The organism is Streptomyces omiyaensis (genome assembly GCF_014650895.1).
GTDB classification, from domain to species: Bacteria; Actinomycetota; Actinomycetes; order Streptomycetales; family Streptomycetaceae; genus Streptomyces; species Streptomyces omiyaensis.
In genome coordinates, this window is record NZ_BMVV01000007.1 from 224,424 (window position 1) to 339,766 (window position 115,343).

96 protein-coding genes and 4 pseudogenes (2 of these 100 cut by a window edge) are annotated in these 115,343 nt (G+C 74.6%); 56 read left to right on the plus strand and 44 right to left on the minus strand.

Annotation, left to right across the window (positions count from 1 at the left end):
• The 7 genes from IE287_RS14465 to IE287_RS14495 all read right to left on the minus strand — a co-directional run.
• Positions 1–1,624 carry the 5' portion of a hypothetical protein gene (locus IE287_RS14465; RefSeq protein ID WP_189849429.1) on the minus strand. It extends 632 nt beyond the left edge of the window, so 1,624 of the gene's 2,256 nt are visible here — the first part of the coding sequence; its start codon is at positions 1,622–1,624; its stop codon lies beyond the left edge, outside the window.
• 34 nt (positions 1,625–1,658) lie between these two features.
• Positions 1,659–2,090 (minus strand): hypothetical protein, encoded by a 432-nt coding sequence (locus IE287_RS14470; protein ID WP_189849430.1) that lies wholly within the window; start codon positions 2,088–2,090, stop codon positions 1,659–1,661.
• A gap of 146 nt (positions 2,091–2,236) precedes the next feature.
• Positions 2,237–2,533 (minus strand): WXG100 family type VII secretion target, encoded by a 297-nt coding sequence (locus tag IE287_RS14475; RefSeq protein ID WP_189849431.1) that lies wholly within the window; start codon positions 2,531–2,533, stop codon positions 2,237–2,239.
• A 52-nt stretch (positions 2,534–2,585) separates the two neighbouring features.
• The gene (locus IE287_RS14480; RefSeq protein ID WP_189849432.1) at positions 2,586–2,924 is read right to left on the minus strand and encodes a hypothetical protein; all 339 of its coding nucleotides are present in this window, start codon (positions 2,922–2,924) and stop codon (positions 2,586–2,588) included.
• A 115-nt stretch (positions 2,925–3,039) separates the two neighbouring features.
• Positions 3,040–4,503: a type VII secretion protein EccB gene (eccB, locus tag IE287_RS14485; protein WP_189849433.1), complete on the minus strand. Its 1,464-nt coding sequence runs from the start codon at positions 4,501–4,503 to the stop codon at positions 3,040–3,042.
• Between the two features lie 91 nt (positions 4,504–4,594).
• Positions 4,595–5,974 carry a type VII secretion integral membrane protein EccD gene (gene eccD, locus IE287_RS14490; protein WP_189849434.1) on the minus strand — a complete coding sequence of 460 codons (1,380 nt, stop codon included), beginning with the start codon at positions 5,972–5,974 and terminating at the stop codon, positions 4,595–4,597.
• A 265-nt stretch (positions 5,975–6,239) separates the two neighbouring features.
• Entirely contained in the window at positions 6,240–6,620 is a 381-nt protein-coding gene (locus tag IE287_RS14495) for a hypothetical protein (RefSeq protein ID WP_189849435.1), read from the minus strand.
• A 325-nt stretch (positions 6,621–6,945) separates the two neighbouring features.
• Here IE287_RS14495 and eccCa point away from each other — a divergent pair.
• The 11 genes and pseudogenes from eccCa (at position 6,946) to IE287_RS14550 (ending at position 25,295) form a co-directional block, all read left to right on the plus strand.
• Positions 6,946–10,960: pseudogene (gene eccCa, locus IE287_RS14500) on the plus strand (type VII secretion protein EccCa).
• Positions 10,957–13,584, plus strand: a complete 2,628-nt coding sequence (locus IE287_RS14505; RefSeq protein WP_189849436.1) for a hypothetical protein — start codon at positions 10,957–10,959, stop codon at positions 13,582–13,584. The pseudogene eccCa and the gene IE287_RS14505 overlap by 4 nt, the downstream one beginning before the upstream one ends.
• A gap of 557 nt (positions 13,585–14,141) precedes the next feature.
• The gene (locus IE287_RS14510; RefSeq protein ID WP_229883486.1) at positions 14,142–15,170 is read left to right on the plus strand and encodes an ATP-binding protein; all 1,029 of its coding nucleotides are present in this window, start codon (positions 14,142–14,144) and stop codon (positions 15,168–15,170) included.
• The gene (locus tag IE287_RS14515) at positions 15,167–15,682 is read left to right on the plus strand and encodes a hypothetical protein (RefSeq protein ID WP_189849437.1); all 516 of its coding nucleotides are present in this window, start codon (positions 15,167–15,169) and stop codon (positions 15,680–15,682) included. The genes IE287_RS14510 and IE287_RS14515 overlap by 4 nt, the downstream gene beginning before the upstream one ends.
• Entirely contained in the window at positions 15,679–16,470 is a 792-nt protein-coding gene (locus tag IE287_RS14520) for a zinc finger domain-containing protein (protein WP_189849438.1), read from the plus strand. Before IE287_RS14515 ends, IE287_RS14520 begins: the two co-directional genes overlap by 4 nt.
• A 150-nt stretch (positions 16,471–16,620) precedes the next feature.
• A complete protein-coding gene (locus IE287_RS14525) occupies positions 16,621–17,124 on the plus strand; it encodes a single-stranded DNA-binding protein (protein ID WP_189849439.1) in 504 nt (167 codons plus the stop codon).
• Positions 17,125–17,184: 60 nt separating this feature from the next.
• Entirely contained in the window at positions 17,185–18,354 is a 1,170-nt protein-coding gene (gene recA, locus IE287_RS14530) for a recombinase RecA (RefSeq protein ID WP_189849440.1), read from the plus strand.
• A 44-nt stretch (positions 18,355–18,398) separates the two neighbouring features.
• A complete protein-coding gene (gene ruvB, locus IE287_RS14535; protein ID WP_189849441.1) occupies positions 18,399–19,532 on the plus strand; it encodes a Holliday junction branch migration DNA helicase RuvB in 1,134 nt (377 codons plus the stop codon).
• A 448-nt stretch (positions 19,533–19,980) separates the two neighbouring features.
• A complete protein-coding gene (locus tag IE287_RS14540) occupies positions 19,981–21,120 on the plus strand; it encodes a carboxylate-amine ligase (protein WP_373307849.1) in 1,140 nt (379 codons plus the stop codon).
• 399 nt (positions 21,121–21,519) lie between these two features.
• Positions 21,520–23,304 (plus strand): N-acetylglutaminylglutamine amidotransferase, encoded by a 1,785-nt coding sequence (locus tag IE287_RS14545; RefSeq protein ID WP_189849443.1) that lies wholly within the window; start codon positions 21,520–21,522, stop codon positions 23,302–23,304.
• Complete coding sequence (locus IE287_RS14550; RefSeq protein WP_189849444.1) at positions 23,277–25,295, plus strand: alpha/beta fold hydrolase; 2,019 nt, start codon at positions 23,277–23,279, stop codon at positions 25,293–25,295. Before IE287_RS14545 ends, IE287_RS14550 begins: the two co-directional genes overlap by 28 nt.
• A gap of 24 nt (positions 25,296–25,319) precedes the next feature.
• Here IE287_RS14550 and IE287_RS14555 read toward each other — a convergent pair whose 3' ends face one another.
• Positions 25,320–26,708, minus strand: a complete 1,389-nt coding sequence (locus IE287_RS14555; protein ID WP_189849445.1) for an extracellular solute-binding protein — start codon at positions 26,706–26,708, stop codon at positions 25,320–25,322.
• 80 nt (positions 26,709–26,788) lie between these two features.
• Here IE287_RS14555 and IE287_RS14560 point away from each other — a divergent pair, with 80 nt between their 5' ends.
• A complete protein-coding gene (locus IE287_RS14560) occupies positions 26,789–27,244 on the plus strand; it encodes a GNAT family N-acetyltransferase (protein WP_229883487.1) in 456 nt (151 codons plus the stop codon).
• 81 nt (positions 27,245–27,325) lie between these two features.
• On the opposite strand, the gene IE287_RS14565 is transcribed toward IE287_RS14560, so the two are convergent.
• From IE287_RS14565 to IE287_RS14610, 11 genes and pseudogenes are all read right to left on the minus strand, one after another.
• Entirely contained in the window at positions 27,326–31,615 is a 4,290-nt protein-coding gene (locus IE287_RS14565) for a discoidin domain-containing protein (RefSeq protein ID WP_189849446.1), read from the minus strand.
• Between the two features lie 79 nt (positions 31,616–31,694).
• Positions 31,695–35,075 carry a CARDB domain-containing protein gene (locus tag IE287_RS14570; protein WP_189849447.1) on the minus strand — a complete coding sequence of 1,127 codons (3,381 nt, stop codon included), beginning with the start codon at positions 35,073–35,075 and terminating at the stop codon, positions 31,695–31,697.
• A gap of 393 nt (positions 35,076–35,468) precedes the next feature.
• Complete coding sequence (locus IE287_RS14575; protein WP_229883488.1) at positions 35,469–36,482, minus strand: LacI family DNA-binding transcriptional regulator; 1,014 nt, start codon at positions 36,480–36,482, stop codon at positions 35,469–35,471.
• A gap of 198 nt (positions 36,483–36,680) precedes the next feature.
• Positions 36,681–38,726 (minus strand): glycosyl hydrolase family 28-related protein, encoded by a 2,046-nt coding sequence (locus IE287_RS14580; RefSeq protein WP_189849449.1) that lies wholly within the window; start codon positions 38,724–38,726, stop codon positions 36,681–36,683.
• Between the two features lie 270 nt (positions 38,727–38,996).
• Entirely contained in the window at positions 38,997–40,607 is a 1,611-nt protein-coding gene (locus IE287_RS14585; protein ID WP_189849450.1) for a glycoside hydrolase family 13 protein, read from the minus strand.
• A gap of 116 nt (positions 40,608–40,723) precedes the next feature.
• Positions 40,724–41,599 (minus strand): carbohydrate ABC transporter permease, encoded by an 876-nt coding sequence (locus IE287_RS14590; RefSeq protein ID WP_189849451.1) that lies wholly within the window; start codon positions 41,597–41,599, stop codon positions 40,724–40,726.
• Between the two features lie 15 nt (positions 41,600–41,614).
• The gene (locus IE287_RS14595) at positions 41,615–42,574 is read right to left on the minus strand and encodes a carbohydrate ABC transporter permease (RefSeq protein ID WP_189849452.1); all 960 of its coding nucleotides are present in this window, start codon (positions 42,572–42,574) and stop codon (positions 41,615–41,617) included.
• Between the two features lie 84 nt (positions 42,575–42,658).
• Positions 42,659–44,080 carry an extracellular solute-binding protein gene (locus IE287_RS14600; RefSeq protein WP_189849453.1) on the minus strand — a complete coding sequence of 474 codons (1,422 nt, stop codon included), beginning with the start codon at positions 44,078–44,080 and terminating at the stop codon, positions 42,659–42,661.
• Between the two features lie 371 nt (positions 44,081–44,451).
• Positions 44,452–46,137, minus strand: coding sequence for a serine hydrolase domain-containing protein (locus IE287_RS38520; protein ID WP_229883499.1), 1,686 nt, complete (start codon positions 46,135–46,137; stop codon positions 44,452–44,454).
• Positions 46,114–46,618: pseudogene (locus IE287_RS14605) on the minus strand (response regulator transcription factor); the annotation flags it as partial. The gene IE287_RS38520 and the pseudogene IE287_RS14605, both read right to left, overlap by 24 nt.
• Positions 46,619–46,689: 71 nt before the next feature.
• Positions 46,690–47,913: a metallophosphoesterase gene (locus IE287_RS14610; RefSeq protein ID WP_189849454.1), complete on the minus strand. Its 1,224-nt coding sequence runs from the start codon at positions 47,911–47,913 to the stop codon at positions 46,690–46,692.
• 352 nt (positions 47,914–48,265) lie between these two features.
• Here IE287_RS14610 and IE287_RS14615 point away from each other — a divergent pair, with 352 nt between their 5' ends.
• From IE287_RS14615 to IE287_RS14640, 6 genes are all read left to right on the plus strand, one after another.
• Positions 48,266–48,751 (plus strand): DedA family protein, encoded by a 486-nt coding sequence (locus tag IE287_RS14615; RefSeq protein WP_189849455.1) that lies wholly within the window; start codon positions 48,266–48,268, stop codon positions 48,749–48,751.
• A gap of 295 nt (positions 48,752–49,046) precedes the next feature.
• Positions 49,047–49,397 (plus strand): hypothetical protein, encoded by a 351-nt coding sequence (locus IE287_RS14620; RefSeq protein ID WP_189849456.1) that lies wholly within the window; start codon positions 49,047–49,049, stop codon positions 49,395–49,397.
• Positions 49,398–49,603: 206 nt separating this feature from the next.
• A complete protein-coding gene (locus IE287_RS14625) occupies positions 49,604–50,242 on the plus strand; it encodes a PadR family transcriptional regulator (RefSeq protein WP_189849457.1) in 639 nt (212 codons plus the stop codon).
• 160 nt (positions 50,243–50,402) lie between these two features.
• A complete protein-coding gene (locus IE287_RS14630; protein ID WP_189849458.1) occupies positions 50,403–52,127 on the plus strand; it encodes an acyl-CoA dehydrogenase family protein in 1,725 nt (574 codons plus the stop codon).
• 79 nt (positions 52,128–52,206) lie between these two features.
• Complete coding sequence (locus tag IE287_RS14635; RefSeq protein ID WP_189849459.1) at positions 52,207–53,958, plus strand: serine/threonine-protein kinase; 1,752 nt, start codon at positions 52,207–52,209, stop codon at positions 53,956–53,958.
• A gap of 27 nt (positions 53,959–53,985) precedes the next feature.
• On the plus strand, positions 53,986–56,019 hold the full coding sequence (locus tag IE287_RS14640) for a prolyl oligopeptidase family serine peptidase (RefSeq protein WP_189849460.1): 2,034 nt from the start codon (positions 53,986–53,988) through the stop codon (positions 56,017–56,019).
• Positions 56,020–56,025: 6 nt separating this feature from the next.
• Here the strand turns inward: IE287_RS14640 and IE287_RS14645 are convergent, their stop codons facing one another.
• Positions 56,026–57,006: a helix-turn-helix domain-containing protein gene (locus IE287_RS14645; RefSeq protein WP_189849461.1), complete on the minus strand. Its 981-nt coding sequence runs from the start codon at positions 57,004–57,006 to the stop codon at positions 56,026–56,028.
• 150 nt (positions 57,007–57,156) lie between these two features.
• Here IE287_RS14645 and IE287_RS14650 point away from each other — a divergent pair, with 150 nt between their 5' ends.
• Positions 57,157–58,569, plus strand: a complete 1,413-nt coding sequence (locus tag IE287_RS14650) for an aminopeptidase P family protein (protein ID WP_189849462.1) — start codon at positions 57,157–57,159, stop codon at positions 58,567–58,569.
• 39 nt (positions 58,570–58,608) lie between these two features.
• Here the strand turns inward: IE287_RS14650 and IE287_RS14655 are convergent, their stop codons facing one another.
• Positions 58,609–59,460, minus strand: coding sequence for an N-formylglutamate amidohydrolase (locus tag IE287_RS14655; protein ID WP_189849463.1), 852 nt, complete (start codon positions 59,458–59,460; stop codon positions 58,609–58,611).
• Between IE287_RS14655 and IE287_RS14660 the strand changes: the two genes are divergently transcribed.
• The 10 genes and pseudogenes from IE287_RS14660 to IE287_RS14705 all read left to right on the plus strand — a co-directional run.
• On the plus strand, positions 59,459–60,376 hold the full coding sequence (locus IE287_RS14660; RefSeq protein WP_189849464.1) for a glutaminase: 918 nt from the start codon (positions 59,459–59,461) through the stop codon (positions 60,374–60,376). The two genes, IE287_RS14655 and IE287_RS14660, sit on opposite strands and share 2 nt — an antisense overlap.
• 98 nt (positions 60,377–60,474) lie before the next feature.
• Complete coding sequence (locus IE287_RS14665) at positions 60,475–60,681, plus strand: cold-shock protein (RefSeq protein ID WP_229883489.1); 207 nt, start codon at positions 60,475–60,477, stop codon at positions 60,679–60,681.
• A 167-nt stretch (positions 60,682–60,848) separates the two neighbouring features.
• Positions 60,849–61,421, plus strand: a complete 573-nt coding sequence (locus IE287_RS14670; RefSeq protein ID WP_189849465.1) for a GNAT family N-acetyltransferase — start codon at positions 60,849–60,851, stop codon at positions 61,419–61,421.
• 158 nt (positions 61,422–61,579) lie between these two features.
• Positions 61,580–63,034: an FAD-dependent monooxygenase gene (locus tag IE287_RS14675; RefSeq protein WP_189849466.1), complete on the plus strand. Its 1,455-nt coding sequence runs from the start codon at positions 61,580–61,582 to the stop codon at positions 63,032–63,034.
• Between the two features lie 213 nt (positions 63,035–63,247).
• A complete protein-coding gene (locus IE287_RS14680; protein WP_189849467.1) occupies positions 63,248–63,640 on the plus strand; it encodes an STAS domain-containing protein in 393 nt (130 codons plus the stop codon).
• Between the two features lie 23 nt (positions 63,641–63,663).
• The gene (locus IE287_RS14685; RefSeq protein WP_189849468.1) at positions 63,664–64,221 is read left to right on the plus strand and encodes a PadR family transcriptional regulator; all 558 of its coding nucleotides are present in this window, start codon (positions 63,664–63,666) and stop codon (positions 64,219–64,221) included.
• Between the two features lie 90 nt (positions 64,222–64,311).
• The gene (locus IE287_RS14690) at positions 64,312–65,517 is read left to right on the plus strand and encodes a DUF2306 domain-containing protein (protein WP_229883490.1); all 1,206 of its coding nucleotides are present in this window, start codon (positions 64,312–64,314) and stop codon (positions 65,515–65,517) included.
• On the plus strand, positions 65,514–66,407 hold the full coding sequence (locus tag IE287_RS14695; protein ID WP_189849469.1) for a hypothetical protein: 894 nt from the start codon (positions 65,514–65,516) through the stop codon (positions 66,405–66,407). The genes IE287_RS14690 and IE287_RS14695 overlap by 4 nt, the downstream gene beginning before the upstream one ends.
• Positions 66,408–66,504: 97 nt before the next feature.
• A complete protein-coding gene (locus IE287_RS14700) occupies positions 66,505–67,182 on the plus strand; it encodes an isochorismatase family protein (RefSeq protein WP_189849470.1) in 678 nt (225 codons plus the stop codon).
• Positions 67,179–67,682, plus strand: a pseudogene (locus IE287_RS14705) (GNAT family N-acetyltransferase); the annotation flags it as partial. The gene IE287_RS14700 and the pseudogene IE287_RS14705, both read left to right, overlap by 4 nt.
• Here IE287_RS14705 and IE287_RS14710 read toward each other — a convergent pair.
• Positions 67,601–68,353: a carboxymuconolactone decarboxylase family protein gene (locus IE287_RS14710; protein WP_229883505.1), complete on the minus strand. Its 753-nt coding sequence runs from the start codon at positions 68,351–68,353 to the stop codon at positions 67,601–67,603. The pseudogene IE287_RS14705 and the gene IE287_RS14710 overlap by 82 nt on opposite strands.
• Before the next feature lie 42 nt (positions 68,354–68,395).
• On the opposite strand from IE287_RS14710, the gene IE287_RS14715 reads away from it, so the two are divergent.
• Both IE287_RS14715 and IE287_RS14720 read left to right on the plus strand, forming a co-directional pair.
• Positions 68,396–68,686 carry a subtilase-type protease inhibitor gene (locus IE287_RS14715; RefSeq protein ID WP_189849471.1) on the plus strand — a complete coding sequence of 97 codons (291 nt, stop codon included), beginning with the start codon at positions 68,396–68,398 and terminating at the stop codon, positions 68,684–68,686.
• Positions 68,687–68,815: 129 nt separating this feature from the next.
• Positions 68,816–70,930: a SpoIIE family protein phosphatase gene (locus IE287_RS14720; protein ID WP_189849472.1), complete on the plus strand. Its 2,115-nt coding sequence runs from the start codon at positions 68,816–68,818 to the stop codon at positions 70,928–70,930.
• Between the two features lie 57 nt (positions 70,931–70,987).
• On the opposite strand, the pseudogene IE287_RS38525 reads toward IE287_RS14720, so the two are convergent.
• Positions 70,988–71,206: pseudogene (locus tag IE287_RS38525) on the minus strand (DinB family protein); the annotation flags it as partial.
• 131 nt (positions 71,207–71,337) lie between these two features.
• Positions 71,338–71,835, minus strand: a complete 498-nt coding sequence (locus tag IE287_RS14725) for an Lrp/AsnC family transcriptional regulator (RefSeq protein WP_189849473.1) — start codon at positions 71,833–71,835, stop codon at positions 71,338–71,340.
• 362 nt (positions 71,836–72,197) lie between these two features.
• Here IE287_RS14725 and IE287_RS14730 point away from each other — a divergent pair, with 362 nt between their 5' ends.
• From IE287_RS14730 to IE287_RS14745, 4 genes are all read left to right on the plus strand, one after another.
• Positions 72,198–72,755: a GlcG/HbpS family heme-binding protein gene (locus IE287_RS14730; protein ID WP_189849474.1), complete on the plus strand. Its 558-nt coding sequence runs from the start codon at positions 72,198–72,200 to the stop codon at positions 72,753–72,755.
• A gap of 235 nt (positions 72,756–72,990) precedes the next feature.
• On the plus strand, positions 72,991–73,662 hold the full coding sequence (locus IE287_RS14735) for an ankyrin repeat domain-containing protein (RefSeq protein WP_229883491.1): 672 nt from the start codon (positions 72,991–72,993) through the stop codon (positions 73,660–73,662).
• A gap of 273 nt (positions 73,663–73,935) precedes the next feature.
• A complete protein-coding gene (locus IE287_RS14740; protein WP_189849475.1) occupies positions 73,936–75,438 on the plus strand; it encodes an FUSC family protein in 1,503 nt (500 codons plus the stop codon).
• Positions 75,439–75,549: 111 nt separating this feature from the next.
• Positions 75,550–76,611 carry a lactonase family protein gene (locus IE287_RS14745; protein ID WP_189849476.1) on the plus strand — a complete coding sequence of 354 codons (1,062 nt, stop codon included), beginning with the start codon at positions 75,550–75,552 and terminating at the stop codon, positions 76,609–76,611.
• A gap of 88 nt (positions 76,612–76,699) precedes the next feature.
• On the opposite strand, the gene IE287_RS14750 is transcribed toward IE287_RS14745, so the two are convergent.
• A complete protein-coding gene (locus tag IE287_RS14750) occupies positions 76,700–77,617 on the minus strand; it encodes a sirohydrochlorin chelatase (RefSeq protein ID WP_189849477.1) in 918 nt (305 codons plus the stop codon).
• A gap of 170 nt (positions 77,618–77,787) precedes the next feature.
• Entirely contained in the window at positions 77,788–78,783 is a 996-nt protein-coding gene (locus IE287_RS14755; RefSeq protein ID WP_189849478.1) for an N-acetylglucosamine kinase, read from the minus strand.
• An 89-nt stretch (positions 78,784–78,872) separates the two neighbouring features.
• Between IE287_RS14755 and IE287_RS14760 the strand changes: the two genes are divergently transcribed.
• Entirely contained in the window at positions 78,873–79,550 is a 678-nt protein-coding gene (locus IE287_RS14760) for a uracil-DNA glycosylase (protein ID WP_189849479.1), read from the plus strand.
• Positions 79,551–79,584: 34 nt separating this feature from the next.
• Here IE287_RS14760 and IE287_RS14765 read toward each other — a convergent pair whose 3' ends face one another.
• Positions 79,585–80,667, minus strand: coding sequence for a WD40/YVTN/BNR-like repeat-containing protein (locus tag IE287_RS14765; RefSeq protein ID WP_189849480.1), 1,083 nt, complete (start codon positions 80,665–80,667; stop codon positions 79,585–79,587).
• Positions 80,668–80,843: 176 nt separating this feature from the next.
• Positions 80,844–81,923: an NADH:flavin oxidoreductase/NADH oxidase gene (locus IE287_RS14770; RefSeq protein WP_189849481.1), complete on the minus strand. Its 1,080-nt coding sequence runs from the start codon at positions 81,921–81,923 to the stop codon at positions 80,844–80,846.
• A 159-nt stretch (positions 81,924–82,082) separates the two neighbouring features.
• On the opposite strand from IE287_RS14770, the gene IE287_RS14775 reads away from it, so the two are divergent.
• On the plus strand, positions 82,083–82,475 hold the full coding sequence (locus tag IE287_RS14775) for an ArsR/SmtB family transcription factor (RefSeq protein ID WP_189849482.1): 393 nt from the start codon (positions 82,083–82,085) through the stop codon (positions 82,473–82,475).
• Here the strand turns inward: IE287_RS14775 and IE287_RS14780 are convergent.
• Positions 82,453–83,103, minus strand: coding sequence for a DUF305 domain-containing protein (locus tag IE287_RS14780; RefSeq protein WP_229883492.1), 651 nt, complete (start codon positions 83,101–83,103; stop codon positions 82,453–82,455). The two genes, IE287_RS14775 and IE287_RS14780, sit on opposite strands and share 23 nt — an antisense overlap.
• Positions 83,104–83,266: 163 nt before the next feature.
• On the opposite strand from IE287_RS14780, the gene IE287_RS14785 reads away from it, so the two are divergent.
• On the plus strand, positions 83,267–84,817 hold the full coding sequence (locus tag IE287_RS14785) for an LVIVD repeat-containing protein (protein ID WP_189849484.1): 1,551 nt from the start codon (positions 83,267–83,269) through the stop codon (positions 84,815–84,817).
• Between the two features lie 11 nt (positions 84,818–84,828).
• Here the strand turns inward: IE287_RS14785 and IE287_RS14790 are convergent, their stop codons facing one another.
• The 4 genes from IE287_RS14790 to IE287_RS14805 all read right to left on the minus strand — a co-directional run bounded on the left by IE287_RS14790 (position 84,829) and on the right by IE287_RS14805 (position 87,992).
• Entirely contained in the window at positions 84,829–85,446 is a 618-nt protein-coding gene (locus IE287_RS14790; protein WP_189849485.1) for a TetR/AcrR family transcriptional regulator, read from the minus strand.
• Between the two features lie 131 nt (positions 85,447–85,577).
• A complete protein-coding gene (locus tag IE287_RS14795; protein WP_189849486.1) occupies positions 85,578–86,240 on the minus strand; it encodes a phosphatase PAP2 family protein in 663 nt (220 codons plus the stop codon).
• A gap of 105 nt (positions 86,241–86,345) precedes the next feature.
• A complete protein-coding gene (locus IE287_RS14800) occupies positions 86,346–87,290 on the minus strand; it encodes a M56 family metallopeptidase (protein WP_189849487.1) in 945 nt (314 codons plus the stop codon).
• A gap of 111 nt (positions 87,291–87,401) precedes the next feature.
• On the minus strand, positions 87,402–87,992 hold the full coding sequence (locus tag IE287_RS14805) for a DUF5134 domain-containing protein (RefSeq protein WP_189849488.1): 591 nt from the start codon (positions 87,990–87,992) through the stop codon (positions 87,402–87,404).
• 168 nt (positions 87,993–88,160) lie between these two features.
• Between IE287_RS14805 and IE287_RS14810 the strand changes: the two genes are divergently transcribed.
• The 5 genes from IE287_RS14810 to IE287_RS14830 all read left to right on the plus strand — a co-directional run bounded on the left by IE287_RS14810 (position 88,161) and on the right by IE287_RS14830 (position 93,025).
• Positions 88,161–88,733 (plus strand): GNAT family N-acetyltransferase, encoded by a 573-nt coding sequence (locus tag IE287_RS14810; protein ID WP_189849489.1) that lies wholly within the window; start codon positions 88,161–88,163, stop codon positions 88,731–88,733.
• Positions 88,734–88,889: 156 nt separating this feature from the next.
• On the plus strand, positions 88,890–90,296 hold the full coding sequence (locus IE287_RS14815; RefSeq protein ID WP_189849490.1) for a DUF6421 family protein: 1,407 nt from the start codon (positions 88,890–88,892) through the stop codon (positions 90,294–90,296).
• A gap of 35 nt (positions 90,297–90,331) precedes the next feature.
• Positions 90,332–91,090 carry an SDR family NAD(P)-dependent oxidoreductase gene (locus tag IE287_RS14820; protein WP_189849491.1) on the plus strand — a complete coding sequence of 253 codons (759 nt, stop codon included), beginning with the start codon at positions 90,332–90,334 and terminating at the stop codon, positions 91,088–91,090.
• The gene (locus IE287_RS14825; RefSeq protein ID WP_373307850.1) at positions 91,069–92,166 is read left to right on the plus strand and encodes a threonine aldolase family protein; all 1,098 of its coding nucleotides are present in this window, start codon (positions 91,069–91,071) and stop codon (positions 92,164–92,166) included. The genes IE287_RS14820 and IE287_RS14825 overlap by 22 nt, the downstream gene beginning before the upstream one ends.
• 166 nt (positions 92,167–92,332) lie before the next feature.
• The gene (locus IE287_RS14830; protein ID WP_189849492.1) at positions 92,333–93,025 is read left to right on the plus strand and encodes a B3/B4 domain-containing protein; all 693 of its coding nucleotides are present in this window, start codon (positions 92,333–92,335) and stop codon (positions 93,023–93,025) included.
• 13 nt (positions 93,026–93,038) lie between these two features.
• On the opposite strand, the gene IE287_RS14835 is transcribed toward IE287_RS14830, so the two are convergent.
• Positions 93,039–93,764 (minus strand): lysophospholipid acyltransferase family protein, encoded by a 726-nt coding sequence (locus tag IE287_RS14835; protein ID WP_189849493.1) that lies wholly within the window; start codon positions 93,762–93,764, stop codon positions 93,039–93,041.
• 322 nt (positions 93,765–94,086) lie between these two features.
• On the opposite strand from IE287_RS14835, the gene IE287_RS14840 reads away from it, so the two are divergent.
• From IE287_RS14840 to IE287_RS14860, 5 genes are all read left to right on the plus strand, one after another.
• Positions 94,087–94,389, plus strand: coding sequence for a TlpA family protein disulfide reductase (locus IE287_RS14840; protein ID WP_229883501.1), 303 nt, complete (start codon positions 94,087–94,089; stop codon positions 94,387–94,389).
• A 241-nt stretch (positions 94,390–94,630) separates the two neighbouring features.
• Entirely contained in the window at positions 94,631–95,155 is a 525-nt protein-coding gene (locus tag IE287_RS14845; RefSeq protein WP_189849495.1) for a flavin reductase family protein, read from the plus strand.
• A 200-nt stretch (positions 95,156–95,355) separates the two neighbouring features.
• The gene (locus tag IE287_RS14850; protein ID WP_189849496.1) at positions 95,356–96,141 is read left to right on the plus strand and encodes an electron transfer flavoprotein subunit beta/FixA family protein; all 786 of its coding nucleotides are present in this window, start codon (positions 95,356–95,358) and stop codon (positions 96,139–96,141) included.
• Between the two features lie 57 nt (positions 96,142–96,198).
• Positions 96,199–97,161 (plus strand): electron transfer flavoprotein subunit alpha/FixB family protein, encoded by a 963-nt coding sequence (locus IE287_RS14855; protein ID WP_189849497.1) that lies wholly within the window; start codon positions 96,199–96,201, stop codon positions 97,159–97,161.
• 155 nt (positions 97,162–97,316) lie between these two features.
• Complete coding sequence (locus IE287_RS14860; RefSeq protein ID WP_189849498.1) at positions 97,317–98,609, plus strand: DUF6986 family protein; 1,293 nt, start codon at positions 97,317–97,319, stop codon at positions 98,607–98,609.
• Positions 98,610–99,035: 426 nt separating this feature from the next.
• Here IE287_RS14860 and IE287_RS14865 read toward each other — a convergent pair whose 3' ends face one another.
• Positions 99,036–100,082 (minus strand): LacI family DNA-binding transcriptional regulator, encoded by a 1,047-nt coding sequence (locus IE287_RS14865; protein WP_189849499.1) that lies wholly within the window; start codon positions 100,080–100,082, stop codon positions 99,036–99,038.
• 186 nt (positions 100,083–100,268) lie between these two features.
• Between IE287_RS14865 and IE287_RS14870 the strand changes: the two genes are divergently transcribed.
• Together IE287_RS14870 and IE287_RS14875 are read left to right on the plus strand one after the other, a co-directional pair.
• A complete protein-coding gene (locus IE287_RS14870) occupies positions 100,269–101,267 on the plus strand; it encodes an ROK family protein (RefSeq protein ID WP_189849500.1) in 999 nt (332 codons plus the stop codon).
• A 252-nt stretch (positions 101,268–101,519) separates the two neighbouring features.
• On the plus strand, positions 101,520–102,275 hold the full coding sequence (locus IE287_RS14875; RefSeq protein WP_189849501.1) for an ABC transporter permease: 756 nt from the start codon (positions 101,520–101,522) through the stop codon (positions 102,273–102,275).
• Positions 102,276–102,347: 72 nt separating this feature from the next.
• Here IE287_RS14875 and IE287_RS14880 read toward each other — a convergent pair whose 3' ends face one another.
• Positions 102,348–102,557, minus strand: coding sequence for a DUF8839 family protein (locus tag IE287_RS14880; RefSeq protein ID WP_189849502.1), 210 nt, complete (start codon positions 102,555–102,557; stop codon positions 102,348–102,350).
• Between the two features lie 138 nt (positions 102,558–102,695).
• Here IE287_RS14880 and IE287_RS14885 point away from each other — a divergent pair, with 138 nt between their 5' ends.
• On the plus strand, positions 102,696–103,733 hold the full coding sequence (locus IE287_RS14885) for an NUDIX domain-containing protein (protein WP_189849503.1): 1,038 nt from the start codon (positions 102,696–102,698) through the stop codon (positions 103,731–103,733).
• Between the two features lie 126 nt (positions 103,734–103,859).
• Here IE287_RS14885 and IE287_RS14890 read toward each other — a convergent pair whose 3' ends face one another.
• Both IE287_RS14890 and IE287_RS14895 read right to left on the minus strand, forming a co-directional pair.
• Positions 103,860–104,552: an MBL fold metallo-hydrolase gene (locus IE287_RS14890; RefSeq protein WP_189849504.1), complete on the minus strand. Its 693-nt coding sequence runs from the start codon at positions 104,550–104,552 to the stop codon at positions 103,860–103,862.
• Positions 104,553–104,744: 192 nt separating this feature from the next.
• Entirely contained in the window at positions 104,745–106,112 is a 1,368-nt protein-coding gene (locus tag IE287_RS14895) for a dipeptidase (RefSeq protein WP_189849505.1), read from the minus strand.
• Positions 106,113–106,449: 337 nt separating this feature from the next.
• On the opposite strand from IE287_RS14895, the gene IE287_RS14900 reads away from it, so the two are divergent.
• On the plus strand, positions 106,450–107,757 hold the full coding sequence (locus tag IE287_RS14900) for a geranylgeranyl reductase family protein (RefSeq protein ID WP_229883502.1): 1,308 nt from the start codon (positions 106,450–106,452) through the stop codon (positions 107,755–107,757).
• Positions 107,758–107,872: 115 nt separating this feature from the next.
• On the opposite strand, the gene IE287_RS14905 is transcribed toward IE287_RS14900, so the two are convergent.
• The gene (locus tag IE287_RS14905; protein WP_229883503.1) at positions 107,873–108,322 is read right to left on the minus strand and encodes a nitroreductase family deazaflavin-dependent oxidoreductase; all 450 of its coding nucleotides are present in this window, start codon (positions 108,320–108,322) and stop codon (positions 107,873–107,875) included.
• 232 nt (positions 108,323–108,554) lie between these two features.
• Between IE287_RS14905 and IE287_RS14910 the strand changes: the two genes are divergently transcribed.
• From IE287_RS14910 to IE287_RS14920, 3 genes are all read left to right on the plus strand, one after another.
• Positions 108,555–109,265 (plus strand): TetR/AcrR family transcriptional regulator, encoded by a 711-nt coding sequence (locus tag IE287_RS14910; protein WP_189849508.1) that lies wholly within the window; start codon positions 108,555–108,557, stop codon positions 109,263–109,265.
• 66 nt (positions 109,266–109,331) lie between these two features.
• Positions 109,332–110,558, plus strand: coding sequence for an ROK family protein (locus IE287_RS14915; RefSeq protein WP_189849509.1), 1,227 nt, complete (start codon positions 109,332–109,334; stop codon positions 110,556–110,558).
• Between the two features lie 107 nt (positions 110,559–110,665).
• Positions 110,666–111,436, plus strand: a complete 771-nt coding sequence (locus IE287_RS14920; protein ID WP_189849510.1) for an SAM-dependent methyltransferase — start codon at positions 110,666–110,668, stop codon at positions 111,434–111,436.
• A gap of 31 nt (positions 111,437–111,467) precedes the next feature.
• Here IE287_RS14920 and IE287_RS14925 read toward each other — a convergent pair whose 3' ends face one another.
• The gene (locus tag IE287_RS14925; protein ID WP_189849511.1) at positions 111,468–112,046 is read right to left on the minus strand and encodes an ATP-binding protein; all 579 of its coding nucleotides are present in this window, start codon (positions 112,044–112,046) and stop codon (positions 111,468–111,470) included.
• Positions 112,047–112,235: 189 nt separating this feature from the next.
• Entirely contained in the window at positions 112,236–112,553 is a 318-nt protein-coding gene (locus tag IE287_RS14930; RefSeq protein WP_189849512.1) for a hypothetical protein, read from the minus strand.
• Between the two features lie 194 nt (positions 112,554–112,747).
• On the opposite strand from IE287_RS14930, the gene IE287_RS14935 reads away from it, so the two are divergent.
• Positions 112,748–113,884, plus strand: coding sequence for a PLP-dependent cysteine synthase family protein (locus IE287_RS14935; protein ID WP_189849513.1), 1,137 nt, complete (start codon positions 112,748–112,750; stop codon positions 113,882–113,884).
• On the opposite strand, the gene IE287_RS14940 is transcribed toward IE287_RS14935, so the two are convergent.
• The 3 genes in view from IE287_RS14940 to IE287_RS14950 are tightly spaced (at most 55 nt apart) and all read right to left on the minus strand, a layout consistent with a single transcriptional unit that may run on beyond the window.
• Positions 113,844–114,344: an SRPBCC family protein gene (locus IE287_RS14940; RefSeq protein ID WP_189849514.1), complete on the minus strand. Its 501-nt coding sequence runs from the start codon at positions 114,342–114,344 to the stop codon at positions 113,844–113,846. The two genes, IE287_RS14935 and IE287_RS14940, sit on opposite strands and share 41 nt — an antisense overlap.
• A 55-nt stretch (positions 114,345–114,399) precedes the next feature.
• On the minus strand, positions 114,400–114,858 hold the full coding sequence (locus IE287_RS14945; protein ID WP_189849515.1) for an SRPBCC family protein: 459 nt from the start codon (positions 114,856–114,858) through the stop codon (positions 114,400–114,402).
• Positions 114,855–115,343: the 3' portion of a DeoR/GlpR family DNA-binding transcription regulator gene (locus IE287_RS14950; protein ID WP_189849516.1), read on the minus strand. The gene runs 330 nt beyond the window's last position; only the last 489 of its 819 coding nucleotides appear in the window; the start codon falls outside the window, past its right edge — the gene reads right to left on this strand; its stop codon occupies positions 114,855–114,857. The genes IE287_RS14945 and IE287_RS14950 overlap by 4 nt, the downstream gene beginning before the upstream one ends.

The following is a 115,343-nucleotide window of genomic DNA, read 5'->3' on the forward strand; positions in this document are numbered from 1 at the left end:
GCTTGCCCCGGGCGTCGACCACGGTGCCGTCCGGGAGGACCTTCGCGCCTTCGGGGAGCCGGATGCGGTCGTAGCCGGAGCCCGGGAGTCCGCCCGTCTGGGTCTCGTCCTTGACGGGCGGCGTGCCCACCTTGCCGCCGGGGGGCGCGACGATCTGCTTGCCGCCCGTACCGAGGACCGGCTTGCCGTTGGCGTCGTAGACCTTGCCGTCCTTGCCGATGCGGGAGCCCGGAGGCACCAGGACGGGATTGCCGTCGCTGCCCATGACGGGCTTGCCGTTCTTGTCGAGCAGCGGGACCTTGCCACCGCCGCCCGCACCCGTACCCGACCCCCCTCCCGGCGAACCGGGCGTGGTGGTGGGCACCGAGACCGGCGGGATCCCGGGGCCGTCGGGCAGGCCCGTCGGCTTCTTGTCACCGGGGTTGCCGGAGCCTCCCTTGCCGCCCTTCGGATCGGGAAGGCCGCTGCCGCCCCCGCCCCCGCCGCCCCCGATCCCGCCCGGACCGCCGCTTCCGCCGCCCGGCAGGTCCTCGGTGCCCGGGCCCCCGCCGCCGCCGGCACCGCCGGGCCCGGTGGGACCGCCCCCGCCCGGCAGGGTGAAGCTCGGCTGGTAGACGCCTTCCTCCAGGGCGGCCGCGAGCTTCAGGTAGCTGTTGTCCAGGGCGAGGACGTGGGTCGACGCGGCGGCGTCGAGGTCGGCGATCGTCTTGAGCCACTCGTTCTTCGCGTTCCGTTCGACCATCCTGACCCAGTCGGGGGAACTGACGTCGTTCTTGAAGCCGTCGAGGATCTGGCCGAAGTCCGGAGTGGTCGTGGACGTGTAGCCGTTCCCGTAGCTCGGATTGCCCGTCGTCCGCCAGGTGACGGTGAGCGTCGAGCCCGTCATGAGGCGGTTGAACTCCGCCCGGAGCAGCGCCACCCCGTTCATGGCCGAGTACCCGGTCCCCGAATCGGGGGGCACCTTCTTGGCCCTCCACGCTTCGAACGCCCTGTACATCCCCCAGGAGGACGTCTCGAGCTGCGTCTTGGACTCACCCAGCAACTTCGAGATGTCCTGCGGGGTCTTGATGTCCAGCTTGACCTTGTTCATCTCCATGTGGATCACGTCGACGAACTTCTTGAACGCGCCGGCCGCGCTGCCCCGCCACTCGCTCCCCCCGGATTCCATGTCGTTCCCCCAGCCCTTGATGAGCGGGAGCCATTCGTCGAGCCACGCGACCACCCCGTCCAGCTGGTCCTTCGCATTGCCGAACGAGAAGGAGTTGACGATGTCCGTCTTCGCGGACGAGGTCCCGTTCACCAGGGGCAGCAGCGCTTTGTAGGGCTCGTTCAGGAAGAGGTTGTACGGGGACTTGACGTCGTCGAAGTAGCCCTTCCAGTTGACGCTGAAGCCGACCACGAACCGTGCCGACTGGCCGCCGTAGCTGGTGTCGAACGTCCAGTAGAAGTCGAAGATCTTGCTGTAGTCCTTGCTGAAGGCGACGTTCTTCTCGATGCGGAAGGTGCCGAAGTCGGACCAGTCCGTCGAGCCGGGCCCGGCCACCGCCTCCCGGGTCGTCAAGGCCCCGGTCGTGTCCATGAAGACCTTGAGGCCTTCCTCCCAGGTCCACTTCTTTACCGCCATGGTCGCGTCGAACTCCTGTCGGGTGGGTGACGGTCTACTTCTCGGGAGAGGGGGCGGACCCGCCGGACTGCTGGGCGTCCCGCTGGATCATGCCGAGGATCTCCCACATCTCGGTGACGTCGACGGCGTCGCCCGCCGTGTCGCCGAGGATCTCCTTGACGCTCCGCAGGTTGATGCTGCCGCTCTTGGTGACGCCCTGGAGTTTGTCGAGAGCGCCCTCCAGCTGCGTGCACACGGCGGCGAATCCCGCCTGCACGCGGGCGGCGCTGTTCAACTGCTTGGGGTTGCCCGGAAGGATCTGGCCGAAGTCCCCGTTGGGCTTTCCCGCCGACCAGTCGGGGAGCGCCAGCAGGACCGCGTCCGAGGTGAATTCCAGGAGCAGTTCCTCGAACTTCTTCGCCTTCTCCAGCAGAACGTCTTCGGTGATCGAAGTGACGCTCTCGTCATCCTCGTTGTCGTCCGCCATGGCGCCACTCCATTCCTGTTCCGGGCCGCGTACCGTCCGGCACGGAGAACGCAGGCCCCGCACTCCGAGGTTCACCGGGCCCGGAACGCCGGAACCCGGCACACCGACGGTGACGGCGTGCCGGGTCCCGGTGCGGGGCGCGGGGTTCAGCGCTGGAACAGGAACGCGCTCTTGCGGTCCCCGTTCCGGATGATGCCGTGGGCGTCGGACAGCAGGACCGCGCCCTGGTCGAACTGCTTCGACAGGTTGGAGTCCAGGGAGTTCACGACCTGCTTGAACTCCGCGAACTCCTTGGCCGCCTCACCGGTGAACTCCGACCGGATGGCGTCGAGCCGCTGGACGACGGTCTCCACGGCCGAGCTCATGGCCGCGGCGACCTGCTTCATCTGGGCGTTCGCTTCCTCCAGCGCGCCGTGCTTGATGTCCATGTCCATGTCGCTCATGCGCGTTCCTTGGGTGAGAGGGGAGGGGGAGGGACGGAGAGGGCGTACGCGATCACTTGCTGAGGATGTCGTAGACGTCGCCGCTCCACAGGTCCATGTTGGCGTCCGCCTCACCGGCGGTGTCCGCCATGACCTTGCTGGTGGTGCCGACCGCGTCCAGGAGGTCCTTGTACTCGGCCATCACCGTGCGGTAGCCGCGCTGCCAGTTCTCGATCTTCGCGATGAACTTGGTGCCCGCCGTGGACCGCATGCTCTGCGCGACCTGGTTCGCGATGTCCTCGGACTGCGTGTAGGCCCGCTCCATCGTCTGGAGGTGCTCCTCCAGTTCGTTGAGGGTCTGAATCAGTACCGCTGATGAAACCTTGAGGTTGTCATGGGGAACGTCGGACACCTGATCTCCTTGTTCGTACGGTCGGTGGGCTTCCCGGCAGGGAGAACGGACCGTTCGCGGTGGGAGGTTCACCGGTCCGCCGCACCGGTCCCGGGCGGCGGCGCGGACACCGTGCTCAGCTCCCCGAAACGCTCCCGGGGCACAGAGGGGCCGGCCCGTCGGCGGGCGGGTCGACCACCCCCGCCGTCATGAGCGCCGCCGGGTCGAGGTCCGGGCCCGAGGGCAGCATGGTCAGCAGCGTCGAGGGCACGCCCACCGGTGTCGCGCCCGCGTAGCCGAGGACCTTCGCCGCCTCCTGCGTCGGCAGCGGGTACTTCACGCCGTTGTCCGCGACCAGGTACGTCGCCCCGGCCGTGCCCGCCCCGGACAGCGACCGCACCAGCGCGCCGCCCCCCGGCCGTACCGAGATCCGGTCGGCCGCGCCGCACGACGCCGTCACACCAGGCTGGGGCGTCACCGGCCGTCCCGCGACCGCCGGCGCGTCGGCCACGGTCACCAGGGTGCGGGGCCCGCCCGCCGCCGAAGGCCGCACCACCGTGCACACGCCCTGACCGGTCCCCGGCGCCACCAGCTCCGGCGGCGTCGTCGGAAGTCCCGTGTCCGGCAGGACCCCGGCCGGCGCCGGGTGGGCGGCCAGGTCCGCGGCGCCCACCACGACGGCGACCGGCGGAGCCGCCGCGTACGCCTCCCTCTGGGTGCGCGGGTCACCGCGCAGCAGCTCGAACTGGGTGCGGCCGAGCGGAGCCAGACCCTTCAGGGTCAGGACGTACGGCTCGCCGGCCGGGCCCGTGAACAACTGGCCGACCCGGGTCGGCCGCCCGGCCAGGTCGGGACCGGGCGTGCCCCGGCCCGCGAGGTCCGGCGCGGCCAGATCGGGCCCGGAGGGAAGGGAGTTGAGGTAGGACGGTGCCACCGGGAAAGGCGTGGCCGTGCCGTAGCCGAGCGCCCTCCCCGCGTCCTTGCCCAGCCGCAGCCGCTTCCCCTGCCACAGCACATGGCGAGTGCCGTCCGCGGCGATCACCAGCAGTCCCTGCTCGGGACCCAGCGCCTGACCCGGGCCGGCGGAGCCGACGGCCAGCGAGACCACGGCTCCGGGCCTGCCCGACGCCGTGGCGACCACCAGTCCGCACACCAGCCAGTCGCCGCGGGACAGCGCGGACGCGGCCGGCAGCCCGTCCGGCGCGCCCACGATGCCCACCGGTCCGCCGCGCGGCGCCGACGCGAGCGAGTTCAGGCCGACCTGCGTGACGGTCATCTTCTCCCCGGCCACCAGCCGGGCGCTGGCCTGGTTGAGCACCGGCCGCAGCTCCCCGCCGACGAACAGGTACCGGGCGCCCGTCTCCTTGACCACCACCAGGGTCCCCGGCTTGGCCCAGCCCGTCGAACCGCCCGGTTTGATCGCCCCGTACAGGCCCATCACCAGGGCTATCAGGACAGCGATGAACAGTCCGGTGCGCACCCCGCGAGCGGTGCGCCGGGTGGGAAGGTCCAGGGAGTCGGGCTCGCCCCGCAGCATCCCGGCCCCGAGCCTGCTCATCACGAACAGGTGGGCCTGCACCTGGTCGCGCCTGGACTGCATGTGAACTCCTCGGAGGAAGGGTGTGGTGGGGTGCGAGGCGAGGTCACCGGCCCCCGCGCCGGAGTCCCGGCCCGGGGGCCGGTCGCGGAATTCAGCCGGTGAGCCCGCGCACCCAGGCGAAGACCCCGGCCTCGGTCAGGGCCAGCGGCAGCATGCTCAGCGCGAGCAGGCTGTGCAGCAGGTCGGCGGCCCGACCCCAGTACGGCAGCATCCGCCGCCCCGGCACCGTCCACGAGACGATCGCGAGGGCCGCGGCGGTCGCCGTCAGCCCCGCCAGCAGGCCCAGGCGGCCGGTGGGGCCCAGCGAGAGGGCCCACCCGGTCGTGAGCAGCGCGAGCCCGTACGAGCCGGGCAGGACCAGGGCCAGCCGCTGCCACCGGGAGCCCAGCTCACGGGCGTGCAGGATCAGCAGCAGCGACAGCGCGCAGCTCAGGGCCACGGGAGCCCAGCCGGGCGCGGGGACCATCAGGGTGAGACAGGCGGCGCACAGGGCGCCCGTCACCACGTGGAAGGCGGTCAGGTAGCCGTCGGCCACGGCACTGCGGTCCACGACGTCCTGCGCCGGGTAGGGCTCGATGTCCTCCTGGAGCTCCTCGGCGGTGCGCGGCAGCGCGGGCAGCCTCAGCCCCGAGAGCCGGAAGGCGAACCCGGGCAGGAACGTCCCGAGCGCCACCACCAGCACCGCCAGCGCCGCCGCCGTCTCCGGGGCCGTGAGCCCCGCGAGGGCGAGCGCTCCCGCCACCGCCGTGGCCACCGCGGTGATGAGCAGCCCGAGGAAAAGAGGCGCCGAACAGGCCACGGCGGCGAGCGCGAGGACCGAGGCGCTCGCGGCGGCCGAACCGCCCGCGAGCAGCCGGGCGGCCGTCAGGTCGCTCTCCCCGGACGGCAGCAGCGCCCCGGCCAGTGCCACGTAGGGAACGGCCGCGGCGCCGAGCGCCGTACCGGCCCCCGCGTCCCCGACCGCCCGCGCGGCGCTCCCCGCCCCCAGGAGCAGGAGCACTCCGGTCACCGCCGCCGAGACCCCCCGCAGCGGCCCGATGTCCGCGGAGAGGGCCAGGAGGACCAGGCCGCCCGCCAGCGCGAGCAGCGCCAGGCCGAGTGCCAGGTGATGGGTGAGGGCGGGGTGCCACGTGTCGCCCCGCCGTTCGAGCCCGGCCGCCACGCCGTCGACGACGTCGTCGAAATGGACCTCCGGCAGGGACTCGCGGCGCAGCCGCAGATAGAGGCGCTCGCCGTCCCGCAGGCCCAGGGCCCCGGCCGTCCGCTCCTCGTCCAGGGGCTCCTCGCCGAGCCGCTGGAGCACCCAGCCGCCCGCCTCGACGGCCTCCTCGTCGAGGCCGTCCCCGGAGTAGCCGATGATCGTCGGCAACAGGTCTGCCAGGGGGACGTCGGCCGGTACGGAGAGTTCGACGACCTTGTGCGGCCCGTGGAACCTCAACCGGCACAGCCCCGCCACCGCGCTACCGCTCACTGCCCGCGTGTCCTTCCTGCTGTCCCGCCGAGGCCGGAACGCCCTCGGCGGGCAGTGGAACGGACGGGCCCCGGTGCCGGGTTCAACCCCGGTGGACCGGATGGCCGGCACGGGCCCCGGCACGACGGCGGGGGAGGGGCCGCGGGCCCGCCCCCGTCGCGACGGGGGCGGGCCAGGCGGCGAGGGGCGGTGCGGCCGCAGAGGCGGGCCCGGCGACCGGGGTCGGCGTGGCGTCGGGTCGTTCGTACGGACGACGGCGAACGGATCAGTCGTCCCCCCGCAGCGCCCGTACGAACGACTCGACGCCCTCCTCGCCGTGCCGTACGAGGAGCACGGCGACCAGACGGATCACGGCCCGCCGCTCGCCCTCGCTCCAGGCGGCCGCCGACGGATGCTCGTCGACCACGAGCGCGCGGGCGATCAGCAGCGTCTCCCGCGGTGCCGGGACGACGGGGGACACCGGGCCGAGCAGCCGGGCCAGGACCCGCGTCACCTCGGACGCGGTGGCCTCCGGCACGTCCAGCCCGGTCGCGGTCCCGGCGAGCGGGTCCCCGTCCTCGGGGCGGGTGTCCGGCAGCCAGTCGCGCAGCAGCGCCCGCACCTCGTCCGCCGCCGCGTCCCCTGCCCCGTCCTCGTCCTCGTACACCGCTCTCCCGCAGACACCGCCACGACGGGCGTGCACGCACCGCCTCGACCACCCCGCAGACGTCACCGGCACCCGGTCCGGCGGTCGTCCGTAGTCGCGCACGCTCTCCCACCGTTCGTCCGCCCCTGTTCCGACGGAGGGATCAACGCGTACCCCGCCCGTGGAGGTTCATCCGGGGCGCGGGCCACGGGTGTGAACCATCGGGCACCTTCCGCCCGTTCCCGACTGACGAGGAATCGGCACACAGCAGGCCGCCAGGTGTGAGGAGCGTTGTTCGTTGAGCGTGGTGCAAGTCAACCGCCCGCCGAGGCGGCCGGGCCCCGAGATGCCGGACGGCGAGATCCAGCTCCAGGAGCCGCCGGGCCTCCCGGAGAAGCAGAACGGCATGGGCAGCATCATCACGATGGTGCCCATGGCGCTGTCCTCGCTCTCCATGGTGTTCATCTTCCTACGGCCCAACGGCGGCCTCATGACGTACATCGCCATGGGCACCATGGCCGTGTCCGCGATCGGCATGGTCGTCACCCAGATCATGCGCGGCAACGCCGACCGCAAGCAGGAGCTCACCGCCGAACGCCGCGACTACCTGCGCTATCTGTCGCAGATGCGGCGGCAGGTGCGCAAGGAGGTCCTCCGCCAGCAGGAGGCCCTGGCGTGGCGGCACCCCGACCCGTCCGAGCTGCCCTCCCTGGTACGCACCTCGCGGCTGTGGGAACGACGCTCCTCGCACCCGGACTTCAGCGACGTACGGATCGCGCGCGGCTCCCAGCGTCTCGCGGTGCGCCTCGCCCCGCTCGCCACCAAGCCGGTCGACGACCTCGAACCGCTCAGCGCCCACGCCCTGCGCCGCTTCATCCACGCGTACGGCGCCATCGCCGACCAGCCCGTCGCCATCCACCTGCGCGGCTTCGCCCACGTCCTGATCCGGGGCGCCGACGAAGCCGGTCCCGGCAACGGGACGACCGGAGGCGCGACACCCGACGGCGGCGCGACGGCCGGCACCGACGACCGCCCCCGTGCCCTTGCCCGCGCCTTGCTCGCCCAGTTGGCCACCTTCCACGCGCCCGACGAACTGCGCGTCGCCGTGGTCGCCGCGCCCGACCGGCGTGCCCACTGGGAGTGGACCAAGTGGCTGCCGCACGCCCTGCACCCCGGGGAGACCGACGGCGCGGGGCCGCTCCGGCTCGTCGCCGGAACCATCGGCGAACTGGAGCAGCTGCTCGGCGAGGAGTTCGGCGCCCGGCCGCCCTACGAGCCCGACGCCACCCCGAGCCGTGACGAGCCCTACACGGTCATCGTGCTCGACGGGGCCACCTTCACCGCCCCCCACCGGGCCGCGCTCGGCGGCTACCGCAACGCCACCGTCGTCGACGTCGGCTCCGCGCTGGAGTGGAAGCACAGCAGACTCGTCCTCCGCCTGCGGATCACCGGGACCCCCGACGGCACCGGCGGAGCCCTGGAGATGGTCGGCGCCGACCGCAATCGGAAGGACCAGGTCACCACGCTCGGAGTCCCGGACGGCCTGACCCCCGCCGCAGCCACCCGCCTGGCCGCGGCCATGGCCCCGTACCGGCTGGGCGACAGCGTCGACCAGGGCGAGCCCCTGGCCACCGACTTCGACCTGACCAGCCTGCTCGGCATCCACGACCTGCACCGCTTCGACGTCAAGCAGCAGTGGTCGCAGCGCAACCAGTCCAACAAACTGCGCGTCCCCCTCGGCCTCGGCCCCGACGGCACGCCCATCGACCTGGACATCAAGGAGTCCGCCCAGGGAGGCATGGGCCCGCACGGCATGCTCATCGGCGCCACCGGCTCCGGCAAGTCGGAGCTCCTGCGCACCCTCGTCCTCGCCCTGGCCCTGACCCACTCCTCGGAGATCCTCAACTTCGTCCTCGTCGACTTCAAGGGCGGCGCCACCTTCCTCGGCCTGGACCGTCTGCCCCACACCTCCGCCGTCATCACGAACCTCGCCGACGAGGCCGACCTGGTCGACCGCATGCGCGACGCGCTGCACGGCGAGATGATCCGCCGCCAGGAACTGCTCCGCGCGGCGGGCAACTACGCCTCCCTCCTGGAGTACGAGACCGCCCGCGCCGCAGGCACTCCGCTGGACCCGCTGCCCACGCTGTTCGTCGTCGTCGACGAGTTCTCCGAACTGCTCGCCGCGCACCGCGACTTCATGGACCTCTTCGTCATGATCGGCCGACTCGGCCGCTCCCTCGGCGTCCACCTGCTGCTCGCCTCCCAGCGCCTCGACGAAGGACGCGTGCACCAGCTGGAATCCCATCTGTCGTACCGGATCGGCCTGCGCACCTTCTCCGCCATGGAGTCCCGGGGCGTCCTGGGCGTCCCCGACGCCTACCAGCTGCCCTCCCAGCCCGGCAACGGCTATCTGCGCAGCGACATCTCCACCCTCACCCGCTTCAAGGCGGCCTACGTCTCCGGGGCCTACCAGCCCAAACGCCGGCCGGCCGCCCAGCGCGCTCATCGAGGGCCAGGTCGTGGCCTTCGGCACCCACTACGTGGCCCCCCGCGTGCTGCCCTCCACCCCCGACACGGAGGAGGAGCCCGAGACCGAGGAGACCGGCACGCTCCTCGACATCGCCGCCGAACGACTGACCGACGTCGGTCCCCCCGCCTATCAGGTGTGGCTGCCGCCGCTGGACGTCCCGCCGACACTGGACGAACTGCTGCCCCCGATCGGACCGCACCCGGAGCACGGCTTCACCGTCGAGGGCGAGGGCCGCGGCACCCTCAAGGTTCCCGTCGGCGTCGTCGACCGGCCCTTCCAGCAGGTCCGCGACCTGCTCGTGGCCGACCTGGCCGGAGCCGACGGACACATCGGCATCGCCGGAGCCCCGCAGTCCGGCAAGTCCACCCTGATCCGCACCATGATGACGGCACTCGCGCTCACCCACACCCCCGCCGAAGTGCAGTTCTACTGCCTGGACTTCGGCGGCGGAACCCTGTCGGGCCTGCGCGGCCTGCCCCACGTCGGCGGAGTCACCGGCCGCCACGACCCGGACCGCGTCACCCGTACGATCGCCGAGGTCAACGCGGTCATCACCCGCCGCGAGAAGTACTTCGCCGAACGCGGCATCGACTCCGTCGCCACCTTCCGCCGCAAGAGGGCGGCCGGAGAGCTCCCCGACGACCCCCACGGAGACGTGTTCCTCGTCATCGACGGCTGGAACACGCTGCGCCAGGAGTTCATGGACCTGGTCCAGCCGCTGACCCTCATCTCGCAGCGGGGCCTCAACTACGGGGTTCACCTGCTCGTCGGCACCACCCGCTGGGGCGAGATCACCGGCGCCCTGCGGGACCAGCTCCAGACCCGGTTCGAACTGCGCCTGGGAGACGCCGTGGACTCGGTCGTCAACATGCGGGCGGCGGGCAAGGTGCCCAAGATCCCCGGCCGCGGACTCACCGCCGACCAGGCGCACTTCCTGTGCGCGCTGCCCCGCATGGACGGCCTCGGCACCGCCCATGACCTCAGCGAGGGCGTCGCCGACCTCGTCGACGTCGTGGCCGACCACTGGACCGGGCCGCGCGCCCCCGAGGTCCGCATGCTCCCGTCCGTCCTCGACGCCGCGGAACTCCCCGCACCCCACGGCTCCCTGCGGATCCCGCTCGGCCTGGAGGAACACGACGTCCTGCCGCTGTGGCACGACTTCTCCCAGGACCCGCACCTGATCGTCGTCGGCGACAGCGAGACCGGCAAGACGAATCTCCTCAAGCACATCGCCACCCAGATCATGCGCGCCTACACGCCCGACCAGGGCCGCCTGATGCTGGTCGACTTCCGCCGCGAGATGTACGAGACCGTGCCCGAGGAGTACCGGCTCGGCTACGCCGTCTCGGCCGACCCGCTGCGCCAGATGGTCACCGGCGCCGCCAAGGCGATCGCCAACCGCGTCCCGTCCGCCGACATCACCCCGGACCGGCTGCGGCTGCGCGACTGGTGGAGCGGCCCGGAACTCTTCGTGCTCGTCGACGACTACGACCTGGTCCACGGCTCCCTGTCGGCCCATCCGTTCGCCGCCGTCCTCGACCACCTCGCCCAGGGCGCGGAGATCGGCCTGCACCTCATCGTCGCCCGTTCCGCCAACGGAGCCGGACGAGGCCTGTCCGACCAGCTCCTGCGCAAGCTCCAGGACGTCAACACCCCGGCCGTCCTGCTGTCCTGCCCGCCCACCGAGGGCTACCTCTTCGGCGGTACGAAGCCCAAGGTGCTGCCCACGGGACGCGCACTGCACATCACCCGCCGTCGCACGGTGCAGCTCCAGACGCCGCTGCTCGACCCCGACGGCCCGACCCCGCAGAACGGACACTCCGCATGACCACGTCCGCCCCCGCCACCGGATCGAGGGTGCGTCCCGTCGGCCCCCACCTCGTGATCACGTCCGAGGAGACGGCACCGGCCCTGACGGCAGCCCTCGGCGGTCTTCCCCCACTGCCCGGCGCGCTCCTGATCCTGGCCGCGGCACAGGACGCGGCCCCGGTGCTCCGCCGGAGCCTTCCGGACCTGGTGGCCCTCGCCGTGGAACGCGGAGCGACAAGCCTGGTGCTGGCGGCCTCGGGCCTCGCCGCGACGGGCCCCGACGGCAGGCGCCCGGTCGAGGCCGTCGCGGCGACGGCGGACTTCACGGTGATCGCCCCGGACGGCGTGGTCAGCATCGAACCGGACGGCACGCTGCGGATCGCGGAGCCGGGAAGCTGGTGGAGCACGGAGCCGGGGGAACAGCCGCGCCGACTGGCGGCCGACTGGCCGCCGGCGGCTGGGGACGAGGCTCCGGGGCGGAGCGGGCGCGCGGAGCCCGGCCCCGGCCTGGGCGAGGGGCTCGGCCAGGCCGGGAACCCCGACCCGAGTGAGGATCCCGGCCGGGAAGGGCGTCGCGACGGGATCGAGGAACCCGACCGGGAGGAACACCCCGACCCGAGTGAGGATCCCGACCGGGAAGGGCGTCCTGACCGGATCGCGGAGCCCGACCGGGACAAGCACCCCGATCGGGCGGAGGATCCGCTCCCGCCGCCCGCGCCCCCGGTCCCCATGGTGGCGGAGTCCCGGGCCGGTGCGCACGGGTTCGGTGCGGCGCCGGTGGAAGGGGCGGTACCGGTGACGGGCGCGGCACCGGTGGAGGACGAGGGCCGTTCCGTGCGGGGCGGGTTCTGGCTGGGGGACCTGCCCGAAGCGGCCGAGCAGCTGATCGGCGTCCACCCGGACGCCTTCCTCCTGGGCGTCGGCTCACCTCGGCGGCCGTCGCTTCCCACCGCCGAACTCCTCGACCGCGTACCGGAGGCGGCGAAGGACGCGGCGGACCTGCTGCTGGCCGCACCGTGGGCCGCTCCGTCCGAGCTGATCGCCATGGCCGTGGCCCTCGCGGAACATCTCGGCCGCACGGTGCGCGCGGCCGTCGGCCTCCCCGTACGCACGGCCGACGACCACGCCACCACGCTCCTCGACGAGCGGGCCGCACCCACCTGGCAGCCCCTGCTGCTCGAACTCGCCGCCTCGCCCGAGCACCGTCGCGTGGTCCCGTCCGCGTGGCTGCGACTGCCCGGACGGGACGCACCGGCCCCTGCCGTGCACCGGAGCACGGACCTGGAGGACTGGCTACTGGAGTCCGTACCGGCGGGGCTCTGGCTGCGCCCGGCAGGACCCGTACCGGACCTCCGCCCCCGGACGCTGCGCCCCGACCCCGTGCGTCCCGTCCTGGTCGTGGGCGGCGGGGACGTGCGCATCGGACCCGAGGTCTGGGCGGCGCTTCCCTGGGTGTCGGCGATGCTGCCGGGCCCGGGCGCGACGGAGCCGCACGGACTGCTGGTCCACGGGAGCGAGGCCGAGGAGGCGGAGGGCAGGGCCCGAGCCACGGCGCTGGACCTGAACTGGCTGGATCCCCGGACGACCTGGCCCGCGCCCGAGGCCTTGTCGTCGCCGGAGGCCGCACCGGACTCCGAAGGCACGCCGGAAGCCGGGCTCGAGCCGGGTCCCGGACCCGCCGCGCCCCGGGTGGTGCTCGGGCCGGGTGCCGGTGCCCCGGAGCCGGATCCGCATGCGCCGGGCCCGCACGCGTGGGAGACGACACCGCCGACCGAGCGGGACCGGCAGCCCGAACCCGCCACCGCTCCGGTCGCACCGCCCGGCCCCGACGCCCCGGTGCGAGCGGTCCCGGTCCCGGTCCCGGACCGGCCCGTCCGGCCGGCGCCGGCACCCGCAGCGCCCAGCGGCCCCGGGGACCGTGCGGCCCTCCGGGACCTCCTCGGCGAGCGGTACCACGTCCTCGCGGGCAGGACGGAACTCCTGGCTTCCCGGCTGCCGTCGCTGCGCTCCACGGCCCAGGACGACCTCAAGCCGGACATGGTCGCCATCGCGGTGTACCAGGCCGACACCCCCGACCCGGTGTCCCGGGCGGGACTCGCCGAGGCGGCGCGGGCAGCGGCACCGGGCCCCTTCACGCCGCTGCTGCGCTGCCTCGGCTCGGGCCTGCGCAGGCTGCCGGGTCACTACGGGGCCGTCATGCTCGCCGCCCCCGCCGAGGCGGTGCCGCTGGACCGGTACGTGCCCGGCGCCGTCATCGTCGAGCCCGCCGCCGTGGCGGCCGTACCGGCCTGCGACGCGGAGCTGGAGGGCGCGGTCGAGTTCGGGATCTGGTCCACCACCGGCCGTCGTACGGCCGTCTTCCTCGGCACGGACGACGAACCGGAGGTGGTGTTCCCGCCGGGCACCGCCTTCACGGTCCTGGCCCTGAACATCGCGGAGGACGACGCGTCCCCGATCCGGGTCCTGCTCCGCGAGGTGTCGCCCGCGGAGGGGGTGGACAGCCGTGTCCGGGAGCGCGACGCCCAGGCCCGTGCACGCCTCGTCGACTGGTTCGAGCGCCGGGACATGCTGGAACCCCACGACCGCCGCCCCCTGCCCGACGCGTCGCGCTTTCACACGGCACCCGGAGCGGCTCCGGGATGAGCGACGGCTCGCGCCGAGGAGGCCGCCGGGCCGGGGCGACGGAAGAGGAGGGGGAAGGCGACGCCGGTACCGAGGGGGCTCCACCACGCTCCGCGCGCGTCCCCCGTCCCCGCGGGGCACGGCTGCCGTTCGGCCACGGGCCGCGCGCACCGCGGGACCCGCGCGGAGAAGCGGTGAACCGCCCGGCTCCTCTGCGACCTGTCGTGGGCTCCTCGCGGACGGCGGACCCGGTGGGTGGGGGCGACGTGCCGTTGCGCCCGTCGGTCGGCCAGGCGCTCGGTCGTCGGCGGCGGCCGGGGGCGGAGGCGTGCGGGCGCGCGTAAGTGCGGGAAGGCATTGTACGCCTCCTTTCCGACATTTCTTCCCATTAGGCATTTTTCTTGGCGAAAAAGGTGGATTGTTCCCTTTTGTGGGGCTAGCGTGGACGCAGACAGTAATTCGAATGCATATTCGATCCGAGTGGCGGCCACGCAGGCGCACGTCCTGCCGGACGAGGACCTCGTCCCCTGTCGGCCGGGCCCGCCCGGAACCGCCGTCGCAGACGCCAGGAGAACGGCGTGAACCTCACCTTCACCACCGCCACCAAGGAACAGGCCAAGGCCCGCGTCGCGCTCGCCGGCCCCACCGGGGCGGGCAAGACCTACACCGCTCTGGTCGCCGCCGCCGGGCTCGGCGAGCGGGTCGCCCTGATCGACACCGAGCACGGCAGCGCCGCCAAGTACGCCGACGAGTTCGCCTTCGACACCCTCCCGCTCACGACCTTCGAGCCCACCACCCTCGTCGACGCGCTCGCCGTGGCCGCCCACGAGGGCTACGACGTCATGATCGTCGACTCCCTGAGCCACTTCTGGTCCGGTACCGGCGGCATGCTGGAGCAGGTCGACAACGCGGCCAAGCGCCTCGGCGCGGGCGGCAGCTTCGCCGGCTGGAAGGAGGCCCGGCCCCAGGAGCGGGCGATGATCGACGCCCTGCTCGCCTACCCCGGTCACCTCATCGTCACCATGCGCACCAAGACCGAGTACGTCGTGGAGGCCGACGAGCGCGGCCGCAAGGTGCCGCGCAAGATCGGGCTCAAGCCCGAGCAGCGGGAGGGCATCGAGTACGAATTCGACATCGTCGGCGATCTCGACCACGAGAACACCCTGGTGATCTCCAAGTCCCGCGCGAAACCGCTGTCCGGGACGGTGCTCCACCGGCCGGGCCCGGAGTTCGCCGAGGCCGTCCTCGACTGGCTGCAGGCCGGCAAGCCCGTCCCCTCCGTCTCCGACTACGTCACGGCGGCGACCGCGCCGGGCGCCGGCCACGAGGAACTGCGCGTCCTGTACGAGGAGGCCCGCCGGCACAACCTGCTGGGCGCCGCCGTCCTGGACGACGCCGGGGAGACCCGCACGCTCGGCCAGCTGATCGTGAGCTACGGCACCGCGGCGGCGAGGAACAGGGTCGCCGAGGACGTCGAGTCCGGGGCCGGAGCCAAGCGGGAGAACGGGGCCGCGCGGAAGAACGGGACGGAGCCGAAGAACGGGGCGGAGCAGGAGAGCGGGACCGGGCGGAAGAACGGGACCGCACGGAAGGGCGGGTCCGCATGAGCCTCAAGGAGCACGCCACCCGGGTCGCCGTGCTCCGGGTGCTGCGCGACGCCGTCGACACCGAGTACGGGGCCGAGCGCCACGAGGTCCTCCAGGAGCTGCGCGCGGCCCGCGCCGAACTCGACCTGAAGTCGGTCCGGGTGACCCTGCCGGACGACACGCCGGTGGCCACCCTCACCCTCGTCGACCCCCGGCCGGTGGTCGTGGTCGCCGACGAGGAGTCCTTCACCGCCTGGGTCGCCGACAACCACCCCGGCGAGGTGGAGACGCTGGTCCGGGTGCGCCCCGGCTGGCAGCGGCAGTTCCTCGCCCGGCTGAGCCGCCTCGATCCGGTCGCCGACCCGCACACCGGCGAGGCGATCCCGGGACTGGGCGTGCTGTCGCCCTCCGAACCGCGGTCGTTCAGCCTGCGTCCCCTGCCCGGCGGGCGGGAACGGATCGCCCGCGCCCTGCGCACCGGCACGCTCGACCTGCACCGGCTGCTCCCCCTGGAGGGCGGCGAGAACCCGTGACCGCCGTCGCGGCCCACCCCGGCCGGGACGCGCTCGGCACGGTGTGGTTCCTGGTCTCCCGAGCCGGTCACCTCGATTGCGGCCGCTGGACGTTCGGGGACGGCAAGCGGCTGCGGTGCGCCTGCGGGGCCGTCCTGTACGCGTACCGGCAGCCGGCGGACGCGGCGGGGAGCGGCGCACCGGCGACGGCCGGGACGCTCCCCCGCGGAGAGGAGGAGCGCATGCTGCCGGCCGAGACGGCCCAACTCGTCGCCCTGGTCGCGGCGATGTGCCCGTCGATGCACCTGGAGGACACCACCACGGACGCCTGGCACCTGCTGCTCGCCGACCTGGACGTCGCCGACGTGCGGGCTGCCGTGACCCGGCTGGGCGGGCAGCGGTCCCGCATCGCCGCCGCCGACATCCGCGCCGAGGTCCGGGCGATCCGGGAGGAGCGGCTCGCCCGCAACCCGCTGCCGCTCCCGGACAGCGACCCCGACGACCCGGTCCGCTACCGCGCCGAACTCCTCGCGCTGGTGACCGCGATCGCCTCGGGGCGGCGGGTCCGGCGCACCCCCGCCGCCCCGGCCGCTCCGCCCTCCCGCCCCACCGGACCGAAGCGCGACCCGCGCGTCCGCTCCCTCCGCGTGCCCTGCCCCTGGTGCGGGGCCGCCGCGGGCCGTCCCTGCACCGTCCCCCGGCTCGGAACCCCGCTGAGGAGGGCCCCCGCCCACCAGGCGCGGCTCCTCGCGGCCGGGCTCACCGAGTCCGGGCCGAGGCGGACGGGGGAAGCGGGGCGGATCCGATGACCGCCCCGGCCCGGGGAAAGGCCGCCCGTCGCACCCGCACCCCCACCCGTATCCCCGCCCGTATCCACACCCGAACCCGCACTCGTCCCCGCACAGGCACAGGCACAGGCGCGGGTGAGGAATCATCCGTCGCACGAGAGGAGAGCCGCCATGGCCGGTGAAACCGTCATCACCGTCGTCGGCAACCTGACCGACGACCCCGAGCTGCGCCTCACCCCGTCCGGCGACGCGGTCGCGCACTTCACCGTCGCCTCCACGCCCCGCACCTTCGACCGGCAGAGCAACGAGTGGCGGGACGCCGAAACGCTGTTCCTGCGCTGCTCGGTCTGGCGGCAGGAGGCGGAGCACGTCGCCGGGTCCCTGACCCGCGGCACCCGCGTCATCGTCCAGGGGCGGCTGCGCCAGCGGACGTACGAGACCCGGGAGGGCGAGAGGCGGACCGTCGTCGAGCTGGAGGCCGACGAGATCGGCCCCTCGCTGCGGTTCGCCGCCGCGACGATCGTCAGGCCCCCGCACACCGGCGTCCCCGCCGGCTCCCGCGGCGGCCCCCGTCCTCCCGCCGAGGACCCGTTCACCCGGCCCGGCGGCGGTGAGCGGCCGGTCCCCGCCGAGAGCGGAGCACACGCCCCCCGAGGGGAGGCGGAGCCCTTCTGACGGGCCGGCGCACCCGTGCGACGGCCGCGCCCCCCCACCGCACCCATCCGAGGCGGACCCATGAAGGAACAGGATCGCGAGGAAGCGCTCGAACTCGCCCTCGCCCAGATAGAGAAACGATTCGGTACAGGCTCGGTGATGCGCCTGGGCGACGAGCCCGGGGACCCCGTGGAGACCACCCCCACCGGCTCGATCGCCCTGGACCTCGCCCTCGGCGTCGGCGGTCTGCCGCGCGGCCGCGTCGTGGAGATCTACGGCCCGGAGTCCTCCGGCAAGACGACCCTGGCCCTGCACGCCATGGCCAACGCGCAGAAGGCCGGCAGGACCGCGGCGTTCATCGACGCCGAGTACGGCCTCGACATCGAGTACGCCAGGCGCCTCGGCGTCGACACCGACGCCCTGCTGGTCTGCCAGCCGGACAACGGCGAACAGGCCCTGCAGATCGCCGACACCCTCATCCACTCCGGCGCCCTGGGCCTCGTCGTCATCGACTCCGTCGCCGCGCTCGTCCCGCGCGCGGAGATCGAGGGCGAGATGGGCGACCCGCACGTCGGCCTGCAGGCCCGGCTCATGAGCCAGGCGCTCCGGAAGACCGCCGGCGCGCTGGGCCACTCCGGAACCACGATGATCTTCATCAACCAGCTCCGCGAGAAGATCGGCGTGATGTTCGGCTCCCCGGAGACCACGACCGGCGGCCGCGCCCTGAGGTTCTACGCCTCGGTCCGCCTGGACATCCGCCGGATCGAGACCCTCAAGGACGGCACCGGGCCGGTGGGCAACCGCACCCGCGTCAAGGTGGCCAAGAACAAGGTCGCGCCGCCGTTCCGGCAGGCCGAGTTCGACATCCTCTACGGCCGGGGCATCAGCCGCGAGGGCGAGCTGATCGACCTGGGCGTGGAGCACGGCGTCGTCCGCAAGGCCGGCACCTGGTACACGTACGAGGGCGAGCGGCTCGGCCAGGGCAGGGAGAACGCCCGCGCCTTCCTGGAGGACGACCCCGGCCTCACCGGCCGGATCGAGCGGAAGGTCAGGGACGGACTCGGCATCGGGGCGAAGGGGGAGACCCCGGCGGCGGAGCCCCGGGCCGGCACGGCGAACCGGCCGGCCGCACCCGGCACCGTGCCGTTCGACCCGGCCGCGGCCGGTCGGCGCCTCACCGGGACGCCTCCGCCGGCCCTGACCGGTCCGGCCCCCCGCGTCCTCCTCGACGGCACCCCGGCCGGGCCGTGAAGACCGGCCCGCCGCTCCCTCGCACCGGCGCGCGGCGCACGCCGGTGAACGGGGACGGCACCGCGCTCCCCGCCGCCGCGCCCCGGGACGGGACGCCGGCCCCGGGCGGGAGCACCGCCGGCCGGTCCACCGCTGCGGAGCCGGCCCGCCGGCCGGCCGCGCCCCCCGCCGACGGCGAGGAGCGGGCCACCGAGGCGGCGCTGCGCCCCAAGGGCCTGGACGGGTTCATCGGCCAGGAGCGGGTCCGCGAACAGCTCGACCTCGTCCTCAGGGCGGCCCGCCGGCGCGGCGCCACCGCCGACCACGTGCTGCTCTCCGGCGCCCCGGGGCTCGGCAAGACCACCCTGGCGATGATCATCGCCGCGGAGATGGAGGCCCCGCTGCGCATCACCTCCGGCCCGGCCATCCAGCACACCGGGGACCTGGCCGCGGTCCTGGCCTCGCTCACCGGGGGCGAGATCCTCTTCCTCGACGAGATCCACCGGATGTCCCGGCCCGCCGAGGAGATGCTCTACCTGGCGATGGAGGACTTCCGCGTCGACGTCGTCGTCGGCACCGGCCTCGACGCGACCGCCATGTCCCTGGAGCTGCCGCCCTTCACCCTGGTCGGGGCCACCGTCCGGGCCGGCCTGCTGCTCCCGCCGCTGCGCGACCGCTTCGGCTTCACCGGCCACATGGAGTTCTACGACCCGGCCGAACTGGAGCGCGTCGTCCGCCGCTCCGCCCGGCTGCTGGGGGTGGAGATCGAGCCCGCGGGCGCCGCCGAGATCGCCGGCCGCTCCCGCGGCACGCCCCGCATCGCCAATCGCCTGCTGCGCCGGGTGCGGGACTACGCCCAGGTCACCGCGGACGGCGTGGTCACCCGCGAGATCGCGTCCGCGGCCCTGGGGGTCTACGAGGTCGACGGCCGTGGCCTGGACCGCTTGGACCGGGCCGTGCTGCGCGCCCTGCTGAAGCTGTTCGGCGGCGGACCGGTGGGCCTGGCCACCCTCGCGGTCGCCGTGGGCGAGGAGCGGGAGACGGTGGCGGAGGTCGCCGAGCCGTTCCTGGTCCGGGAGGGGCTGCTGGCCCGGACGCCCCGGGGACGGACCGCGACGCCCGCCGCATGGGCCCACTTCGGGCTCGTACCGCCGCCCGGGCCGCCCCCGGACGGCCTGCCCGGGGCCGCACCGGAGTGACGGTCCCGGACGGGACGACCGGCCCGCGGCCCGCACCGGACGCCGGGACGGGGCCTCGGCGTCAGCGGGGACGGGCCATGGCCGTGACGCGCGCGCAGTCCACGCGCCGACGCGTCACGAGCGGGCACGTGGGGGACAGGAGGACACGCCCCCCGCAGGGCGCCGGTGCCCCGCGCCGCGACGGGGCGGGCGGGCCCGGGTGCCGGGGCGGCCGGCGGATCCCGGCGTGACGGAGGCACCGCCTCCGGCGCGCCCGGGCCGGGCCCCGCGGGCCCCGTCGGAGGCGGTGCTCCGGCCCGCGGGGGAAGCCGGGCACATGCTCCGGGCGCGACGGGGCAGTCGGTGGACATGAGGAGCCGCCGTCGAGGCGGGGCCACGGCCCGGGAGGGCCGTCCGATCACAGGGAGTCACGGTGACCGTCCGCATCGGGGTCGAAGAAGAGTTTCACGTGATCGACATCGAGAGCGGGCAGTCGGTGCCGCGGGCCGGTGCGCTGCTGCGCGCCGTGGAACGGTACGGCGACACCTTCACCGGCGAGCTGCCCCTGTCCGTGGTCGAATCCAACAGCGGGGTCCACGCGACCCTCGACGGGCTCTTCGCCGACCTGACCACCACCCGCGCACGGCTGGACCGCGCCGCCGCCTCCGAGGGCCTGGCCGTCGTCGCGGCCGGCACCGCCCCGCTGGCCCGGCTCGGGACCGTCCCGACCGCCGACGGCGACCCGCGCTACGCGCGCATGGCCGACGCGTACCGGCGGCTCGCGGACGAGCAGCTGATCTGCGGCGTCCACGTCCACGCCGACGTGCCCGACCGGGACGCGGCGGTCCGTGCGCTGTGCGTGATCGCACCGTGGCTGCCGGTCCTGCTCGCCCTCTCCGCGAGTTCGCCGTACTGGCTCGGCGCGGACACCGGGTACGCGAGCTGGCGCACCATGGTCTGGCAGCGCTGGCCCACCGCCGGCCCGCCCGGCTGCTTCGCCGGAGCGGAGGAGTACGACCGGATGGTGGGGGAGCTCGTCGGCTCGGGCGTCATCGGCGACCCCGGCATGATCTATTACGACCTCCGGCCCTCGGCCCACCTGCCCACCCTCGAACTGCGCGTCTGCGACGCCTGCCCGCGCGTCGAGACGGTGGTGCTGATCGCCGCGCTCCACCGCGCGCTCGTGACCGACGCCCTCGCCCGCCTCGACGCCGGAGGGTCCGGCTGCGACGGGAACCACGCCCGGCTGCGCGCGGCGACGTGGCGCGCGGCCCGCTCCGGACTGGAGGGCGAGCTCGTCGACCCGGTGACCCGGCGGCCCGCGCCCGCCCCCGCCGTGGTGCGGCGGATGCTCCGCCGCCTGCGTCCCGCGCTGGAGGCGCACGGGGACTGGGAGGCCGTGCGGTCCCTCGCGGAGGAGGCCCTCGCCCGGGGGAGCGCAGCGGAACGGCTGCGGACGGCGGTGGCGCGGGAGGACCTGCTCGCGGGGGTGGACCGGCTCCTCGCGGACACGCGGGGGAGGGCCCGGCCCGCCGCCCGGCCCCCGCGTCCCGCCGCGAAGGACCGGGCCGCCCGCGACGACGGACGGGCGGCGGCGGGAGCACGGTGAGCCCGCCCGGCGCCGGCGGCCCCCGGGCGCCCGTGCGGGCCGCCCGCCCCACCGGAACGAGCCCGGCCCCGCACCGCCCGGCCGCTCTCCCCGCCCGCCCGTCCCCACCGACCACACCGGCACCGGCCCCACCGACATCGACACCGGCCACACCGGCACCGGCCACACCGGCACCGACCACACCGGCACCGGCCCCACCGACATCGACACCGACCACACCGGCACCGGCCACACCGGCATCCGACCGGTGCGCCGTCCGACCGGTGCACCGTCCGAACGAACCACCGTCCGAGGAGGGACGCACATGCGAAAACGTTTCCGTCCGCCCATCCACCCCGCCGATGGCCCGTCCGGCACCCGACGGGCGAGCGGGTGCCTCACCGCGGGAGGTGGCGTCCCGTGTGCGGCCTGACCGGTGAGATGAGGTTCGACGGGAGCCGTCCCGACGCGGCGGCGGTGGACCGCATGGCCGACCGGCTGGCGGCCAGGGGGCCCGACGGACGCGGCCTGTGGTCCGCGGGCGCCATCGCCCTGGGCCACCGGCGGCTCAGGATCATCGACCTGAGCGACCGGGGCGGTCAGCCCATGACCGACACCGACGCCGGTCTGACCTGCGTCTTCAACGGCTGCATCTACAACTACCAGGACCTCAGGCAGGAGCTGCGGGAACTCGGGCACACCTTCACCACCACCTCGGACACCGAGGTCGTCCTCAAGGCGTACCGCCAGTGGGGCACCGACTTCGTGACGCGCCTCGTCGGCATGTTCGCCGTCGCGCTGGCGGAGCACCGTACCGGCCGGCTGGTCCTGGCCCGCGACCGGCTCGGCATCAAGCCCCTCTACCTCGCCGAGACCCCCGGCCGGCTCCGCTTCGCCTCCACGCTGCCGGCCCTGCTCGCGGGCGGCGGCGTCGACACCTCCCTCGATCCGGTCGCGGCCCACCACTACATGAGCTGGCAGTCCACGGTCCCCGCGCCGCACACGATCCTGGCCGGGGTGCGCAAGCTCCCGCCGGCCACCGTCCGCGTCGTGGAACCGGACGGCACCCGCACCGACCGCGTCTACTGGCGGGCCTCCTACACGCGCCGCGCGGAGTTCGCCGGCATGGGCGCCCCGGAGTGGCGGGACGCCGTCCTCGACGCCCTCCGCACCGCGGTGCGCCGCCGGATGGTGGCCGACGTGCCCGTCGGCGTGCTCCTCTCCGGCGGCCTGGACTCCAGCCTGATCGTGGCCCTGCTGGCCGAGGAAGGACAGGCGGACCTCGCGACCTTCAGCGTCGGCTTCGAGACGGAGGCCGGCGAGGAAGGGGACGAGTTCTTCTACTCCGACCTCGTCGCCCGGCGCTTCGGGACCGACCACCACCAGCTGATGGTGCCGTCCGACCGGGTCTCCACCGCGCTGGACGCGGCGGTCGCCGCCATGAGCGAACCCATGACGAGCCACGACGTCGTCGCCTTCCACCTCCTGTCGGAGCTGGTCGCGAAGGAGGTCAGCGTCGTCCAGAGCGGTCAGGGCGCCGACGAGGTCTTCGCCGGCTACCGCTGGCACCAGGAGCTCGCGGGGGTCCCGCGCGCCGCGGAGCCCGGCCGGTACGCCGAGGTGTACTTCGACCGCAGCCACGCGGACCTGGAGAAGATCCTGCAACCGGACGTGCTGCCGCTGCGCGACGTGTCCCGGGAGTACGTCGAGACCCACATGGCCGAACCGGGCGCCGAGACGGCGATCGACGCGGGACTGCGCATCGAGACCCACGTGATGCTCGTCGACGACCCCGTGAAGCGGGTCGACAACATGACCATGGACTGGGGCCTGGAAGCCCGGGTGCCCTTCCTCGACCACGAGCTGGTCGAGCTGGCGGCCGCCTGCCCGCCCGAGCTGAAGCTCTCCCAGGGCGGCAAGGGAGTCCTCAAGGACATCGGGCGGACGATCCTCCCCCGCGGAGTGGTCGACCGTCCCAAGGGGTACTTCCCCGTCCCCGCCATCCACCACCTCGCCCCGCCCGTCATGGCGCGCGTCCGCGACGCCCTGGCCGCCCCCGCCGCCCGTTCCCGCGGGCTGTTCCGCGAGGAGTACGTCGCCTCCCTCCTGGAGGCGCCCGACGACCACCGCGCCCACCGCGGGCAGAACGCCCTGTGGCAGGTAGCGTTGCTGGAGATATGGCTGCAGACGCACGGAATCGACTGACCGGAGGAGGCCGGCCGGGCGCGCCCGCGGCGCAGCCCCTGCCCGCCGGGGCGGGGCACCCCGACGCCCCGCCGCTCCAGAGCGCGCACGCCTGCTGGTACCCGTCCGCCGACCCGGGCGGCGAGCGCGTCGCGTTCGTCTGCGACCGGGGCGGCTCGCCGCAGCTGTGGGCCGGCCCGGCCGACGGCGACCGCGCGCGTCCGCTGGACACCGCGCCCGACCACGTCACGGAGGTCGCCTGGTCGCCGGACGGCCGGTGGATCGCGTACACCGTCGCCCCCGGGGGCAGCGGGCACACCCGCGTCCTGTGCGTCCGCCCCGACGGCTCGGACCGCAGGGTCCTCGCCGGGGCGGAGCCCGGCACCTCCGCCTCCCTGGGGTGCTGGGTGGGTGACGGCTCGGCGCTGGCCGTCACCGTCGCCGAGCCCGTCGACGGGGCGGGGGAGCCCGTCCGGCCCGCCCAGGACCCCTCCGTCCGGCCGGACCGCGACGGACCCGCCACGCTCCTCGGCGCGGGCGGCCGCCCGGGGCCCGTGCGCGACCGCCTCGGCGCCTATCTGATCGACCCCGACGGCGTCCGCCCTCCGGTCCTGCTCGCCGACGAGTCCGGGGCGGCCACGCTGCGCGTCTGCGACGTCAGCCGCGACGGACGGCTCGCGCTGCTGCGGCGCGGGCCGCGCGGCGGACGGGAGGCGGTCGTGGTCCGCGTCGCCGACCGGACCGCCGCCTGCACCCTCCCGGTCGCCGACGGCGACCCGTGGATCGGCCGCTTCTCGGCCGACGCCCGGACGGTGTGGCTGCGCAGCGACCACGGTGCCGAGTTCGCCGCCCTGCTCGCCCTGGGAGTGGACGAGGACGGCCGGCGGACCGGTCTGCGCGAGATCGCCCGCAGAGCCGCACAGGACCTGGAGCTGTTCGCGCTCGTCGAGGACGGGCGCCGCGCCGCCCTCGTCTGGAACGCCGGCGGGACCAGCGAGATGGAGACCCTCGCCCTGCCCGCGCCGGAGGCCCGGGAGGTGCGGGTTCCGCCGCGGGCGGTGGCGCTCGACCACGAGGTCGTCACCCGCGTCGCCGCCGCGGGCCCGTACGGCCTGGTGGCCGCCCTGGCCGGGTCGCAGCGCCGCCCCGGGGTCTGGCACCTGGCCGACGCCTCGACCGCGCTCCGTACCCCGTGGACCGCGCGGGACGCCGACACCGTCCCCCCCGGCCCCGCGCCGGTCCGCCCGGTCCCGATGCGGCCGAAGGCCCGCGACGGGCTGCGGCTGGGCGGCTGGTACCACCGCGCACCCGGCCGCGCGTCCGGCGAGCCCGCGCCCTGCGTGGTCCACCTGCACGGCGGTCCCGAGGAGCAGGAACGCCCGGTCTTCGACCCCCTGTACCACGAGCTCACCGGCCGCGGCCTGGACGTCTTCGCGCCCGACGTCCGCGGCTCCTCGGGCTGGGGCCGCGCCTTCCGCGACGCGGACCTCGGCGAAGGACGCTTCGCCGCCATCGACGACGTCGCCGACTGCGTCGCCCACGCCGTCGAGGCCGGTCTCGCCGACGTCCGGCGCCTGGCCGTCATGGGCCACTCGTACGGCGGCTATCTGACGCTCGCCTCGCTCGTCCGGCACCCCGGGCTCTTCCGCACCGGCGTCACCGTCTGCGGCATGTCGGACCTCACGACCTTCTTCGCCACCACGGAGCCCTGGCTGGCCGAGTCGGCGGCCCACAAGTACGGGCACCCCGAACGCGACCGGGCGCTGCTGCGCGCCCTCTCGCCCATGAGTCGCGTCGACGCCCTGCGCGTCCCCCTGCTCGCCGTGCACGGGGCCCACGACACCAACGTGCCGCCGAGCGAGTCCGAGCAGATCGTGCGCGCCGCGCGGGAGCGCGGCCACGAGGCCGAGCTGCTGCTCCTCCACGGCGAGGGCCACGACTTCCGCCGCGCCGACAGCCGCCGTCTCTTCCGGCGGACCGCCGCGGACTGGATCGAGAAGCGCCTCGGCTGACCCCCGGCGTCTCCCGCGGCCCCGCTATCCGTCCGCGAGCACCCGGTCGACCCGGGCCGCGGCCGTGGCGAGGAGCGTGTCGATGTCGGCGTCCTCGTCGGTGAGGACGCCGGCCATCACGTCGTCGAGGATCTCGTAGATCTCCTGGGCCTTCGGCGGTTCGGCCTTGCCCGGGACGGGGTTGTCCATGAAGGTCCTGAAGTGGGCGACCGGCACGGTGGCGTGCTCCACGCGCGCGGCGTCGTCCTTGGCCTTGGTCCTGCCGAGCCAGAAGTTCGGCTGGGGGAGGCCGACCGGCAGGCCGTCGGCCTTGGTGCGGGCCCAGTCGAACTGGCCCTTGCCGACCGTGGCGAACTTGAAGCTGAGCCAGGCGACGGCGGCCTTGATCTTGTCGGGCGCGATGCCCTGCTTGATCATGTAGTTGTTGCCGCCGGCCAGGGTGTTCCTGCCGCCCGGGATCGGGCCCATGCCGAAGTTCTCGTACTTCGCGCCGAGTTCCTGCACCATGTACGCGATGTCGTCGGGCGCGGCGAGGAACATGCCGAGCTTGTCGGTGGCGATCCGCTTCTGGAGGTCGCCCCACTTCAGCAGCTGGGTCCCGCCCATGCTGTCGTCCTCCCAGCGCATGGCGTGGAGGTTCCTCGCGACCTGCCGGCCGAGGCGGTCGTCGAAGGCGGCCCGGGTGCCGCTCGCGTCGACGACGTCGCCGCCGAGGCTGTAGAGCTGGGCGGTGAAGTGCCAGCCGCCGGTGTTGCCGGCGCTGTACTCGCCGAAGCCGGCGATGTCCTTGCCGAGACCCGCGATCTTCCTGGCGGCGGCCCGGACCTCCTCCCAGGTCCGCGGCGGGGCGTCGGGGTCCAGGCCGGCGTCCTCGAACAGCTTGCGGTTGATCAGCAGGCCCATGGTGTAGTTGCTCGTCGGCAGGCCGTACAGGCGGCCCTTGTGCCGCAGGGAGTCGAGGACGTCCGGGTTGACGTCCTTGAGGAGCGGTACCGACCACGGGTGCACGTAGGCGGAGATGTCCTGGGCGCCGTCCTCGGCGAGGACCTGGGGCAGGTCGGTGAAGTAGGTGTAGAAGACGTCCGGCTGCGACTTCGCCTTGAGCATGGCGGTGAAGCGCGGCGGCTCCAGGCACTGGCCGGGGGTGGAGCGGCCCTCGATGGTGACGTTGGGGTACGTCTTGTTGAACTCTGCGACGTCCTCCTTCCACTCCTTCAGCTCGGCCGCCTTCGCCGCCGGCGGCATGCAGTCGATCGTGATCGTCACCTTCGTCCTCGGGTCCAGCAGCGTCGTGGGGTCCGAGGAGTCCCCGCCCCCGGACGCTCCGCCCCCTTCGCCGCAGGCGGCGAGCGAGAGGGCCAGGAGGACGGCCGCGGCGGCGCGGCGCCCGCGGCGGAACAGGACACTTCTCATCGGGGTTCCCCTTCGGGACGGGTGTGCGGAAGAGCGTCGCCCCCGGCGGTACGCGAGGTTCCGTGGAAGCGGGGAGGATCGTGGACGAGGCAAGGGAGTACGGGAACCTCACCGTGCGGCGGGCGCGGGAGCCGGACGCGGAGGCGCTGGCGGAGACCGACGCGCTCGCCGTCGCGGGGGACGCCGGACGGCGGGCCGCCATCGGGGAGTGGTGCCGCCGGGGCCTGGCGGCCGTGGCGGAGGACGCGTCCGGCCCGCTCGGCTACCGCGTGGTCGAGTACACGTTCTTCGGGCACGGCTTCGTCGCGATGCTGACGGTGGCCCCGCGGGCGCGGCGGAGGGGCGTGGGGCGGCTCCTGCTGGACGACGCGGCCGCGACGTGCGCGACCCCGAAGCTGTTCACCTCGACCAACGTCTCCAACCAGCCGATGCAGGGGCTGCTCCTGCGGGCCGGATGGGAGCCGGTCGGCCTCCTGCACGGTCTCGACGAGGGCGACCCCGAGCTGTTCTACCTGCACCGGCCGCGGGCCGGCTAGGCGCACCCCCCGGCCGACGGGGCCGGCGCCCCCCGCGGGATGCGGGGGGCGCCGGCGTACGCGGCCGCGGGTGCGGACGGTTCAGCAGGGGTTGATGTTGATCTTGAAGTTGGTGGTGTTCCGGATGTTCTCGGCGTTGTCCTGCATGCGCAGGCAGTTGAACGTCGCCTCGCCGACGGCGGGGCCCTGACCGGGCTCGGGCATCTCGTTGGCCCAGATGCCGATGCCGGACCTGGCGTCCCAGGCGTCGCCGCTCCGCTTCGCGCCCGTGATGGAGATGTCGGTGAAGACGGTGTCCTTCACCGGGTTCTCCGGCTGCGAACCGGTGTACTTGGTCTGGAACATGATGCCGCTGTAGGTGGGGTCGACGATGTCCACGTGGCTCACCCGGATCCCCTGGAAGACCTTCGAGGCGGAGAAGATCCAGATGCCGGGGAAGGACTGGTTGCCCCAGAAGTGGCCGCCCGCCCGGACGATCGAGATGTTCTCGAAGTTCGTCGGGACGGTCCCGAAGCCGTTCATCGGGTAGCCGAAGTCCAGCGACGAGATGGTGATGCCGGAGTAGACGAGGGTGTCGGCGATGTGGATGTTGCGGAAGGTGTTGTTGTAGCCGCCGTACACCGCGATGCCCGCGGCCCGCCACGTGAGCGTGGTGGTGAGGTTCTCGTAGACGTTGTTCTTCATGTCCGCGCCGCCGGCGTCGATCGCCGAGAAGAGCGCGAAGCTGTCGTCGCCGGTGGCCCGGGCGTCGTTGTTGGACACCAGGTTGTCCGTCGAGCCGTTGGTCATGTTGACGCCGTCGGCGAACATGTTCCGGATCCGGGAGTTCTTGATCGTCATCCGGTCGGTGTTGGCGCCCCAGTAGAGGCACACCATGTGCTCGTTCCAGATGTCGTCGATGACGACGTCCGCGACGTTCGCGAAGTCGAAGACCTTGCCCGGGCCGTCGATGCGGGTGACGTAGTTGCCGAAGTAGGCGAAGCCCTTGAAGAGCGAACCGTTCGCCGTGGCCTCGGCGCGGAAGCCGATGTCGGTGTTGTCCTGCGTGGTCGGCGCGTGGAACTTCGTGAACCACGGGCCGGCGCCGACGACCTTGACCGCCTTGCCGTAGACCTGGAACTTGCTGGAGGTCTGGTAGTCACCGGCCGGCAGGTAGACGCCGACGAGCTTCCCGGTGGTGTCCATGCGGACCTTGTCGAGGGCGTTCTGCACGTCCTGGTGCGTGAAGCCGGCCGGCACCGTGTAGGCGGCCGGGTCCGGGTTCGCGACCGGGGCGACCTGCTCCAGGTTCACGAAGTCGATCGCGTAGTGCGCGGCCGAGTTCGCGGAGTCCTTCTGGAGCCTGATCCTGCTGCCGGCGGGGACGGTCTCCCCGAACATCAGGTTCGCCTCGTCGTAGATGTGGCGCGGGGCGCCGGAACCCGGGTCGTTGCCGGGACCGGCCTCGGCGCCGTACAGCCAGGCGTACTTCGAGGTGAGCGGCAGCGCCTTCTTGAACACGCCGTCGACGTAGACGTTCAGGGTGGTGCTGATGCCGCCGCCGCCGGGCGCGTCCGGGATCGAGAAGCGGGTGACCAGGGTGTTGGTCGCGGCGCGGGTGGTGAACTCGACGTACTCGCCGGTCGCGTCCAGGGTGACGGCCTTGCGGCCGGACGCCTCGCCCGCGATGTCGCCGACGGTCCGGTTGGGCCCGACGACGGAGGCCCCGCCGCCGGCGGCGCCGTCCTCCGCCTCGTACATCGTGTACGGCATGTTCGCGCCGCGGCCGACGAAGAGGGACTGCGTCTGGGTGTTGTTGCCGCGCTTGACCGGCAGTTCGTTCGCGTCGTCGGCGAGGACGGTGCGGACCGTGTACGAGCCGTTGACGGCGGTCCACGTGCCGAGGCTGACGTCGGCCGTGGCGCCGGGCGCGAGCGCCCCGCCGTGGGACCCGGTCAGCGTCCTGACCACGCCGCCCTGGGCGTTGAGGAGCTCCAGGGTGACGCCGTGGGAGCCGGCCGTGGTGGCCGTGGTGCCCTGGTTCCGCACCGCGACCTTGAAGGTCACGGCGTCGCCGGCCTTCGGGCTGGACGGGGTGGTGGTGACCGAGGACACGACGAGGTCCGCGCTCGCGACCGGCTTCACCACGAGGGCGGTGGACCGGGTGTGGGCGTTGTTGGTCTCGTTCTGCTCCACGACCTCGTTCGCCTCGTCGGCGACCGCGCTCAGCTCGTACGAGCCCGCGGCGCGCACGCCGATGGAGACGGGGACGGTGGCCTGCTCGCCGGGGGCCAGCGCCGGGGCCTGCCCGGTCGCGACCTTGGTGCCGCCGAGGCGGACGGCGACCTTGCTCGCCGCCGCGGGCGCGGGGCCGTCGTTGCGGACGACCGCCGAGACGGTGATCTCGTCGTCCTCCTCGGGCGCGGCGGGCGTGGTGGACAGTCCGGTGACGGTCAGGTCCGGGTTGGGCGCGGGCACGCCCACGACCTGGAACTCGGCGATCTGGCCGCCGGGCGCGCCGGTGTTGGCGGTGAACTTCAGCTGGACGTCCGCGAGCCGCGCGGTCAGCGGGATCGTGACCGTGTTGCCGCTCGCCGGGTCGAAGGAGTAGCCCCTGGCCGCGACCCTGCTGGTGAAGCCGGCGGCGCTCTGCTCGCGGCCGAGGACCTCCAGGGTCTGGGTGCGGGCCTGCCACGCCTGGGCCGGGTCGAGCTTCAGCACGAGCCGGTCGACGTCGGCGTTGGCGCCGAGCTTGACGGTGAGGGTCTGCGGGTAGGCGCCGCCCCCGCCCTCCCAGTAGGTGGCGGTGCTGTTGTCGTTGGCGTTGGCCGCGGCGAAGTTCCCCGTCGCCGAGGACGCCTCGATCGCCTTGCCGACGGAGAGGTTGGAGCCGGTGCCGCCGGTGCCGTTGCGGGTGACGCTGTTGGAGGCGACCGAGGCGTTGCCCGCCGCGTCCTTCGCGACCACGTGGTAGGCGACCGTGGCGCTCGCCGGCTGGGTGTCGGTGTAGGTGGTGGTCTGGCCCGAGACGCTGCCGCGCAGGACGTTGTTGGCGTAGACGTCGTAGGCGGTGACGCCGCGGTCGTCGGTGGCGGCCGTCCAGGTCAGCTTCACCTGGCCGCTCGCGGGCTCGGTGAACCCGAGGTTCGCGGGGGCGGTGGGGGCCTGGGTGTCGCCGCCGTCGCCGGTGCGGGTGACGGTGTTGCTGTCCCCGGACTGGTTGCCGGCCGCGTCCTTGGCCCGGACCCGGTAGGAGACCGTCTGGCCGGCCGGGCGGTTGTCGGTGAAGCTCGTGACGTCGCCCGCGACGGAGGTCAGCAGGACGTTGTTGGCGTAGACGTCGTAGCCGGAGACCCCGACGTTGTCGGTCGAGGCGTTCCAGGTGAGCCTGATCTGGCCGGTCGCCGGCTGGGTGTAGGCCAGGTTCGCGGGGGCGGACGGGGCCTGGGTGTCGCCGGTGGCCGGTCCGTAGACCTCCAGCTCGGATATCTGGGCGGCGGGCTGGACGGTGTTCGCGGTCACCAGCACGCGCACGTAGCGGGTGGTGGTGGAGTCCAGCGTGATCGTCGCGGTGTTGTCGTTGCCCGCGTCGAAGGCGTACGCCCGGGAGGCCGAGAGGTCCGTGAAGGCGGTGCCGTCGGTGCTGCCCTGGATCTTCAGGGTCTGGCTGCGGGCGCCCCAGCCGGCGGGCAGCTTGAGGACGACCCGGTTGACGGCGACGGAGGCGCCGAGGTCGGCCTGGAGCCACTGCGGCAGCGCGTTGTTGCCGCTCTCCCAGTAGCTGGCCCGGTTGCCGTCGTTGGCGTTGGGCGCGGCGTACACCTCGGTGTGGCTGCTGGCGGTGAGGGTCTTGCCCGCGGCGAGGTTCGCGGAGGAGCCCTCGGCCGCGTGCACCTCCAGCTCGGAGAGCTGGGCGGCCTGCCAGCCGGTGTTGGCGGTGACGTTGACCCGTACGAAGCGGGTCTGCGTGGCCGGGAAGGCGACGGTGACCGTGTTGGCCGAGCCGGGGCTGAAGGTGTAGGTGGCGGAGGCCTTCAGGGTGGAGAAGCTGGTGCCGTCCGCGCTGCCCTGGACGGACAGGGTCTGGTTCCGGGCCTCCCAGCCGGCGGGCAGCCGCAGGACCACCTCGTCGACGCGGGTGGCGGTGCCGAGGTCGGCCTGCACCCACTGGGGGAGGGAGCCGCCGGCGCTCTCCCAGTACGTGCCCTGGTTGCCGTCGGTGACGCTGCCGGCGGAGAAGCCGGACTGGGCGCTGCTCGCGGCGGCGGCGTCGCCGAGCGCGATGTTGGGCCCGCCGGCGGCGTGGGCGGCCATCAGGGGGCCGCCCAGCGCCAGCAGGCTCGTCGCGATCGCGGCGCTCAGGCACCGTGATCGCCAGGTGGGGGTTCTCATCGTTCCTCGCTTCTCGATGGAGGGGGTGCGGCGGGGACGCCCGGTTGCGGAGCCGGGCGTCCCCGCCGGGGGAAGGGCCTCAGCCCTGGTGGAAGACGAACTGCGTGCCGGGCTGCGAGCAGACGTCGCCCTTGGCCGAGTTCGTGACGGTGACGTTCGTCAGCGTGGCGCTGCCGCGCGCACCGCCCATCGCGAGGATTCCGCAGCCGTTGAGCGACTTGTCGATCTTCACGTTCGTGACCTTGACGTTCGGCATGGCGCCGCCGCCGGTCTTGAACTGGATGCCGTCGTAGGTCGACTCGTGGATGTCGGTGTCCCGGATGGTGACGCCCGGGATGTCGGGACCCTGCGCGAAGAGGGTGATGGCGCCGAACTCCTGGTCCTCGTTCCAGAAGGCTCCGCCGGTGCGGTACAGGGCGTTGTTGGCGATCAGCGTCTGCCCGGAGAAGGGGATCGGGTCGTGGTCGGTGGCGAGCATGATCCCCGGGTAGTTCATGGTGTCGGAGACCACGTTGTTCTCGATGGTGTTGCCGTAGCCGCCGTAGACCGCGATGCCGTTGGCCCGCCAGGGCAGCTGGACCGTGTTGTTGCGGAAGTGGTTGTCGTGGCCGACGTCCACCGAGGTGTCCTTGACGTACTTGTTGGCCCACACCGCGAGGGCGTCGTCGCCGGTGTTGCGGAACGACGAGTTGTAGACGGTGGAGTTGCGGGTGCCGTTGGAGAAGTTGACGCCGTCTGCGTAGGTGTTGCGGATGCGCATGCCGCTGAACTCCACGCCGTCGCCGGGGTTCCACAGCTCGGGGATGTTGGTGTAGTCGCGGCCGACCCAGGCGGCGACGTTGGCGTGCTCGATCCAGACGTTGCTGATCTTCGTGTTCTTGCCGAAGCGGCCGTTGAGGCCGACGCCGCCCTCCTCGTCGGCGTTGTTGCCGCGGATGGTGCCGGAGCCGAAGATGGCGATGTCCGAGATCTTGGTGTTGTCGTCGATGTCGAAGCCGAAGTTGCCCTCGTGCGGGTGGTTGATCCCGTTGGCGAGGTGCGGCGGGGTCAGCGTGTAGAGCTGCGAGTGCCACATGCCGGCGCCGCGGACGGTGACGTCCCGGATGCCGACCTGGTTGTGCGTGCCCCGGTTCAGCGGGTCGTCGGTGAGGATCTTCTGCTCCTGGCGCCACTGGCCCGCCGGGATCCAGACGCAGGGGATCTCGCCCTTCTGGTCCGCGGTGACGGCGCGCTGGAGGGCGTCGGTGTCGTCGATGCCGTCGTTGGGCACGGCCCCGTACTGGGTGATCGAGACGCACTCCGCGGGCTTCGCGGCCGGCGGGGCGACCTGCTCCAGGTCGATCAGGTCGACGACGTAGAAGGCGGCGTTGTCGCCCGCGTCGCGCTGGAGGCGGAACTTCGTGCCGGCCGGGTAGGACTGGGTCAGCAGGGCGCTGGACTCGTCGAAGAGGCGCCGCGCGTCACCGCCGGGGGTGTTGACGAGCCCCTCCGGCTGGTCGGTGGTGCCGTAGAGCCAGCTGTGCTTGGAGGAGAGGGTCACCTTGCGGACGAACTGGCCGTTCGCGTAGAGGCTGAGGGTGGCCTCCTGGCCGCCGCCGGCCGGCGCGTCCGGTATCGAGTTGCGCACGACGATCGAGTTGGCGGCGTTGGTGGAGGTGAACTCCACGTAGTCGCCCTGGGCGTTGAGGCGAACCGACTCGCGGCCCGAGGACTCGGTGGCGAAGTTGGTGTGCCCGAACGGGCGGGTGGAGTCGGTGTACAGGAGGGTGCCGCGGTAGCTCGCGTCCTCGGCCTCGTACTCGGTGTACGGCACGGCGGCGCCGCGTCCGACGACGAGGGACCGGCCGAAGACGTTGTTGTTCTCGTTGGTCTCGGCGACGGTGCCGGTGGCGTCGGCGGTCGCGGTGAGCGTGACGCCGCCGTCGGTGGCCGTCCAGGTGCCGCTGAGGGCGACGTCCGCGGTGGCGCCCGCGGCGATGGCCGGGGCGGTGCCGTTCAGGGTGGTGGACCCGACGGTGAGGCGCGTGACGCTGCCGGCCGGGACGGAGGACGTGCCGCGGTTCTTGACGGCGACCGTGAAGGAGACGGGCGCGCCGACCGCGGGGGTGGCCGGGTTGGGGGTGATGCCGGTGACCGTCAGGTCCGGGCCCGGGGTCTGCGTGACCGTCAGCTTGCCGGTCGCGGTGCGGCTGTTGTTGCCGTTGTCGAGTTCGGGGACGGTGTCCGTCGGGTCGACGGCCGCCGAGACCGTGTAGGAGCCCTCCGGCCGCTTGCCGAGGGGGACGCTCACGGTCGTCGACTGGCCGGCGGCGAGCGCCGGGACCGGGGCGGCGCCGGCGACGGTGCCCTCGGTGCTGACGTTCACCGTGGTCGCGGGGGCCGCGGCGGTGCCGGCGTTGCGGACCGTGACCCTGGCGGTGACGGCGTCGGCCTCGGACGGGGTGGCCGGCTCCCAGGTGAGCTCGTTGACGACGAAGTCGGGGGCGGGCGCGGCCGTGCCGAGCACCTGGATCTCCGCGACCTGGGCGCCGGGGGCGCCGGAGTTGGAGAAGCCGGTCAGCCGCAGGTCCGAGACGCGGCCGGTGACCGGGATGGTGACGGTGTTCTGGCCCGACGACGGGTTGAAGGCGTAGTCGGCGCGCGCCTTCAGGGTGGTGAAGCCCGTGGCGGCGGAGGAGCGGCCGAGGACCTCCAGGGACTGGGTCCGCGGGCCCCAGGCGGAGTCCGGGTTGAGCTTGACGACCACGGCCTGGACGTCGGCGTCGGAGCCCAGCTTGACGGTGAGCGAGGCGGGGAAGCCGGCCGACTCCCAATAGGTGGCGGTGCTGTCGTCGTTGGCGTTGCCCGCCGCGTAGTTCTGCGTCGTGGACGTCGCCTCGATCGGCTTGTTCCGCGCCAGGTTGGTGCCGGTGACCGGCGGCGGGTCGCCCGGGTCCCCGCCGCCTGCCGTCTCGCCGTAGACCTCCAGTTCGGAGAGCTGGGCGGCGTTCCACGCGGTGTTGGAGCCGACCTGGACCCGGACGAAGCGGGCCGTGGCCGCCGGCAGGTCGATGTTCACCGTGTTGGCGGCGGACGGGGTGAAGGAGCGCGCCTGGGCGGCGGCGATGGTGCTGAACGTGGTGCCGTCGGCGCTGCCGAGGACGGCGAGCGACTCGTTGCGCGCCTCCCAGCCGGTGGGCAGCTTGAGCGCGAGGCGGTCGAGGTCGACCTGGGTGCCCAGGTCGACCTGCACCCACTGCGGGAAGGAGCCCAACGGGCCTTCCCAGTAGGACTGCTGGCTTCCGTCGGTGACGTTGGAGGCCGGGTAGCCGCCGTTCGTTCCGCCGGCTGTCGCCGCCCTGCCGAGGGCGAGGTTGGTCTCGCCCGCGGCCTGCGCGGGGACGGGGAGCAGTCCCACGGAGATCAGGCCTGCCGTCAGCAGACCCACCCCCAACCGCCTGCTCGGATGTGTGCCTCTCATGGTGACCTCTCCGCGATGCGGGCAGGGTCGCGACCCGTCCTCCGTTCCGGAGCAGCCCCCGCCGGCGAACGCACAAGGGAGCTCGGGGGGTTCGACAGGGTCGCGCGCCTGGAGCCCGACATGACTCCGACAAGGATCTAATGACGGCCAGCCACGTTCTTGAGTAACTCTGTGGACCATTTGCGCCGTCAGCCCGCAAGGTTTCTACTGGATGACGACTTTGTCAACGGTCCCCGTCCACTTGCCAACAGAGGACATCTGCCGGAAACGCCGACGGCACCGGTGTCGGAACCGCTCGCGGGCGGGGACACCGGTGCCGTCGGGCACGGACTGTTCAGTTGTCGGACACGGAGTCCCGGAGAGAGGGCGGGGGCCGGGGCCGGCGCCGGGGGGTCAGCGGGCGGGCGGCGGCGGGGCCGTCGAACCGCGGACGACGAGCTCGGGCTCGAAGAGCAGCTCCCCCAGATGGTGCTGCGTTCCCTGGATCTGGGCGATCAGCAGGTCCACGGCGGCGCGCCCCATGGCCTCGATGGGCTGGCGGACCGTCGACAGCGGCGGCTCCGTGCAGGTCATGAAGGCGGAGTCGTCGAAGCCGACGACGGACACGTCGGCGGGAACCGACAGGCCGCGGCGCCGGCCGGCCCTGATCGCACCCAGCGCCAGCGGGTCGCTGCCGCAGGCGATGCCGGTGACGCCGCGGTCCAGGAGCCGGCCCGCGGCGGCCTGCCCGCCCTCCAGGGAGAAGGCGGACCGCTCCACGAATGCGTCGTTCCACTCCGTGCCGGCGGCCGCGGCCGCCGCGCGGGCCGCCTCCAGCTTGCGCCGGGACGGTATGTGGTCCTCGGGGCCGAGCACCAGGCCGATCCGCTCGTGCCCCAGCGAGGCGAGGTGGCGCCACGCCTGCTCGACGGCGACGGCGTCGTCGCAGGAGACGCACGGGAAGTCCAGGCCCTCGATCGACGCGTTGACGAGGACGACCGGGATGCTGCGCTCGGCCAGCCGGTAGTAGTGGTCGTGCGGGGCGTCGGCCTGCGCGAAGAGCCCGCTGGCGAAGACGACGCCGGAGACCTGCTGCTGGAGCAGCAGCTCCACGTAGTCGGCCTCGGAGACGCCGCCCCTGGTCTGCGTGCAGAGGACCGGGGTCAGCCCCTGCTGGGCCAGGGCGCCGCCGATGACCTCGGCGAACGCCGGGAAGATGGGGTTCTGGAGCTCCGGGAGGACCAGGCCGACGAGCCGGGCCCGTTCGCCGCGCAGCTGCGTGGGCCGTTCGTAGCCGAGCACGTCGAGCGCCGTCAGCACGGACCGCCGGGTCGACTCCGAGACCCCGGGCTTGCCGTTGAGGACACGGCTCACCGTGGCCTCGCTGACCCCCACCTTCTTCGCCACCTGAGCAAGTCGTCGCGTCATACACGCAACTCTAGCGCAAAACATGCAAGTCGTTTGCATCGAATTGTCGATGCGAGCGGATTTCCGACGCAAGCGACAGTGGTGTCCGGGGCGTCCGGGCAACGCGGGGCGCCTCCGGGCGCGACGGCCGTGAGGCCGCCGCTCCGGAGGGCGCGGGACGGGCCCCGGCCGCGCGGCCGGGGCTTCGGTGGCGGGGCGTCAGGACCAGGGCGCGGGGGCCGGGGGCGCGACGACCGGCGGTCGGTCGTCGCAGGTGATGGTGTGGGGCAGGAGCCACGGGGCGAGCCAGCCGCCGTCGTTCCCGCCGCGGTCGTCGAGCGTGAACTCGGAGCCGGTGGCGGGGAAGTTGAAGGAGCCGCAGTTGTTCACGCCGACCGCTCCGACGTTGCGGGCGTCGACGTTCTCGAAGGTGGCGGAGCCCTTCGTGCGGGCGCTGACGACGGAGTTGCCGGTGCCGTCGACGCGGATGTCCTTGAAGTGGACCGAGGGGATGGAGAAGCGGTCCTTCACCCCGTACTCGCTGACCAGCATGATCGCGTTGTGGGTGGAGTCGAGGTAGTGGTCCCCGGTGACCCGCACGTCGGCGTCGATGGAGCCGTCCAGGGCGTAGAACCAGAGGGCGCCCAGGCCGATCCGCCAGTTGAGGTCGAGGGTGCCGGCGCGGACCGTGGTGTTGTCGGTGAAGCGGAGGGTGCCGGTGAAGGGTTCGGCGCCGAAGCGGGCCCCGGCGTGGAGTCCGCTGCCCTCGCGCACGGGGTCGGCGACCAGGTTGCCGGCGACGGTGGTGTCGGCGCCGCCGTAGACGGCGATGCCGTTGGCGAGGGTGGGCGACTGGACGGTGTTGCGGGCGAGGGTGTTGCGGGCGTCGGCGGTCTTCTCCGACCAGAGCGCGATGCCGTCGTCGCCGGTGTTGCGGACGAAGTTGTTCCGGACCAGGGAGTCGGTGACGCCGGTGTGGAAGTTGAGGGCGTCGGCGATCTGGTCGGTGATGATGTTGTTCGTGACCCTCACGTTCCGCATGGGGCCGTCGAACCAGAGCCCGACCTTGGTGTGGTGCAGGTAGAGGCCGTCGACGGTGGAGTCGCTCATGGCGCCGCCGATGGCGTTGACCTGGTCGGTGTCGATCCGCTCGCGGACGTCGCCTTCGACGGCGAAGCCGCGCAGGTGGACGTTGCGGCTGCCGCCCTCGGCCGCGGGCTTGCCGTAGAGGCCGACGCCGGTGTGGCGCGAGCCGTCGGGGGCGGGCTCGGCGAGGGTGACCTGACGGCCCTTGAGGACGGTGTGCCAGTTGCCCGCGCCGACGATCGTGACGTCGTCGACGACGATGTGCCGGTCGACGCGGAAGGTGCCCGGCGGGAGGTAGACGGGCCGGTCGAGGCGGCGGGCGAGTGCCACGGCCCGCTCGATGGCGGGGGCGGCGTCGCGGCGGCCGGTCGGGTCGGCGCCGAGGAGGCGCACGTCGATCCCGCCGCGCTCGACGTGCGGCGGGGCGACCAGCTCGGTGTCGAGGAGGTCGATCACCGTCCAGGCGGCGGGGCTGCCGGCCGGCACCGTGAGCCGTACCGTCTCCCCCGCGCGGTACGCCTTCCCGAGGAGCAGCCGCTGCTCGTCGTAGAAGTGGGTGGGCCGGAAGGGCTTCTCGAAGACGGGCGCGGGCGTGGTGGCGGCGGGGACGCAGGCGCACTCGGCGAGCCACCAGTCCGGGTGGAGCAGGCCGGCGCCGGGGTCGTTGGTGAAGGGGTACTGGTTGTAGAGCCAGGAGTACTGCGAGGTCAGCGTCATCGTCCTGCGGTGACGGCCGTCGACGGCGACGTCCAGGGGGGCGGTGATCCCCCCGCCGCCGGCCGCGTCCGGGATGCTGTAGCGGACGGTCAGGGCGTTGGCGGCGCGCGGCAGGGTGAATTCGACGTACTGGCCGGGGACGAGACGGACCGCCTTCCGGCCGGAGGCCTCCGAGGGGAGGGTGTACGGGGTGCGGTCCGGTCCGATGACGGTTCCGGTGGTGCGGGCGTTCTCCGCCTCCTGCTCGTCGAAGGCGACGTCGGCGCCCCGCCCGGCCACGAGCGCCGGGTCGAGGCCGGCCCGGGTGACCACGGGACCGGCGGGAGAGGCGACGGGGGACGGACCGGCGGCCGTGGCGGCTGCGGTACCGCCCGCCGCCTGGCCGAGACAGAGGAGCGCGCAGGCGACGGCGGTGGCTCTGGCACCGGCGCGGACGCGCGGACGGACGCGGCTGGGGATCATCTGGGCTCGCTTCTCGGACGAGAGGGATCCGCGGCGCACGGGCGTCGCGGTGGTGGGCGGGCGCGGTGCGGGCGTCTGCCGACGCCGCGCACCGCGCCTCGTACGCGGAAGCCCCGTTCCCGGCCCCCCACGGATCGGGAACGGGGCTTCCGCAGGGGCCGGGGGTCAGGGTCCCGGCACCTGCCACCGTGCGGCCGCGGCCGACGGAGTCGGCGCCGATCGGCCGCGGCCGCACGGTGGGGTCTTGCCGCGGGCCCGCGCGGCGCGGGCTCAGGCGCGCAGCCAGGCGGCGGTGTCCGGGGGGAGGGTGCCGTCGGCGCCGAGCGGACCGCTGGTGAGCAGCACCGCGGAGTGGGCGGGGAGTTCGACGGGGCCGGCGGAGAGGTTCACGACGCAGGTCGGGCCGTGGTCGCGGACGAAGGCGAGGACGCCGTCGGCGGCGGGGAGCCACGTCATCGCGCCGTCGCCGAAGCCGGCTTCGGCGCGGCGCAGGGCGAGGGCGGTGCGGTAGAGGGTGAGCATCGAGTCGGGGTCGTCGCTCTGCCGGTCGACGGCGTAGCGGGCCCAGTCGGAGGGCTGCGGCAGCCAGGGTTCGGTGCCGGGGAGGGTGCCGAAGCCGTACGCGGGGGCGTCGGCGTCCCAGGGGAGGGGGACGCGGCAGCCGTCGCGGCCGGGGTCGGTGCCGCCGGAGCGGTGGTGCATCGGGTCCTGGATGCGGTCGAGGGGGATGTCGGCCTCGGGCAGGCCCAGTTCCTCGCCCTGGTAGAGGTAGACGGAGCCGGGCAGGGCGAGGGTGAGCAGGGCGGCGGCGCGGGCGCGGCGGGTGCCGAGCTCCAGGTCGGTGGGGGTGCCGAAGCGCTTGGCGGCGAAGTCGAAGGCGGTGTCGGCGCGCCCGTAGCGGGTGGCGGTGCGGGTGACGTCGTGGTTGCAGAGCACCCAGGTGGCGGGCGCGTGGACGGGGGCGTGCTCGGCGAGGGTGTCGTCGATGGTGGCGCGCAGCCGCTCCGGCTCCCAGGGGCAGGCGAGGAAGTTGAAGTTGAAGGCGGTGTGCAGCTCGTCGGGGCGCAGGTAGCGGGCGAAGCGCTCGGCGTCGGGGAGCCAGACCTCGCCGACGAAGACGCCGCCGTACTCGTCGGCTATCGCGCGCCAGGAGCGATAGACGTCGTGGATCTCGTCGAGGTCGATGTAGGGGTGGGGGTCGACGCCCTCGGTGAAGTCCCGCAGTTCGGGGTCCTTGGTGAGCAGGGCGGCGGAGTCGATGCGGACGCCGGCGACGCCGCGCTCGAACCAGAAGCGCAGGACGTCCTCGTGCTCGCGGCGCACGTCGGGGTGGGACCAGTTGAGGTCGGGCTGTTCGGGGGTGAACAGGTGGAGGTACCACTCGCCGTCGGGGACGCGGGTCCAGGTGGTGCCGGAGAACTGCGAGGGCCAGTCGTTGGGCGGGAGTTCGCCGTGTTCGCCGCGTCCGGGCCGGAAGTGGAAACGGGCGCGCGCCTGGCTGCCGGGGCCCGCGGCGAGGGCCTCCTGGAACCAGGCGTGCTGGTCGGAGACGTGGTTGGGGACGATGTCGACGATGACGCGCAGGCCGAGCCCGGCGGCGTCGGCGATGAGCTTCTCGGCCTCGTCGAGGGTGCCGAAGGCGGGATCGATGGCGCGGTAGTCGGCGACGTCGTAGCCGCCGTCGACCAGCGGGGAGGCGTACCAGGGGGTGAACCACAGGGCGTCGACGCCGAGTGCGGCGAGGTGGGGCAGTCTCGCTCGGACGCCCGCGAGGTCACCGGTGCCGTCGCCGTCGCCGTCGGCGAAGCTGCGCGGGTAGACCTGGTAGATGACGGCGTCGCGCCACCAGTCGGAGGTGCGGGACGGAGAGGGGGCTGCCACGGAACGGTCCTTTCGGGCAGGAAGGCAGGGAGGGGTTCTTCGCCGTCGTCCCGGATCGGCGGGGACGGGATGGGCCCGGGACGACGGCGAAGGCTTCGAGGGGGGTGGTGTGCCCGTCAGCCCTTGAGGCTGCCGGCGGTGAGGCCGCCCATGATGTTGCGCTGGAAGATCAGGAAGACGATCAGCGTGGGGAGGGACGCGATGGTGAGCGCGGCGATCAGGACGTTGACCGGGACCCCGTTGGAGAGCGAGTAGATGCCCACGTTGAGGGTCTGCTTCGCCGGGTCGGGCAGGGTCAGCATCGGCCAGAGGAAGTCCTTCCAGACGCCGACCACCGCGAAGATCGACACCACGCCCAGGATGGGGCGGGAGATCGGCAGGACGATCGACCACAGGATCCGCATCGGGCTCGCGCCGTCCATCGAGGCGGCGTCCAGGAGTTCCTTGGGGATCGAGTCGAAGAACCGCTTCAGCAGGAAGATGTTGAAGGCGTTGGTCACCGACGGCAGCCAGATCGCCCACGGGCTGTTGAGCAGGTTCCGCTCCACGATCGGCACGTCGAGGACCGTGAGGTACTGCGGGACCACCAGCACGGTCGCCGGGATCATCAGGGTGGCGAGCATCATGCCGAGGATCGCCTTGCCCAGCACCGGCCGCAGCTTGGACAGCGAGTAGGCGGCCGCCACGTCGAGGATCAGCTGGAAGGCGAGCGCGCCGAAGGCGTAGTAGAAGGTGTTGAACAGCAGCGTGGACAGGTCCATGACCTCCCACGCCCGGCTGTAGTTCTCGGGGGTGAAGCTCTCCGGGACCAGCGTCGGCGGGGTGCGCACGACTTCCTGGGTGTCCTTGAAGCCGCTGGAGACCAGCCAGTACAACGGGCCGAGGAACGCCACGGTGAAACCGCCGGTGACCAGGGCGAACGCGGCCCAGTACAGGCGCTTGCCGCGGGACTTGGCGAGGACGGCCGGTGAGATGAGGGTGCGTGTGGACATGCGGGTCTCCCGGTCCTACTCGTCCTCGGCGCGGCTGAGCTTGACGTACGCGGCCGAGAACCCGGCCAGCAGTACGAGCAGGAGCAGGCCGAGGGCGGCCGCGGCGCCGTAGTTGTTGAAGTTGAAGGCGTATTGGTAGATGAGGTAGACGACCGTGGTCGTGGACCCTTCCGGGCCGGCGCCGCCGGTCAGCAGGAACGGTTCGACGAAGACCTGCATGGTGGCGATGACCTGCATCAGCAGCATCAGGGACAGGATCAGGCGGGTCTGCGGGACCGTCACGTGCCAGATCTTGCGCAGCAGACCGGCCCCGTCGAGCTCGGCGGCCTCGTACAGCTCGCCCGGGATGCCCTGGAGCGCGGCCAGATAGATGAGCGTGGCGCCGCCCATGTTCATCCAGGTCGAGGCGATGACCAGGGAGAACATCGCGATGTCGGCGTCCTGGAGCCACTGCTGCTCCGGCAGGCCGACGAAGCCGAGCAGCTCGTTGAGCAGGCCGTAGCCGGGGTCGTACAGGTACTGGAAGAGCAGGACGGCGGCGACCGGCGGCAGCATCACGGGCAGGTAGACCAGCAGCCGCAGGTATCCCTTGCCGTGCCGGAACTCGTTGATCGTGATCGCCAGGACGAAGGGGACCACGAAGCCGAACACCAGGGCCAGGACGGTGTACCAGACGGTGTTGCCCCAGGCCTGCCAGAAGGAGGGGTCGTTGAAGACGGTGCGGAAGTTGTCCAGGCCCACCCAGACCGACTCGCCGCTCTCGGTCTTCTGGAAGGCCAGCAGGAACTCCCTGACCATCGGCCACCAGGAGAACACGGCGAAACACACCACGGCGCCGATGAGGAAACCGTGGGCCGTCAGGTTGCGCCGCAGGCTCTTGGCGAACGCGCCGCCGGGGGCCGCGGGCCCCTGGGGGCGCGGCTCGGGGTGGCGGGGGCGCCCCGCCTTGCTCGGGGTCAGGCTCGGGGCCGACATACGTGCTCCTTGGTACGGGACTGCCGCTTCTGGGGGTGCCGGCGGGCGGGGCGGACCGGTCGGGGTCCGCCCCGCCCGGCCGGGTCACTGGTTGGCCAGTACCTGGTTGACCTGGGTCTCGGCCGTGGCCAGGAGCTTGTCGATGTCGGCGTCCTTGTTGGTGAGGACACCGGACATCACGTTGTCGAGGATCTTGTAGAGCTCCTGGGCCTTCGGCGGCTCGGCCTTGCCCGGGACGGGGCTGTCCATGAAGGTCTTGAAGTTGGCGACCGGCATGGTGGCGTGCTCCACGCGCGCGGCGTCGTCGGTGGTCTTGGACCCGTTCAGCCAGAAGTTGGGCTGCGGGATGCCGACCGGGAGCTTGTCGGCCTTGGTGCGGGCCCAGTCGAACTGGCCCTTGCCGACCGTGAGGTTCTTGAAGTTCAGCCAGGCGACGGCGGCCTTGATCTTGTCGGGCGCGATGCCCTGCTTGATCATGTAGTTGTTGCCGCCGGCCAGGGTGTTCTTGCCGCCCGGGATCGGGCCCATGCCGAAGTTCTCGTACTTCGCGCCCAGCTGCTGCACCATGTACGCGATGTCGTCGGGCGCGGCGAGGAACATGCCGAGCTTGTCGGTGGCGATCTGCTTCTGGAGGTCGCCCCACTTCAGCAGCTGGGTCTTGCCCATGCTGTCGTCCTCCCAGCGCATGGCGTGGAGGTTCTTCACGACCTGCTTGCCCAGCTCGCTGTTGAACGCCGCCTTCTTCCCGCTCGCGTCGACGACGTCGCCGCCGAGGCTGTAGAGCTGGGCGGTGAAGTGCCAGCCGCCGGTGTTGGCCGCGCTGTACTCGCCGAACCCGGAGACACCCTCACCCAGACCCGCGATCTTCTTCGCGGCGGCCCGGACCTCCTCCCAGGTCCGCGGCGGGGCGTCGGGGTCCAGGCCGGCGTCCTTGAAGAGCTTGCGGTTGATCAGCAGGCCCATGGTGTAGTTGCTGGTCGGCAGGCCGTACAGCTTGCCGTCCTGCTTGAGCGAGCCGAGGACGTTGGGGTCGATGTCCTTCAGCGCCGGGACCGTCTTGTCGTTGACGTACGCGGAGATGTCCGCGGCGCCGTTCTCCGACAGGACCTGGGGCAGGTCGGTGAAGTAGGTGTAGAAGACGTCCGGCTGCGACTTCGCCTTGAGCATGGCGGTGAAGCGCGGCGGCTCCAGGCACTGGCCGGGGGTGGAGCGGCCCTCGATGGTGACGTTGGGGTACGTCTTGTTGAACTCTGCGACGTCCTCCTTCCACTCCTTCAGCTCGGCCGCCTTCGCCGCCGGCGGCATGCAGTCGATCGTGATCGTCACCTTGGTGTTCGGGTCGAGCGGAGCGGAGGCGTCGGACGAGCCGGTCGGCTGCGAAGCGCCGCCACCGCTGGAGTCGCTGCTGCTGCTCGTGCCACAGGCGGCGAGAGCGGTCAGCGTCATCGCGGAGACGACGGCGACCGCGCTGGCGCGGCGGGTACGGCGGAGCCTGGCACTTCTCATCGAGTGGTCCCCTTCGGGCAAGAACTGGGAGGGTGCCCCGCCGAGGTCGGCGACTGCTTTGCGGGGCGCGGCACACTCAACCACCCCCAACAAGTGAACGCAAGATATCGCGCTCATTTCGTAATTGCTCGACAATCGCCTCGCTTTCTGGGGCGGGGCGCCTCCGGTTCCCCGTCGCACGTGAGGGCCCCCTCCAGGGCGGGATCACGCCGAGTGGACGCCGGATGGACCGTGCGCCGGGACTGTCGCGCAAGGAGTAAATGATTTGCGCGATCACTTCAACTTTTTCCATCGACCCGTTACCTTGGCGCACGGTGCGACCACCGGCACACAGGACCGGGGCCACGACACGCCGCTCCCGCCGGCCGCGCTCACCAGGCGAGCCGGGTCAGGGGCGCGCTCACCAGGTGGCAGTGGAGGAGGAGGCTCGCCGTGGTGGGGGAGGCCGGCGCGGTGAGCGTGAAGAGCGTGCGCGCGGTCCGGGTCCACCAGCCCCGCTGCCAGGCCCCGACCGCACCCGCCACCACGCCCGGGGACGTCGCCGCCAGGGCGGTGCCCAGGACGGTGACCACCGACAGCGGGGGAGAGCCCAGCGGCACCGCCTCCATCATGGCGTTGACGTCGGAGACGACCGCCGCGAGCGCCGCGGCGAAGGCCCCCGTGAGCAGCCCCGCCACCGTCGCCGCGGCCCGCGCGGCCCGCGCCGCGCGGGTGCGGCGACCGGACGCGGAGACGTCGCGCCACCGCCGTCGCGGGGAAGGCGACGGCGCCGAGGGCCGACACGGCCGCGCCGGAGACGAGCAGGGCCGTGTGCAGGGCGGGGGACCGGCTCCAGGACAGCTTCCCGTACGCCGTCGACGGCGTCGCCGACGAGACCGGCACGCCCCCGCCGGCGAAGGCGATCGTGGCGTCGCCGCCGTCCCGCTCACGGAACAGTCCGCCGCCCGGCGCGGTCCAGCGCTGTTCGGCCCGGTCGGGGGCGGGGGAGAGGCCGGTGGTGCGCAGGCCGTTCCCGCCGTCCCGCCCGACGGTGACCGCTCCCGCCAGCCCCTCGACGGCCATGAGGCCGGCGCGGCTGACCCGGGTGGCGCGGTAACTGCCGGTGTACGGGGCGAGGGCGGGGTCGGCCGTGGCGGCGCGGGGGTCGCGGGCGGGGCGGAGGGACGCGGGGCGAGCGCCCCGACGATCCGGTCGACCGGCTCCCTGCCGTCCCGCCCGGCGCGCCCGTCGACGCCGTCGCCGTTGAAGACGACGAAGATGCCCGGACCGCGTTCCGGCAGGAGCAGCGGGGCGGAGTGGAAACCGGGGATGTCACCGTCCTTGAACCAGCCGGTGTGCCCGCCGCCCCGCCACTCCTCGTAGCCGTGTCCGAGCCCGGGCGGACGGGGGTCCTGGCGGTGGTGGACGCGCTGCATCAGACGGTTCGCCGGGGTGTGGGCGGTCGGCCGGTCGACGAGCCGGCGCCCCATGTCGGCAGCCGTGCCGGCCGCGCCGGGACCGGCCGCGCTCCACGCTCCGTACCGACCCTTCTCCTCGGTCCAGCCGGAGGCGCCGTCGGGCCGGTGGCCGCGGGCCAGGTGCGCCGCGATCCGCGCGGGCTGCGGCTGGGCGAAGGGGGAGCGGGTCATGCCCAGCGGCCGGAGGATCCGCGTCTCGACGCAGGAGGGGAAGTCCGTCCAGGAGACGTCCGCGACGAGCCGGCCGGCGAGGGCGTAGCCGTAGTTGTCGTACGCGACGGTCTCCCCGGGCGCGCGCACCCGCGGCGGCCGCCGCGTGGCCGGGCTCTCGGCGAGCGGCTCCCCGTCCTCGGCGGCGGCCCTGTCGCGGCCCACGAGGTCGCTGTCGAAGCCCCCGGTGCGCGTGAGCAGGTGGTTCCAGGGTGACGGGGCGGCCGGGGTGGGCAACGGACTCGGGAACCTGCGTGACCGGGCGGCCTCCTCGGCGCGCAGCTGCGGGCCGGCCCCACCCCCGACGGCCGCGGGTGCGCCCCCACGCTGCCGATGCGCCCCTCGCCCGCCTGGTCGGGCCGGCCGGCCCTGTTCCCGCGCGATCCGCACCGCGTCCAGCCGGTCGCGGGCGTCGAGCTTGGTGACGGCCGCGCCGAGGCGGTTCCGTACCGTGCCCTGCGACAGGTGCAGCCCGCGGTCGATCTCGGAGAGCTCGGCGCCCCCGGCGGCCAGCCGCAGCACGTCGGTCTCCCTGTCCCCCAGCGGGCTCTCCCCGGCCATGAGCCCTCGGGTCGATGACGTGTTCCCCGGCCGCGACCCGGCGCACCGCGTCGGCGAGGCGGTCCGGCGGCGCGTCCTTCAGCATGAAGCCGTGCACCCGCGCCGCGAGCGCCGGCCGCGGCACCTCGGGCCGCCCCAGGGCGGTCAGGACCGGCACCCGGCACTCCGGCAGCGCGGCACCCAGGTCCCGGGCGGCGGCGAGTCCGTCCCTGCCGGGCGTCTCGACGTCGAGCACCGCCACCGTGGGCCGGTGCGCGAGCGCGGCGGGGACGACCGCGTCGCCGTCGGGCACCTCCGCCACGACCTCCATGTCCGGCTCCAGACCCGGCAGGGCGACCAGTGCCCCGCGGATCTACGTGTCCTCGGCCGGCAGGATCCGGATCACGCGCCCGCCTCCGGCCCCCGCGGGGCGCGGAGTACGAGCAGGGTGATCTCGCTGGGGGCGAAGACGCGGAACGGCGGCCCCCAGAAGCCGGTGCCGCGGCTGGTGTAGAGGAGGGTGCGGACGCCGTGCCGGCTGAGGCCGGCGAGGACCGGCTGGTCGATGCCGACCAGGTGGTGGAAGGGCCAGATCTGGCCGCCGTGGGTGTGGCCGGAGAGCTGGAGGTCGACGCCGTGGGCCGCCGCCCGGTCGACGAACTTGGGCTGATGGGCGAGGAGGAGGACGGGCAGGGCGGGGTCGGCGCCGTCGAGGGCCCCGTCGAGGTGGGCGCGGTGGCCCGCCAGTCCGGAGGCTTCGGCGGTGACGTCGTCGACGCCGGCGACCACGAGGGTGTCACCGCCGCGTTCGAGCAGCACGTGGCGGTTGCGCAGCGGCTCCCAGCCCAGCTCGCCCATCAGGTCCACCCAGCCCTGGGCCTCGCTGTAGTACTCGTGGTTGCCGGTGACGTAGACCCGGGCGCGGGTCGCCCGCACGGTGCCCAGGGGAGCGGCCTGGGCACGGCGGCGTTCGGCCGTGCCGTCCGCGATGTCGCCGGTGTGGCAGACCAGGTCGGCCTCCAGGGTGTTCACCGTCTCGCAGACCCGTGCCGACCAGCGGGCGCGGTCGAGCGGGCCGTAGTGGGTGTCGGTGATCAGGACGACCCGGGTGCCGTCGAGCCCCGCCCCCAGGCGCGGGAGCGTCACGTCGAGCCGGCGCACCCGCGGCACGCGCCGGGCCTCGGCGTACCCCCAGGCGAGCAGGACGGCGCAGACGCCGAGGACGGCCCAGGTCACGAGGCGCGCCCGGTCCCGTCCGTCGCCCACGTCCGCCACGGTCAGGGCGAGCCGCAGCAGGACGCCGAGCAGGACGGACCAGGTGAAGAGCACCCAGCTGACGCCCAGCAGGGTGTCGCCGACGATCGCCGCGCGGTCCCGCTGGCGCCGCCCGTGGCCGTGCACCATCGCGAGCGGCATCCCGACCAGGCCCAGCACGGACAGCGCGGTGCCGGCCGCCGCCACGGGCAGCGGCCAGCGCTGGCCCGTGTGCAGGAGCACCCCGCACGGCACGGCCCACAGCAGGACGGGGGCGATCAGCGGGACGAAGCGCATCAGGCGCTGCAGACGGCCGGGTGGCGCCCCGTGCGGCCCGCCCGCGGCGGATCGGGTGTCGCTGGTCTCGGTCACGCTTCCCCTCCTGAGGATCTGTCCCGGCGGATCACGACCGATTCTGCACGCGTTCCCCGGGGCACGGGACGGGGGCCGGGGAAGGGGTCGGGGAGGGGAGCCGGGACGCCCCGTATCCACCGGATGTCTGTTTGGTTAGGCTGGCCTTGCCTGGCATGTAGGGTCGGATGCCGGGTCGGGTTCCGCCGCCGCCGTGGCGGGGACCCCGAGGACGGAACGGGCAGAGACGAAGGCAGAGCGCAGGTGAGTGGCGGAGAGCGGGCCGGTGCCCGCCGTGGGCCCGCTGGAGCGGGACGTGCGAGGCGGGTGACGGGTGCCGTGACCCCCGGCGCGCTGCCCGGGACGAGGCGTCGTGGGTGAGATCGCGTTCACGGCCGGCGCCCTCTACGTCATCGTGCTGCTCCGGGCCGGCGGGACCTTCGCCGTCGGATGGCTCGCGGGCGCGGGCGCCCGGCGCAGCCGGTTCGCCGAGCGCATCTCCTCGGCCAAGTTCCAGCGGGTCGAGCGGGCGATCCAGCGGTGGGGCGCGCCGGTGGTGGCCGTCTCCTTCCTGACCGTCGGTTTCCAGACCGCCGCCAACTTCCTCGCGGGCAGCATGCGGATGCCCCTGACGCGCTACCTGCCCGCGCTGTTCGTCGGCGGAGCGGCCTGGGCGCTGGTCTACGCGACCGTCGGGATCGGCGTGCTCGGGGTGCTGGCCGACCTGTTCGCCGAGCGGACGGCCCTCGGGGTCGCCGCGGTGGCCGCCCTCCTGCTCGTGGTGTGCGGTGTGGTGGTGCACCGCAGGCGCAGGACGGTCCCGCCCGCGCCCGTTCCCGCCGACGGCGAGGCCTCCTAGGAGGACGCGGCCGGTCTCGGCGGACGCCGGAGCGGCGGTACGTGCCGGGCCACCTGCACGTGCCGGAGTACCGGCATGTGTCGCCGTACCGGCATGTGTCGCCGTACCGGACCGTGTCGGCGTACCGGGTCGCGGACCCCTCCGCGCCGATGGCCGGCGTGCGGACCTGGGGTGCCTCACCGTCCCCCGCCGTCCCCATCGCCCCCGCCGTCCCCCACCGCCCGATTCCCGCCATCCGTCGTCCGATAAACGGTTGCCTTCTCCCGTTCCGGGCGCGGAAAGTGACGCCGTGACCATGACCGATGACAGACCGCGGATCGACACGGCCCACCGGCGGCACCTCCACGCCCACGACTGTCCCGCCCCCGCGGCCGCCGGCCTGCCGGCCCTCGCCGCCGGGCCGGCCGAGTCCCTCCGCCAACCCGGCCCGGGCCTCCGGGACGGCGAGCCCCACGTGGTGCCGCGGACCCGGATCCGGCGGGACGTCATCGGCCGTCCGCTGCGCGCCCGCCCGGGCGCCGTGACGGCCGGGCGCTTCGAGGGGCCCGGGATCCAGGCGCACGCCTTCGCCCCGCTCGTGCTCGACGCGCTCGTCGCCCGTGACGACCGCGACCCGACGTGGGGGGAGGCCTTCCGGCGGCGGTGACCGGCCGGAAAGGGCCTGCGCGGACACGACCCGCACCTGGGCCGACTGCACGCGGTCGGGCCGGAGGTGGCGGCCCCGGTCCTCCGGGCGGTGTGACCGGGGCGCGCAGCGCGGTGCGAGGCCTGGGGGCGCTCGTGGGGTGAGGCGCGTCTCACCGGCGGGCGCCCACCTTGCTATGCAACCAGTTGCATAGCAGGATCGGGGGCATGGCGCTCGAACACGCGATCCTCGTCTCCCTGCTGGAGAAGCCGGGTTCCGGATACGAACTGGCCCGGCGGTTCGATCGGTCCATCGGCTACTTCTGGACCGCCACCCACCAGCAGATCTACCGCGTGCTGAAGCGGATGGAAAACGACGGCTGGGTCGCCGCCCGGGAGGTGGCGCAGCAGGGCCGGCCGGACAAGCGGGAGTACTCCGTCGCCGACCTCGGGCACGCGGCGCTCAGCTCCTGGCTGCACGAGCCGATCGAGCCCGAGACCGTCCGGCACGACCTCGCCGTGAAGATCCGAGGCGCCGCCTTCGACGACCCGGCCGGCCTCGTCCGCGAGGTCGAGCGGCACCGGCAGGCGCACGCCGACCGCCTCGCCCACTACCTCGCGGGCGAGGGGCGCGATTTCCCGCCGCAGTCCCCGGCGGAAGCGCCTTCGTCCCCGGCGGAAGCGCCTTCGTCCCCGGCGGAAGCGCCTTCGTCCCCGGTGGGAGAAGGGTCCTCCCCGCCCCCGTCCGGAGCGTCGCCCGACGCCGAGCGCGAGCTCCAGCACGTCGTGCTCCGGGGCGGCATCGCGTACGAACGCATGATGATCGCCTGGCTCGACGACGTCCTCGCCACCCTGCACCGTTTCTGAGGCCCGCCTCCGGTCCTCCGGCCTTCCGGTCCTCCGGCCTTCCGGTCCTCCGGCCTTCCGGTCCTCCGGCCTTCCAGTCCTCCGGTTCTCCGGCCCACGCCTGGCCCCGGGGCTCTGCCCCCACCCCTCACCCACCCTCGACGCCCCAAGGCGGTAACCCGTGTCCGACGCGCTGCTGTTCAACCCCCGCACCTACGACCCCGCGCACTTCGACCCCGAGACCCGCAGGCTGCTGCGCGCCACCGTCGACTGGTTCGAGGAGCGCGGCAAGCGCCGGATCATCGAGGACTACCGCACCCGCGCCTGGCTCGGCGACTTCCTCGCCTTCGCCGCGAAGGAAGGCCTCTTCGCCACCTTCCTGACCCCCGCGGCCGAGGCCGGCGAGGGCCAGGGCGACAAGCGCTGGGACACCGCCCGCATCGCCGCCCTCAACGAGATCCTCGGCTTCTACGGCCTCGACTACTGGTACGCCTGGCAGGTCACCATCCTCGGCCTCGGTCCGGTCTGGCAGAGCGACAACGCCACCGCCCGCGCCCGCGCCGCCGAACTCCTCGACCAGGGCGAGGTCTTCGCCTTCGGCCTCTCGGAGAAGACGCACGGCGCCGACATCTACTCCACCGACATGCTCCTCACCCCCGACGGCGAGGGCGGCTTCCGGGCCACCGGATCCAAGTACTACATCGGCAACGGCAATGCCGCCGGCCTCGTCTCCGTCTTCGGCCGCCGCACCGACGTCGAGGGCCCCGACGGCTACGTCTTCTTCGCCGCCGACAGCCGTCACCCGGCCTACCACCTGGTCAAGAACGTCGTCGACTCCTCGAAGTTCGTCAGCGAGTTCCGCCTGGAGGGGTACCCGGTCGCCCCCGAGGACGTCCTGCACACCGGCCGCGCCGCCTTCGACGCCGCCCTCAACACCGTCAACGTCGGCAAGTTCAACCTCTGCACCGCCTCCATCGGCATCTGCGAGCACGCGATGTACGAGGCCGTCACCCACGCGCAGAACCGGATCCTCTACGGCCGCCCGGTCACCGCCTTCCCCCACGTGCGCCGCGAACTCACCGACGCCTACGTGCGCCTGGCGGGCATGAAGCTGTTCAGCGACCGCGCCGTCGACTACTTCCGCACCGCCGGACCCGACGACCGCCGCTACCTCCTCTTCAACCCCATGACGAAGATGAAGGTGACCACCGAGGGCGAGAAGGTCGTCGACCTCCTGTGGGACGTCATCGCCGCCAAGGGCTTCGAGAAGGACAACTACTTCGCCCAGGCCGCCGTCGAGATCCGCGGCCTGCCGAAGCTGGAGGGCACGGTCCACGTCAACCTCGCCCTGATCCTCAAGTTCCTCCGCAACCACCTCCTCGACCCGGTCGACCACCCGGCCGTCCCCACCCGCCTCGACGCCGCCGACGACGCCTTCCTCTTCCGCCAGGGCCCCGCCCGCGGCCTCGGCTCCGTCCGCTTCCACGACTGGCGCCCGGCCTTCGACGCGTACGACCGGCTCCCCAACGTCGCCCGCTTCCGCGAGCAGGCCGACGCCCTCTGCGACTTCGTCCGCACCGCCGCCCCCGACGAGGCCCAGAGCCGCGACCTGGACCTGCTCCTCGCCGTCGGGCAGCTCTTCGCGCTCGTCGTCCACGCCCAGCTCGTCCTGGAGCAGGCCGCCCTCACCGGCCTCGACGACGACGTCCTCGACGAGCTCTTCGCCGTCCTCGTCCGCGACTTCTCGGGCTACGCCGTCGAGCTCCACGGCAAGGACTCCGCCACCGCGGCGCAGCAGGAGTGGGCGCTCGGCGCGGTCCGCCGCCCGGTCGTCGACGAGGCCCGCACCGCCCGCGTCTGGTCCCGCGTCGAGGCCCTCTCCGGCGCCTACGAGATGCGGCCCTGACACCCCGGTCCCGGGCCGCGCCCCCCGGCGCGCGGCCCGGGACCCCGGCTGTCGGTCCCACCCCCTACGATGACCGCACATGAGCACGAGTGACGACGACGGCAGACCTCTCGTCGACGGACGGTTCCGACTGATCTCCCGGCTCGGCAGCGGTGGCATGGGCACCGTCTGGCGCGCCCGGGACATCGCCCTCGACCGGGACGTCGCCCTCAAGGAGGTCCGTCCGCCGGACCCCGCCGCCGAGGCGGCCCACCCCGGCCTCACCGCCCAGATGCGGGCCCGGGCCGTCCGCGAGGCCCGCGCGCTGGCCCGCCTCTCCCACCCGCACGTCGTGACCGTGCACCACATCGTCGAGCCCGCCGACGGCTCGGCCCCGTGGATCGTCATGGAGCTGGTCGAGGGCAGCTCCGTCGCCGACCGCCTCGCCGCCGGGCCGCTGACCGTCCCCGAGGCCGTCTCCCTCGGCCGGCAGGTCCTCGGCGCCCTGCGCGCCGCGCACGCCGCCGGCATCCAGCACCGCGACGTCAAGCCCGCCAACGTCCTGCTGCGCGCCGAGGGCGGCGCCGTCCTCACCGACTTCGGCATCGCCGTCCTCGACGAGGCCACCTCCCGGCTCACCGCCTCCGGCGACCTCATCGGCTCCGCCGAGTTCATCGCCCCCGAGCGGGTCCGCGGCGAGGAGGGCAACCCGGCCTCCGACCTGTGGTCCCTCGGCATGCTCCTGTACGTGGCGACCGAGGGCCACCACCCGCTGCGCCGCGCCACCAGCCTCGCCACCGTCGTCGCCGTCCTCGACGACCCGATCCCGCCGCCGGTCCGCTCCGGTGCCCTCGGGCCCGTCCTCACCCGCCTCCTCGTCCGCGACCCGGCCCTGCGCCCGGACGGCGCGGAGCTCGACCGCCTCCTCGCCGAGGCCGAGACCCGGGCCGGCGCCCACCCGGGGGTCGCGGGCGGCACCGTCCCCGCGCCGCCCTCCGACGCCGTCCCCGCGGGCTTCGGACCGCCGACCCCCGCCGCGTACCCGCCGCCCCCGGCCCACCCGTACGTCCGCCCCGGCCACGGGCAGCCCGTCCCGCCGGCCGCCGGTCCGCACCCCGCGCCCCGCACCGGTCCCGCCCGGCGGCGGCGCGCCGTCACCGTCGCGGGCGGCCTGGCCGTCGCCGCGGCCCTGCTCGCCCTCGGCCTCCCCCAGCTCTTCCCGGGCGACGACGGCGACGGCGGCACCGGCGGCACCAGCAGCACCGGCGGTCTCGGCCTCGGCACGGACACCGGCACCGGCGACGGCAAGCGGACCGGGTCCGCCGACCGCACCGCCCCGCCCGGCGCGTCGACCGGCGCCACCCCCGCGACCACCCCGCCCGCCACCGCGCGCGCCGGCTCCCTCCTCACCCCCGACGGCATGCGCACCGTCGTCGCCGCGTTCCGCGAGGCCACCGGCGTCCCGACGGTCAAGCAGATCTCCGTCTACGAGGAGTACGCCATCGCGGAGATCCCCACCAAGCAGGGGGCGAAGACCTACGACCGGTACCAGTACCGGGACGGCGAGGTCACCCGGCAGGGCATCGGCGGCACCATCCTCGCGTCCAGCGCCGACGACCAGCCCTTCGACCCCGCCCGCATGCCCTGGGACGACCTGCCGGCCCTGGCGAAGCGCGCCGACCGCGAGCTCAAGGTCGAGGAGCCCGCCATGCGGTACCTGCTCGTCAAGCGGTGGACCTTCAACGAGGACCGCCCCACCCTCCTCGTCTACCGCACCAACGAGTACAGCGCCGTCGGCTACCTCGCCGTCGACGCCGACGGCAAGGTGGTGCACACGCTGGTCGCCGACTGAGGCACCGGCACCGGGCGGCGGGGGAGAATGGCCCGCGTGAACCATGACGACCCGTACCTGTGGCTGGAAGACGTCGACGGCGAGCGGGCCCTCGCCTGGGTGGCCGAGCGGAACGCCGAGACGGAGGCCGAACTCGCCGCCGGACCCGGCTTCGACGCCTTCGCCGAGCGCCTGCGCGAGGTGCTCGACGCCGTCGACCGCATCCCCTACACCACCCGCCGAGGCCCCTACCTCTACAACTTCTGGCAGGACGCCGAGCACGTGCGGGGCCTGTGGCGGCGCACCACCCTGGAGCAGTACCGCAAGGACGCCCCCGAGTGGGAGGTCCTGCTCGACGTGGACGCGCTCGCCGAGGCCGAGGGCGAGAAGTGGGTGTGGGCCGGAGCCCGGGTCCGCCGGCCCGCCCACGACCGGGCGCTCGTCTCCCTCTCCCGCGACGGCGGCGACGCCGTCGTCGTCCGCGAGTTCGACCTCGCGGACCGCGCCTTCGCCGAGGACGGCTTCACCCTGCCCGAGGCGAAGACCAGCATCGGCTGGATCGACGACGACACCGTCTTCGTCGGCACCGACCACGGCCCCGGCTCGCTCACCGACGCCGGATACCCGCGCACGGTCCGCCGCTGGCGGCGCGGCACCCCGCTCGCCGAGGCCGTCACCCTCTTCGAGGGCGAGCCCACCGACGTCTCCGCCTGGGCCTGGCACGACGCCACCCCCGGCTTCGAGCGGGACTTCGTCGGCCGCTCCCTCGACTTCTTCCGCAGCGAGACCCACCTCCTCACCCCCGACGACCGGCTCGTGCGGATCGAGGTCCCCGAGGACGCCGAGGTCTACGCCCACCGCGGGCACCTCGTCGTCACCCTCAAGTCGCCCTGGCTCGGCCACCCCGCCGGCTCCCTCCTCGCCTTCGGCTTCGACGCCTTCCTGGCCGGCGACCGCACCGCCGAGGCGCTCTTCACCCCCGACGAGCGGACCGCGCTCGCCGGACACTCCTGGACCCGCCACCACCTGATCCTGGAGACCATGCGGGACGTCAGCACCCGCATCGAGGTGCTCACCCCGCGCGAGGAGGGCGGCTGGTCGCGCGCCCCGCTCGCCGACGTGCCGCCGCTGTCGGCGGTCGGCGTCACCGACACCGACCCGGACGTCTCCGACGAGTACTTCCTCGACGTCTCCGGCTTCCTCCAGCCGTCCACCCTCACCCGGGGCGACATCGGCGGCGACACCGAGGTCCTCCGCCAGGCCCCCGCCCGCTTCGACGCCTCCGGGCTCGCCGTCGAGCAGGCCTTCGCCACCTCCGACGACGGCACCCGCGTCCCGTACTTCGTCATCGGCCCCGACCGGTCCGCGGACGAGGCCCCGGCGCCCGGCCCCACCCTCCTCTACGGCTACGGCGGCTTCGAGGTCTCCCTCACCCCGTCGTACGCGGCGCTCACCGGCCGCGGCTGGCTGGAGACCGGGGGCACCTACGTCATCGCCAACATCCGCGGCGGCGGCGAGTACGGCCCCGACTGGCACCAGGCCGCCCTCGGCGCCCGCCGTCACAAGGCCTTCGAGGACTTCGCCGCCGTCGCCCGGGACCTCGTCGCCCGCGGCATCACCACCCCGGCGCGGCTCGGCGCCGCCGGCGGCAGCAACGGCGGCCTCCTCATGGGCGCCATGCTCACCCGCCACCCGGAGCTCTTCGGCGCGATCGTCTGCCAGGTGCCGCTGCTCGACATGGTCCGCTTCCACAAGCTGCTCGCCGGCGCCTCCTGGATCGCCGAGTACGGCGACCCCGACGACGAGGCCGACCTGCCGCACCTGCGGGAGCTCTCCCCGTACCACCGGCTCACCGCCGGCGCCCCCTACCCGCCCGTGCTGCTCACCACCTCCACCCGCGACGACCGGGTGCACCCCGGGCACGCGCGCAAGGCGGCGGCGCGGCTGCGCGAGCTCGGCCACCCGGTGCTCTTCCACGAGAACACCGGCGGCGGGCACGCGGGCGCCACCGACAACGCGCAGGCCGCCCGCAACAAGGCCCTGATGTACACCTTCCTGCGCAAGCACCTCGCCCGGGACTGAGCGGGCTCAGAGCCAGCCGTGCCGCTGGGCCTGGAGCGCCAGCTGGAAGCGGTTGGCCGCGCCCAGCCGGGCCATCAGGACCTGGATCCGGCGGAAGAGGGTGCGGCGGCTGACCCCGATCTCCCGGGCGATCACCTCGTCCGCCGCGCCCCCGGCCAGCAGCCACAGCAGCCGCCGGTCGGCGGGCGGGAGCCCGCCCGGGAGCGCGGTGCGGCCGTGGAAGGGCAGCGCGTCCCGCCAGGACTGCTCGAAGAGCGCCACCAGCGCCGAGAGCAGTCCGCACGGCTGCACCACCAGCATCGTGTGGTGCACGTCGGCCTCCCTGATCGACAGCGAGACCAGCGCGTAGGCGTCGTCGATCAGCACCAGCTTGACCGGCACGGAGGGCAGCACCCGGGCCTGCTCGCCCGCCGCGATCACCGGCTCGATCGACTCCTCCAGGTGCCCCGGCTGCTCCAGCGAGGCCCGCGAGTAGATCACCCGCTGGGTGACGCCCCGGGCGAGCGTCGCGAGCGCGTCCTCGGTCGAGGCCGGGATCGGGAAGTACGGCGGCGAGTCCATCTGCCGGATCTGCTGCCGCGCGCTCGCCCACGCCTGCCGCATGCGCGGCCCGATCGCCTCCCCGGTCACCACCTCCACCAGGTCGTCGTCGTACGCGGCCAGCCGCCGCCGGCGGAACGCCTCGAAGGCGCCGCCCACCGTGATCCGCGACTCGTCCAGCTCGGCGGCCCGGTGCCGGCCCAGGACCTCCAGGCCCGCCGCCGGCGGCACCGGCGCCACCGCGCCCCCCTCGGCCGCCGGGCTCGCGAGCCCCGCGTCGACCAGCTCGCCGTACGCCTCCGCCAGCGCGGACCCGTCGAGCCCCGCCGCCGCGCCGACCGCCGCCAGCGGTGCCGGGGCCCGCTCCAGGAGCGCGCGGTAGAGCCGCGCCGCCGTCTCGCCGAGGCCGAGGAGACGCAGGGCCTCACCCAGTTTCGCGTTCGCCATGGCCCCCATTCTGTCCGCGACCGGAGCCCCCCGGTGTCCGATCCGTGCCACTGGCACCACGGGGCACCGCGGCACCCCGGGGCGGGCTACGGTCCGTGCACCGCCCACGACCGGCGGTGTCATCCGCACACCCGACAGAAGGAGCACGACGTGGCGAAGGGTCGCAAGAACGGCCTGTACGACGGCATCTCCGAGGAGCTCTCCGCGCTGATGCGGACCGGCTGGGCCGACACCGAGCGGCACGACCTGCCGCTCGCCGAGCAGGCGCCGTACGCCGCCGCCCGCCGCGCCGCGCTCTCCGCGCGCTTCCCCGGCGAGCGCCTCGTCATCCCCTCCGGCAACCTCAAGGTCCGCTCCAACGACGACACGTACCCCTTCCGCCCGCACTCCGCCTACGTCCACATGACCGGCGACCAGGCCCGCGACTGCGCGCTCGTCCTGGAGCCCCGCGCGGAGGGCGGCCACGACGCCCACTGCTACCAGCTGCCCCGCGACGGCCGCGACGACGACACCTTCTGGATCGGTTACACCGCCGAGCTGTGGATGGGCCGCCGGCTCTCCCTCGCCGAGGCCGAGGCCGTCCTCGGACTGCCCTGCCGCGACGTCCGCGACGCGGCGGCCGAGCTGGCCGCCGGCGCCGGCGTGCCCACCCGGATCGTCCGCGGCGTCGACCCCGTCCTGGAGGCGGCCGTCACCACCGACGAGGAGCGGGACACCGAGCTGGAGGACGTCCTCGGCGAGCTGCGCCTGGTCAAGGACGCCTGGGAGGTCGGCGAGCTCCGCAAGGCCGTCGACTCCACCGTCCGCGGCTTCACCGACGCCATCGGCGACCTGTCGACCGCCGTCGCCACCTCCGAGCGGTGGATCGAGGGCACCTTCTTCCGCCGTGCCCGCCTGGAGGGCAACTCCGTCGGCTACGGCTCCATCTGCGCCGCCGGCGACCACGCCACGATCATGCACTGGACCGCCAACGACGGCCCGGTCCGCCCGGGCGAGCTGCTGCTCTTCGACGCGGGCGTCGAGACGACCTCGCTCTACACCGCCGACGTCACCCGCACCCTGCCCATCAGCGGCACCTTCACCCCCGTCCAGCGGCAGGTGTACGACGCCGTGTACGAGGCCCAGCAGGCCGGCTTCGACGCCGTGAAGCCCGGAGCCCCGTACCGCGCCTTCCACGAGGCGGCCCAGCGCCACCTGGCGGCGAAGCTGGTGGAGTGGGGCTGCATCGAGGGCCCGGTCGACCGCGCCTACGAGCTGGGCCTCCAGCGCCGCTTCACCATGGCGGGCACCGGCCACATGCTCGGCCTCGACGTGCACGACTGCGCCACCGCGCGCACCGAGGAGTACGTCGACGGGGTCCTGGAGCCGGGCATGGTCCTCACCGTCGAGCCGGGCCTCTACTTCCAGCCCGACGACCTGACCGTGCCCGAGGAGTGGCGCGGCATCGGCGTCCGCATCGAGGACGACCTGCTGGTCACCGAGGAGGGGCACGAGAACCTCTCCGCGGGCCTGCCCCGCACCTCCGCGGAGGTGGAGGAGTGGATGGCCCGCGTCGCGGGCTGAGACCGGACCCCGGCCCCGCCCCGCGCGGGGCCGGGAGCCTCAGACCGTCCGCGCGGAGACCCGGTCGACCAGTGCGGCCAGGGCGTCGCCGAGGGCGCCGAGCCCGGGCCCGGCCGCGCCGCCCGGCTCGGCCATGTACAGGTCCCGGCGGATCTCCACCATGAGGGCGGCGACCCGCGGGTCCCGCCCGTGGTGCCGCAGCGGCACGTACGTCCCCGCGAAGGGGCTGTCGACCCCGGTGCCGCCGAACCCGGCGAAGGCCTCGCGGGCCGCCTCCAGGAGCCACGCCGGGGTGTGGAAGGGGTCCGTGCCCAGGCAGACGGGCGGCCGCGGGCCGTCGCCGTGCAGCTCGTAGGGCAGGGCCCCGGTCGGGTAGGAGTGCACGTCGACGACGACCGCCCGCCCGGCCGCGGCGAGCCGCTCGTCGACGGCCTCGGTCACGGCCCGCGCGTACGGCTCGAAGTACCGCTCCACCAGCGCCCGCCCGTCGAACCCGGCCGGCCGCAGCTCCGCCCCGTGCGCGGTCCGCGTGTAGACCGCGCCCATGCCGCTCGCGAGCATCTCCTCCCGCTCGTCGGGGAACCGCTCGGGGTCCACCACGAGCCGGGACAGCCCGTTCACGAACCGCCAGGGCGCCCGCCCCGCGGCCCCGGCGGCGCGGGCGGCGATCTCCTCGGTGTGCGCGTCGGTGAGGTGGTCGAGCTCCCGGCCGAGCGCCGCGTCGTCGAGGACGATGCCGGCCCGCACCGGGGCCGGTATCTCCCGCGAGGAGTGCGGGACGTGGAGGAGGACCGGGGAGTCGGCGGCCCCGGGGAGGAGCCGGAAGGGGGCGGCGGAGGTGTCGGGCACGGCGTTCGTCTCCCTGCTGCTGGACCGGCACAATGCGATCATGATGCACTCGTTCCTGCCCGTCCTCGAACGCATCGCCGAGGAGATCGAGGGCCTCGCGGTCCGGGGCCGCCCGGCCGACTACATCCCGGCGCTCGCCGCGGGCGACCCGCGCAGCTTCGGGATGGCCGTGGCGGAGCTCGACGGCACCGTGTACGGCGTGGGGGAGTGGCAGCGGCCCTTCTCCACCCAGTCCGTCACCAAGGTCTTCGGCCTGGCGCTCGCCCTCGCCCGGGAGGGCGACGCGCTGTGGGAGCACGTGGGCCGCGAGCCGTCCGGCAACCCCTTCAACTCGCTGGTGCAGCTGGAGTACGAGCGGGGCGTCCCCCGCAACCCGTTCATCAACGCGGGCGCGCTCGTCGTCACCGACCGGCTGCACCGGCTCACCGGCGACGCCTCCGGCAGCCTGCGGGACTTCCTGCGCGCCGAGAGCGGCAACCACGACCTCGACTTCGACCGGGACGTGGCCGCCTCCGAGGGCGAGCACGGCGACCGCAACGCGGCCCTCGCCCACTTCATGGCCTCGTACGGCAACATCACCACCCCCGTGCCCACGCTGCTGCGCGAGTACTTCCGGCAGTGCTCGGTCGAGGCGTCCTGCGCCGACCTCGCCGTCGCCACCGGCTTCCTCGCCCGGCACGGCGTCCGCGCCGACGGAAGCCGGCTCCTCACCCGCAGCCAGGCCAAACAGATCAACGCCGTCATGCTCACCTGCGGCACCTACGACGCCGCCGGCGACTTCGCCTACCGGGTCGGACTCCCGGGGAAGAGCGGCGTCGGCGGCGCGATCATCGCCGTGGTGCCCGGCCGCTGCACCCTGTGCGTGTGGAGCCCCGGACTCGACGAGCGGGGCAACTCGGTCGCCGGCGTCGCCGCCCTCGACCGCTTCACCACCATCACCGGCCTCTCCGTCTTCTGACCCGGCGGCGCGCCCCGCGGCCCGGCTGGCGGGCGTGCCCCGCACGGGGTACAGATCCGAAGGGGCGCCGTGCGCGCCCCGGAGCCAGGGAGGTCGCCGTGGACAACCGCACCACCGGATTCGTGCAGTCCTTCAACCGCCGCGCCGGCTACGGGTTCGTGCTGCCCGTCGGCTCCGGGGAACCCGTCTACTTCAGGGCGGAGGACGTCGAGGACGGCGTCCGCTCGCTCTCCGAGGGGCAGCAGGTCACCTTCGTCCTGGTCCTCGGGGAGGGACGCTTCGAGGCCCGCGAACTCCGCGTCTGACCCGCGGCCGCCCCCGGCGCCGCCGCCCCGTACGGAGCAGCCCGCCGCCGCCGGCGCGGGGCGGTCCCGGCCGTCCCGGAGCCGCGGCGGCGGTCCCGGCCCGCACCGGTCCGCGGCACCGCTCCGCACGGCCTGCCGGGCCGGGGCGCCCGTGCCAGGGTGGGGCCATGAGCATCGAAGTGCGCCCGGCCTCCGTCTACGAGGACGTCCGTGCCGTGATCGGCCCCAAGTCGCCCACGGCCAACGTCTGTTTCTGCCTGAGCTACCGGATCCCCTCCCGGCTCAACAACGAGCTGCGCGGACCCGCCAGGGGCGAGTACGTCGCCGGTCTCTGCGCCGGGGAGCCCCCGCCCGGCGTCCTCGCCTACGAGGACGGCGAGCCGGCCGGCTGGGCGGCCGTGGCGCCCCGCGCGCAGACCTCCTTCGCCCGCAACCGCAAGATCCCGCACGTCGACGACCTGCCGGTCTGGTCGCTCTGGTGCGTCCGGGTCCGGCCAGGCCACCGCAAGAAGGGCGTCAGCCACGCCCTGATCGCGGGCGCGGTCGCGTTCGCCCGCGCGCACGGGGCGCCGGCGGTGGAGGCGTACCCGCTGGACAACGGCGACGCGCGGGTGGACATGACCATGGCCTACGCGGGCCTGCGGAGGAACTTCGAACGCGCCGGCTTCGTGAAGGCCGCCGACACCACCTCGGTGCTCTCCGGCCACCCCAGGATCCTCATGCGGCTCGACCTGCGCTGACCCCGCCGGCGGGGCGCCGGGCCCCGGACGCGACGAGGGCGGGGAACCGACGGTCCCTCGCCCTCTTCAACGTATAGCGCACGGGGGGCCTTGCGGCAAGGCCCCCCACCCGGCGCAGAATCGGCGGCCGTACCACGCACAGAGATGGGGGAACAGTCATGTTCGATGCCGATGTCCTCGTGGTCGGCGGCGGGCCGACCGGACTGGTGCTCGCCTCCGAGCTGCGCCTGTGGGGCGTGCGGCCGCTCGTCCTGGAGAAGGAGGCCGCGCCCACCGGGCACAGCCGCGCGCTCGGGCTGCACGTCCGCAGCATCGAGATCATGGACCAGCGGGGCCTCCTCGACCGTTTCCTCGCCCGGGGGAAGCAGCACCGGGTGGGCGGCTTCTTCGCCGGGCTCGGCCCCTCCTGGCCGGAGGGCCTGGACACGGCCCACTCCTACGTCCTCGGCATCCCGCAGAACGTCACCGAGGAGCTGCTCGGCGAACACGCCCGCGAGCGGGGCGTGGAGCTGCGGCGGGGGCGGGAGCTGGTGGGCCTCGCCCAGGACGCGGAGGGGGTGACGGCGGAGCTCGCCGACGGCACCCGGCTGCGGGCCCGTCTGCTGGTCGGCTGCGACGGCGGCCGCAGCACCGTGCGCGCGCTGACCGGGATCGGCTTCCCCGGACTGCCCGCGCGGCACGAGACGCTGATCGCCGAGGTGCGGATCGGCGTCCCGTGGGAGGAGGTCGTGCCCGTGGTGGCCGAGGTGCGCAGGACGCAGCTGCGGTACGGCGTGACGCCGCTGGGCGACGGCCTGTTCCGGGTGATCGTGCCCGCCGCCGGGCTGTCCGGCGACCGTTCCGCGCCGACCCTGGACGAGCTGAGGGAGCGGCTGACCGCCGTGGGCGGAACCGACTTCGGGGTGCACGAGCCGCGCTGGCTCTCCCGCTTCGGCGACGGCACCCGCCAGGCCGAGCGGTACCGGGAGGGCCGGGTCCTGCTGGCAGGCGACGCCGCCCACATCCACCCGCCGACCGGCGGCCAGGGCCTCAACCTCGGTGTCCAGGACGCCTTCAACCTCGGCTGGAAGCTGGCCGGGGAGGTGCTCGGCTGGGCGCCGGCCGGTCTGCTCGACACGTACCACTCCGAGCGCCACCCGGTCGCCGCCGCGGTGCTCGACAACACCCGCGCGCAGATGGAGCTGATGTCCGGGGAGCCGGGGGCGCGGGCGGTGCGCCGGCTGCTCGCGGAGCTGATGGAGATCGACGAGGTCAACCGGCGGCTCATCGGGAAGCTCACCGCGATCGACATCCGCTACGCCTACGCGGAGGAGGGCGAGGACCCGCTGGTCGGCCGGCGGCTGCGGGACGTGCCGCTGAAGGAGGGGCGGCTTTTCGAGGCGGCGCGCGGCGGGCGCGGCCTGCTGCTCGACCGGACCGGGTCGCTCTCGGCGGCGGGCTGGGAGGACCGGGTGGAGCGGGTCGCCGGGGCGGGTGACGGCCCGGACGTGCCGGCGGCGCTGCTGCGGCCGGACGGCCACGTCGTCTGGACCGGGGACGACCCGGCGGAGCTCCGGCGGCGCCTGGAGCGCTGGTTCGGCGCGCCGGCCGCGGGCCGACCGGCCGCGGGTTGACCGGGCGCGGGCCGACCGGGCGCGGGACGGCCCGTCCCGCGCTGCCGGAGCCTGCTCCGGGAGCCGCACCCCGAACTCCTCGCACGCCCGTCCGGCAAACTTTTGGACGCGCATTCACTTGATGGGATGACTGAGGCCGAGGCGAAACGTCTTTTCCGCCGGAGGCGAGGCCAGGCTCGACGTGACACTTGGACCCACCCTGTGGAGCGTCCGATGCAGCTGATCCCCCGTCACGACCCCCACCTCACCGTCCGGTCGGCCGGTGCCCTCACCGTCGCCGTCGTCTGCGGCGAACTGGACCTCGTCCTCGTCCGCCACCTGCGCCCCGAACTCGACGCGCTCGTCCGCGAGTCCGGGGCGCTGGCGGTCGACGTCCGCCCGCTCGCCTTCTGCGACGCCACCGGCCTCGGGCTGCTCGCGCACTGCGCCCGCAACGCCCGCGGCCGCGGGGCGCACTGGCAGCTCGTCTGCGACCAGCCGTGGATCCTCCGGCTGATCCGCCTCACCGGCCTCGACGACCTGCTCCGCCCCGCGCCCGCGCTCCGCCCGCTTCCCGGGCTTCCCCGGCCGGCCGGTCCCCGCGCGCGGGCGGAGCACCCCGTCTGAGGGGCCGCGATACGGTCGGCCGTATGTCTGAAGTCCGGCTGACCACGCCCTCCTACCTCGTCCTCGGCATCATCGACAAGCTGGGCGAGGCCACCCCGTACGACGTCAAGGTCGAGGCGGCACGGACCGTCGCCCCCTTCTGGTCCGTGCCGCACGCCCAGGTCTACGCCCAGGTCGACCGGCTCCTGGGGGCCGGCCTGCTCTCGGAGGCGCGCCAGGAGGGCGGCCGCAACCGGCGGCTGATGCGGCTCACCGGGGAGGGTTCGGCGGCCCTGCGGGACTGGCTCGCCGATCCCTCCTTCGTACCGGTGGAGGCCCGCGAGCGGGGCATCCTGAAGCTCTGGTTCGGGGCGAGCCCCCGGGTGCACGCCCCGGTCCAGGTCACGGAGCACCGGCGCACCCTGGAGGAGTACGAGGAGCTGGCCGGGGAGGTCGGGGAGCTGCTGACCCGGGGCCAGCGGGAGGCCCTCGAATTCGGCATCCGGTACGAGCGGATGATGGTCGACTTCTGGCACTGGGTCGGGACCCGCGAGCCGCAGGCCGGCGACGGAGCGAGCCCGACCAGCGCTGACCCCTGGTAACAGCAGTTTGTTACCGACCGGTTGACCCCGGTCGGAAGCGGCCCTACCTTCCTCCATAGTCCAGGGTGGACTATGGAGAGGGGGGTCGCCGTGGGGCGTCCGACCGGCACCAGACGCGGAAGGGCGGCCGTCGTCGCGCTGACGGCGGTCTGCCTCGCGTACGCACCGATCGCCTTCACCGAGCTCTGGCCCTACACCCGGCCCGGCGCCCCCGCCCTCGGCGAGTGGGTCCTCGGCCGCACGGTCTCGCCCGAGTTCGTCGCCGGGGCCGTCCGCGACCGCACGGCCCCGTACGCGCGCAGCCTCGTCCCGCTGATCGTCCACTCGGTCCTCGGCGGCCTGCTCATGCTCCTCGGCCCCGCGCAGCTGCTCACCGCCGTCCGCCGCCGCATCCGCCTCCACCGGGCCCTGGGCCTCGTCTTCGCCGCCGCCGTGTACGTGTCGATGGCCGGCGCGGCGGTCTACCTGGTCCGGACGCCCCCGGAGCAGGCGTTCAGCGGCGCCGCCTTCTGGGTCGTCCTCGCCGTCATCCTCGTCGGCACGGTCGGCAGCGTCACCCTCGGCATCCTCGCCGCCCTCACCGGCTTCCCCGACCTGCACCAGCGCTGGCTGCTGCTCTGCTACGGCTTCCTCATGACCGCCCCGCTGCTCCGCCTCGAATGGGGCTTCCTGCCCGCGCTGTACCCGGGCCTGACGATCCAGGAGATCAACCGGATCGCGATCATGCACCTGGGAGCCCTGGTCTCCTTCGGCGCGCTCCTCGCCACCCGCGCCCTCGACCGGCGCACCGCCGTCCCCGGCCTCACCGGCACCTGGGCGCCCGGCCCCGTCCTGGTCCTCGCCCACCTCGCGGGCGCCGCGGGCCTCGCCGCGCTCGTCCCCGCCTTCCTCGACCAGGGCGCCGAGGGGCGCCGGCTCCTCCTCGCCCACCTGGTGCCGTACGCCGTCGCGTACGCCGTCCTCGCCGTCCGGGCCGCCGGCGCGCGCCGCGCCGGCAACGGCTGGGCCCGCGAGGAGTGGCGCCTCCACCTCGCCGCCCTGCTCCTCGCCCCGGCCTTCTCGGCGGTCATGGTGCCCGTCCTGGAGCGGGCCGTGGACCTCGACCGCGCGACCGCGCTCGTCGCCGCCGCGGGCATCGGCGGCGGCGTGCTCGCCTACACCGCCGTCGCCGTCGTCAGCCTCCGCGTCCTCGCCGGGCGCGAACTCCTGCGCCGCGGCCGGACCCCCGCGCCCCCGCCGAAGACGCCCGGGGCCGGGCTCGCCGCCGCCCGCACGCCGGGGGAGGAGGCCCGGTGAGCACCCCCGCCGCCGCACCCGCGGCCCCGTCCGCCCCCGGGCGCGAACTCTCCGCCGCCGTCGCCGTCCTGAGCACCGTCGTCGCCGTCGTCGGCCTCGGGGTCGGCTCCTTCCTCGCCGTCGCCTGTGTCGCCGGGTACGGGGTGGGGGCCTGGGCCTCGCCGGAGCCGCTGGCCACCGGCCTCATCGGGGCGGCCATGGTGGGCGTGGGGCCCGCGCTCCTCACCCTCGGCCGGGCCGGCACCTGGGAGGAGGCGCGCGGCCTCTACCTGCCGCTGGTGGTCGTCATGGTCGGCCTGCTCGCCGTCACCCTGCTCAACGCCGGCACCCTCCGCGTCGCCGAGGGCGGCCCGCTCTTCCCGGTCCTCTTCAGCCTCGGCTGGGTGCCGGTGGTGGCCGTCCTCGCGGTGGCCTCCGTCGGCTGCCTCGCCGCCCAGTACCGCAAGCCCGCCGGCGGGCCGTCCCGCGCCCCGGCCGTCCCGGTGCCCGGCTGGTCCCGGCCGCTGCTCGCGGTCCTCGGCTCCGGCTGGCTCGGCATCGGCGCCGGACTCCTCTTCCTCCCCGGCTTCTGGAGCGCCTTCGTGCCGTGGACGGTGAACCGCGCCGACGCCCAGGGGCTCGGCGTCTGGGCGCTCTCGCTCGGCGTCGGCGTCCTCGCCTCGCTCGCCGAGGACGACCTGAACCGCACCCGCCCCGCCCTCCGGGCCGTGCCCCCGGTCGCCGTGGCCTGCGGGGTCGTGCTCGCCTCGCGCGCCGCCTCCGTCGACTGGGGCACGGGCGGCGCGGTCGCGCTCCTCGCCCTGCTCGGCGGCCTGCCGGTGACCGGGGCGACCGGGTGGCTGCTGCTCCGCCGGGCCGCGCGCGCCGGGGGAGCGCCGGGGCGGGAGTGACCGAGGACCACGGGGAGGGCCGGGGCGGACGGGCGACCGGGCGGGAACGGTCGAAAACCCCGTGGAGGGTCCTGGGCGGAGGCGTGATGATGGCCGGATGACCGACCAGACGCCCCCCTCCGTGGACGCCCTCCCCGCCGGCGCCCCGCCCGCCGGCCACCGCGCCGCCGAAGTCCTCGTCGCCGACACCCTCGTCGTCGTGGACGTGCAGTCGGCCTTCGTCACCGGGGACGGCGCCGTGCCCGACGCCGCCCGGCTCGTCGACCGCACCGCCGGCCTCCTCGCCCGGGCCCGCGCCGCCGGCGCGCTCGTCGTCCACCTCCAGAACGACGGGCCGCCCGGCGCCGAGGACGAACCCCACACCCCCGGCTGGGAGTTGCACCACCCCGTCGTCCCCGGTCCCGCCGAGTTCGTCATCCGCAAGCCGTACGACGACGGCTTCCGCGAGACCCGGCTCGGCGCGGTGCTGACCGCCCACGGAAGCCGGGCCGTCGCCGTCTGCGGAGTGATGTCGGAGATGTGCGTGCAGGCCACCGCCCGTACCGCCCTGGACCGCGGCTACCGGGTCGTGGTGCCGCACGACGCCCACGCCACCCAGGACTGCCCGGCCGTCCCCGGCGTCGCCGACGCCGTCCCCGCCGCGGTGGTCTCCCGCGTCGCCGCCTACGCCCTCGGCTCCGAGGCGGAGGTCACCGCACCGGCCTCCGCCCTCGCCTTCACCGCGCCGCCGTTCCCGGCGGCCCCGGCGGACGCCGTGCGGGGAGCGGCCGCATGACCGCACCGCACCACCGTCCCGCCCGCGAGGCCGACCTCGCCGCCCTCGTGCGCCTCCGCGACGACGCGGCCCGCTGGATGCTGGACCGGGGCATCACCGGCCAGTGGAGCCCCGGCGAACTGGGCGAGGACCACTTCCGCCGCGTCATGGCGCACGGCGAGGTCTGGATCGCGGAGAGCGGCGGCCGGATCGCCGGAGCCTGGGAGCTCTGGTGGGAGGACGAGGCCGCCTGGGGGCCGCAGCCGCCCGACGCCGGCTACGTCCACCGCCTCATGGTCGACCGCGCCGCCCCGCCCGGGACCGGACGGCGGCTGCTGGCCGCGGCGGAGGCCCGCGCGGCCGAGGCCGGCCGGACCCGGCTGCGCCTCGACTGCCTGAGCTCCAACGCGAGGCTCACCGCCTACTACGAGGAGGCCGGCTACCGCGTGGTCGGCCGGAAGGACGGAAAGCCGCAGCCGGGCGGACCGGCGAAGTCCTTCACCCTGATGGAGAAGGCCCTCCCGGCCCCCGCGTCCGTCCGCGGCTGGTCCGTCCGCGGCTGGGCCGGGGCCGCGCCGCCCGTCGGCGGCCCGGCCGGCTCCGGCTCCTCGCCGGCGTCCGGCTGGATGCCGGCGAGGAGGTTGAAGGCGCCCGTCAGCAGGTTGAGGCTGACGAGCCCGACCACCCCGGCGATGATCCGGTCGCTCCAGCCGTGCGCCCGGACCTCGGCGACGTCGGCGTCGCCGAGGCCGCCCGGCTCGGCGAGGACCTTGAGCGCCAGGGCGATGAGCGCCGCCTCGCGGGGGTCGGTGGAGGTGCCCTGCCGGGCTGGCGCGACGTCCGGGGCGGTCAGCCCGGCGGCCGGGCCCGCGGAGGCGTGCGCCTCGTGGCAGGTGCCGCAGCCGATCCGCTCCTGGACGGCGAGCGACAGCTTCTCGCTCAGCGCGCGGGGGATCTTCACCCGCTTCATGGCGCGGGAGAGGCTCAGGTAACCCTCGATCATCGCGGGCGAGTTGGCCATCGTGGACACCATCTCGCCCGCCGATCCGTGCCGTTCGACGATGTCCGCGAGCAACTCGCGCGCCCGTCCCTGCGCCTGCTCGGGGGTGAGCGCCGGCAGGCGGCGGGCGGCGACGGTGGCCGTGGCGGCTGTGGTGGTCCCGGTGGTCCCGGTGGTGCCGGTCGTGGTCATGAAGTCCTCCTGTATACCCGTGGGGGGTATAACGCGGCGACGATGGAGATCGCACCCGCACCCGCACCCGCACCCGCCCCCACCTCCGCGCACCGCCACCCTCCGCTGCCACCCGCCCGGCGGTGGTCACCCCCGCGCCCCGGCCGCCTGCGACGACCCGGACGCCACCGGGAGCGCGGCGAGCGGGACTCCGGCACCGCGCGCGTCCTCCTCCACGGCCCCGCCGAGGTCCGCGCCGAAGGCGTCCGGCGGGGCAGGCCCCTCTCCTTCGCCCGCCGGTACGGCACCACCTGTGAACGGGACGCCCCGACCGGCGCGGTCTTCGCCTTCTGACGGTCCGCAGGGGCCGCCGGCGGACCGGCGTCCGGACGGATGCGCCGCACAAGCCCTCCGACGGCACCTCGGCTAGGGTGAGGCGGTAGGGATCGCCCCCCGGGGCCAGGCCGATGCGTAGGTCGATGCGTGGACGCTCATCAGTCGTCGCCGAACAGGGTTCCGCAGCCGCCGCGCGCGGCCGTCGGTGACGCGGGCGTGCTCCGGGAGCTGCTGCCCATCGCCCTGTGGCGCGAGGACGCCGAGGGGCGGATCGTCGAGTGGTCGCTGGCCGCGCAGGACCTCCTCGGCCACCGCCCCGAGCACGTCCTCGGCCTGCCCGCCGCGCCGCTCCTGGTCCCCGACGCCAACCGGGAGCTCGCCGACCGGCTCACCCGCCGCGTCCAGGCCGGCGAGACCATGGTCGGCACCCTCCCGGTCCGGCACCGCGACGGGCACACCGTCCCCATGGAGATGTGGATCGTGCCCGCCGCCGACCCGACGGGCCGGCCCGGGGCCATGCTCATCGCCGTGGAGACCTCCGAGGTCCTGCGGATGCGGGAGAACCTCGCCGCGATGGAGAGCCTCTTCACCCAGTCGCCCATAGGCCTCGCCCTGCTCGGCCCCGACCTGCGCTTCCTGCGGGTCAACGACGCCCTGGCCAGGATGAACGGCGTCACCGCCGCCGAGCACGTCGGCCGCCGCCTCACCGAGGTCGTGCCCGGGGTCAACGCCGTCGCGCTGGAGTCCCTGATGCGGCAGGTCCTCGACTCCCGCACGCCCGTCATCGACGCCCGCAGGGTCGGCCGCACCCCCGCCGACCCGGGCCGCGACCACATGTGGTCCTGCTCCTACGCGCCCCTCGTCGAGCGGGCCGCCCGCTCCGGCCAGGACGGCCCCGAGGCCGGTGCCGACCCCGGGCGGCCCGGGCGCCCCCTCGGCCTCATCGCCTCCCTCGTCGACATCACCGAGGGCCAGGAGGCACAGATCGAGGTCGAGCGGGCACGGCACCGCTTCGCGCTGCTCTCCGAGGCCGGCGCGCGCATCGGCACCACCCTCGACCTGCGGCAGACCGCCGAGGAGGTGGTCCGCTTCCTCGTGCCGCAGCTCTGCGACTCCGCCGACGTGCAGATGCTGGAATCCGTCCTGGAGCCCGACGACCCGGCCGCCTCCTCCCGGGGCGTCCTGCGCCGGATCGCCGCCGTCTTCCCCGAACCGGTGCCGCCGAGCCCCCTCCTCGGGCCCGGCCAGACCTTCCAGCTGCCCGTCGGCTCCGCGTACGAGCGGCTCGTCCTCGACGGCCGCCCCACCTTCCTCACCGACGCCGACATCCCGGTCCTCTTCCCCGGCAAGGCCGCCGAGTCGCTGCGCTCCTACCTGTCGACCCGCTTCGGCTCCGCCCGCACCGTCCCGCTCGTCGCCCGCGGCCAGGTCCTCGGCGCCGTCACCGTCACCCGGCTCAAGACCCGCGAGCCCTTCGACGACCAGGACGCGGTGCTCATCGACGAGGTCGTCTCCCGGGCCGCGCTCAACATCGACAACGCCCGGCTCTACACCACCCAGCGGGCCGCCGCCCTCGCCCTCCAGCGCAGCCTGACCAACAGTGCCCTGCCCGCCGTCCCCGGGCTCGAACTCACCGGCCGCTACCTCCCCGCGAGCGCCCACGACGTCGGCGGCGACTGGTTCGACGTGATCGAGCTGCCCGGCGGGCGCACCGGGCTCGTGATCGGCGACGTGATGGGCCACGGCATCCACGCGGCCGCCGTCATGGGGCAGCTCCGCACCGCGGTGCGGACCCTGGCCCGCCACGGCATCCCGCCCACGGAGATGCTGCGCTCCCTCGACGCCGTCGTCGCCGACCTCGGCGAGGACACCATGGCCACCTGCCTGTACGCCGTGCACTCCCCGGCGACCGGCACCTGGACGATCGCCCGCGCCGGCCACCTGCCGCCGGCCGTGGTCACCCCGGAGGGGGCGGTCTCCTTCCTCCAGGGACCGCCCGGCACCCCGCTCGGCACCGGAGCGCACGAATTCGCCACCGAGGAACTGCCGCTGCCGCCGGGCGGATTGCTCGTGCTGTACACGGACGGGCTGATCGAGGCCAGGGACCGCGACCTCGACGAGGGGATGCGCCAGCTGGGCCTCGCCCTCGGCCGGGCCGACGGCCCGCTGGACGAGCTCTGCGACGGAGTCCTGGGCCGGCTCCTCGTGGACCCGGCCCAGGACGACGTGGCCCTCGTCCTCGCCCGCACGACCGCCCGCTGACGACCGCCGGTCGTCAGCGGGCCGTGTGCGGGGACCGGGCCGGTGCCGGGCCGGCCGTCAGGCGTTCCGGATCCGGTACAGGTCGCGCAGGAGGGCGATCTCGGCGCCGTGGTGCAGGAGTTCCTGGTTGACCCACCACACGATCTCCAGGAACGGCTCCTCCGGATCGCTGCCGTGGGGATACGTGCAGTGCCCGACGGCGTCGAGCTCCTCGTCGCCGACGGAGAGCAGCGCCCCGCGCCAGGCCCCGGCGGCCGTGCCGAAGGCGGCGATCGCCCCGCATCCGGGTCACCGCCCCGCCCGCGTCACCGCCCGCTCCGCGCGCACGTCACCGCTCCCGGCCGGCCGCGCGTCGCGCCCGCCCTCCCGCGGGTCGCGCCCGCGTCGCGCCCGCCCTCCCGTCCGCGTCACCGTCCGCCGGGCCGCCGCTCCGCGCCGCCGCCCCGGCTCATCGACTCCACCAGCGGCAGCATCCGGTGCGGTACCCGCTCGCGCAGCGCGATCTCCGTGCGGGTGCGCACCACGCCCGGCAGCTGGATGAGCCGCTGGATGACGTCCTCCAGGTGGCCCGCGTCCCGGGCCACCACCCGGGTCAGCAGATCCCCTCCGCCGGTGATCGAGAACGCCTCGACGATCTCGGGCACGGCGGCGAGCGCGTCGCCGACCTCGTCCAGGTGCCCCTGGGTGACCTCCACGTGCACGAAGGCGAGCACCGGATGCCCCAGCGCCGCGGGGGAGAGCACCGGACCGGTCGCCGTGATCACCCCGTCCCGTTCGAGCCGGTCGATGCGGGCCTGCACGGTGCCCCGCGCGACGCCCAGGACGCGCGCGTACTCCCGCACGCTGGTGCGCGGCTGCTCGATCAGGAGCCGCAGGATGCGGGTGTCGAGTTCGTCCACCGCCATGACGTGCCGGCCTCCCCGTGCCCGCCGGGGCGCGCCGCCCCGGCGTGATGGTCCGTCCGGCGGGCCGATCCGCCGGAACGGTCCCGACTGTACCCAGCGCCGCGGCGGTGCTCGCGGAGGGGCGCGGTACGGCTCCTTCCCGCGCGCGTAGCGCGCCCCGGGCCCGGTCGGGGTCGTCCGATCGGCCGACCCCGCGGTCCGCCGGGCGGGTCCGCGGGGCCGGCCGGCGGGCCGACAGCGGAGGGCGGGGGACGGACCCAGGATGGAGGGCAGAGCGGGACGGCGCGACGGCCTCCCGGTCGCCAGGGCCGGTCCCTCCGGCCCCTTTCCCGCCCCGAACCCGTCGAGTGGAGTGACCGACCATGAAGCAGATCTCGAAGCGTGCCCGTGTCCTGACCGGTGGCGCCGCCCTGGTCGCCCTGGGCGCCGGCGCCTTCGGCGCGGTGTCCGCGAACGCCGCGACCCCGGCCGCCGCTCCCGCCGCCGTCGCCAAGGCCGACGCGAAGAACAAGAACACGACCGGCAGCACCCACCTCACGATCGACGCCGCCACCAAGGCCGCCCAGGCGGCCCTCGACGCCGCCGAGAAGGAGAACCAGCGCGTCTCCGTCGCCGTCGTCGACCGCAACGGCAACACCCTCGTCACCCTCCGCGGCGACGGCGCCGGCCCGCAGTCCTACGCGTCCGCCGAGAAGAAGGCCTACACCGCCGTCTCCTGGAACGCCCCGACCACCGAGCTGGTCAAGCGCCTGGAGCAGGCCCCCAACCTGAAGGACATCCCCGGCACCCTCTTCCTCGGCGGCGGCGCCCCCGTCACCTCGAAGAACGCCCCCGTCGCCGGCATCGGCGTCGCCGGCGCCCCCTCCGGCGACCTCGACCAGAAGTTCGCCCAGGCCGGCGTCGACGCCCTCGCCGGGTAACCCGGCGGGGCCCCGACCCCGGCGGCGTCCGGGCACGCCCGCCCGGACGCCGCCGGTCCCGTACCCGTACCCGTACCCGGTTTCGGGTCCGGTCCCGGGCCCGCGTCCCGGGGCCGGGCGGTCCGTCCGCAGTACCCCCATCCCCCGCCCGGGAACCGTCCGGCGCGGGCGTCGTCCCGTGGGGGCGTCGTCCCGCGCCTTCCCGCGTCCGCCGCCGATCCCCGAGGAGACCGCCGTGACCGTGCCGACCGCCACCCCCCACCACCGGCTCCTCGCCGCCGCCCGCCGGGGCGACGCCGACGGCGTCCGGGCCGCGCTCGCCGACGGCGCCCGGATCGAGACGCGGGACGGGGACCTGCGCTCCCCGCTGCTCCTCGCCGTGCTCGGCGACCACGTCGAGACCGCGCGCGTGCTCGTCGCCGCCGGCGCGGACGTCAACGCCCGGGACGCCCGGCACGAGAGCCCCTGGCTGGCCGCCGGCGCCACCGGCAGCGTCGCCGTGCTGCGGGTGCTGCTCACCGCCGACCCCGCCCCCGACTTCCGGCTGACGAACCGCTTCGGCTCCACCAGCCTCGTCCCCGCCGCCGAACGCGGCCACGTGCCGTACGTCCGGGCCGTCCTGCGCGACACCCCGGTCGACGTCGACCACGTCAACGACCTCGGGTGGACCGCGCTCCTGGAGGCCGTCATCCTCGGCGACGGCGGACCGGCCCACCAGAAGGTCGTCGCGCTGCTGCTCGACGCGGGGGCCGACCCCGGCCTCGCCGACGCGCACGGCACCACCGCCCGGGAGCACGCCGAGCGGCGCGGTCACACCGCGCTCGCCGCCCTGCTGCGCCCCGCCCCCGCCCTCCCGCCGGTCCCGTCCGCACCGGCGTCCCCGACGGCTCCGGCCGCCCCGGCCTGAGCGCCCCCTGGTCCGTCGGCCCACGGTCCGGCCGGTTCCACGCGCGAAGACCGGGCCAATGGCCCAGTCCTCCGGGGGTGATTTGAGCCAAGGGCCCGGTCGGTGTTTCCCTTGTGTCCACCAGGTACTTTCGGCGCCGCGCGCCGGGACGGCGACGAGGCCGCCCCGGGATGTGGCGCCTTCGTCGTGTCCGTGCGCGCCCCCCACCACCCCGGGACGGGCGCACGGCGGGCGAGCGGCAAGACGAGGGGGCGGCCGGCCGTCGTGAAGAGGATGTTCGTGGCTCCTGACCCGGGGCTCCTCCGGCTCAGGACCGGAGTGCGCGCGGTGCTCGGCATCGCGCTCGCGGTGACCGTCGCCGAACTGGCCGGTTTCTCGCTGACCGCGTCCATCACCGGAGGACTGGCGGCGCTGCTCGCCCTGTTCACCGTCACCGACGCCACCGTCCGCCGCCAGGCCGCCACGACCGCGCTGCTGCCGCTCGCCGGCTTCCCGGTGCTCGCGCTGGCCACCCTGCTGCACGACCACACGCTCCTGCGGGACGGGGCCTTCCTGCTCGTCGTCCTCTGCGGCGTCTACGCCCGGCGCTGGGGCCCGCGCGGACACGCGCTCGGCATCTTCGCCTTCATGAACTTCTTCAGCACCCAGTTCCTGCACGCCGTGCCCGGCCAGCTCCCCGAGCTGTACGCGGCCGTGGGCATCGCCCTGGCGGCCGCCGGGGCCGTCCGCTTCGCGCTCTGGCCGATCGAGCGGCGCACCCCGCCGCCCGCCGCCCCGGCCCCCCTCCCCGGCACCGGCCTCGCCCGGATCACCACCCGGCAGGCCGTCCAGGCGACCGCCGCCTGCGCGGTGGCGCTCGGCATCGGCCAGGTGCTCTCCGAGGACCGCTGGTACTGGGCCGTCGGCACCACCTGGTGGATCTTCGTCAACACGGTCTCCCGGGGCGAGACCCTGGTCCGGGGCTTCCGCCGCTTCCTCGGCACCCTCATCGGCATCGCCGTCGGCATGGTCGTCGCGATCCCGCTGCACGGCGCCCCGCTGCCCACCGCCCTCCTGGTGGCCGTCTGCGTCTTCGGGATCTTCTACACCGCGCCGCTCTCCTACAGCTGGATGATGCTCGCGGTCACCGTCATGGCCGGACTGCTCTACGGGCTCCTCGGCGTCCTCGACCCGGCGCTGCTCGTGCTGCGCCTGGAGGAGACCGTCGTCGGCGCCGTCTGCGCCGCCCTCGCGGTCCTGCTGATCCTCCCGGTCACCACCCACGCCATCAACGACGCCTGGATCCAGCGCGCGCTGCGGGCCGTGCACGCCGCCACGGCGGCCTCCGAGCGCCGGCTCGCCGGCGACGAGGGGGCCGACCCGAGCCCGCACGTCGCCGAGCTCGACCTGCTCCTCGGCCGGGTGCGGCTCTCCGTCGCCCCGCTCGTCCACCCCCTCAGCCCGTTCCGCGAGCGCAAGGCCCGCGCCCGCCGCGTGCTCGCCCTGCTCGACGAGTGCGCCGCCGAGGTGCGCGGCCTCGCGGCGGTCGCCGCCGACCCGGACGCCAGCCACGACGCCCGGCTCGCCGCCGCCTGCTGGCGGGTCGAGACGGCCGTCGAGGGGCTCACCTCGCCCGGCGCCCCGGAGGCCGCCCCGGTCCGGCAGGCCGCCGAGCCCGAGGCCACGGCCCATCCGGCCCCGGCCGCGCTGGGGCACGTCAGCGGTCTGGAGCGGCTGCTGGCCGCCCTGGACGAGCCGCTCCGCGCCCCGCCGGGCTCCCTCCTGGTCCGCTCGTGAAACCGCGGGCGGACGGCTGACCGACAGCTGGGCGAACTTGGTCTAGACCGCCTGCTAACGTCGCCCCCGAGACGGCCGGTCGCAGCGACCGGCCCGGGCCTGGGAGGCGCCGTGGGCGGGACCGACGAGACACGCGAGCGGGGAGCGGGGCGGACCCGTGCCTATCTCGGCTCCTTCACCTCGGCCGGCGGCCCCGGGGTGCTCGCCGCCGACGTCGATCCGGAGACCGGCGCGCTCACCGTCACCGGCTCCACCGACGCCGTCGCCGACCCCTCCTACCTGACCCTGGCCGGCGGCGTGCTCTACGCCGTCTCCGAGACCGAGCCGGGTGCCGTCGCGGCCCTCGCCGTCGACGGGCCCGCCCCGCGCCCCCTCGGCGCCCCCGCGCCCGTCGACGGCTCCGGCCCCACCCACCTCTCCGTCGCCGCCGGCCACCTCCTCACGGCCAACTACACCTCCGGCGGCGTCAGCGTCCTGCCGCTCGGCGCGGACGGCGTCCCCGGCCCCGCCACGGCCGTCCTCCCGCACGAGGGCGGCGGCCCGGTCGCCGACCGGCAGGCGTCCCCCCACGCCCACCAGGTCCTGCCCGACCCCAGCGGCCGCTGGACGGTCAGCGTGGACCTCGGGACGGACTCCGTGCGCGTCTGCGCCCTCGATCCCGCCACCGGCGCCCTCCGCCTCCACCGGGAGACCGCCCTGCGCCCCGGCTACGGCCCCCGCCACCTCGCCTTCCACCCGGCCGGCGGCCACGCCTACGTGGTCGGCGAGCTGGAGCCCGCCGTCACCGTCTGCCGCTGGGACGCCGAGCGCGGCGAGCTGACGCCGCTGGCGGAGATCCCGCTCGTCGACGCGGACACCCCCGGGCCCGCGTACCCCTCCGCCGTCGTCGTGGCACCCGACGGGCGGTTCCTGTGGGTGGCCGTGCGCGGCACCGACACCCTCGCCGTCCTCGTCCTCTCCCCGGCGGGCGACGAGGCGATCCGCTCCGCCACCGTCCCCTGCGGCGGGGCGTGGCCCCGGGACCTGGCCCTGGACCCGTCCGGGCGGCGGCTGTACGCGGCGAACGAGCGGTCCGGCGACGTCACCTGGTTCGACATCGCCCCCGGCACCGGCACCCCGCGCCGCGCCGGCTCCGTCGAGGTCCCGGCGGTCACCTGCGTGGTCTTCGGCTGACCGGCCGGACGCCCCCGGCGGCACCCGGGCACGCGGAAGGGCCCGCACCGGACGGTTCCGGTGCGGGCCCTTCGCGCGGGCACGGGCGTCAGAGCGCGGGGGCCGCGCCCTGCTGCGGGAGGCCGAGCACGGCCGCGTACTGCGACAGCACCAGCTTGCCGATGGCGGGGTAGGCGCCCAGGGCCTCGGCCGCCGGGCAGCCGGCCTCCTTGGAGGCCTCGTCGAGCAGGCCCTCGGCCAGCTCCGGTCCGATCAGGTACGGGGCGAGCGCCAGCTGCACCGCGCCCGCCTCGCGCAGCTGCTCGGCGACGGAGGCGATGGAGCCCTCCTGGTCGAGCGCGGCGGCCATCACCGGCACGGCGAGCCGGGCCGCGAGCAGCATGCCGGTGATGCCGGCGGCCTGCACGGCCTCCTCGCCGCCGACCGTGGCCAGGACGATGCCGTCCGCGGCCGTGGCGACGGTGAAGAGCCGGGCGCGGTCGGCGCGGGCGAGACCGGCCTCCGACAGGCGCACGTGCAGGGCCTCGGCGAGCAGCGGGTGCGGGCCGAGCACGTCGGTCAGCTCGGCGGTGTTGCCGCTGTCCATGACCGCCTGGCGGATCTGGCGCATCACGGCGCTGTCCGGGCCGGCGAGCAGCGGGACGACGACGGCGGCCGGTCCCTGCGGGGCCTCGACCTCGCGGCCGGCCGCGACGCCGATCCGGTACCGCTCGTCGCGCAGCTCCGCCGCGGCGGTCAGCACGCCGGCGAGCGTCGGGTACTCCGCGCCGTCGCCGTCCACGAACCCGATCGCGGCCTCCAGGCCGGGCAGCTCGGACCGGGCGATGCTCACCAGCTCGTCCGCCAGCGCGCGTATGGCGGCCGAGGGCGTGCCGGGGACGGCGAGCACCAGGGCGGGAGCGCCCTCGGGCGCCGCCGCCGGGTCGGGGCGACGGTGCCGCCCGGACGGGCGGGGGCGCGGCATTCGTACAGGCAGGCCGTTGGCGGGCCCAGTGGGGGAGCTCATGGCGCCGCATGCTACTGGCTTTGCGGACGGCGGCGTTCGGTGAGGTACGACCCCGCGCCTTCTGCCCCCTTATGTCCACCCCCTGGTGCACCGCATAGCGGACCCGGGGCGGATCGGGCGCCCGCGCACCCCTGCGACCAGCGGCGATGCCCCCGGCCGGGGCGCGGCCGTCACAGGAGCCGCAGCAGGGCGGGGTCCTCGGGGAGCCGGACGCCGCCGGCGGCGAGCCAGGTGGCGAGCGTCACCGCCCCGTCGAGGGGATCGCCCGACGGAGCGACGGTCCGGACCCCGGGCAGCCGCTCCGCGAGCGCCGCCCGCAGCGGCGCGAGCAGCGGCTCGCCCAGCCGGAACAGGCCGCCGGTGAGGGCCACCACGGATTCCGGGCCCGGCGGGCAGGCCGCCTCGGCCGCGTCGGCGACGTGTTCCGCGGCCCGCTCCAGGATCCCGGCCGCGACCGGGTCGCCGGCCGCCGCGGCGCCGACCTCCGGGGCGAAGGCGGCGAGCACGGCCGGCCGGTCCGCGCGCGGGTACAGCGCGGCCGGCAGCCCCGCCGCCGGGCCGTGCAGCTTCTCCGCCCGCTCCAGCAGCGCGGGCGAGCCGCCGCGCCGCCCGTCGTGCGCGCGCATCGCGGCCTCCAGGCCCGCCCGCCCGATCCAGGCGCCGCTGCCGCAGTCGCCCAGGAGGTGGCCCCAGCCGTCCGCCCGGCGCCAGCCGGTCAGGTCGGTGCCGAGGGCGATCAGGCCGGTGCCGCCCGCGACGACGGCGCCGGGCCGTGCGCCGAGCGCCCCGGCGTAGGCGGTCACCGCGTCGGCGGCGAGCGCGGTCCCGCGCACCCCCCAGGCCTCGGCGAAGGCGCCCGGCAGGACGGCCCGCAGCTCCTCGCCGAGGGTGGCCATGCCGGCGGCGCCCACCGCGGCGGCGCGCACCGGCCGCCCCGCCCCGTGCCGTTCGCGCAGGGCGGCGACGGCCGGCAGCACCGATTCCAGGAAGCGGTCGGCCCGGATGCCGCCCGGTCCGGTCGGTACGGGGCCGGGCGCGGCCACCCGTTCGAGCAGCGTCCCGTCGGCGGCCCGGGCGAGGGCGATCCGCACGCCCGAGCCGCCCGAGTCGATCCCGACGACCACCGCGTCCGCCGGCCCGCCGGCGCCTTCGTTCCGGGGCTCCACGCTCGCAACCGTCCTCACCGGGTGGGGGTCTGGGGCCCGCAGTCTAGGGCGGAGGGCGTTGTCGGTGTAGGCCGCTAGAGTGACGGACTGTGACTGCGAGACCGTTGAGCGAACTGGTGGAGCCCGGCTGGGCGAAGGCCCTGGAGCCCGTCGCGGGCCGGGTGGCCGAGATGGGCGACTTCCTGCGGGCGGAGATCGCCGCCGGCCGGAGCTATCTGCCGTCGGGACCGAACGTGCTGCGCGCCTTCCAGCAGCCGTTCGACGACGTGCGGGTCCTGATCCTGGGTCAGGACCCCTACCCCACGCCGGGGATGGCGATCGGCCTGAGCTTCGCCGTCGCCCCGGAGGTGCGGCAGCTGCCGGCCAGCCTCCTGAACATCTTCTGGGAGATGCACCAGGACCTGGGGCACCCCCGCCCCTCCAACGGCGACCTCACCCCGTGGACCCGGCAGGGCGTCCTGCTGCTCAACAGGACGCTCACCACCTCCCCGCGCAACGCGGGCGCCCACCGGAACAAGGGCTGGGAGGAGGTCACCGAGCAGGCCGTCCGGGCGCTCGCCGCGCGCGGCAAGCCGCTGGTGTCCATCCTCTGGGGCCGCGACGCCCGCGACGCCCGTCCGCTGCTGGGCGGTCTGCCCGCCGTCGAGTCGGCGCACCCGTCCCCTCGCTCGGCGGACCGGGGCTTCTTCGGCTCGCGCCCCTTCAGCCGGGCCAACGAGATGCTGGTCGCCCAGGGCGCCGAGCCGGTGGACTGGCTGCTGCCCTGACCGCGGGGCCGACGGCCGCCCGGCGGCGGGGGGTTCAGACGACCGCCGCCCGGACGCAGAGGACGTCCGGCAGGTGCTCGGCGAGCAGCCGCCAGGTGTCCCCGTCGTCGTCGCTCGCGTACACCTCGCCGTTGCGGTTGCCGAAGTAGACGCCCGCGGGGTCGGCGTCGTCGGTGCACAGGGCGTCGCGCAGGACGGTGCCGTAGTGGTCGCCCCGGGGGAGGCCCTCGCCGAGGGGCTCCCAGGTCGCGCCGGCGTCGCCGGTGCGGTAGACCCGGCAGCGCCGGCCGGCCGGGACCCGGTCGGAGTCGGCGGTGATGGGGAAGAGGTAGGCGGTGCCGGGGCGGTGCGGGTGCGCGGCGACGGCGAAGCCGAAGTCGGAGGGGAGCGGCCCGCCGACGTCCGTCCAGCTGCCGCCGGCGTCGTCGCTGCGGTAGACGCCCCAGTGGTTCTGGAGGTAGAGCCGGTCCGGATCGCCCGCGTCCTGGGCGATCTTGTGCACGCACTGGCCGAACTCGGGGTGCGGGTCGGGCAGGAAGACGGCGGAGACGCCGTCGTTGGAGGGGGCCCAGGAGGCGCCGCCGTCCCGGGTGCGGAAGACGCCGGCGGTGGAGACGGCGACGGTGACGGCGTCCGGGTCGCGCGGGTCGGTCACGACCGTGTGCACGGCCTCGCCGCCGCCGCCCGGCACCCACCGGTCGCGGGTCGGGTGCTCCCAGAGCGGCCGGACGAGGGCGAAGGACTCGCCGCCGTCGTCGGACCGGAAGAGCGCGGCCGGTTCGGTGCCCGCGTAGACGACGCCGGGGGAGTGGGCGGGGGCCGGGTGGAGCTGCCAGACGCGCTCCAGGGAGGCGCCGGTGTCCTGGGGGAACCGCACGGCGGGGGCGGGCGGTTCGGTCCAGGTCCGACCCAGGTCGTCGGAGTGGAAGACGGACGGGCCCCAGTGGGAGCTGTCGCCGCCGACGAGCAGCCTCGGGGTGTCCGGCCGGGTGTCGACGGCGACCGAGTAGACGGCCTGGGCGGGGAAGCACGGATCGTCGAACTCCCAGCGCCCGCCGCGCCTGCGGCCGATGAAGAGTCCCTTGCGGGTGCCTACGGTGAGAAGTACGTCGGGCATGGGTGCCCACCTCCAGGACGCCGTTGTCGCGGGTACCGGCCAGTCTGCACCCGGCCACTGACAACGGCGTCCGGGGACGCCCCGCGAACGGCCGGTCGCGGGGCGTCCCCGGACGGCCGCTCCCCGGCGCGGCCCGGCGGTCCGGGCGGCTCCGGGGCGTTCGCCGCCGGCCGGGGTCAGATGGCCCAGGCGTACTGCGGCGGCGTGAAGGCGGTGCCCTCCAGTTCGCGGGCGGCGCGCCGGGGCCAGGAGGCGTCGCGCAGGAGCTCGCGGCCGAGGAGGACGGCGTCGGCCTCGTCGTCGGCGAGGATCTTCTCGGCCTGCCGGGGCTCGGTGATGAGTCCGACGGCGGCGACCGGCAGTCCGGTCTCGGCCTTCACCCGGGCGGCGAAGGGCACCTGGTAGCCGGGGGCGACCGGGATCCGGGCCGTGCTCGCGTTGCCGCCGGTGGAGACGTCCAGGAGGTCGACGCCGTGCTCGCGCAGCAGCGCGGCGAAGCGGACGGTCTCGTCCGGGGTCCAGCCCGCCTCCTCCAGCCAGTCGGTGGCGGAGATCCGGAAGAAGACCGGCAGCTCCTCGGGCCAGACCGCGCGGACCGCGTCCACGACCTCCAGGGCGAGGCGGGTGCGGTTCTCGAAGGAGCCGCCGTAGGCGTCGGTGCGGTGGTTGCTGTGCGGGGAGAGGAACTCTCCGATGAGGTAGCCGTGGGCGCCGTGCACCTCGACGACCTCGAAGCCGGCGGCCAGGGCGCGGCGGGCCGCGGCGGCGAACTGCCCGACGACCTCCCGGATGCCGTCCTCGGTCAGCTCGGTCGGCACCGGATAGCCGTCGGCGAAGGCGACCGGGCTCGGCCCGACCGGCTGCCAGGCCTCCTCGGCCGGCGCGGGACCGCGGCCGAGCCAGGGGCGCTGGGTGGAGGCCTTGCGGCCGGCGTGGGCGATCTGGATGCCGGGGACGCTGCCCTGTGCCTTGACGAAGGAGGCGATCCGGCGCAGGCCCTCGGTCTGGGTGTCGTTCCACAGGCCCAGGTCGGCGGGGCTGATCCGGCCCTCGGGGGCGACGGCGGTGGCCTCGACCAGGATCAGGCCGGCGCCGCCGGTGGCCCGGGAGCCGTAGTGGGCGAGGTGCCAGTCGGTGGCGACGCCGGCGTTCGGGCCGAAGACGTCCGCCGAGTACTGGCACATCGGAGCCATCCAGACCCGGTTGGGGATGGTCAGCGAGCGGAGGGTGTAGGGCTCGAAGAGGGCGGCGCTCATCGCGGACTCCGTTTCAAGGCGGCCGGTGCCGGACCGGGGGAGGTCCGGCGGGATGTTCGTACGATACCCGTCGTAGTACGGCGACTGTCAAACTACGAGGATCCTCGTACAATGATTCCCGTCCCGGACCGACCCTCGGGAGAAAGTGGAGCCGCCGCCATGACGACCCCCGCCAGCCCCCGCCTCCTGGAGCACCCCGCGCGCGAGGAGATCCGCCTGGAGGCGGTGCTGCACGCGCTGTCGGACGCCGTCCGCCTGCGGATCGTGCGCGAACTCGCCGCCGCGCGCACCGAACTGAGCTGCTCGCACTTCGTCCTCCCGGTCACCAAGTCGACCACCACCCACCACTTCCGGGTGCTGCGCGAGGCGGGCGTCATCCGGCAGGACTACCGGGGCACCGCCAAGCTCAACGGACTGCGCGGGGCCGAGCTCGACGCCCTCTTCCCCGGACTCCTCGACACCGTCCTGGCCGCCGCCGACGCGCAGTCCGCCCGCGAGGGCGCGGGGGAGGCCCCGGGGGCCTCCCCGGTCACAGCGACCGCATCCGGTTGATCTCCGCGGTCTGCTGGGCGATCACGTCGTTCGCCATCTCCTCCACCTGGATGTTGTTGCCCTGGCCGAGGACCTCGGCCGCCATCGCCACGGCCCCCTCGTGGTGCGTCACCATCAGGCGCAGGAACAGCTCGTCGAAGGCCGCGCCCTTCGCCGCCCGCAGCTCGGCGAGCTGGGCCTCGGTCGCCATGCCCGGCATCGCGTGATGGTCGTGCGCCCCCTGCTCGCGCGGCCCGCCGTTGTTCTCCAGCCATCCCTCCATGGCGCCGATCTCCGGCTGCTGCGCCGCCGCGATCCGCTCCGCCACCTTCCCGACCCGGGGCGACCCCGCGCGTCCGGGGGCCAGTGCGGTCATCGTCAGGGCCTGGCGGTGGTGCACGACCATCATCTGCACGTACCGGAAGTCCGCGCCGTTCGGCCGCTCGTCCGGGAGCAGGCTCGCGGCCTCCTCCGGTGACACCCGCCGGGCCGGCTCGCCGGGCCTCCCCGGCACGACCACCGCGGCCGCGCCGCTCGGCGCGGGCTCCGGCGCCGCGGAGTCGGACCCCGACTCGCAGGCGCCCAGGGCGAGTACGGCCAGGGCGGCGAGGGGTGCGGCGAGGGCGGCGCGCCGAGGGCGGATCAGCAACGGTACCTCCAGGGGGATGTGCGGGTACGGGGGCCGTTCCCGGTGTTCCTTCCGGGAGGGTCGCCCGGAAGCGTTCATTGCGTCCGTGTCGCCATCTGTTGGGATGTGCACGTCAAGGAACATACTGCCGGGGTCCAGCACCGTTCAGCACGGAACGGAAAACATGGAGGACGGAGTGACTTCGTTGCCCACCCCGCACGGTCCACGGTCCCGCATCAGACGCATCGGCGCGGCCACCGCCGCCGCCGGCCTGCTGGCGGCGCTCCTCGCCACCGGAACGGCCACCGCCACACCCGACCCCGGTGATGCGCCCCTCCAGACGCCCGTCTCGGCGGAACGGGCGGCCGGGGCACGGTCCGCGATCCTGAGCGGCGACATACCCGGCGTCGACGAGATCGTGCACACCGACAACATCGAACACCTGGCGAACGTCCCCAAGGACGCGCTCAAGAGCCTCAACACGGACCTGGCCTTCCAGGGCAGGTACGCCTTCGCGGCCAACTACGACGGCTTCCGCGTCTTCGACATCGGCGACCCGAAGGCCCCGAAGACCGTCACCCAGGTCCTCTGCCCCGGATCCCAGAACGACATCTCCGTCTCCGGGGACCTGCTCTTCCTCTCCACCGACTCCTCCCGCAGCGACGACTCGTGCGCCAGCACGACGCAGCCCGCCTCGGTCAAGGAGTCCTGGGAGGGCATGAAGATCTTCGACATCAGCGACGTCGCCAACCCGAAGTACGTCGCCTCCGTCGAGACCGCCTGCGGCTCCCACACCCACACGATCCTGCCGCAGCGCAAGGACGTGTACGTGTACGTCTCCTCCTACTCGCCCAACGCGGCCTTCCCCGACTGCCTGCCGCCGCACGACGGCATCTCCGTCATCAAGGTGCCCCGCAAGGCACCCCAGCAGGCCCGGATCGTGGGCTTCCCGGTCCTCTTCCCCGGCGAGGGTCCCGACGGCGGCGGCAACCCCGGCGCGCCCACCAACCCGGGCGTCTCCAAGACCACCGGCTGCCACGACATCACCGTGCTCCCCGGAAAGGACCTCGCGGCCGGCGCCTGCATGGGCGACGGCATCCTCTTCGACGTCTCCGACCCCGAACACCCGCGGGTGATCGACCAGGTCCAGGACAACGTCAACTTCGCCTTCTGGCACTCCGCGACCTTCAACCAGAAGGCGAACAAGGTCGTCTTCACCGACGAGCTCGGCGGCGGCGGGGGCGCCACCTGCAACGCCGCCGTCGGCCCGAACCGGGGCGCCAACGGCATCTACGACATCACCGGCAAGGGCGACCACCGCCGGCTGGTCTTCCGCAGCTACTTCAAGATCCCCCGCCACCAGGCCGACACCGAGAACTGCGTCGCGCACAACGGCTCGCTGATCCCGGTCAAGGGCAAGGACCTGATGGTCCAGGCCTGGTACCAGGGCGGCGTCTCCCTCTGGGACTTCACCGACTCCGCGCACCCGAAGGAGATCGGCTACTTCGACCGCGGACCGGTCTCCGCCACCACGCTCGCCACCGGCGGCTCCTGGTCCGCCTACTACTACAACGGACACGTCTACTCGAACGAGATCGCCCGGGGCCTCGACGTCCTGAGGATCGACGACCGGCGCACGGACCCCGCGAAGCGGATCCGGATGGACGAGCTCAACGTCCAGACCCAGCCGGACTACTTCGAGGACTTCGACGACCGGGGGCACGGCCGGGACTGACCCCGGACGCGTCAGAGCATGCCGCCGGGCGGACCGCCGTCCGGCGGCATGCCGCGTCCCCAGGCCAGTCCGTACCGGTGGAACAGCTCCGCGCGCAGCCGCGCCATCGGCATCGGCGCGCCCGGGAGCAGCACCCCCACCACGGCGCCCATCAGCAGCGCCCGCAGCAGCGGGTAGTCCCGGTCGACGTCCTCGGAGCCGTACCGCACCATCGTGTCCCTCAGCAGGAACGCGAGCCGCTGCTGCTCCTCGCACCGCACGAAGCCCTCCGCCTGGAGGATCCCGGCCATGTGGGTCCGCATCAGGGTCGGCCGGGCCACCGCGAGCCCCAGGATCGCGTCGATCGCCCGGGCGAGCCGCTCCTCGCCGTCCTCCGCGCGCGGCTCGCGCTCCAGCGCCTCGGCCAGCGTGAGGTGCATCAGCCGGTGCACGGCGGCCTGGAGCAACTTCCGCTTGCCGTCGAAGTAGTACGAGACGAGCCCCCGGGCCACCCCGGCCCGTTCGGCGATGTCGCCGAGGGTCGTGGCCTCGTATCCGCGCACCCCCACGAGGTCGACGGTGGCCTCCAGGATCCGCTCGCGCGACCGTCGCCGAAGCTCTTCGTTGACCGATGGGCTACGTGGCGTCATGCTGGGCTCCTGCGTTGACTGGCTCGCAGCCAATATACTCAGCGCAGTCCGCCGGTCCGCCCTCGTGGCGCGACGGCGGGGAGGCCGCCCGACCTGGGCGACACGGGGGATCGTCCAGGTCGGCGGCTTCGTCACGCCTCCTCGTCCGCGGGCGTCCCCGCCGACGGGGACCGGCGGCCGGCGGTCCGGCGGTACGAGAGGATCGCGACGGCCACGCAGCACCAGCCGAGCAGCCAGCCGGCCAGCACGTCCGTCGGCCAGTGCACGCCCAGGTAGAGCCGGGTCCAGCCGACCCCGAGCACCGAGACGACGGCCACTCCCGCCGCGGTGCCCCAGCCCCGCCACGGTTCCCGGCCGACGACCGCCAGCACCCACAGCAGCAGCCCGCAGACCACCGCCGCCGTCATCGCGTGCCCGGAGGGGAAGGCGGCGAACGAGGCCGAGTCCAGGGGATCGGGCCAGACCGGCCGCTCCCGGCCGACCAGCGCCTTCACCGCCTGCTGCACCCCGGCCGCCGCCACCACGGTCCCCGCCACCCACAGGGCCAGGCGCCGGCGGCCGGAGCGGGCGAGGACCAGGGCGACGGCGAAGGCCAGGACGCGGAGCGTCAGCGGATCCCAGACCCAGTCGCTCAGCACCCGGTGGAGACGGGCGAAGCCCGGATGGTCCACCGCGTTGCGGTGGAGCGCCTCGTCGACCGCGCGGTCGAAGGAGAGCAGCGGGGACCAGCCGGCCACCACGAGCACGAGCAGGACGAGGGCGAGGCATCCGGAGATTACGGCGGAAGTACGCATTCCACGATCCTGCCGGACGGACCGCCTCCTGTGGGCCCCCGCGACACGCGCGACACCCGTGCGCGCGGGGGAGGCGCCCCCTCCCGGTCGGGAGGGAGGTGCTCCTCAGCCCAGCGCCGCCAGGCCCGGGTAGAAGGCGACGAGCAGCGGGACGACCGGGACCAGCGCGGCGGTCGCCGTCAGGCGCAGCCGGTGGGCGGCGGGCAGCCGGGGCGTGGCGGCGAGCAGCCGGTCCACCCGCCGGGGGAGTCCGGCCTCCGGGCCGGTGCCGGGGGCGGCGGCGAACACGCCCCGCTCCTCGTTCAGTTCCACCAGGGCGAGGGCGACGGTGAGCCGCCCGAAGCGGCGCGAGGCCACGTCGTCGGCGGCCAGCTCGACCAGCCGGTGCATCTCCTCGCGGAAGGCGGCGAAGACCGGGATGCCGGGGAAGCCCGCGGCCAGCGCCCCGGAGCAGTTGAGCAGCCAGTCGTGGCGGGCCCGGGCGTGGCCCTGCTCGTGGGCGAGGACCGCGTCGAGCTGACGGCCCTTCAGCCGGCGGAGCGCGGCGGTGGTGATGACGAGCCGAGGGGTGGACCCCGGCAGCCACCAGGCGTCCGGGCGCTCGCCCTCCAGGACGACGAGCCGTCCGCCCGCCTCCTCCTCGCCGGGCAGCTGCGGGGCGCGGACCAGCAGGTCGTCCCGCCGCCGCCGGCGGCGGGCGCGGGCCAGGCCGATCTCCCGGCCGAGCATGGCGCCCGACCACAGCCCGCCGGCCGCGAGGAGCAGGGCGAGCGCCGCCGACCAGGGGCCCCCGTCCGCGGTCAGCTCGTACGCGTCGAGCACCGCGCGCGGCGCGGGTGCGAAGAGCTGCCCGCGCACCGCCTGCCAGGCGGCGGAGGCGCTGAAGGCCATCGAGAGCGCGAAGCTGACCAGCACCGCGGCCACCACGCACTGCCACACCCACAGCGCGACGACCGGTTCTCGCTCCGCCCAGTGGGCCCGGGCGAGCAGCCGGGGCGCGGTGAGAGCGGTCAGGACGCCGAGCAGGAGCAGCGCGAGGGAGACCGACATGACGCCAGCCTATGAGCGGGGCGCTCCCCGGGGGTACGGGCGGGGCGGGCAAGTGACGTACGCCACGGTTTCGCCGCCGGGGGAGCCGAACGTCCTTGCGGGGCAAGGGACTCAGAGGGTGCCGAGCATCGCCAGCATGGCGAGCCCCGTCGAGAGCCTGCACACCAGGGTCAGTTCGGGCCGGTTCGCCCAGGCCGGCCCCCCGGTGCCCGCCGCGCCCGCGGCGCGCGGGTGCGGCGCGACCGGGACGAGCCGGGCGCCGGTGCGGAGCACGTACACCATGTAGTAGAGGAGCAGGCCGCCGGTGAGCAGGGGGATGCCGCCCGCGGCGGCCGGGCCCGTGCCGTGCGCCGCGTGCACCCCCTGCGCGCCGGTGGCCGCCGGTGCCATGGCGAGCGCCATGTAGACCATGGCGAGGGAGCCCACCGCGTGGTGGAGCCGGTGGCCGCCGCGCCGCGCCGCGACGAGGTCGCGCACCGCCACGGCGCCGAACAGCGCCGCGTACGCCGCCCAGCTCCAGGGCGGCGGGCCGATGACGGCGGCGGGCACCGCCATCGCGGCCATCCCGAAGCCCATCACCGCCTCCGCGCGCGCGGCCCGCCGCTCCTCGTCGGCGCACGCCCGCATCCGCAGCAGGCAGAACGCCCCGCCGGCCGCGCAGAGCGCGACGAGCAGCCAGCCGGACAGGGCCGGTCCGTGCACGGCACACCTCCCCCTCGACTCGTCCCCGTCCAGGTGGCTGCCCGCCCCGGGCCGCGCGCACGCGGGCGCACGGATGCGCACGGGCGTACGAAAGGGGGTGCGGCGGCGCGCGTTAGGCTCGGGACGATCGCGCACGCCGATCCACCGCGCCCGAGGGAGCCCCGCACGATGGACACCGCCACGCCCGTCCCCGACACCGCCGCGAGCCGGGAGCCCGGCACCGTCACGTACCGGCAGGCGGTGCTCGACGACGTCCCCGTCGTGGTGCCGCTGGTCGAGTCGGCCTACCGGGGCGACACGAGCCGGGCGGGGTGGACGACCGAGGCGGACCTGCTGGACGGGCAGCGGACCGACCCGGAGGGGGTGGCCGCGGTGATCTCCGCCCCCGGCAGCGTGCTGCTGCTGGTCGAGCGGGACGGCGAGACGGTCGCCTGCTGCCAGCTGGAGCACCGGGGCGAGGCCGCCTACTTCGGCATGTTCGCGGTCCGGCCCGAGCTCCAGGGCGCCGGTCTCGGCAAGCGGATCATCGCGGAGGCCGAGCGCCGGGTGCGCACGCTCTGGGACGTCCGCGAGATGCACATGACGGTGATCACCGCCCGGGAGGAGCTGATCGCCTTCTACGAGCGGCGCGGCTACCGGCGCACCGGCGAGACGAGCCCCTTCCCGTACGGCGACGAGCGCTTCGGCGTGCCCCGGCGCGAGGACCTCCGCTTCGAGCTGCTGGTGAAGCCTTTGGTCTGATCCGTCCGGCGGAAGCACGCCTTCACCCCCCGGCCGACAGGAAAAAATTCGGTGGGGTGGGCGTCTCACGGGAGAATTTCTCTTGCACCACTTGCGGGGATCACCCCTGCGTGGATACGGTTTCTTGACGCAAGGTTCTCCTGTGGAGGAAGAGGCATGACGGAAATTCTTGTGCAGGACGTGACCGGTGTGGCGATAGCCGCGGACACCCGTGTGATCGACCACCCGGCGTGGCCCGAGCTCAAGACCGCCGTGGAGGAGATCCGGGCCTGGCAGCGCGCCGACGGCTCGGTGGACTTCGAGGCCGAGGGCGCGCCCGCCCGCGCCCTGGTCGAGCTGACCGTGGACCGCATGGTGTCCGCCGTCGAGCAGCTCTCCCCGCTCGTGCCGCACGACGCCGCCTACCACCGGGCGCTCGTCGCCGACCTGCGCAAGTGGTCCGAGGGCGGCTTCGCCGTCCCGGACTTCCTGGACTCCCTCATGGAGTTCCACCCGGCCACCGGCCGCGCCCACGGGCTCCAGCACCTCGTGCTCTTCCCGATGTACACGCAGAACGGCAACCCGGACCGCAACTTCGAGGCCGTCGTCCTGCGCATGGTCTGGCCCGAGTGGCTGGCCGAGCTGGAGGGCGCCCGCTACGACAACCCGGGCTTCTGCGGCATCACCTTCGAGGACTTCACCGCCGGGTACGACACCAACTCGGCCGTCCTCTTCCCGGAGACCGTCGCCGTCCGCGAGGTCCCCGAGCGCTTCACCTGGGGCGGCATCTTCTGCGACCGCGAGGCCGCCCGCTTCCGCAAGGTCACCGAGGCCGCCGTCGACACCCTGGGCCTGAAGCTGCCCGCGGAGATCGCCTCGATGCTCGACGACCAGACCCGCTGCGAGCAGGCCTTCGTCCTGTGGGACCTGGTCCACGACCGCGCCCACAGCCGCGGCGACCTGCCCTTCGACCCCTTCATGATCAAGCAGCGCCAGCCGTTCTGGATGTACGGCCTGGAGGAGCTCCGCTGCGACCTCACCGCCTTCCGGGAGGCCGTGAAGCTGGAGGGCGAGGGCAACGAGCACGGTCGCGACGTGCAGTACGCCGTTCTCTTCGACCGGATGTTCCGCTTCCCGCTCACCGGCGACCGCAACCGCAACTACGACGGTCTGGGCGGCCAGCTCCTCTTCGCCTACCTCCACAAGAACGACGTGGTGCGCTGGACGGACAACGTCCTCAGCATCGACTGGGAGCGCGCCCCCGAGGTCACCAACCGCCTCTGCTCCGACATCGAGACCCTCTACCGGGACGGCATCGACCGCCCGAAGCTGGTCCACTGGTTCAAGGCGTACGAGTTCGTCTCCGGCTACCTCGCCCCGCACCCGGGCTCCAAGTGGGCCAAGGGCCCCGACGCCCTGGACCTCACCCTCCCGCCGCGCAAGCTCGTCGACGACGTGCTTCCCGACGAGTTTCCGCTCAGCATGTTCTTCGAGGCCCTCGCCAAGAAGCTGAAGGGCGTGATCGCCGACACCAAGGGCATCACGGCCGCGGACGTCACGGGCACCGTGCGGGTCGCCGCGTGAGCGAGGCCCGCCAGGACACGGAGGAGGCGGCACCCATGAACGCCGAATCGAACGGCGGCCCCCTCGACGGGCTCGTCATCGCGGTGGCCGGCGCGGCCGGCCCCGCCGGCCGGGCGGCACTGCTCCGCCTCGCCGGCGCCGGCGCGACGGTGGTCGCCGCCGACGCCGACCCGGCCCGCCTCGCCGAGGCCGTCGAGGCGGCCCGCGAGGCCCACGGAGCCAAGGTCGTCGGCGACACGGTGGACCTCCTCGACCTGGACGCCACGCGCACCTGGGCGGACAAGACGGAGAAGGAGTTCGGACGCGTCGACGGAGTCGTCCACCTCGTGGGCGGCTGGCGCGGCAGCCCCTCCTTCACCGAGACCGACCTCAAGGACTGGGACTTCCTGGAGAAGCTCCTGATCCGCACGGTCCAGCACACCTCGCTCGCCTTCCACGACGCCCTGGTCCGCGGCGGCGGCACCGGGCGCTACGCCCTGGTCAGCCAGGTCGGCGCGCACAAGCCGCAGGCCAACAACGCCGCGTACAACGCGGGCAAGGCCGCCGCCGAGGCGTGGACCCTGGCCCTGGCGGACTCCTTCCGCAAACTGGGGGGCGACGACGGCCCGCAGGCCGCGGCTGTCATCCTGGTGATCAAGGCATTGGTGCACGACGCGATGCGCGCCGAACGCCCCAACGCGAAGTTCGCGGGCTTCACCGACGTCAAGGACCTGGCCGACGAGATCGCCGGCCTGTGGGACCGGCCCGCCCAGGAAGTGAACGGACAGCGCCTGTGGCTGACCCCCGCACCGTGACGGCCGCCCTCGGACACCGGACCGACGCCCGTCGGCACCACGACCCGTCGGTCCGGGGCTTCGCCAGCGACAACTACGCCGGCGTCCACCCCGAGATCCTCGCCGCCCTCGCCCTCGCCAACGACGGCCACCAGGTCGCCTACGGCGAGGACGACTACACCGACCACCTCCAGCGGATCGTGCACAGCCACTTCGGCCCGCTCGCGGAGGCCTTCCCGGTCTTCAACGGCACCGGCTCGAACGTGACCGCCCTCCAGGCGCTCACCGACCGCTGGGGCGCCGTGATCTGCGCCGAGTCCGCCCACATCAACGTGGACGAGGGCGGCGCCCCGGAGCGCATGGGCGGCCTCAAGCTGCTCACCGTGCCCACCCCGGACGGCAAGCTCACCCCCGAGCTGATCGACCGGCAGGCCTGGGGCTGGGAGGACGAGCACCGGGCGATGCCCCAGGTCGTCTCGATCACCCAGAACACCGAGCTGGGCACCGTCTACACCGTGGACGAGATCCGCGCCGTCGTCGAGCACGCCCACGCCAAGGGCATGAAGGTGCACCTCGACGGCGCCCGGATAGCCAACGCGGCCGCCTCCCTCGACGTGCCGATGCGCGCCTTCACCAACGCGGTGGGCGTCGACGTCGTCTCGTACGGCGGCACCAAGAACGGCATGCTCTTCGGCGAGGCCGTGATCGTCCTCAACCCGGACGCGGTCAGCCACATGAAGCACCTGCGCAAGCTGTCCATGCAGCTCGCGTCCAAGATGCGCTTCCTGTCGGTGCAGCTGGAGGCGCTCCTCGCCAAGGACCTGTGGCTGCGCAACGCCCGCCAGGCCAACGCGATGGCCCGCCGCCTCGCGGACGGCGTGCGCTCCCTGGACGGGGTGGAGATCCTCTACCCGGTGCAGGCGAACGCGGTCTTCGCGCGGCTCCCGCACGAGGTCAGCCGCCGGCTCCAGAAGCGCTTCCGCTTCTACTTCTGGGACGAGGCCGCCGGCGACGTGCGCTGGATGTGCTCCTTCGACACCACGGAGGAGGACGTCGACGCCTTCCTCCAGGCGCTGAAGGAGGAGCTGGCCCGCTGAGGCCCGCCCGCCACGGCGACGGCCGGGCGGAGTCACCCGTGACTCCGCCCGGCCGTTCTCCGGTCTTCGCAGTGCAATGAAATGGATCGCCCGGTGCTTTATGCTGGACCGGTCCCGTGGTGATCCCCGCCGCGGGCCGTGACCCCCGGCAGCAAGGAACGGCGCCATGCCCCTGACGCTCACCGTCTCCGACGAGGTGCGCGCCCTCGTCCCCGGCTTCACCCATCTGGCGATCGAGGCCCGCGGGCTCGTCAACGGTCCCAGCGACGCCACCAGCGAGGCCCTCCTCGACGAGGCCGCCCGGCGCCTGGCCGACCGCCTCGACGGCCGCACCCCGGACCAGGACCCGCACGTCGCCGCCTGGCGCGCCGCGTACACCGCCTTCGGCGCCAAGCCGTCCCGCACGCGCAACTCCGCGGAGGCGCTCGCCCGCCGGGCGCTGGCGGACGGCGGGCTGCCCCGCATCAACCGCCTCGTGGACGCCTACAACGCGATCAGCGTCGCCCACCTCATCCCCGTCGGCGGCGAGGACCTCCACCGCATCCAGGGCGGCATGAGGCTCGTCCGGGCCACCGGCGAGGAGGACTTCGTCACCCTCTCCGGCGGCGAGGAGAGCGTGGAGCACCCCGAGCCGGGCGAGATCGTCTGGTGCGACGAGCGGGGCGTCACCTGCCGCCGGTGGAACTGGCGCCAGGGTCCGCGCACCCGCATCGACGACGACACCACCGACGCCCTCTTCCTCCTGGAGTCGCTCGCCCCCATGAGCCCCGCGGAGCTGCTCGCGGCCGGGCGGGAGCTCGCCGAGGCGCTCCTGAAGGTCAGCCCCGGGGCGCGGATCACCGTCGGCGACCCCGGGTGAGACGGCCCGGGGGCTACTTCCCGGACGCCTTCAGCTGCTCCGGGGTCGGCGCCGTGCCGCCCAGGTGCGCCGGGATCCACCAGGTGTCCTGGGCGTCCTTCGTGCGCACCGGGTAGGCGCGCTGCGCGGCCTCCAGGAGCTCCTGGACGCGCTCGCGCAGCCGCCGGGTGATCGCCCCCGCGTACTGGTCGGCGGGGGCCTCCACCGGCTCCCCGACCCGGATCGTCACCGGGATGTGGGACCGCTTGAAGTTCCGCGGCCGGCCCTTCGTCCAGACCCGCTGCGTCCCCCACAGGGCCATCGGGATCAGCGGGACCCCGGCCTCCTGCGCGAGCCGGGCCGCGCCCGACTTGAAGCTCTTCAGCGTGAAGGACTCCGAGATGGTCGCCTCGGGGAAGACGCCGACGATCTCGCCCTTCCGCAGCGCCTCCAGGGCGTGCTGGTAGGCGTGCTCGCCCTGCGCGCGGTCCACCGGGATGTGCTTCATGGCGCGCATCAGCGGCCCGGAGACCTTGTGCCGGAAGACCGACTCCTTCGCCATGAAGCGCACCAGGCGCTTCTGGGGCAGCGCGGCGAGACCGGTGAAGATGAAGTCCAGGTAGCTGATGTGGTTGCTGACCAGAACGGCTCCGCCGGTGCGCGGGATGTGCTCCGAACCCTGTGTGTCGATCTTGAGGTCGAGCGCCTTGAACATGGTGAGCGCGGCGCCGACCACCGGTCGGTACACGAGTTCTGCCATGGGAGAGGTACCCCTTCGTCTGTGCCTTTCGGGAGGGCTCTCCCGGCGAAGTTACGCGGCCGTAGGTTTTCGGCTTTGGGCAGATCGTGCCGCATGTGGGCCCCCGTGACCAGTCCAGGCGGCTTCGTACGGGGAGATTCTCGTCACTCGCGGTGGTCGTGGCGGGAATCCGACGGTGCCGTGCGACGCTGCACGGTGTGCGGGGACGCGGGACGCGCGGACCGGGCGGGACGACGAGGAGCGGGGCAGAGGGGTGGCGGCGGGCACCACGGAGGGGCCGCGACCGGAGCGGCGGGAGACCGGGCCGGCCGGTCCCGGACGGCTGGGGCCGGAGCTGCCCGGCGGCGCGGAGCCGGGGGAGCGCGCCACGCTGGTCCAGTTCTCCAGCGCCTTCTGCCAGCCCTGCCGGGCGACCCGGCGGGTCCTCGCGGAGGTGGCCGCCATGGTGCCGGGCGTGGCGCACGTGGAGATCGACGCGGAGGAGCACCTCGCGCTCGTCCGCGCGCTCGGCATCGCCCGTACCCCCACCGTCCTCGTCCTCGACGCGGCCGGACGGATCGTCCGCCGGGCCGAGGGGCAGCCCCGCAGGGCCGACGTCATCGCCGCGCTCGGTCACGCGCTGTGAGGGGCGGGGGCGGCCGGCCGGGCGCGGACCGGACGTTCCCCGGCGCGGTGACGCATCTCCCACATGCCGGTACGCACTTGACCCGGGCCGTCGCCCGTCGTCACCCTGGCGGAGTGACCGGTGAACTCCTTCTCTACGGCCGGGCCCACGTGGACCTGGGCCGCCACGCGAGCGCGCGCTGTCCGGGCCTCTGACGCCCCCCGGACCCCGCTCCACGCCGCCCCGCACGAAGGACAACTCCATGACGGTTTCGCCCGAGCTCCGCACCGTTCCCACGATCGGCGCCCCCAGGTCCGCCTCGCCCGACCTGCTCCGCTCCGTCTTCCGCCGGCACGCCGCCGGTGTCGCCGTGATCACCGCCCACGGCGAGCGCCCCGTCGGCTTCACCGCCACCTCGCTCAACTCCGTCGCCGCCGATCCGCCGCTGATCTCCTTCGGCGTGGGCACCGGCTCGTCCAGCTGGCCGGTGGTCGCCGAAGCCGAGCACATCGGCGTGCACGTACTCGGCGAGCACCAGGAGGAGCTGGCCGCCACCTTCGCGCGCAGCGGCGCCGACCGCTTCGCCGGGCCGACCCGCTGGAGCCGCGGCCCCGAGGGCGTGCCCGTCCTGGACGGCGTCCTGGCGTGGCTGGTCTGCCGGGTGGTGGCGCGGGTCCCGGCGGGCGACCACCGGATCGTGATAGCCCAGGCGGTCGCGGGGGACCCGGACGGCGCCGGGCGTCCGCTCCTCTACCACCACGGGCGCTTCAACGCGCTGCGGGACTGAGAGAGTTCCCGTGACGGGCCCGGCGCGCGCGTTGGCAAGGTCACATTCCTGAGCGCTTGCTTACTGGTCACGAACTGGGTGTACTGGCGAGTAATATCTGGTCGGGGCGTCCGGCGCCCCGACCGGAAACCCGCCCTTCAGGCGCCTATGCTGCGAGCAACAAGGCAGCCCAGTTATGACGATGCAGTAGGAGAGCCGGCGTGAGCTTGAGGATCGTTGTCTGTGTGAAGTACGTGCCGGACGCCACTGGCGACCGGAAGTTCGCCGACGACCTGACGGTCGACCGCGAGGACGTCGACGGTCTCCTGTCGGAGCTCGACGAGTACGCGGTTGAGCAGGCGCTGCAGATCGCCGAGGAGGCGGACGACGCCGAGGTCACCGTCCTCACCGTCGGCCCCGAGGACGCGCGCGACGCGCTGCGCAAGGCGCTGTCGATGGGCGCCGACAAGGCCGTCCACGTCGACGACGAGTCCATCCACGGCTCCGACGTCATGGCCACCTCGCTGGTGCTCGCCAAGGCGATCGAGAAGACCGGCTACGACCTGGTCATCGCCGGCATGGCCTCCACCGACGGCACCATGGGCGTCCTCCCGGCGATCCTGGCCGAGCGCCTGGGCGTCCCGCAGGTCACGCTGCTCTCCGAGGTCAAGGTCGAGGACGGCAAGGTGACGGGCCGCCGTGACGGCGACACCGCCTCCGAGACGCTTCAGGCCTCCCTCCCGGCCGTCGTCTCCGTGACGGACCAGTCGGGCGAGGCCCGCTACCCGTCCTTCAAGGGCATCATGGCCGCCAAGAAGAAGCCGGTCGAGGAGCTGGAGCTCGACGACCTGGACATCGACGCGGACGAGGTCGGCCTGGAGGGCTCCTGGACCGCCGTGGACTCCGCCGACGAGCGTCCGGCGCGCACCGCGGGCACGATCGTCAAGGACGAGGGCGAGGGCGGCAAGCAGCTGGCCGAGTACCTCGCGAGCCAGAAGTTCATCTAGGGCTCGCGCGAGCCGTACAGACTGCCCCCCTTTTCGTTCGCAGGAGATTGAAGTCCCATGGCTGAGATTCTCGTCTACGTCGACCACGTCGACGGAGCCGTCCGCAAGCCCACCCTGGAGCTGCTGACCCTCGCCCGCCGCCTCGGCGAGCCGGTCGCCGTCGCGCTGGGCAACGGCGCCGCCGACACCGCCGCCGTCCTCGGCGAGCACGGTGCCACCCGCGTCCTGACGGCCGAGGCCGCCGAGTTCGGCGACTACCTGGTCGTCCCGAAGGTCGACGCCCTCCAGGCCGCGTACGACGCGGTCTCCCCGGCCGCCGTGCTCGTCCCGTCCTCCGCCGAGAACAAGGAGATCGCGGCCCGCCTCGCGGTCCGCATCGGCTCCGGCATCATCACCGACGCCGTGGACCTGGAGGCCGGTGACGAGGGCCCGGTCGCGACGCAGTCGGCCTTCGCCGCCTCGTACACGACCAAGTCCCGCGTCTCCAAGGGCACCCCGGTCATCACCGTCAAGCCGAACTCGGCCCCGGTCGAGGCGGCCCCGGCCGCCGGCGCCGTGGAGTCCCTCGCGGTCTCCTTCGGCGAGCTGGCCACCGGCACCAAGGTGACCGCCCGCGCCGCCCGCGAGTCCTCCGGCCGCCCCGAGCTGACCGAGGCCGCGATCGTGGTCTCCGGCGGCCGCGGCGTCAACGGCGCCGAGAACTTCGCGATCATCGAGGCCCTCGCCGACTCGCTCGGCGCGGCCGTCGGCGCCTCCCGCGCCGCGGTGGACGCCGGCTGGTACCCGCACTCCAACCAGGTCGGCCAGACCGGCAAGTCGGTCTCCCCGCAGCTGTACATCGCCGCGGGCATCTCCGGCGCGATCCAGCACCGCGCCGGCATGCAGACCTCGAAGACGATCATCGCGATCAACAAGGACGCCGAGGCGCCGATCTTCGACCTCGTCGACTACGGCGTGGTGGGCGACCTCTTCGACGTCGTCCCGGTCCTGACCCAGGAGGTCCAGACCCGCAAGGGCTGACGACCAGCGCTTCCGCAGGTCCCGGGGGCCGCACGGCGAGTTTCGCCGTGCGGCCCCCGGCCGTTTCGATCAACCATTGACGCAGGTGCGGCGGAGCATTAACTTCGCTATGCGGATTGTTGATTCCGTGAAGCGGAAAACAGGAGGGATTAGGGATGGGTCAGCAGGAGAAGGTGTCGACGAGCCTCGCGGGCGCGGTCAGCGAGGGCATCAGCTCCTCCCTCGCCGCGGTGGACGCCGAGCTCGACCGCCGCTACCCGGGCGACCCCGGCACCCGCCAGCCCGTCCACACCGTCTACGTGCCCGGCAACGTCTTCGACGCGGACACCGTCCGCTCCTGGGGCGACCAGGCCCTCGCCGCGCTCGACGAGCACGCCCCCGACGCCGCCTCCTTCGCCGCCGTCCTCGGCCTCTCCGACGACCTCGCGGAGGACGTGTACGCGCGCGTGCGCACCAAGCTGGAGCGCGAGCCGATCGAGGACCTGCGCGTCGACTTCGAGGACGGCTACGCGGGCGCGGACGAGGACCGGGACGCGGCCCGCGCCGCGCGCCTGATCACCGAGGCGTACGCCGGAGGGACCGCCGCCCCGTACATGGGCATCCGGATGAAGTGCATGGAGGCCGCCGTCCGCGACCGCGGCATCCGCACCACCGACGTCTTCCTCACCGGCCTCCTGGAGAACGGCGGCCTGCCCGACGGCCTCGTCCTCACCCTCCCGAAGGTCACCTACCCCGAGCAGGTCACCGCCTTCGTGCGCCTCCTGGAGGCCTTCGAGAAGGCCCACGGCCTCGACGCCGGCCGGCTCGGCTTCGAGATCCAGATCGAGACCAGCCAGTCCATCCTCGCCGCCGACGGCACCGCCGCCGTCGCCCGCATGATCGACGCCGCCGAGGGCCGCGCCACCGGCCTCCACTACGGCACCTTCGACTACAGCGCCTGCCTCGGCGTCTCCGCCGCCTACCAGGCCAGCGACCACCCGGCCGCCGACCACGCCAAGGCGATCATGCAGGTCGCCGCCGCCGGCACCGGCGTGCGCGTCTCCGACGGCTCCACCAACGTCCTCCCGGTCGGCTCCACCGCCCACGTCCACGAGGCGTGGAAGCTGCACTACGGCCTCACCCGCCGCGCCCTGGCCCGCGCCTACTACCAGGGCTGGGACATGCACCCGGGTCACATCCCGACCCGCTACGCCGCCGTCTTCGCCTTCTACCGCGAGGGTTTCGAGACCGCCGCCCAGCGCCTCTCCGCCTACGCCAACCACGCCGGCGGCGACGTCATGGACGAGCCCGCCACGGCCAAGGCGCTCTCCTCCTACCTGCTGCGCGGCCTCCAGTGCGGCGCCCTCGACACCGCCGAGGTCGACGCCCTCACCGGCATGACCCGCGCCGCCCTGGAGCGCTTCGCGGCCCCGCGCCGAGGCGACCTGACGGCCGGCGCCGCGCACTGACCGACCGCTGACCGGAGAGCGGTCACTTCTTCGCCGACCGCCCCGCACCCCTTGTCGAGTTCGGCATGATCGACAGGGGGACGGGGCGGCGGTGTCATCGGGGGAGAGCGAGCGGCTCGCGGGCCGCTGCGGAGTCGTGCGCCGGATCGGGCGCGGAGGCACGGGGGGCCTCCCGCCGGGTGGTGCGCCCGGCCACGACCCCCCCCCGCCACGACGGGGGCGGGACGGGCGCGGTCGGAGCGGGACCGCACCGCCTCTTCCGCCGGGTGGACCTCGACCGCGCCGAGTCGTACGGCGGCACCGAGAGCCGCCGGTTCGCGCGCACCGACGACGACAGCGGCACCACCGGCGTCCACCCCGGCGTGCTCCACCTGCGGGGCGGCGGCGCCGGCGGGCCCGTGGAGGGGCCGCGGATCTGCTGGGCGCTCAGAACGGGGGAGGCGGGACCTCGCCCGAGCCCCGGGCGAGGAGCCGCGTCCCGATCACCACCCGGCGGGGCGCCTCGGCGGCCCCGTCGAGCCTGCGGAACAGCCGCTCGGCGGCGGTCCTGCCGAGCGCCGCCGGGTCCTGCGCGATCACCGTGACGCCCAGCACGTCGCCGAGCTCGACGTCGTCGAAGCCGACCAGGGCCACCGGCGGCTCGCCGCCCCGGGCGGTCCGTGCCGCGAGCAGCCGCACCGCGGTGACGGTCACCCGGTTGTTGCCCGCGAAGAGCGCCGTCACCGGCTCCGGGCCGGACAGCATCCCGGTGAGCGCCGCCGTCACCCGCTCCGGATCCGTCGAACCCGGCGCCACCCACCGCTCGTCGACCGGCAGTCCCGCGTCCTCCATCGCCGCCCGGTAGCCGCGCTGCCGCTCCGCCGCGGTGTGGATGCGCGGCCGGTCGCCGACGAAGCCGATCCGCCGGTGCCCGTGGGCGATCAGGTGCGCCACGCCCTCGCGGGCGCCGCCGAAGCTGTCCGAGAGGACGGCGTCCGCGTCGAGGAGACCGGCCGGACGGTCGGCGAAGACGGTGGCCACACCGGCCCGCATCTCCGGCTCCAGATAGCGGTGGTCGTCGCCGGCCGGGATCACGATGAGCCCGTCCACCCGGCGCGCGCACAGCGTCAGCGCCAGCTCCTGCTCACGCTCGGGGTCCTCCGCGCTGGAGCCGTTGATCAGCAGGGTCCCGTGGGCCCGCGCGACCTCCTCGACGGCCCGGCTCAGCTGCCCGTAGAAGGGGTCGGCCAGGTCCTCCAGGACGAGCCCGATGGTGGCCGTGCGGCCCTTGCGCAGCACCCGTGCGCTGTCGTTGCGGCGGAACCCGAGCGCGTCGATGGCCTCGCGGACCCGCAGCTCGGTCTCCGCGGTCACCCCCGGCTCCCCGTTCACGACCCGCGAGACGGTCTTGAGGCCGACGCCCGCCCGGGCGGCGACGTCCTTCATCGTGGGCCGGTTGCCGTAACGGGACTCGGGGCGGGTGGTCTCGGCCACGGTGCGGGAATCCTCCGTCGGTGGGGGTGCCGGTGGGCGCCGTGCGGTGGATCAAGCGCCTCCCGACCGAGCATAGGGCCTGGAAAACCCCGTCGGTCCGGGCCTTCCGGTCCGGCCGGGAGACGTACGGCACGCGCCCCGGGTACGGGCCGGAGGCGGTACGGGGGACCGTGAGAACCTACCGGCATGCCCACCGCCCCCGCCCCGGCTCCCGCCCCGGCCCCCGCCTCCGGCCCTGGTCCCGCCGCCCCCGTCCCGGTCACCGGCCTGGTCGCCGCGCTCGACATCGGAGGCACCAAGATCGCCGGGGCGCTGGTCGACACCGGAGGGCGGATCCTGGCCCGCGCCAGGAAGCCGACCCCGGCGGGGGAGGACGCGGAGACGGTGCTGGGGGCGGTCGGTGAGGTGCTCGACGCCCTCGCGTCCTCGCCGCACCGGGACGCCGTCGAGGCCGTCGGCATCGGCAGCGCCGGGCCGGTCGACGCCGCACGGGGCACGGTCAGCCCGGTCAACGTGCCGGGCTGGCGCGACTTCCCGCTGGTCGAGCGGGTCGGGAGCGCGGTGGGCGGTCTGCCGGTCACCCTGGTCGGCGACGGCGTCGCCATGACCGCCGCCGAGCACTGGCTCGGCGCCGCCCGCGGCCACACCGACGCCCTCGGCCTGGTCGTCTCGACCGGCGTCGGCGGCGGGCTCGTGCTCGGCGGGCGGCTCCACCCGGGTCCCACCGGCAACGCCGGCCACATCGGTCACCTGAGCGTCGATCTCGACGGCGACCCCTGCGCCTGCGGCGGACGCGGCTGCGTCGAACGCCTCGCCGCCGGACCGCACATCGCCCGCCGCGCCCTCGACGGGGGCTGGCGGCCCGGACCGGACGGCGACGCCTCGGCGGCGGCGGTGGCCGGGGCGGCGCGGGAGGGCCACCCGGCCGCCGTCGCCGCCTTCGACCGGGCGGCCCGTGCCCTCGCGGCCGGGATCGCCGCCACCGCGCACCTGGTGGAGGTCGACATCGCGGTGATCGGCGGGGGAGTGGCCGGCGCGGGCGAGGTCCTCTTCGGCCCCCTCCGGCGCCACCTCGCCGACTACGCCACGCTCTCCTTCGCCCGCGGCCTGACGGTGGTCCCCGCGGCCACCGGCACCGACGCGGGCCTCCTCGGCGCCGCCGCGGCGGCCCGGGCCGCCTTCTAGGCACCGTCCGGCCGGCCGTGGCCGGGGGGCCCTTCCGCGAAGGGAGCCCATGGCCCATGCCGCACGCGCTCCACGCGTGCGTGGCCGCCTCGTGACGGCGTGGCCGCGTCATGGCGGCGTGGCCGCCCCGCGGCGGGCGGCGGCGTGCGGACCGTCGGCGGACTCCCGCGTGCGCGTCTCCTCCCGCTTCACGGGCGGTCCCGGGATGATGGGCCCTCCGGCGAGCGGACGGCTGCGACAGAGGGGTGCCGCGTGCTTCTCCAGGTGAACGTGACCTTCGTCGTCCTCCTGGCGCTCCTGCTCGCGCTCGCCGCCGCGGTGGTCGCCGTCGCCCGGCTCGGGCGCCCCCGCGACACCCTCCTCGCCGGCGCGCGCGCCGCCGTGCAGCTCGTCGCCGTCTCCTTCGCCATCGGCTGGGTCGTCCACGCGCTGCCGGCGCTCCTGGGCTTCCTGCTGCTGATGTACGCGGTCGCCGTGCGCACCGCGGGGCGGCGCGTCGTCCCGGCACCGGGCCGCTCCTGGCTGTGGACCGCCGTGCCGATCGGAACCGCGGTCGCCCCCGTGGTCCTCGCGCTCCTCGCCACGGGAGTCGTCCCGGCACGGGGCATCGCGCTCGTCCCCGTCACCGGCATCCTGATCGGCGGAGCGCTGACCGCCACGGTCCTGGCCGGACGCAGGGCCCTCGACGAACTGGCCTCCCGCCGGGGCGAGGTCGAAGCCGGCCTGGCGCTCGGGCTCGGCGACCGCGAGGCCCGCATGGAGGTGGCCCGCCCCGCCGCCGCGGACGCCCTCCTGCCCGGCATGGACCAGACGCGCACCGTGGGACTGGTCACCCTCCCCGGCGCCTTCGTCGGCATGCTCCTGGGCGGCGCGTCGCCCCTGCACGCGGGCGCGGTGCAGCTCTTCGTCCTCGTCGCGCTCCTGCTCGTCCAGGCGGTCGCCACCGCGCTCACGCTCGAACTGGTGGCCCGCGACCGCCTCACCCGGGCGGAGCCCCCTGACTCCTAGCGCCGCCCGCTGCGCCCGCGGGCGGGCGGCGCGTGCCGGGCCGCCCGCGGGCGCAGCGGGCGGCCGCCGGCTTCACTCCCGGGCCGGGGCGGTCCCGGGCTCCGCCGGCTCCAGCCGCTCCGGTCTCCGCTGCTCCACCACCACCAGGAAGGCGTCGGAGGCCAGGTCCATCACCACCCGCGCGGGCACCCCCTCCTCGCGCCGCGCGCCCGCGTACTCCTCGGCGGGCCAGTGGCCCCGGGGCCCTCCCGCCGGAAACCGTTCCAGAACCGTACGGTCCATCTCCGCACCCCCTCGTGCTCGCCGTTCTCAACGAGCCGGGGGCCCGAAGCGTTACGGATCGGCCCGGACGTGTGTTCGTGGTTTCCGTGGCAGGGTGTTGCGGGCAAGCCACAGGGGGCCGTCGATGAGGGGGGAATCGTGATCGTCTGGATCAACGGTGCTTTCGGCGCGGGGAAGACCGCCACCGCGCGCGAACTGGTCGGACTGATCCCGCACAGCACGCTGTACGACCCCGAGGCGACCGGCGGGGAGCTGCGCCGGCTCCTCCCCGCCAAGCGCCTCGCGGAGGTGGACGACTACCAGGACCTGCCGATCTGGCGCCGGCTCGTCGTGGACACCGCGGCCGCCCTGCACGCCGAGGTCGGCGGGGTGCTCGTGGTCCCGATGACGCTGCTCCGGCAGGAGTACCGCGACGAGATCTTCGGTGGGCTCGCCGCCCGCCGCATCGACGTCCGGCATGTGCTTCTGGCACCGGAGGAAACGATCCTGCGGACGCGGATCGACGGGCGGGCCGAGTACGGCGACCCGGCCGTCGACGCCGACGTGCGCCGCTGGTGCCACGCCCGCCTGCCGGCGTACCGCGAAGCCCTGGCCGGCTGGCTCGGCGGGGAGGCCCACACCGTCGACACCTCCGGGCTCACCGTCGCCGAGACCGCCCGGGCCGTCGCCGACGCGGTCCAGGGAGGCCGCGCGGCGCCCTGCGGGATCGTCCAGACACCGGAACCGACCCGCGAGACGCTGGCCGCCGGCGTCCTCCTCTTCGACGAGCAGGACCGCTTCCTGCTGGTCGACCCCACCTACAAGCCCGGCTGGGAGTTCCCCGGCGGGGTCGTCGAGGCCGGCGAGCCGCCCGCCCGCGCCGGGATGCGCGAGGTGGCCGAGGAGATCGGCCTCGAACTCGACGCCGTGCCCCGGCTGCTCCTCGTCGACTGGGAACGCCCCCAGCCGCCCGGCTTCGGCGGCCTCCGGCTCCTCTTCGACGGCGGACGGCTCGCCGCCCGCGACCGCGACCGGCTCCGGCTGCCCGGCGCCGAGCTGCGCGCCTGGCGCTTCGTCACCGAGGAGGAGGCCGCCGACCTCCTCCCGCCCGTCCGCTACGACCGCCTCCGCTGGGCCCTGCGCGCCCGCGAGCGCGGCACGGTGCTCAACCTGGAGGCGGGCGTCCCGGTGGGCTGACCGGCCGGGCGGCCGGCCGCCCCCGCCGGGGCCGGCCGCCTTGACGGTGTCCGGCTGCCGCCTTGACGGTGTCCGGCTGCCGCCTTGACGGCGTCCGGCTGCCGCCTTGACGGTGTCCGGCTGACGTCAGGGCGCGACGGCCCCGGCCGCCGCCGCCAGCTGCTCCGCGGTGTCCTCGTTCACCGCCGGGCCGTGCCCGCAGCACAGCACCGACGGGCGCAGCTCCGCCAGCCGCCGCATCGACTCCAGGGCCAGCGCCCGGTCCACGTGGAACACGCCGAAGGTCACCCCCCGCACGGTCGCCACGACGTCGCCGGCGAAGAGCACGCCGTGCCGGGGGAGGTGGACCGCCATCGAGCCCGGCGTGTGCCCGGGGACGTGGACCGCGACCGCCCCGTCGCCGAAGCCGAGCCCCTCGCCGTCCTCGACCTCCCGGTCCACCCGGGTGGGCGGCGCCTCCGGGCAGGTCAGCCCGTGTTCCCAGAGCGGGCGCTCCCACTCCAGCAGGTCGGGGTCGGGCACGGGCAGCTCGCCGCGCACGTACGGGGCGTCGAGGCGGTGGGCGACGATCTCGGCGCCGTGCCGGTCGGCCAGGTCCCCCGCCCCGCCCACGTGGTCGCGGTGCCCGTGGGTGAGGACGATGCGGGCCAGCCGGTCCGGGTCGAGGCCCGCCGCCCGTATCGCCGCGGTCGTGCGGTCCGCCGATCCGGCCCAGCCGGCGTCCACGAGGGTCAGTTCGCCGTCGTCGCTCCACAGGTACGCCTGCCCGATCGAGTAGTCGAGCAGGTGCAGCCGGGGCGTGATCCGCAAGGGTTCCATGCGGTGAACGTAGGCGCGGAACCGGTCCCACCGGGGCGTTCTACGCTCTCGGCGAGCTTCGCCCAGCGCGGAACGCGCGGCGCGCCGGGCACCGGGCGACGCCGCACCGGGAGGGGCGAGGACCCGCCGGGCCCCGTCCCCCGCTGCCCGCCGGCGCCGTGGTGCGACCCGGTGCCGGCGGGTGTCCGGGCGTCAGGCGCCCCGGCCGCCCGCGTAGTTCACGAGGAACAGCGCCTCGGCGACGGCGAGCCGCTCCAGCTCCTCCGGCGAGACGGACTCGTTGACCGCGTGGATCCGCGCCTCGGGCTCGCTCAGGCCGATGAGCAGGATCTCGGTCTCCGGGTAGAGGGTGGCGAGCGTGTTGCAGAGCGGGATCGAGCCGCCCATGCCCGCCGCCTGCATCTCCTGGCCCGGGTACGCGACCCGCATCGCCTCGGCCATCGACGCGTACGCCGGGCTGGAGGTGTCCGCCTGGAACGGCTGGCCCTGGCCGACCTGCTCCAGCGTCACCCGCGCGTTCCACGGCGTGTGCTTCTCGATGTGGGCGAAGAGCAGCTCCGTCGCCTTGGCCGCGTCCTGGCCGGGCGGCACCCGCAGGCTGACCTGCGCGCGGGCCGTCCGCGGGATCGACGGGGTCGCGCCGGCCACCGGGTGGCAGTCGATGCCGACGACGGTGACGGCCGGACGGGCCCAGATGCGGTCGGCGACCGTGCCCGCGCCCGGCAGCTCGACGCCCGGCAGCACCTTGGCGTCGGCGCGGAACTCCTCCTCCGGGTACTGCAGGCCCTCCCAGACGGTGTCGGCCGGCAGACCGTCGATCACCGTCGAGCCGTTCTCGTCCCGCAGCGAGTCGAGGACCCGGATCAGCGCGGCGAGCGCGTCGGGCGCGGCACCGCCGAACTGGCCGGAGTGGAGGTTGCCCTCCAGGGTGTCGACCTGGACGCGGATCATCGTCATGCCGCGCAGGGTGGCGGTGACCGTCGGCAGCCCGACGCGGAAGTTGCCCGCGTCGCCGATCACGATGGTGTCGGCGGTCAGCAGCTCGGGGTGCTGCTCCGCGTACCGCTCCAGACCGCCGGTGCCCTGCTCCTCCGAGCCCTCGACGATCATCTTGACGGTCACCGGCACGCCGCCGTTGGCCTTGAGGGCCCGCAGCGCCAGCAGGTGGAGGACGAAGCCGCCCTTGCAGTCCGCCGCGCCGCGGCCGTACCAGCGGCCGTCCTCGCGCTCGGTCAGCTCGAACGGCGGGGTCAGCCAGGCCGACTCGTCCAGCTTCGGCTGCACGTCGTAGTGGGCGTAGAGGAGGACCGTCGGCGCGCCGGCCGGGCCCGGCAGCACGCCGTAGACCGACTGGGTGCCGTCCGGGGTGTCGAGCAGGGCCACGTCCCGGAAGTCCTCGGCGCGCAGCGCGTCGGCCACCCAGTTCGCGGCGGCCTCGCACTCGCTGCGGGGCGCCACGGCCTCGTCCGCGACCGACTCGAAGGCGACCAGCTCCGTCAGCTCGGCCTTCGCCCGAGGCATCAGGGACCGGACGGTCTCGGCGATCGGATTCGGCGTCATGGGCACGCTCCTCGTGGGTGCGACGTTGAGTGCTTGGGGAGCGAACGGCGTATCTGGTGGTACGGCGATTCGCACCGCCGATCCTACGACCGGGCCGTGGCCTACCGAGCCGTAGGATGCGGGAAGCAGACGCCGGTCGGATCAGGAGCAGAAGCACATCGTGAGCAGCGAGCACGCAGAGAACGCCGGTCCGGAGCCCACCGAGCCGCTCGTGCCCGGCGATTCGGCCCCGGTGGCCGAGCCGTCCGACGCGGCGGCGGGCGAGGAGCCCGGCCCGGCCGGCGACGCCGGTCCCGCCGCGGACGCGGGCGCGGAGCCCGACGGGGAGCGGCCGGACGTGTGGGACGTCGTGGTCGTCGGCGCCGGCCCGGCCGGCGCGTCGGCGGCGTACGCGGCCGCGGTCGCGGGCCGCCGGGTCCTGATCCTGGAGAAGGCCGAGCTGCCCCGGTACAAGACCTGCGGCGGCGGCATCATCGGCCCCTCCCGCGACTCCCTGCCCCCCGGCTTCGAGCTGCCCTTCCACGACCGGGTGCACGCGGTCACCTTCTCGCTCGAAGGCCGCTTCGCCCGCACCCGCCGCTCGCGCCGCATGCTCTTCGGGCTCGTCAACCGGCCCGAGTTCGACGCCCTCCTGGTCGAGCACGCGCAGAAGGCGGGCGCCCAGCTGCGCACCGGCGCGACCGTGACCCGGGTCGAGCAGCACGGTCCGGCGGTGCCGGACCGGCGGACGGTCGCGGTGGTCCTCTCCGACGGCGAGACGGTGCTCGCGCGCGCCGTGGTCGGCGCGGACGGCAGTGCCAGCCGGATAGGAGCGCACGTCGGGGTGAAGCTCGGCCAGGTCGACCTGGGCCTGGAGTCGGAGATCCCGGTGCCGCCGTCGGTGGCGGAGGACTGGAAGGGCCGCATCCTCATCGACTGGGGCCCGATGCCCGGCAGTTACGGCTGGGTCTTCCCGAAGGGCGACACGCTCACCGTCGGCGTCATCTCGGCGCGCGGCGAGGGCGCGGCGACCAAGCGCTACCTGGAGGACTTCGTCGCCCGGCTCGGCCTCGCCGGCTTCGAGCCCTCGATCTCCTCCGGCCACCTGACCCGCTGCCGCACCGACGACTCGCCGCTCTCCCGCGGCCGGGTCCTGGTCTGCGGCGACGCGGCGGGCCTGCTGGAGCCGTGGACCCGCGAGGGCATCTCGTACGCGCTCCGCTCCGGCCGGCTGGCCGGCGAGTGGGCGGTCCGGGTGGCGGAGGCCGGGGACGCGGTGGACGCCCGCCGCCAGGCGCTGAACTACGCCTTCGCCATCAAGGCGGGCCTCGGCGTGGAGATGGCGGTCGGCCGCCGGATGCTCGCCGTCTTCGAGCGCAGGCCGGGGCTGCTGCACGCGGTGATCACCGGGGTGCGCCCGGCCTGGAACGCCTTCGCCGACATCACCCGGGGCGCGGCCACCCTCGGCGGCATGGTCCGGGCGAACGGCCTGGCCCGGCGGGCCCTCGACGTGCTCGACAAGCGCATGGACACGGACTCCGGCGTCGGCCCGGCGGGCCGGGGCGTGAGCCGCAAGGACGGGACCGCCGACGAGACCGCCGACGAGGCGGAGGCGGCGGGCGCGGCCGGGCCCGCCGACGGCGGGGAGCGGTCCGGCGCCTCCTGAGGGACCGGCGCCTCCTGAGGGTCCGGCGCCTCCTGAGAGGGGGCGGTGGACCCGGCGGGCGGCCGGCGGGCGCGAGGGACGGGGGTGGGCGGGACCCCGGGGGTCCGTGCCCCCCTCACGCGTCGGTGGCGGCGGCGACGGCGGTGAGGCGGAAGACCGGGTGCCGGGGCGCGGCGGCGCGCAGCTCCTCGTCGGTGGAGTCCGGGCCGACGCCCGCGAAGAAGATCCCGACCTCGGCCTTCCAGCGCTTGAGGTAGGCGCGCAGCACGTCCGCCTTCGCGTCGTCGAGGACCTCGGTGGCGGTGAACGCCTCGACCCGCTTGCCGAGGCGCAGCTCGCCGCCGCCGACCGCCCGCATGTTGCGGGTCCACTGGACGTGGCCGCGGGGGGCGACGAGGTAGCGCTCGCCGTCGAGGGTGAGGACGTTGACCGGGGTGGTCCGCCAGGCGCCGCTCCTGCGGCCCCGGACGGCGAGGATCCGCGAGCCCCAGACGCTGACGCCCCGGCGGGTCAGCCAGGCCACGCCGCGGTTCACGACGTGGACGGTGAACCAGCCGGGCTTCATGACGTGGGCGGTGCCGGGGGCGGTGCCGGCGGCCGGGGAGGCGGGGGCGGGGGTACCGGGGGTGGTGGGGGTGCTGGTCATCGGGGCCTCCTGGGGGTCGGGGCGGGCGGTGCCGGTCATAAAGAGTGAGCACTGCTCTCGCTTGAGATCAGTGTGCACGGCTCGGTGCTCACAAGCAAGAGCAGTGCTCTCTTTTCGGTGCGCTGCTCCGAACCGTGGCAGACTGCTCTCCATGACCACCGTTCGAGGAGCCCGCGCCCGCGCCCGGATCGAGATCACCGTCGCCATCAAGGACGAGGCCCGGCGGCAGCTCGCCGCCGAGGGGGCCGCCAAACTGTCGCTGCGGGCCGTCGCCCGGGAGCTCGGCATGGTCTCCTCGGCGCTCTACCGCTACTTCCCCAGCCGGGACGAGCTGCTGACCGCGCTGATCATCGACGCGTACGACGCCGTCGGCGCCGCCGCGGAGACGGCCCACGCCTCCGCCGTGCGCACCGCGCCCCGCGCCCACCTCGCGCACTGGACCGCCGTCTGCCGCGCCGTCCGCGCCTGGGCGGTCGACCACCCCCACGAGTACGCCCTGATCTACGGCTCCCCGGTCCCCGGCTACACGGCCCCCCAGGACACCGTCGCCCCCGCCGCCCGCGTCGGCCTGCTGCTCGTGGCGACCGCCCGCGCGGCCTGGCAGGACGAGGGCGTCGCGCTGCCGCCGCTCCCGGACGGCCTCGCCCCGGAGGCGGAGCGGCTCGCCGCCGACCTGGCCCCCGACCTGCCGCCCGCGCTCGCCGTCGCCCTCGTCTTCGCCTGGGCGCAGCTCTTCGGCCTGGTCTCCTTCGAGGTCTTCGGCCAGTTCAACCGGGTCGTCGAGGACCGGGACGCCTTCTTCGCCACCGCCGCCGAACGCCTCGGCCGCGAGGCCGGCCTGCTGTCGCGCCCGCGGCCCTGATCCGGTGCGCCGCGGCGGGTCCCGCCGGGTCCGGGAGGCGGCCCCGATCATGGCAGACTCGGGCGCATGAACGGCAAGGCGACGACGACGCGTACTCGGCTGGACAGGGGGCGCAGCGCGCTCGGCCCCGCACTGGAGCTGGTGCACACCGGACGGGCTCCGACGCGGGCCGTCCTCACCGCCGAGCTGGGCGTCACCCGCGCCACCGCCGGTGCCGTCGCCGCCGAGCTGGAGGCGCTCGGGCTGATCCGGGTCGACTCCAACCCCGGGGCCGCCGCCGGTTCGCAGGGGCGGCCCTCGCACCGGCTCGCCGTCGACGGCAGGGGACCGGTGGCGCTCGCCGCACAGGTCCACGCGGACGGCTTCCGGGCCGCGCTGATCGGCCTCGGCGGCACCCTCGTCGCGACCGTCCCCGGCTCGGTCACGGTCTCGGCCGATCCGGCGCAGGTCCTCGGCGCCGTCGTGGAGGCGGGCGCCGCGCTGCTCCGGGAGTCCGGCCGGCGCTGCGTCGGCGCCGCGCTCGCCGTGCCGTCCGCGGTCGCCGAGCCCGAGGGCACCGCGCTCAACCCGCTCCACCTGGCCTGGCCCGCGGGCGCGCCGGTCCGGGAGATCTTCGCCGAGCGGGTCAGGGAGGCCGGCATCGCGGGCCCCGCCTTCACCGGCAACGACGTGAACCTCGCCGCGCTCGCCGAGCACCGGCACGGCGCCGGGCGCGGCTCCCGCGACCTGCTGTGCGTGGCGACCGGCCACCGGGGCGTCGGCGGGGCGCTCGTCCTCGACGGGCGCCTCCACACGGGCAGTTCGGGCCTGGCCCTGGAGGTGGGGCATCTGACGGTCAACCCGGAGGGCCGCCCCTGCCACTGCGGCGGCCGGGGCTGCCTGGACGTCGAGACGGACCCGCTGGCCTTCCTCACGGTCGCCGGCCGGGAGCCCGGACCGGAGGTGTCGCTGCTCCAGCAGGCCCGCGACCTGATCCGCACCGCGCCGGACGACCCGGGGGTGCGGGCGGCGGTGGCGGAGCTGATCGACCGTCTCGGCCTGGGGCTGGCGGGGCTGGTGAACATCCTCAACCCGGACCGGATCATCCTCGGCGGGCTCCACCGCGAGCTGCTCGACGCCGATCCGGAGCGGCTGCGCGCGGTCGTCGCCGACCGCAGTCTGTGGGGCCGCAGCGGCGGAGTCCCCATCCTGCCCTGCACCCTGGACCACAACAGCCTGGTGGGGGCGGCGGAGCTGGCCTGGCAGCCGGTGCTCGACGACCCGCTGGCCGCGCTCGGCGGCGTCCCCGTCTGAACGCCCCGGGGGCCGCGGGCCGGTGCCCCGGGGGCCGGGCGGGGAGACGGCCGGGGCCGGGGAAAAGGGATGGGCGCGGCCCGCCGGGCCCGGTAACGTCGCCGCTCGTGATCACTTCCGACGCCGCGCTCCCGCCCCGCCTGGGGAGCCTCACCTTCCACGGCCCGCTCTCCGAGGAGCGGGCCGACCGCCTCGTCCGCCGGATCGCCGCCTCCGGCCCCGCGGACGTCCTCGACATCGGCTGCGGCTGGGGGGAGTTGCTGCTCCGGATCCTCGACGCGGCGCCCGCCGCCCGGGGCGTCGGGATCGACATCGCGGCCGAGGACCTCGCCCGGGGCCGGACCCTCGCCGAGGAGCGGGGACTCGCGGACCGCGTGCTCTTCGTCGAGGAGTCCGCGCGGGGCGGCGGGCGCGGCCCCGTCGACGCGGTCCTCTGCCTCGGCGCCAGCCAGGCCCTCTGCGACCCGGAGCTCCCGCACGATCCGGCGGAGGCCCTGCGCGAGCTGCGCCGGCTGGTGCGGCCCGGCGGCGTGGTGGTGCTCGGCGAGGGCTTCTGGGAGCGGACCCCGACCGAGGGGGAACTCGCCGCGATGTGGCCCGGCGCCCGCACCGGCGACCACCTCCCGCTGGGCGGCCTGGTCGACCTGGCGGTCGCGGCGGGCTTCCGCCCGGCGTGGATCGAGACGGCGAACCGCGACGAGTGGGAGGCCTTCGAGTCCGGCTACCGCCACGACACGGAGGTGTGGATCGCGGCCCACCCGGACCACCCGCTGGCCGCCGAGACCCGCGAGCGCGTCGACCGGCAGCGTTCGAGCTGGCTCGACGGCTACCGCGACGTCCTCGGCATCGCCTACCTGACGCTGGTCGCCACGGCCTGACCGCCCGTGCCGGCCGCCGCCGTCCTGCCGGTCAGGGCCGGGCCCCGCTGGCGGCGAGCGCCGGGGCCTCGGCGGGCGCGCTCAGCGGCACGCCCGCGAGCCGGCTGTAGGAGACGACCGGGGCCAGGAGCGCCGGGTCGAGGCCGAAGCCGGCCTCGGCGACGGCCAGGGCCGGAGCGGCGGGCCGCGGCGGCGCGGTCAGGACGAACCAGACGTCCTTGCCGCTCGCCCCCCGCGGGCGGACGCCCCAGCTGTCGCTGAGCGCCCCGACGATGGCCAGCCCCCGGCCCGAGGTGGCGAGCGCGTCCGGCTCGTCCCACAGGTCCTCGGGGGACGGCTCCGTCGCCACCGGGATCCGGGGGTCGTTGTCCCGGACCGACACGGTCAGCCGGTCGAGCAGGAGTTCCAGCTCGACGGTGCACTCCTTGTCGGGCTGCGCGTGGCGGTGCACGTTGCTCAACAGCTCGGTCACTCCCAGTTCGACGGGATCGACCAAGGCGTCGAGCTTCCAATGGCGCAGATGGGCGGAGACGATCCTGCGGATCTGTCCGATCCGCGACGGCAGGGCCTGAAGCTCCACCGCGTAGTACCTGCTCGGCTCGCTGATCACGGCTGCGACTCCCCGAAGTAGTCCTGAAGAAGACGGAGATTCGGATCTGTCATGCGGTACGGCAGGGTGGTGCACCGAGCACGGTGTCACCACCGATCGACCCTCAGTGAGGTGATTCCAGCGTGAACCAGCCGTGACCGCGCCGCAACCCGCCGCACGCCCGCCCAGGTCAGCGCCCCGGAGGGACGGTCACCTGCCGCCCGCCGCCCGCCTCAGGGCGGCGAGGAAGCGGCCCGCCTGCTCGGCGTCCCGGGCGTCGTCCTCCCCGGCGCCGTCCATGGTCAGGCGGTAGCGCGTGCCGTTGACCTTCGCCACCGTCTCGTCCGCCTTCGCGAACCACGGGCGGCCCGCCCGCACCGCCCTGACGGGCGCGCTGTCGATCTCGGAGCCGTAACTGGTCAGCAGCGCGAGCCGGCCGTCCTCGATGCGCACCTCCCCGGCCCGGGTGAGCGAGCGCGGCCACCGCGCGATCCGTACGCCCCTGGCGCTGAACTCCGGTTCCGACATGCTCGTCCACCCCTTCCGGCTGCCCTTCCCTCCCAGTGTGCCGGGCCTTCGGCGCGGGCACCAGGGACCGTCTCCCGGCGCCTCCCCAAGGCCTTCCTATGGAGCGTCAAAGTGAACGTTTGCCCAGGTGGGAGGGGTATCGTCGAAGGCGGGAAGCCAGGGTCCGCCCCGGCGGGACAGCGAGGAGAGAACCGTTGAGCACCACCCCCCGACCCCCTCACGCCGTGGACGCCGTCGCGACCGCGGACGTCGACCGCAGCGATCCGGCCTACCGCGCCTGGCTCAAGGAGGCCGTCCGCAAGGTCCAGGCCGACGCCAACCGCTCCGCCGACACCCACCTCCTGCGCTTCCCGCTCCCCGAGAAGTGGGGCATCGACCTGTACCTCAAGGACGAGTCCACCCACCCGACCGGCAGCCTCAAGCACCGCCTGGCCCGCTCGCTCTTCCTCTACGCGCTCTGCAACGGCTGGATCCGCCCCGGCAAGCCCGTCATCGAGGCCTCCAGCGGCTCGACCGCCGTCTCCGAGGCGTACTTCGCGAAGCTCATCGGCGTCCCCTTCGTCGCCGTCATGCCCCGCACCACCAGCCCCGAGAAGTGCCGCCTCATCGAATTCCACGGCGGGCAGTGCCACTTCGTCGACGACTCGCGCACGATGTACGAGGAGTCGGCGGCGCTCGCGGCGCGCACCGGCGGCCACTACATGGACCAGTTCACCTATGCCGAGCGGGCCACCGACTGGCGGGGCAACAACAACATCGCCGAGTCGATCTACCAGCAGCTGCGGCTGGAGCGGTACCCCGAGCCGGCCTGGATCGTCGCCACCGCCGGCACCGGCGGCACCTCCGCCACCCTCGCCCGCTACGTCCACTACACCCAGCAGGACACTCGGATCTGCGTGGCCGACCCGGAGAACTCCTGCTTCTTCGACGGCTGGGTCCGCCACGACCCCGGGGCCACCGCCGACTGCGGCTCCCGCATCGAGGGCATCGGCCGGCCCCGGATGGAGCCCAGCTTCGTGCCCGGCGCCGTGGACCGGATGATGAAGGTGCCGGACGCGGCGAGCGTGGCCGCCGTGCGGGCCCTGGAGACCGCGATCGGGCGGAAGGCCGGCGGCTCCACCGGGACCGGCCTGTGGAGCGCCCTGAAGATCGTGGCCGAGATGGTCGCCGAGGAGCGCACCGGCAGCGTCGTCACCCTGATCTGCGACCCCGGCGACCGCTACCTCGACAAGTACTACTCGGACGAGTGGCTGACCGGGCAGGGCCTCGACATCGCCCCGTACGCCGCGACTATCGAGCGGTTCCTGGCGACGGGCGTCTGGCCGGAGTGAGCCGCCGGTCCAGGGCGGCCGCCGCCCGGCGGAAGGACAGGCCCAGGCCCGGCGACGCCAGCCGCAGGCCCGTGCGGAAGGGGGCCGGGCCGTCCGCCGCCATCGTCCAGCGCAGCCGGGTCCCCGTGCCCTCCGGCGCCAGCGCCCACTCCTCGGCGAGCGCGGAGACGGCCGGGGCGTTGGTGAGGTCGACGCGGTAGGCGTAGCGGAGGTCCGGCTCGGCGGCCAGGACCGTCTCCTCGAACCGGACGCCGCCGCGCAGCCGTATCGTCCGGCGCGCCCCGTCGTCCAGGGGGACGGCCGAGGCGACCGGGGTGAACCAGGCGGGCAGGCTGCCCACTTCGACGGCGATCGAGCGGTAGACCGCCGGAGGCGGGGCCTGGAGCCTGGCCTCGAAGGCGAGGCGGACGGGGGCGACGGCGGTGAAGTCGAGCTCCACCGGCCGCAGTCGGCGTGGCATGGACCGGACCTCCCCGGGGGATCCAATGGGAGGTGGAACCCTAGCTGACACCACGTCAGTGCGAAAGTCCGTTCGAAGGGCGGGGGTTCAGCAGACCGTCCAGCGCCCGGCCGAAGACCACCCGGCCCGCCCGCGCCAGCACCCCGTCGAAGAGCCGCGGCACCCCCCTTACCGTCAGCTCCTCCGTCCAGACCACGCGCGCGCCGGCGCCCTCCGGCGCCACCTCGATCAGCGCCCAGCCCCGCACCACCCGCCCGCGCTTCTCCAGCCGGCAGACCCCGGGCCGGTCCCCGAGCGGCGGTTCCCAGCGGACCACCTCCATCGGGTCGTCGAAGCCCAGGCGGCCGATCCCGGTGCGCGCGGTGAAGCGCGTCCCCGCCCGGCCGGGGCCGGACGTCAGGACCGTGGTGCGGGTCAGCGGCACCTGCCGGCCGTGCGCCGGCCAGTCGGTCAGCAGCCGCCATGCCTCCACGGGCGCCAGCGGCACCGCGCGCACCACCCGGAAGCGGCTCACGCCGCCGCCCCGCCGGCCACGAGCAGCCCCGGCACGTGCTCCGCCACCTCGGCCCGCACCTCCACGGCCATCCCCCGGTCCGTCACCCAGGTGTCCACCTCGTCCAGCGTCCCGAACGAACTCAGACCCACCGTCCCCCACTTGGTGTGGTCCGCGACCACCACCACCCGGCGCGCCGACCGGATCAGGCACCCGTTGGTCTCCGCCTCCGCCAGGTTCGGCGTCGACAGGCCCGCCTCCACCGACAGCCCGTGCACACCGAGGAAGAGCAGGTCGAAGTGGAGCGAGCGGACCGCCCGGTCCGCCACCGGCCCCACCAGCGCGTCCGACGGCGTGCGCACCCCGCCGGTCAGCACCACGGTCGGAGCCCGCCGCCCCTCGCCCGACGCGGGCCGCGCCTCGTGGAAGACGTCCGCCACCCGGACCGAGTTCGTCACCACGGTCAGGTCCGGCACGTCGAGCAGCTGCCGCGCCATCGCGTACGT

Bases quoted from the DNA above. Each gene is read 5' to 3' on its own strand.
- IE287_RS14470 (WP_189849430.1), bottom strand. From the start codon at position 2,090: ATGGCGGACGACAACGAGGATGACGAGAGCGTCACTTCGATCACCGAA.
- IE287_RS14475 (WP_189849431.1), bottom strand. From the start codon at position 2,533: ATGAGCGACATGGACATGGACATCAAGCACGGCGCGCTGGAGGAAGCG.
- eccB (WP_189849433.1), bottom strand. From the start codon at position 4,503: ATGCAGTCCAGGCGCGACCAGGTGCAGGCCCACCTGTTCGTGATGAGC.
- IE287_RS14505 (WP_189849436.1), top strand. From the start codon at position 10,957: ATGACCACGTCCGCCCCCGCCACCGGATCGAGGGTGCGTCCCGTCGGC.
- IE287_RS14515 (WP_189849437.1), top strand. From the start codon at position 15,167: ATGAGCCTCAAGGAGCACGCCACCCGGGTCGCCGTGCTCCGGGTGCTG.
- IE287_RS14525 (WP_189849439.1), top strand. From the start codon at position 16,621: ATGGCCGGTGAAACCGTCATCACCGTCGTCGGCAACCTGACCGACGAC.
- recA (WP_189849440.1), top strand. From the start codon at position 17,185: ATGAAGGAACAGGATCGCGAGGAAGCGCTCGAACTCGCCCTCGCCCAG.
- IE287_RS14550 (WP_189849444.1), top strand. From the start codon at position 23,277: ATGGCTGCAGACGCACGGAATCGACTGACCGGAGGAGGCCGGCCGGGC.
- IE287_RS14555 (WP_189849445.1), bottom strand. From the start codon at position 26,708: ATGAGAAGTGTCCTGTTCCGCCGCGGGCGCCGCGCCGCCGCGGCCGTC.
- IE287_RS14565 (WP_189849446.1), bottom strand. From the start codon at position 31,615: ATGAGAACCCCCACCTGGCGATCACGGTGCCTGAGCGCCGCGATCGCG.
- IE287_RS14570 (WP_189849447.1), bottom strand. From the start codon at position 35,075: ATGAGAGGCACACATCCGAGCAGGCGGTTGGGGGTGGGTCTGCTGACG.
- IE287_RS14575 (WP_229883488.1), bottom strand. From the start codon at position 36,482: ATGACGCGACGACTTGCTCAGGTGGCGAAGAAGGTGGGGGTCAGCGAG.
- IE287_RS14580 (WP_189849449.1), bottom strand. From the start codon at position 38,726: ATGATCCCCAGCCGCGTCCGTCCGCGCGTCCGCGCCGGTGCCAGAGCC.
- IE287_RS14590 (WP_189849451.1), bottom strand. From the start codon at position 41,599: ATGTCCACACGCACCCTCATCTCACCGGCCGTCCTCGCCAAGTCCCGC.
- IE287_RS14595 (WP_189849452.1), bottom strand. From the start codon at position 42,574: ATGTCGGCCCCGAGCCTGACCCCGAGCAAGGCGGGGCGCCCCCGCCAC.
- IE287_RS14600 (WP_189849453.1), bottom strand. From the start codon at position 44,080: ATGAGAAGTGCCAGGCTCCGCCGTACCCGCCGCGCCAGCGCGGTCGCC.
- IE287_RS14620 (WP_189849456.1), top strand. From the start codon at position 49,047: ATGACCGATGACAGACCGCGGATCGACACGGCCCACCGGCGGCACCTC.
- IE287_RS14625 (WP_189849457.1), top strand. From the start codon at position 49,604: ATGGCGCTCGAACACGCGATCCTCGTCTCCCTGCTGGAGAAGCCGGGT.
- IE287_RS14635 (WP_189849459.1), top strand. From the start codon at position 52,207: ATGAGCACGAGTGACGACGACGGCAGACCTCTCGTCGACGGACGGTTC.
- IE287_RS14640 (WP_189849460.1), top strand. From the start codon at position 53,986: ATGGCCCGCGTGAACCATGACGACCCGTACCTGTGGCTGGAAGACGTC.
- IE287_RS14645 (WP_189849461.1), bottom strand. From the start codon at position 57,006: ATGGCGAACGCGAAACTGGGTGAGGCCCTGCGTCTCCTCGGCCTCGGC.
- IE287_RS14660 (WP_189849464.1), top strand. From the start codon at position 59,459: ATGATGCACTCGTTCCTGCCCGTCCTCGAACGCATCGCCGAGGAGATC.
- IE287_RS14655 (WP_189849463.1), bottom strand. From the start codon at position 59,460: ATGATCGCATTGTGCCGGTCCAGCAGCAGGGAGACGAACGCCGTGCCC.
- IE287_RS14670 (WP_189849465.1), top strand. From the start codon at position 60,849: ATGAGCATCGAAGTGCGCCCGGCCTCCGTCTACGAGGACGTCCGTGCC.
- IE287_RS14675 (WP_189849466.1), top strand. From the start codon at position 61,580: ATGTTCGATGCCGATGTCCTCGTGGTCGGCGGCGGGCCGACCGGACTG.
- IE287_RS14680 (WP_189849467.1), top strand. From the start codon at position 63,248: ATGCAGCTGATCCCCCGTCACGACCCCCACCTCACCGTCCGGTCGGCC.
- IE287_RS14685 (WP_189849468.1), top strand. From the start codon at position 63,664: ATGTCTGAAGTCCGGCTGACCACGCCCTCCTACCTCGTCCTCGGCATC.
- IE287_RS14700 (WP_189849470.1), top strand. From the start codon at position 66,505: ATGACCGACCAGACGCCCCCCTCCGTGGACGCCCTCCCCGCCGGCGCC.
- IE287_RS14710 (WP_229883505.1), bottom strand. From the start codon at position 68,353: ATGACCACGACCGGCACCACCGGGACCACCGGGACCACCACAGCCGCC.
- IE287_RS14715 (WP_189849471.1), top strand. From the start codon at position 68,396: ATGGAGATCGCACCCGCACCCGCACCCGCACCCGCCCCCACCTCCGCG.
- IE287_RS14725 (WP_189849473.1), bottom strand. From the start codon at position 71,835: ATGGCGGTGGACGAACTCGACACCCGCATCCTGCGGCTCCTGATCGAG.
- IE287_RS14730 (WP_189849474.1), top strand. From the start codon at position 72,198: ATGAAGCAGATCTCGAAGCGTGCCCGTGTCCTGACCGGTGGCGCCGCC.
- IE287_RS14740 (WP_189849475.1), top strand. From the start codon at position 73,936: ATGTTCGTGGCTCCTGACCCGGGGCTCCTCCGGCTCAGGACCGGAGTG.
- IE287_RS14750 (WP_189849477.1), bottom strand. From the start codon at position 77,617: ATGAGCTCCCCCACTGGGCCCGCCAACGGCCTGCCTGTACGAATGCCG.
- IE287_RS14765 (WP_189849480.1), bottom strand. From the start codon at position 80,667: ATGCCCGACGTACTTCTCACCGTAGGCACCCGCAAGGGACTCTTCATC.
- IE287_RS14770 (WP_189849481.1), bottom strand. From the start codon at position 81,923: ATGAGCGCCGCCCTCTTCGAGCCCTACACCCTCCGCTCGCTGACCATC.
- IE287_RS14775 (WP_189849482.1), top strand. From the start codon at position 82,083: ATGACGACCCCCGCCAGCCCCCGCCTCCTGGAGCACCCCGCGCGCGAG.
- IE287_RS14785 (WP_189849484.1), top strand. From the start codon at position 83,267: ATGGAGGACGGAGTGACTTCGTTGCCCACCCCGCACGGTCCACGGTCC.
- IE287_RS14790 (WP_189849485.1), bottom strand. From the start codon at position 85,446: ATGACGCCACGTAGCCCATCGGTCAACGAAGAGCTTCGGCGACGGTCG.
- IE287_RS14795 (WP_189849486.1), bottom strand. From the start codon at position 86,240: ATGCGTACTTCCGCCGTAATCTCCGGATGCCTCGCCCTCGTCCTGCTC.
- IE287_RS14800 (WP_189849487.1), bottom strand. From the start codon at position 87,290: ATGTCGGTCTCCCTCGCGCTGCTCCTGCTCGGCGTCCTGACCGCTCTC.
- IE287_RS14810 (WP_189849489.1), top strand. From the start codon at position 88,161: ATGGACACCGCCACGCCCGTCCCCGACACCGCCGCGAGCCGGGAGCCC.
- IE287_RS14815 (WP_189849490.1), top strand. From the start codon at position 88,890: ATGACGGAAATTCTTGTGCAGGACGTGACCGGTGTGGCGATAGCCGCG.
- IE287_RS14820 (WP_189849491.1), top strand. From the start codon at position 90,332: ATGAACGCCGAATCGAACGGCGGCCCCCTCGACGGGCTCGTCATCGCG.
- IE287_RS14830 (WP_189849492.1), top strand. From the start codon at position 92,333: ATGCCCCTGACGCTCACCGTCTCCGACGAGGTGCGCGCCCTCGTCCCC.
- IE287_RS14835 (WP_189849493.1), bottom strand. From the start codon at position 93,764: ATGGCAGAACTCGTGTACCGACCGGTGGTCGGCGCCGCGCTCACCATG.
- IE287_RS14845 (WP_189849495.1), top strand. From the start codon at position 94,631: ATGACGGTTTCGCCCGAGCTCCGCACCGTTCCCACGATCGGCGCCCCC.
- IE287_RS14855 (WP_189849497.1), top strand. From the start codon at position 96,199: ATGGCTGAGATTCTCGTCTACGTCGACCACGTCGACGGAGCCGTCCGC.
- IE287_RS14860 (WP_189849498.1), top strand. From the start codon at position 97,317: ATGGGTCAGCAGGAGAAGGTGTCGACGAGCCTCGCGGGCGCGGTCAGC.
- IE287_RS14870 (WP_189849500.1), top strand. From the start codon at position 100,269: ATGCCCACCGCCCCCGCCCCGGCTCCCGCCCCGGCCCCCGCCTCCGGC.
- IE287_RS14880 (WP_189849502.1), bottom strand. From the start codon at position 102,557: ATGGACCGTACGGTTCTGGAACGGTTTCCGGCGGGAGGGCCCCGGGGC.
- IE287_RS14890 (WP_189849504.1), bottom strand. From the start codon at position 104,552: ATGGAACCCTTGCGGATCACGCCCCGGCTGCACCTGCTCGACTACTCG.
- IE287_RS14895 (WP_189849505.1), bottom strand. From the start codon at position 106,112: ATGACGCCGAATCCGATCGCCGAGACCGTCCGGTCCCTGATGCCTCGG.
- IE287_RS14905 (WP_229883503.1), bottom strand. From the start codon at position 108,322: ATGAAGCCCGGCTGGTTCACCGTCCACGTCGTGAACCGCGGCGTGGCC.
- IE287_RS14910 (WP_189849508.1), top strand. From the start codon at position 108,555: ATGACCACCGTTCGAGGAGCCCGCGCCCGCGCCCGGATCGAGATCACC.
- IE287_RS14915 (WP_189849509.1), top strand. From the start codon at position 109,332: ATGAACGGCAAGGCGACGACGACGCGTACTCGGCTGGACAGGGGGCGC.
- IE287_RS14930 (WP_189849512.1), bottom strand. From the start codon at position 112,553: ATGTCGGAACCGGAGTTCAGCGCCAGGGGCGTACGGATCGCGCGGTGG.
- IE287_RS14940 (WP_189849514.1), bottom strand. From the start codon at position 114,344: ATGCCACGCCGACTGCGGCCGGTGGAGCTCGACTTCACCGCCGTCGCC.